Raw genomic sequence first — 115,343 nt, forward strand, 5'->3', positions numbered from 1 at the left:
TGCTCTGTTTGGTTATGGACAATGATCGCAAACTCATCACCACCTATTCTTGCTAGAGGAATAGTCGGTGACAGACATGTCCTAAAACGTTTGGCAACTTCTTTTAAAACCTTGTCACCAATCGAATGACCCAATGTATCATTAATAGTCTTAAAGCGATTTAAATCAATATACAGGAGCCCAAACTTATCCTGTGTTTTTTGTGCACGCTTAATAGATCTATCTAATTCTTGTTGGAAGAATATACGATTTCCAATCTCCGTCACCGTATCATGGAATGCAAGGTAATTTATCTCTTCCTGTTGTTGTTTCATCCTTGTTATGTCTTTTACCATTACATAGCTCCCAAAGGTTTGTCCTTCTATCATAATAGGAACTATAGTGACATACCAAAAGAGTATATCTTTCTCATTGTTATTTTTCACACGTAACTGTAGTGAAGATGAACTACATCGTTTCCCTTTCTTTATAGCTGCTTCCAATTCAGATTTATCTTCATCTAAAAAAATAGAGAAGCACTCTTTCCCTATTAATGCAGCACTTTCTTTTCCTAATAACATACTTCCAGCCTGGTTTATATTTAATACGATACCGTTTGAATCAATCGTTAAAATAGGATCCGGATGATACTCATATAATGACTTAAATCTCTCTTGATTTTTTACTAAATCATTAGATTTATTTATTAAATCCCTTGTTCTTTGAGATACTGTTTGTTCTAATTGATTATTAAACACTTTTAATGTTTTAGTTAACTCTTTGTTTTGCATTCGTACGATTGTATGACGAATCAGTACAAATACAAAAGCAATACAATTTCCCGTAATTAATGTAGCTGAAGAAGTTTGCTCTTTCAAAGTAAAGCCAATTAAGACTGCAACTGCAAGATAAGGGAATATACCAAGAAGTTTCTCTCCAAATGTCGGATTAATAATAAAATAATTTCTTTTAGAAGAAGTATTCTTTGGGATTGTAGCAGCAATAGCGATAAATAATAGGAAAACTCTATACAAACACCTTAAAAATATAACTGAACGCTCTGATAAATCACCTTGTAAGTAAAAATACAAATAGTCCGTAATAGCCAATCCAGTTAATACTAGGATAAAAATAAACAATTTACTTTTTGCATTGAAAATAGCAGGTCGAAAGATCAGTGTAACTCCAAGTAATAGAAGCAATAAATCTATAATCGGAAAAATAAATGAGAGAAAAACATCTCCAATTGATAAGAATAAAATATTTGCAGATGGTTTATTAAATAGGTACCACTCTAATGTAAAAATAGCAGTAACAACAATGCATAAATCACAAAGTAAATACGCTTTCTCCCATTTGTTACATTCCATCATAATTTTATAAAAGAACGCAAAAAGAAAGAAGAATAAGAAAAACAGTAGAAATACATCAGAAATATTAAAATTTTGTATTGGTAATTCTACATTAAGTACTTGAAAAGCGGATATGAAATTTCCTATCAAAAAACACCCTATTGCAATAGTAATGCAAACCCAGAATACTCCTAACTTAATTTTTTGGGATAATATAGAATACAGTAATGAGATAAATACAGTAGTTTCAACGACTAAAGATGATAGTCGGATATTAAAATCTGATACGAAATAATGATTCGGAAAAACAAATAAAAATATAAAGCAAAAGCTTATATAAGTTATTAAAGCCAATATCAATACATAAAATTGCACATATACATGTTTACGCAATGGATTCACCTTCTTGATTTTTCTATACTTTTATTAAAAAATGGCTTGATGGTGGCACAAGTCCTACTAATTAAAATGTGTGCTACCTATTATCCATATTATGACCTTTTTAAAAGATTTCTTTCTACACACAACAATCTTATTAACTTTTTGTAGATGTTTACAATTATCAATACTGAGGATTCTAAAAAGGATAAGCTGAAAAATGTAATTTTTTAAGTATTTGAGCATCGTAAATTTGGCGGGTACAACTTATCTACTCTTTACATATGAGATAGAATCTACTCCTCTATTGGATTATAGTTGCTATCTGTCACACTTAAAAAGGAATGAAAATATACTATCATTAAAATAGAAATTCAAATTAGTTTACGAAACCAACTGTAACTATTATAGTTACACAAAAAGTTGATGTCAATTTCATATCCTCCCTTTTTAACGGACAAAAGACATGACCTATTGAATAAAAATGTGATGTTTATAAAAAGGGCGGTAAAGTTTTATCTCCTTACTCAAAGAATTATAAATGATTTAGAATTAGATGAAATTGAAGCTAATATTGCATCTCCCTAAAAAGAATGTTACTCTAAAAATAGAATTATGAAAGGAATGATGGATGAATAATGATTAACTAATTTATATTTTAAGTTGAATTTTATAACTTCAAACTACAAAATATAGGGTTAGTCTATCCATTTTTAAAATTCAGTTCATACTTTATTTGTCATGATTCAAATGATTAATAAGTACTTATTAAGTATAGACGAAAGACTAATCCTTCCGATTACAAATTGGGGGATTTTTTTATTCCCGTTTGTCTTAGTTGAAACTTACTAATTGTTAAATGTACTTCACAAATAAAGGAGCGAGAAAAATGAGTACTTCAGATACTATTGTTACACATGTAATGCTCTATATAAGTCGTTAATATCCATCAAACTTATATAGAGGAATTAAAAAATGGATGGATGTTCCGACTTTATATGAAACGTTTCGATATATAAAGGAGGAATTATTATGTCAATGATAAAGGTCCAAGACTTAACTTTTTCATACCCAGGTAGCTTTGATAATATTTTTGAAAGTGTAAACTTCCAAATAGATACGGATTGGAAGCTAGGATTTATTGGTAGAAACGGACGAGGTAAAACGACATTCTTTAATTTATTGTTAGGGAATTATGAGTATAGCGGGAAAATCCTTGCTTCAGTAGAATTCAATTATTTCCCCTACTCTGTTTCAGATAAGAACAAATTCACTCATGAAATCCTTGAAGAAATTTGTCCCCAAGCTGCAGATTGGGAACTTCTACGTGAGATATCCTATTTAAATGTTGATGCTGAGGTCATGTACAGACCATTTAAAACATTATCAAATGGGGAACAAACAAAAGTGTTGCTTGCTGCACTGTTTTTAAATGCGGGTCAATTTCTATTAATTGATGAACCAACAAATCACTTAGATACAGATGCACGAAAGATAGTCTCCAATTATCTAAGGAAGAAAAAAGGATTTATTTTAATTTCACATGACAGAATCTTTTTAGATGGGTGCGTTGACCATATCCTATCTATTAATAGAGCAAATATTGAAGTTCAAAGTGGTAACTATTCTTCTTGGAAGTTAAATTTTGATAGACAGCAAGAACACGAGAAGGCTACAAATGAGCGTCTACAAAAAGACATAGGGCGATTAAAACAGTCTTCCAAACGTTCAGCAAGTTGGTCTCATGACGTGGAAGCTTCAAAAAATGGAACGAGGAATTCAGGCTCTAAGTTGGATAAGGGGTTTGTAGGACATAAAGCAGCCAAGATGATGAAAAGAGCAAAAAACCTTGAATCAAGGCAACAAAAAGCTATTGAGGAAAAATCAAAATTACTAAAAAATGTGGAAAAAACTGAGTCATTAAAATTGGAACAATTGCAATTTAAATCAAATGAATTGGTTACTTTAGTTGACGTGTCCGTTAAGTACAATGATCAAATTGTGAATGAGCCGATTAGCTTCATAGTTGAACAAGGTGACCGAATTGTACTTGATGGAACGAATGGGAGCGGAAAAAGTAGTATCCTAAAACTAATTCTAGGACATCCGATACAGCATACAGGCTTAGTTACTTTAGGTACAGGACTCATCATTTCCTATGTCCAACAAGATACTTCTCATTTGAAGGGATCGCTATCAGGCTTTATTGAAGAGCACAAGATTGATGAAACCTTATTTAAGTCCATCCTAAGTAAGATGGACTTTGACCGAATTCAATTTGAAAAAGATATATCTCATTATTCTGGTGGACAAAAGAAAAAACTGCTTATCGCTAAAAGTTTATGTGAAAAAGCTCATATATATATATGGGACGAACCACTAAATTTTATAGATATCTATTCCCGCATGCAGATTGAAGAACTTATTCAACAATTTAATCCCACAATGGTTATTGTTGAGCATGATAAAATATTTCAACAAACAGTTGCAACGAAAACTATATCTATGTAGCTCAAAACGAATACTTGAAAATATAATCATTAACTTGAGTCTTTGAATTATAAAAACTTTAATGAATTGATAAAAAAAGCCTAATTTCTCTACAATACATTGAGAAATTAGGCTTTAAATAGTAATAATAGAATTCATAAACACTGAATAATTTACACATTAGGTTTATCTGTTAATGCAGTAACAATCCTGTCCACTAAGTTTTCTGGCATCCATTCATGATTTGTATCATTCGTTTCATTTGGTCCTAAAAAATCAATAAACTTTTTAAACTTTGGAAATAAAACAATAGAAGTGATCCAATGTATTGTATGATTTATGGAGAAGAAATGAAAAACTCCTTGCTTTTCACCCTCCTGTAATATTTCTTTTAACTGTTCAAAATTACCTATAAAATATGGTTGCTATTTTAAATGCCATTCACGCTTAAATATAGGAGTCTTCTTGGCTAAAATGATAAAAATAAGCACATCTTGTTATAAAAACAGATGTGCTTATTTTTTAATTTCTATGCATTTTTACGTTTTAAGAAAATCACTCCACCAACAATTAACAGTAATGCTCCTGCAGCCATAGAGATCCAACTTGTAAGATTAGTACCTGTTTGCGGTAACCATCCAATTTTAGATTGAATTTCTTTCTTAAGTTGTGGTTGTTCTTTTACTTGCTCGTTAGGTTGCTCTGGTGTTGGCGTATTTTTACCTGAATTTGGCTGTTCTGGTTTTGGTTGTTCCGATTTTCCCTCTTTAAATTTCACTGTTTGTCCCTTATCTTCAATTTCAGCGTGAATAGCTACTAATATATTATCTTGATACAGTTCTTCAAATACTACTACTTCTTTACCTTGTAATGCAGAAGCATTGAAAGTGAAGTCTAATGTGATAGAACCATTCTTCTCTTTAGCAGTAAACTTAGATTCTACTGTTACTTCTTTACCATCAACTAATAATGGCTTGTTTGTTGCTTTATCCATTAGTTTGCCTTTTACAACGTACTCTTTACCCACAATTAAGTCTTTGTATTCCACTTTATCTTGGATTGTTACAGTTTTAGAAGCATCTAACTCTTTAGAACCATCAGCTTTGTTTGTTGCTGTCGTTTTAATAAAAGGTTCTACAAATCGAACTGTTTGACCTACATCGTTAATGTCAGCATGAGTTGCAATTACTTGACCCTCATGTAATAAATCTTCAAACACGACTACTTCTCTTCCTTGCTGTTCAGCACCAACAAAAGTAAAGTCTAATGTTACAAAACCGTTCTTTTCTTTTGCAGTAAACTTCGTTTCAGCTGTTACTTCTTTTCCATCAATTAATAATGGTTTTTTAATAGCTTTGTTCATTAGTTTACCTTTTACAGTGTACTCTTTACCTACAACTAAGTTAGTATACTCCACTTTGTCTTGAATAGTGATAGAATCCTTTGAATGAATCTCTTTTCCACCATCAGCTTTGTTTGTTGCTGTCGTTTTTACTGATGGCTTAACGAACTTAACTGTTTGACCTTTATCATTGATATCAGCATGTGTCGTAACAACTTTTCCGTCTTTCAGTAACTCTTCGAATACTACTACTTCTTTTTCTTCTAAACCAGTTGCATCAAAAGTGAAATCTAGTGTAATAGAACCATTTGCTTCTTTTGGTGTAAACTTCGTTTCAACAGTTACTTCTTTACCATTTACAACTAATGGTTTATTAGTCTCTTTATTCATTAATTTACCTTTTAAAGTGTACTCTTTACCTACTTGTAGATCTTTGTATTCCACTTTATCTTGGATTGTTACAGACTTAGACGTGTGCATTTCTTTTGTACCATCTATTTTATCAGTAGCTGTTGTTTTTATTGAAGGAATCTTTTCATCTTTGACAATGTGTTTAATGATTTGACCATTCTCTTTAATTTCAAAAGAGAACGTTTCTTCATTTAATACATAACCGTTTGGTGCAACAGTTTCTTTATATGTGTATTTTCCAAATGGTAACTTTTCAAATTTAGCGATTCCTTTATCGTCTGTTTTTCCTTTTACTACTTCTTTTCCTGCTTCGTTATAAATCGTAAATTCTGCATTTGGAAGCTTGTTATTTCCATCAGCTACATCTACCTTTGTAATTTCTAGATCACCTTTGATAAGATGATTAACTGCCAATAACTCAATAATCTTTCCATGTTCCTTTATTTCGAACATAATCGGTTCTTTAACAAGAACGTAACCATTTGGAGAAGCCTTTTCTACAAATGAATATTTACCATACGCTAAATCTTTGACGTTAATCTCACCATTTTTATCTGTCTTATATTCCCCAACTACTTTTCCATTTGCATCTTTTAGCTCGAATGCTGCACCTTCTAATTTTTTACTAATATCTTCATTATCTACTTTTAGTAATTTTACACTACCTTTCACTTCGGTATTTTCCACTGTAAAAGTAAGTGTTTTATTGTGCTCTTTAATTTCAAAAGGATACTTTGTTTTATTTCCAATATATCCATTAGGTGTTTTTGTCTCTAAGAAATAATATTTACCATACGTAAGATCTTCAACGTTTGCAATTCCATTTTCTTTTGTTACTACTTTTTTCACTTCTTTTCCATCTTCAGTGAAGACTGTGAATTCAACATTTGGTAAAATCTTTCCTGAATCACTAAGCTTTTTAATTTCGATGTTACCTTTTACTTTGTTATTTACTATTTGGACAGCTCCTGTTTCCCCTGTCTTAACTTCAATAGTTTGTGGTTTATCATCTGAAACATAGCCTGTTGGTGCTTTAATTTCTTTTAATGTGTAAGTACCAATTGGTAAGTTGTTTAATTCTGCCATACCATCAGCACCAGTCGTGATTTTTCCGACTGATTCATTATTTGCATTAAAGACCTCAAATACTGCACCAGCTAAAACTTCTCCATTTTCTCCAACCTTTTTAATTTTTAAAGAACCAGCTGCTTCCCAATTTACTGCAAGATCACTACTAAGCTTTTCTTCATTTCTCTCTAATAGTACTGTAGCATTCTGAACAGTATCCGTACCACGGTAAGCAATTGCTTGAACTTTAGTTAAATTAGCAGCAACACTTAAATTAAATTCACCCGTTTTTGTATTCTTAGGAATTTGGATACGAAATTTTTCTCCAACTGAAAGCTGATCTTTCACTTCTCCATTTTCACTAACAATTCTAACTCCATTAGGTGCATTTTTCGCTACTACTTTATAAGAACCACTCTTAGCATTTGTTTGTACTGTATATAGATTCGTTTCGAAGAATTCACCTTTTAATTCTGCTTTTTGTTTTTCAGCTGGGATAACATTCATATAAATATCTTGCGTATCCCCACTATTATTAGCAGCATTGATAATTGTCTTAGCCGCTTTTTCAACATTTTTATTCGCATGTTTCAGTTCATTTACATCAAGTTGACCTAGTGCATTCCAAACCGCAAGTTGCGTTGCATAATGCGCTTCATTTTTATTAGCTACTCCCAGCTGTTCAGCACTTTTTTGCGGGAAACCATTTAATAAGACTCTATATACTACATTATCTGTTTTCCCCATTTCAGGAAGATCTTCACCATTTGGTGATTTTAATCCAAGGGTTAAGCAATAAGCAATTTGACCACTTGAATTTTTAATCATTTCAGTGCGAATGTACTTACCTAGACTATTACTATAACTCCAGTCCATTGAATATTTCTCATGCGTCATAACCTCTGCACTAGCCCTAGGTAAAAATACATTAAGGAATAATGCCAGTACTGATAATAATGTAAAAACTCTTATAATGACTCTCTTACCCAATTTTGTAACCTCCCTAGAATAAATTAATCCGAGTATATATCGCAATATCTAAAACATTCACGATCGACCCAATTATCATTATAAAACAATAAATTACAAATATTAAATAATTTTAATAAAATAGTCAAAAAATTTACACATTTTATTATTTATCAAGTTTTTTAACGAATTTACTATATACAAATTCTAAAACACGCCTACAATTTAAAAGACAAATATGTATGTTAAATATATAAATAGCAATTCCTTTACTCCAGTTATTAAGCTTTCCCCTATTAAAAATAGCCTTTTCATTTTCTTGTTAACCTGAGTAATTTATACACCTCTTTTAATCTATTACACTCCTCCATTTAAATATAAAGGTGACTTCTCGTTCAAATAATAAAGCGAAACTTTAATCCGCCCGATTCCCACCTAACTTCTTTGCTTTCATTGAATTTTTGGGCGGGAGTCTTACTGCCCAAAAATAACGGGATATATTATGCAATATTGCATTTGATAATCTTTTTCGTTGTAACTATAATGATTACAGGATTACTATTAATCTAATATTCTACATGGAGGTTTTATTATGTTTAAAAAAATTATTGTATCTTCTATGGCGCTTACTATGTTCGGTGGAGCTGCAACTATGCTAGAGGCACCTACTGCTCAAGCAGCTTCTTATAACTCAACGTCATCCTCTTACTTTGATGTCACTCCTGAAGAGGCCGTGGCTTTCTATCAATCTCAAGACTATAAAAAATTAAAAGTATTTTTGGATGACTTTGAAGCTAGAAACCCTTATACTCCAGGTGGAGGCTACGCTCAAGGGAGTGTACGTATGCAAAAATTCAACGATGCTCTTAGAGATGCCAAATTAACAAATGTCTACCAAGAATTTATTAGAATCTCATACTACAATCATTATCCAGAACCAAAATAATAACAACGGATTAAATGTTTATTATTTCTATAACTTAGCCTAATTTTAAATGTATAACCTAAAAATAATTACTAAAAACCACTCATATAAGGGTGGTTTTTCTATTTCCCCATATAATTTAGCGGAATGTTACATCATCTTTATTTTAATATCTTTTATAGTAGACATTCTCTCGTTGACACAATCTAGTAGGTTAGCAATGGGGATATCAAAATATATTTATAATTATTTTCTGTTTAATAGCAAAAAACGAACACCCTCTCACAACTAGATAAGGTGCTCGTTTTCATTTTTATCGGTAATTCTCAATTCATTTTAGCTTCTTTCCAATAAGCAAAGATTAAATTAACTTAAAAACAAAGCGTTTTAAATTTAATTCATAGATCTTACTGAAACTTGGAATTGCCCCTTAGAACCATCATCATTTGAAACGTAAATTTTATATGTTCCATTCGGTAATGGAGATAAAGCATTCCGTACATTTGTAACATTAATTTGTTGTTCTCCAGGTTTTATATAACCACCAACAATTAGCTCTGTATTTGGACCTTTTACACTATATCCCATTGTATTTTGACCATTATTTTTCATAGAGAAGCTTAAGTCAGTACTCCCATCATATACGAAAGAAGTTACAGCCTCGCCACTATAATTCATTGTTTGGGTTAATAATAAGTCTGCAGAAACATGTTCAACTACATGAATTGGATCATTCGTTTTGTGTACTTCTTCAGCATAAGTATTATTCCCTAACACACCAAGTGTTAATGCTGAAACTACTCCACAACTAAGCACTAGTTTATTTAACTTCATTTTAAGTTCCCCCTTGATGTTTGTATTCTATTACCATCATACATCCTTTTTTAAGTGCGTTTTTATGTAATAATTCATATCTATAAACCTATATATTTTAACTTTTCGCCTTAATAGTTATTGAGAAAGCCACATAGATAAAGCTACAATATTACACTTCATAAAAAACATGTAAATTTTAAAGTCTTTTTCTAACAAAGTTTTATACGAGTAAGTACCAAAATACTCAAATAAATAGCATTTCTATTTCAGATAAAATGTACTAATAAAATTTTTCTAAAATTTCACTTTGTAATTTGATATATTCCATGTTAATATAACGAAGGCTACAAAACAGGAGTCACCACGCATATCATTTTCACAGAATATTCATACTTAAAAAGACTTATTTTATCAGTAACTCAATCCAAATTTCACCTATACAAAAGTTAGTTTATGATTTCATATGTACATAAATTTAAATAGATTTTTTATCTATTATTTTTTTCTATTTTCCTTATCAATTTTAATACGAGTAATATAACAGCACTTTTCAAGTACCCTTCCTTTTTTAGATAAAAAGTCTACTAATACTAAACATCTATGTCCAACTCATACATAATTCTACTTACAAACTATCGGAGATGCAAAACTATGGGAATTTCTACTCTTTTATTAAATACCTTTATTATAATAATTTGTATCCTTAGCTATCACGTATTTTGGCTAGAGTTTAAAGAAAAAATAACATGTAATAATATGTTATTTTCTATTCTTTCCTCCATTGCTATTATTTTTTGTATGACTTTTCCTTTTCATTTACATGTGGGATTTATTTATGATTTACGTTTTATTCCTATAATATTAGTTTTTCTATATGGAAATACAAAAAACATTGTTTTTATAGGAATTTTATATCTTTCTTACCGGTTTTACTTAGGCGGAAATGGCGTTCTTCCATCATTTATTATCTTTACTATCATTTCTGTTATAACAATGCTCTTTCGTTACTTATTACCTATGTATTTTAAAGAAAAAAAGATATTATTAAGCTTACTTCTTATTTTAGTATGTACAGCTTCCCTTTCTATTTGCGGTATTGTAACTCAAATAAATACAGGAGGTAAAATAGACTCTACTCTCATAGAATTTTTATTAAATTATATAGTCATTAATATTTTCACAGTATTATTATCAGTTTATTTTATAGAGGAAATGATTGAGAAATATAAAATGAAAGAAAAACTGCAACGGGCTGAAAAATTTTATATAGCTAGCGAACTAGCAGCGTCAATTGCACACGAAATCCACAATCCACTAACCACGGTACATGGATTCACTCAATTATTAAATGAAAAACATGCCTCTAAGCTATCTCAGGATCAATACTTAGAAATCATGTTAATTGAAATGCAGCAAATACAATCTACTATTAATAACTATTTATCTTTAACCAAACCACAGAATACCCTAAAAGAAAAAATAGATATTAATCACATTTTAAATCAGGTGAAAGATACTATTTCACCACTCGCTCTATCATACAAAGTTGAAATCAAACAAAATAGTACAGATTCCTTTTATATAAATGGAGACCCCGAAAAATTCAAACTCTGTCTAAACAACATCATCCAAAACGGAATTGAGGCTATGAAAAATGGTGGATTATTACAAATAAATATACAAAAAGTAAAAGGAAATATCATGATTGATATTATTGATTCAGGAATTGGGATGTCATCTCAACAAATAAAACGAATTGCTTTGCCATTCTATTCAACAACAGAAAAAGGAACTGGGCTTGGTACTATGATTGCTTATAGTATTATTAAAGAATTAAACGGAGATATAGAAATAGAGAGTGAATTAGGTAAAGGGACACGCTTTTCTATTAGTATCCCTTGCTAATGTGATAACAATTTTCTGTTTAGTTAATTACATAAATGAATTTTAAGAATCCCGCTAGCTAGCTTACTTATTAATTATCTTAAATTCATATGCGTTAATTAAATATAATAAGGATCAGAGCCTATCTATTGTTACAGATACACTCTGATCCTTTAGTTTAATTCAATTAAAAACACTTAATATTTATAACTTTTCTTACATCGTGATGAAATACTAGTTCATCGATTTTATCTTATTTACTGATTAGATTGGTTTAATATAAATATAACATCTCGCGACACTTAATTTGTTATTATCATTAGAGACATTGCCTGCAGTTGTTTTTTCATTAAAGTACAGACCTTTTTCCATTCATTGAAAAAGACAACTCCCCTTTTACTACTTCACTTCCACCGTATAATTCCCTGTCCCCCCGCCATACTGATACACATGTAAATAATACTTCCCTGGATACGTATAGTAACTACCTACTAGTTTATTCCCTTGTTGCTGAGCATACGTAACATAATTATTTAAATCTGCTTCAGAATAAAGTACCCAGTTCATTCCAATATTATTTTCATTCGTTACGTTAATTTGAAGGTTTTTAGCAGTCTCCACATTAAATTCAAAGAAATCACTTGTATCGCCATTTCCTAAACTAGCACGTAAAACTTGATTTAACTGCAATTGGTTTGCTGTTTGGAATGAGTTATTCGGTTCTTTTTCTACACTGTTATCTTCTTTCTTTTGAACAGTTACAGTCGCTGTAGCAGTATTAGTTGCTCCTTTATCGTCTGTTACCGTTAATTTCGTCGTATACGTTCCTTCTTTTGTATATACGTGAGTTGGATTTTGCTCATTACTTACTGCTCCATCACCAAACTCCCATTTATACGAAGTAATTTTCCCGTCTTCATCTTTTGATCCGTCGCTTGTAAATAAAATTGCTTCATTTACATTTCCGCTATACGGACCGTTTATAACTGCAACTGGTGCTTTATTCTCTGCACCTTCTTCTGTATTAATACCGTGGAACACAACATCATATTCAAATTGTCCTGATGTATTCACGCGATATTTTACAAAGTATGCTGTTACTGTTTTATAGCCTGTCCATTCCTTTGCACTTAAACGTTTTAACGTATCATTAACGTTTTGTGTAATTGTTTTCCAATCTTCATATTCTCCTTTTGCTGCAGTTCCTGTATATGTTCCTTGTAGTGTGAATGTATTAAAGAACTGTGATTTATTTTTCTTCACTGATACATTTTTCAATTTTGCTTCCGCTGTTATTTCTGCTGCAATATCTGAAACTGGCTTCGATGCATGATTCGCTAAATAATCGTCTGATACTAATGGCACATTATATTTCTCACGATTATCAACTAGCATTTGCATATAGTCCTGATATTCTTTATTTAAATTCGCATCTTTACTTAATGTAGAGCGATATGCATCATATGCTGTTACATCATTTTTCCTAATAAGATCATGTATTTTATCGAACATATCATATCTCTTATTGTACATATACGATTGTAAAGCAAAGGAATAATTATAGAAATCCCACGTTCCATACTTTGCATTTAACGTTCGCTCTGCCGTATAACGCTCTGCTGGATTTGAAGATAATCCTCCTATAATACTCTTTCTCGGTACAACATTATCCGTTCTCGTTGCCCCTGCAAAAAATTCAGCATTTCCTTCTTCAAACCAAGATAATCTTTCATTTTCATATATTTTCCCTTGTCCCCATAACCCTGGTACTTCATATCTACCTTGTAAATAATGCGTGAACTCGTGTCTGAATAATTCTTCTAAACTATAAATACTTTCTTCTGGCGTACGCTCATAAGTAAAGAACGTACCTGTTCCTTCTATATAAAGACCACCGTTATTCGTTTCATAACCGTACAATTGACGATTAAATTGATATTCTGCTGGGCTATTATAAATAACCATCGTTAATACATCATCAGGATTTCCTTTTTCTAAAGGTTGATCACTTTCAACCGTACGATGGAATTGTGCCTTTACTTCTTTTGCCGCCCAATATAAACGTTTTACTTTTTCTTCTGTCACTTTATCTCCAGCTTTTAAAACAATTGCCCCATCATCAAACGTATACGTTTTTGGCAAATATTTTTTCTTTCCATCTTCTCTTATTTGATCTAAATTCACTACTTTACCATTTGCATCTTTTCCGCCATAATTCGTTGCAATTTGCTCAGCAGCTACGAAATATTGCTCCCCTAAATACGGATACATTTTCATCGCATCTGTTACAACTTGTAACCCTTTCGTTCCTGTACTATGGAACATACCGAGTCTACCTGTATAATAAATGCCATTATTAATAAGCCAACCGGTTTTTTCTGTAATCGTTCCCATTAATGCAAAACGACTTAATTCATTAATATAACTATCTATTTTCTGATACCATACTGTATCTTTCGGTGCTTTCCTCGTATCGTACAAATACGATTGAATGTCGTAATCAACACCTTGCATAATATCGTAAATAGCATTTCCAGCTGAAAGATTATCTACTAATGTAGAAAAATTATCATTATATTGTTTAAAAATCTTTGCAGCTGATGTTATCGTTTCCACATCACTTGAAGCGTTTCCTATTAACTTTCCGTATGATGATACCACTCTATTTTGCTCTAATGTACCCAGCTTGAAATTTGAATTGTTAGCCATCGCTTTTAATGCAGGTAAGCATTTATCATGATAACTCCGTTCATTTAATTTACTAAGTTCTGAATTATAAAATCCTAAATAAAATCCTGAACGTAATACCTCTACTAATGTCTCAATCCCTTTTGAATCATCCTTCGTATAGGCTTGTCCTTGCTGCTTCAATTTATCAATAATCGCCTGCATCCTACTATCATTTTGATAGAATGCTAGACTGTCTGTATTAAACTGAAATAGCCCCGTAATTTGCTCCCAATCAATTGTTACAAGTAAATCTACTAACTGCTGATTGCTTAATTGATTTAATTCGGCAATTGTATAAGTTTTCGCTACAGCTAATTGCTTACTTCCTTTTTTCACCTCAGGTGGTCTTTGTGATAAATCGGCAAATTGTAACCTTTTCTCAAAAGACTTGCTTTCGAGCACTTTCGATGAATGAGCTAATTCTTGTACTGGTAGTTGTACACCGACTGGCTCCATTTTGAGCACATTTCGATAAGAAACTTGCTCTCCCTTAGTATCTTCTGCCAAACTTACCCCTTGAAAACTCCCTAACATTAAACTAGCAAAACTTACCCCTACTAACATTTTCTTTGAATAGCCTTTCATGCTCTCCCCTACCTTACATTTTTAGTGTCCCGCTCCATTATTTTACTATTTTTACTTTTTGTCCTGTATTGAGAAAAAATAAGGTAACGTTCACACATGTATCCATTCCATATAAAATTAACGCTTGACTTTCCGTGCATTTTATATCAAAAAAAGATAGATAATAGCAAAATTCCTGCTACATCTATCCTCGTTTTCAACACTATGATTTTAACTTTATAAATGTAACTTCCGGTAATGTTTGCATATGCTGAATAAACTCATTCTTTTCTTCTGACGATATATTTTTCAGTTGCATCCCTACCTTATAAACAGTTTCTGTACCTTGCTGTGAAGCTTCCACCTCATATGAGAGTATTGGGATGCCTTTCACTTGTAGTGTTTCTAATATTTGTTGTACCGCTTCATGTTTATTTACAAACATTTGCACTGTTATATTTTGTGGAAATAAAAATTGTACCTTAAAAATACGACTTACAATTTCTAAACCAATTAAAACGAGAATCGTCGCTCCAATGCCTACTACATACATTCCCGCTCCAATTGCTAATCCTATGCCGGCAGTAGCCCATAAACCAGCCGCAGTCGTTAATCCTTTCACCGCCTGCTTTTGAATAATAATTGTGCCTGCACCTAAAAAACCAACTCCACTAACGACTTGTGCTGCAATACGACTTGGATCTAGAGACATATGCTCTTCAAACACAATATCTGAAAAGGCATATTTCGAAACAACCATTATTAACGCACTTCCTACCGCTACGAGGAAATGAGTCTTTAATCCAGCTTCTTTCGATCGAATTTCTCTTTCAATACCAATCATTGCTCCTAACAAGCCAGCAACACCGATTCGTATAATAAAATCAAAATCTACACTCACGGGCACTTCCCCCTTTCATTCATTATAGATAGATAAAACAAAAATTATCACAAACATCCTTTTATTTACATGTAGGGATACTACTAAAATATACTTAATACTCCGACCGTTTTATGTTAATATTTTAAATATTAACATAAAATAAATAACTTCTAATTTTAAACCTCCACTAATTTTCTAAAAAAACAAAGATGGATTACATGAAATTAGGTTGAGAAATCATGGAAAACGCTTTCACTTTGTATCGTAATTTTTTATAAAAACTATATAAATAAAGGAGCTTACTAACAATGAACGTCTCATTACTCACACCTACTACTGATTTACAAGAAGAATACTTAGATTTCTATAACGAATGGAAAGATAGCGGTGAAACAATGATCCCGTGGGTTATCTCAAAAAATCCTGCCAACTTCCCAGCTATGGTTCAAGAACTTCTCGATGCGCATAACGGAATAAATATCCCTGAAACTTGGGTACCAGACTCTACATATTGGCTTGTTACAGATGAAAATAAAATTGTGGGAGCTGTTAATATACGTCATAGTTTAACCAAACATTTATTTAACGCTGGCGGTCACATTGGTTATGGCATTCGCCCTTCTGAAAGAAGAAAAGGTTATGCTACGAAGTTACTAGCATTATCATTAGAAAAAACGAAGGAGTTAGACATCACGAAAGTACTTGTCGTTTGCGACGCTGTGAATACCGCTTCTGAAAAAACGATTTTGCATAACGGCGGGATTCGTGATGATGATTTCACTGAGGAAGATGGGAATATAGTAAGAAGATATTGGATTGAGCTATGAATAATCACAAATAAGCGAGAAAGTGATTATACACTTTCTCGCTTATTTTACACTGCTTCTATTTCAAACTGCACTGTAATACCACTTGGATCTACCACCACAAACCCATTTGTAGTTTCATTTATTTCATGTTGTTTTTCTATTAATCTTTCTTTCACTTCGTCTAACGCTTCTTTATGCGGTAGTACAATAGCATATACCTTTAGTCCAGTTGCATATACTGGTGGGTGTGGATTGTTTACTCCGTTCCACGTATTTGCACCAATATGGTGATGATATCCCCCTGCTGAAATAAATAAGCAATCCTCTTCACGCTGTTGTACTTCAAAACCTACTGTTTCCACATAAAATTCATGTGATTTCTCTACATCAGCTATTCGTAAATGTACGTGCCCAACGACAGTATTAGCAGGCAAACCATCAAAATCATAATCAACGAGTGTTGCCAATTCTTTTAAATCAAGTGGTGTACTTCCTCCTGATCCTTCTCCCCATTGATCACGCGGACGGTCTGCATAAATTTCAATACCATTTCCCTCTAAATCTTGCAAATAAAAAGCTTCGCTATATGTATGATCACTTGCACTATTAAACCTTGAAATTGGTAAAATTTCATTTGAATATGTATAACGCCCTTCTTGCTCATCCGGGCTGTCAATTACATTCTTATTACGAAGAACCCCAAATAGCGCAGAAGCAAAAGCTTCACGAGTCGGAACTAAAAAGGCTACATGATATATACCAGTCGTACGCGGTTCTTGCAGTACCCCGTCCTCTAACTTTTCAAGAACAAGTAACGCGTTCTTTCCACCTTTTCCAGATAAATATGCTTTATTCCCCTCTTGCTTAATTACCTCTAATCCTACAACATTCTCATAAAAAGCAATTTGACGCTCTAAGTCTTTCACTTTAAATTCAACATGACCAATACGTGTTTTCGGATGAATTTGTACCATGAATAACTCCATCTCCTTATCCCTATATTTTTCCATTACATATAACCGTTACTATGAAGGATACAACTAAAATCATCCTATGTAAATAAGAAAAGTCAGAATTTATATACATTTTTATTTTCATAATAAAAATGCCACCTTTTCTAAATTTCAGAAAAGGTGGCTTTATAACTCTTATCTCATTTTATGTACTTCAGCAACTAGCTTTCCACCCTGAATGCCCATATAAAGCTTCACAGGTGCATCATTCGTATTTTCAAATACTAAATCTAAATATGGATATGCAATTGTAGCATCTCTTCCTTGTGGAACATAACCTACCGTTTTAGAATGTGTAGTTCTCTCCACCATTTTCAGGCCAGCTTGATCTGCTGCATTGTATAAAGTTGAAGATGTTTGACAAACACCACCGCCATATCCATCTACTAATTTACCATCAACTATTTCTTTCCCTAATTGATATCCTTTATCTGGTGTTGTATCACCGATTAATGAATTAAAAGAGAAACGGTCTCCTTTTGCTAACACAACTCCATTTATGCTCGCTGCTGACAAACGAATATTCTCAATACGGCCACCTGTTGAACCACCTAAGTTCGTTTCATATCTACCAATTACCGCACCATTTCCTTGCGCATCACTTAATGTTGCGACTGGTTTTTTCTCCACGATCGGCAACTGATACGTAGCATCCCACATACCAACATTTAACAATTTATCTACTAATTCTTTTTCCATTAATTCATAAGAAGGTTTTCCTTCTTGCCAACTTCCATCAGGTGCTATACGTGAAGGAACCATTTTTTTGTCGACGCTTTTTCCAATCTCACCAACAACCTTTGTGACAGACTTTTTAAATTTCGCTTCATCTTCAAAATAGCCTAAACTAGATAAATCTATTTTTTTCACTTCAGTACCAGTTCGACCATCAACTAAACTAATAGTATCCTGTACTTCTGCTTTAGCCTCTACAGTGTGCCCACCAATATCACTTACCAATGCAACATCACTTACTTTTGCACCACAGCCACTCATTATAGCTACACATAACACCCCAACTAATATACCCTTTACTTTACGGAACAATATACTCTCTCCCTTTCCCCAACATCACTATTATGTATTTATTTCATTTTTATGTATGTTTTGTTACAATCATTTTACAATATGTTTATAAAATGTTACAAGTTATTTTTCACTCTATATAAATTACTCTTTTCTTTTATAAATGTCTATACATATTTACATAAAAGTTTGAGTTTGATAGAATTGTAACTTTTATGTAAACTCTCCCTTTTATCCAGTATATACCATTACACAAAAGAAATACAAATCAAAAACCCTCAAGCTATTTTTTATAAAGTGAAACTGTAATCAGTGGGGGTCTTATTGCCCAGCAAATAGCGCGATAAAGAGAAATCCCGTCAACATAAATAGGTATTTGCCGTGCCACCGCTCCGCTTTTGCACATACATTATGGTGAATTCAACCTATTTTAAAGAAATGGAGGATGTTATTATGTATCCCTACAATCCATATGATCCATATAATCAATATGCGTACCAACAACCACAGTATGACTTACAAACACAATATCAATCTTATATAGATCAAGCAGAGCAAACGAATCCATATGAATCTGACCAAAATAGACAATTTCAACTTCCAATCTCTTTTCCTGGCACTGGAAATCGTCAATTAGAAAGACGCGTAAATGAGCTTGAACAAAGAGTACGTCAACTAGAAAATACAGTTGAGCGCCATACACGTAGACTAAACCGCTTAAACCAACGTTTACGCACAGTAGAAAACAGACTAAACATTCCATTCACAGCATTAGAAGACGGATTTTAATCGAGAAAATAAAGATTATATAAAGGAAGGGGCTTCCCCTTCCTTATATAAATTGACGAAAGTTTTTTCCATCTCTATACTGATAAGAGTTAATGAAATGAAACAAGGTGATAAATATGGATTTTGAAATAAATTATCTTTCCTTTTATGTTGTACAAGTAGAAGGAAAAGGTGAAGCAGTTGATAAACGCTACAAACATTTTCAAACTTTAGACGCTGAAGAATATGAAGATAGCTCCTTAAAAGAATTTTTAAATGGGGAGTTATTAAAAATATCGAAGCGAAAAGTAGAACGTCATGCAAAAACAGAACAAGCCCCAACAAAAATTGGTCGCTTTATTGTAGAAGAAGGGCACGAACTTGATTCAAACCCTCATTACAACCTTTTTAATCGTATTCGCTTTGCAGAAACAAAAGAAAACTTTAAAGATATGAGCGAACCTCTCGTTTATACATATCTTGACACAAGCGCTGTACGTGGTGGTGTATTTTTAATTGCTCAGGCAAAACTACGCAAATACTTTGATGATCCATTCGTATTCGTAATGAAATGCGACTTTGAACCAAAGGTTGCTTCTATTTCTGATGAATCAACACTGATTCGTAACGTTGAAATGGCCATCACAACAAAGAATATGAAATCTATCCAATATCCGTACATGCCTGAAGAAGGAATGGTTGAAGTAGGCGAACTAAAAATACATCAAGCATCACATGCCCGCTACTTTGAAGACTTCTTAAAATTCGTCGAATATGAACGCTCTATGCCTGAAATTATGAAAACACAAGTAATGGACATGGTATACGACCAAATTGAAGATGTATTTGAAGAAGGTACGGAAGAACGCGAACAATTCGACCAAGCGATGGAAGTATGGGCTGCCAGTCCGAAACGCGAAATTATGGAACAATTTTCAACTGAAGAAGTAATGGAAGCAACCGCTCAAATCGTCGAGCATGCTCCTGAAGTGGAATTAAAACTAAAAGCCGATCATATCTCTGTGAAGGCGTTGCTTGCGGATTTTGGGGATCAAATACATATTGCGAAGGTAAATGATCGATATGTACTTATGATTGAAGCAGACACACTTACATTTGAAAAAGGCTTCTCTCCTATTGAGTTTCTGAAGCCAGATGAGCTGCAAGATGTGATTGAGCGGATTGAGAATAAGCAGCAGTATTCGTTTGATCCGAGCGGTATTGAATAAAGTGAAACTTTAATCAGTGGGGTTTTGTTCATCCCCCACTAATTATTAGCCCTCACCAATCGGGCTTTTACGGGATAAATACTTCCATATAACTGTTGTTACTGGGCGCTTTTAATAAGCGCTCTTTTATTTATATTAAAAACCGATTCTACTAAGAATCGATTTTTCTGCTTTATAATAAAACATGTTTATTTTTAAATTTTTTTGATGCAAGATGACATTTGTTGCAGAATCAAATATATCCCTTCCTTGTTATACAGGCTTATTTCCATTAGAAATATCTACTTCAATATTTCTAGTTGACCAAGTCCTTCTATAAGTTGTTAAAATGCAAATTTCACTTTACTACCTCAAATTTATTGTACTCGTAAAAAGATAATTGAAAACGATATTCCGGATGTTCTCTCACCCAATCGTAGGCTTCTTCTAAAATTTCCATTTTGTTTTGCAAGTCATTAAGTTCACTACATTCGTCCCTTTTCTGTTTGCACAGAGGGCAGAATCCATTCACTATTTCCGCACTCGTCGCCCTAATAGTTTTACTTTCTAAATCAACTACTAGACGAAGAATAACAGAATGCTCTTCTTTTGTAGTCACCTTCATTTCAGCAATCCGATCCTCATTCCAAAAGACACCGTTTAATTCCATCTTTACTGTGACATCTTTAATATCCAAGTCTACCACTATCATACCTCCCTTGTACAAAACTCAATCTTACTCTTCTATTTTAAACTTTAATACACCACAACTTAAAGAGATATTAAGTTTTTTCCAATTCTTCTTTACTATGAAAGAAAGTGTAGTTAATGCTAATTGTGTGGTAAATATTATCCCAAAAACTAAAACAGTTAAAATGTTAAAGATTGTTTCCATTAAACTACACTCTTTTCTTTATATATATTTTTATTTTATTAATACAGTTTAAAACTCTTATTACGTCTTAACACTCCCAAAGCAATTATAATGTACAATCACAACAACAAGTTGATGCCTATTTAATATCAATACGCTGTTATTACATGTATGTAGTTAGAGATGGAGGAGCAATTCATTTAACCTCTGTATTCTCCTCCATCTCAGCCAAATACCTAATCTGTCGTTCCGCTTTTCTCACTGCTGTACGAAAATGTTTTTTCAGGAGTTCTACTGTATTTTCACTTATATAATATCTTTCCGTTATACTTTCCCACGTGTCACCACTTTCAAATGTACTCCATTCAAAAGGGCGTTCTGTATTTTTCTTTAGTTCTTTAAACACCCATTTTCGCATCTTTTTTTTCGCTTTTTCTGTTAGTTTTCCGTTTTTTACAAGTTCAAGTTCACCATGTCTTTTGTATCGCTTATTAATATCTCTCTCGCTATACACTTTAAGAAGTATATTTGCTGTATTTTCAGCATCTGCTAAAGCACGGTGCTGTTTTCCTTCCCACGTTAAAGCGAGCTGTTCTACCGCAAATTGTAAACTTGGCGTATGTTCAAACAATTCCTCATATGCTTGGAAAACAAATTTTTGCAAATCAATTCTATTTTCTTTTTCTATACTTGGGCATTCAACACCATATAATGTACAATCATGAGATAGAAAGCGATAATCTTCTTTTCCCCATGAAACAAATATAGAACCTTCGCCGATGAACTGAATAAATTTCTCTATAATTTGAGGGAATTTTTCTACACCCATTAAATCTTTTTTCGTAATACCGGTTAATTTTGTTGTATGACGAGTTAATCGTGCACTTGGTTTTACTAACTCCGAAAATTCTTCAATTATCTTCATTGTACCTATTTCTATTTTTACAGCTCCGATATCAACTATTTCTGATGGATCTTCTGATTTATACGGTCTGAAATTCCTTTCAATATCAAACACAATGAAATGTGTAGCGTTTTTCAATTTATTTACCTCTTTCTAAATTGCTTTTCACACAAACACTTTATTTTCAGTATTTATTTATTCATGTACTTTATACAAAAATACTCCGAATAAATAAATGAAAATTCAGTCTTGTTATGATATGTAAGTAGGAGGACATCTATAAAAGTGCAAAAAAAAAGAAGGGCGAGCCCTTCTTTTTTCAAAAATTACTTCTTGTTTACGTTAGTAGCTTGAGGTCCACGGTTACCTTGTTCTACTTCGAAAGTAACTTCTTGACCTTCTTCTAAAGTTTTGAAGCCTTCGCCTTGGATAGCTGAGAAATGAACGAATACGTCTTCTCCGCCTTCAACTTCGATGAAACCGAAACCTTTTTCTGAGTTAAACCATTTTACTTTACCGTTTTGCATGAAAAAAATCCTCCTACAATGTACCTATATGTACATATTCATTTTCAACCACCTTACAATAATAAGCCAGATATTAAAAAACTGCAACCCCTGAGGAGATTTAACATTGCTATCCTCCTCGGAAGTTACAGCTCATTTAAATCTCTATATTATTAAAAGTAAAATGGTTTAAACATACTATATCATATCAATATAATAAAAGTAAAGTTTTTTCTTAAATTATTTTTTGTTCCCACTGCATTGCTTTTAATTCACCTGATCCGGCTACTACATAACCCTCTTTTTGATTAACAATGCGCCATCCGTGCCCTTTAACTGAATCACATACTGTAACAATACCTTCTTCAAGAAGCACACGGCACACACTACTAATACCCGCCTTATTTTGCGTTGAAGTTGTATATAAAACATGTTGATCTACACTTAAGTCTAAATAACTACTTGCTTTCTGCTCACTTTGACATGTGTGCCAATATATTTTTTCACTTGCAATACTTTCATCTATTTTACAATAAGAAATATTCCCGCTAACTCCCTTGCACGATCCACTTGCCGCTACTAAATAAGAATTGTGTAAAGTCAACGCGGAGATCATTTGATTCATCGCAATTTTAATCCTCTTTAATTTACGTGTCTTCAAATCAAAGAGCCAAACACCACCATATTTAGCATGTATTTTCGTACCAATAAATAAGTAATGTTTATATAAAAATAACGATCGAATAGACGGTGCCGCACTGCCATACTCAAGAAACGGATGAATAGTTTCCCATGTCGAACCGAAATTATTAGAAAGATACAGCGTTTTTTCTCCATGAGCAACAACAGTTCCTTGTACATTGCTACATACATTCCAACTCGTTGCTTTTGTTGGAAAACGCTGAATTGTCCAGTTCTCTCCACCATTCATACTACGAATAAAAATCCCTTCGTCACCTACACCATAAACTACATTATCTTCGCTATGTAAATCCCTAATTCGTTTTTGAAAACCATTTAAAATTCGTTTCCATTCTCCGTCTTGTTCAACAAATAAGCCATTATATGTAGTAGCTAACAACAGTTTTCCATCTCTTAACTTTGTAATAGCAGTTGCACTTAACATTGTCTCCACGTTGACACTCCCATTCTTAGAACTTCTCAGCAAATGCAATTGCAAAATTACTGCATTTTTCAACATCCTCTTCATCTTCTGGAGCTAATTCAATTTTTAGCCCTTCTTGTACAAGCTCTGCACCGCGCTCTACAAGACGTTCTTCAAATATCGTTACCGCTTCACAAAACAGTTCATACGCTGTATCACCCGATCCGAACACCGCTACCTTTTTCCCAGCTAAATCTATATTTTCTAAGTCATCATGAAAATCTTCCGCTTCAAATGGTAATTCACCATCGCCCCACGTATAAGATCCTAAAATGATTCCATCATAAGCTAATAATTCTTCAGCATCCATGCCTTCCATTTCTTGCAATACTACTTCATGATCAAAAGCATCTAAACTAACTTTAATTAAATCAGCAATACTCTCTGTATTTCCTGACATACTTGCATAAGCTATTAAAATTTTTGCCACTTTGGCATCCCCCTCTAACAATAAATGATTCTCATTCTCATTATATTAATAATGAGAATCAATTTCAATTGATTTTTTTCTACTTTTATTTACATTTCACATCTGACTATTTATATTTCATTTTAAATATCTACATTCATATTCAACTATTGCCAAATCTATCTTCAAACATTATTGTATTATCATCATTTCACATTACTTATTTCAAATAAAAAATGTTTTTGTATCATGCTCAATCTCTAATCAATTGTTCACTTTACAGAAAGAGGAGTCCTTATGATGAGAAAGTATTTTATTAGATTTTTAAAAGCAACCTCCCTTTTAACAATATTCTTACTAATAGGAGCTGCTATTATTTTATTCGGTACTTCATACGGTCATAATTTACGTGTTATCGCAGCCGAGAGTATTTTAACTTCTCAGCATCCACAATATGCAAAATTCACGTTATTGTCTGATGAAGAATTAAATGATATTTCTCAATCCATCACAAATCCAAAATGGAAAAATAGTGAATTTTTAACTTCTAAACTTTCAAAAAAAGAGTTAGAAAGACGAAAAGATTTACCACTAGATGTTTCTATTGAAACAATAAAGAAAAAATATAATGATCATTTTTTCGAAGGGAAATTAATGACAATTAGTAATCCATTCAACGTAAAACTTGTTACCCAGCAAGGTTCAGAAGGTAAAGACGTCGGAGAAAAAATATACGTAATGGCAAAGCGAAACCATGCAGTTGCCGCTGTCAATGCCAGTGGTTTTTGGGATGAAACCGGGCATGGTGGTGGTAAAACCGGAATCGGTATTGTTATTGAAAACGGTAAAGTTATAAACACGCCGAAAGATATTAATACCCCTACCCTCACTAGTGGTATTACAAAATATGGACAAATGGTTTCTGGAGAGTTTTCTGCTAACCAATTGTTAAATAAAAATGTTGTTTCCGCTGCTGGATTTATGCCTCAGCTAATTGTAAATGGAGAAAAAATGATTACAAATGATGGTGGTTGGGGATATGGCCCTCGAAGCATTATGGCTCAGAAAAAAGATGGATCGATTATGTTTTTCGTCATTGATGGTAGACAACCTCATAGCATTGGTGCTTCCTTGAGAGATTGTCAAGATATTCTTTATGAAAAAGGTGCTGTCAATGCGATGGCAATGGACGGTGGATCATCAGCAACATTATATGCAATGGGAGATATTTTAAATATCCCTTCCACCTTATCTCATAAATCACGCTATTTACCAAACGCATGGGTAGTTACAGCGAACCCTAAGCAACAAGTTCATGTAACAATAGACGGTAATTCTGCGAGCTCTCAAAAAATTTCTGAATTAACAAGGACGACTGCTATAGCTTTCAATAAATAAAAAAGCACAGATGACTATACAATCATCTGTGCTTTTTTATTACTTTTTAAAAATACCAAACGGCTTTCCAACTGGTAAAACAACTTTTCCGAAGTGTGTGTTTAACACTGCTGCTGCTGAACCATAGAAAGATAATAATGAAATAAGAAGTTCAGAATATGCTGCTAAATTATGCATTGCATGCGGCATAACACCTAAAGTACTTAATGAAAGACCGATAAATAAGAAATCAATAAGGACGAAAATCATAAATAATACTTTATGTGTTTCCATTGCACCAATTGTCATAAAGATTGTGAAAATCAAATATCCGATAAAGGCTACACCAAGCTGTTTTGAATCTGCAGCTTGTGCTAATTTTTCGCCAAATACTCCAAGTTGAATTAACCAAGTCATTCCAACACCTAGCCAAAATAGACCGTACGCACCGAATGCTGTTGTACCGAATGTATTGTTATGCTTTGCATCATGAATGCAAGCAAAGATTTGTGCAAATCCTCCTAAAAAGATTGCCCACGGTAATACAAGTGAAACGCCATCTGTTAAGCCTAACTTTTGAGATGATGCTACAAGTGTTACCATCGCTAATCCAAATAGACCAATTCCAGATGGATCTGCTGTTGTCATTTTCACATGATGTGTAGTAGTTTGATTGCTCATATAAACCTCCTGATTATAAACATACTCGAATACAATACTTAAATCAGAAGCCTATGTCAATGGTTTTTTTTGTATGTTGTCAGACGTTATATTTTATAATGATTAAATATATTTCCGACCACTTCATAAGGTTTTATATTCACTTTTTCCAACTCATTTATCGGTAGCCATAACGGAATATAACTTCCTCTACCTTCCCACTGAAATTCCTCAGCTGTTCCACTTCCGAACACTCCGCCTGTAATATAGGCAGCATAATAATATTCATTTCCTTTATATTTTACCTTTGCAATAAGGTGCTCCACTTTTATATGTACCCCTAATTCTTCGTATACCTCTCTTTTCGTTGCCTCTTCAGGCGTTTCACCTTCCTCAATCCCTCCGCCAGGAAACACATAATATGTTTCCTCTTCTCGAATACGTTTTATAAGAGCGATTTTTCCTTCCTGTACAATGATAGCCGCTCCGCGATTTCTTATCATTTTATTACCTCAATACGAATCGCAACTGTTCCCCACTCTTTTTCTTGTTCTTTCGTATATATTTTGTATGTACTTTCTAACATTTCCTCTAAACTATCATTTTCACAATCCAATAATTTTTTATCGATTTGTTCATACATGGCTTTAAAGCTCTCGTATCGCTTTATTTCCGTTACTTTTACCGTCATCATTTCTTTTGTCGTAAGATTCGTAAATACGATTTCATCGCCTTTGTTTATTAGTTGACGTTTTTCATCGTATAGGCGTACTTCATATACTTTTTTTCCTGATTGAATTGACTGAAACGGTTTATTATATAGACCCAGTTCGTATCGCATATATCCCACTTCCTTTTGTTCATTTCACCTATTAATACAGTTCACATTACTACATCTTGCATATAATATTCCATACGTATCACTTAATTGAGAAAGGAGGCTGAAGAAGCATGTTATATTTAAATCAAAAACCTGAATATAATAAATATGATATTGGTGATTATACTTATAGTAAAGTAGGGCCAACCATTTTTTCTTGGAACGATGAAACAAAATTAAAAATAGGTAAGTTTTGTTCATTAGCAGAAGAAGTCGTTTTCATACTTGGCGGTGAACATCGCGCAGACTGGATAACAACTTATCCATTTAATGCACTTTTTGATGAAGGAGCACATATTACTGGTCACCCTTCTTCAAAAGGTGATATCGTAGTCGGCAATGATGTATGGATTGGTTATCAATCCTGCATTTTATCTGGTGTTACAATTGGTAACGGGGCCATTATCGGCGCCAGGAGCATTGTTACAAAAGATGTACCCCCGTATGCAATTGTAGCTGGTAATCCTGCAAAATTTGTTCGATATCGTTTCCCGCAAGAAACGATTGACAAACTAGAGAATCTCGCATGGTGGGACTGGGACATTTCTGTTATAAAAGGAGCCATTCCATTACTACTCTCCGACAAAATCGACGAATTTTTCACCTCACCCGAAAAAGAATCTACATGATAAATATAGAAAGAGCATCCTTTTTTCCGGATGCTCTTTCTGTATTTATTTTTTATTTATTTTTTATTTATTTTTTATTTATTTTTTATTTATTTGCAAATGATTACACGGAGAACATTGAAAAGGAATTTTCCCTAAGCAATTAAGATTCGTTTCACAAATTTGTTCTATCGTTGGAACAAATGGAATGACAACTATGTTACTTTCTACCATTTGTGTAACAGGTGGCAATACTGTGCCTACTTGATGTTCGAAACGAATACTCGCTTGATTTATATAATTTCCTGAACCATTTGGCGCGCTCTGCACTACTACTTGGAACGAAACTGTCCGTGCTTCACCTGGATTTAAATTTCCTATAATAAAACCTGATACTGGGTTTACATTTAGCACTGGCGTATTATCAATCGTTACAGTTCCAAGGACAAATTGAACACTACTATCTAACATATCTTGAAAACGAATATTTTGTATTGCTGTATCCCCCGTATTTGTAATAACTGTCGTAAACGTAATAACATCGCCAATTGTTGCTGCCTGTAAATTTGCCGTTTTTACGACTGTCGTTGAGACATTTTGAGAAATAAACGGGATAACAACTGTATTGCTATCACCTTCAACTACTACTGGCGGCTCATTCGGATTTACAGTTGCGAGCCCATTTGCTATAGCAGTATTTGTAACTAAATTATTTATTTGTCCTCCTGTTATTACAACTTGGAAATTAATAATTGCTGCGTCATTTGGCTGAAAATCACCTAACGGAATACCGGTATTCGGATTAGCAAATGGAAGAGGTACATCATTTACCGTTACCGTGCCATTTATAAATAAAGTATTCGGATCAATGATATCTGTTAAAACAATATTCGTCACAGGAACTGTACTGTCATTTATAACGGCAATTCCATAAGTGACAACATCTCCTACCATCGCTACTTCAAAGTTTGCTCCTTTTGCAACAAATAAGATTGCAGTATTTACCGTCACTATAACTGTATTGCTCGTATCCATCACTGTAACTGGAGGCTCCCCTGGTACTAAAATATATTCTGCTAACGCCCCAGCAACGTTCACTACTGTGCCACCATCTGGAAAGCTCGTAATCGTAGCTTCATATGTTACAATCGCCGTCTCACCAACTGGAATGTCTACAATCGTAAATCCAACCTGCGGATTTACTCCCGGACGAGCTACTCCATTTACAGTTACACTATTTGGTATAAAAACAGCTTCCGGAGATAGGACATCGATAAATTGAATATTCATCGCATCAGCAGTACCAGTATTTAATATTCGAACCGTATACTTTACTGTTTCTCCTACTCCAACAATTGAATGATCTACTTCTTTTTGCATATCTAAACTGCCTCTATTTACTGGTGTGACTGTCGTATTACTTGAATTCGTAATTGTAAACGGAGGTTCTCCTGGAATTAATTCAAAATCACCCGTTACTCTTGCTGTATTCATAATGCTACTAGAAGGCGGAACTGCGATTACATTTACTTCAAATGTAATTAATACGCTATCCCCTACTGCAAGATTAGGCAATGCAAAGCCTACAAATGGATCTAAACCTACTTGCGGAATCCCATTTATTTGTACACTTCCAGGAACGAATTCTAAACTAGGTGATGGAACATCGCTAAACTGAACGTTCGTCGCTGTTACCGTTCCCGTATTTGTAACTTGCACACTATACGTTAGCGTATCTCCTAATCGTGTCGCTTCTTTATTTACAGATTTTATAACGCTGAATCGTCCTCTATTCACTCTAGTTATCGTCGTATTACTCGGCTCTGTTACTACAACCGGTGGCTCTCCTGGCACTAAAGTAAAGCTTCCTGTTATATTTGCAACGTTCGTAATTGTTCCTGATGACGGGATGTTTGTAACTGTCGCTTGAAACGTCACTATAACTGTTTCACCAACCGGGATATCTCCAACTCCAAATCCAGTAATCGGATTTAAGTTTGGTTGCGGGGCTCCATTTATCGTTACACTATTTGGTACAAATGACGCACCTGTTGAAATCGTATCAATAAACTGAACATTGTTAGCTGTTACTGTTCCTGTATTCGTTATTTGCACTGTATACGTCAATACATCTCCAACTAGAGTAGCGGCTCTATTTACTTGTTTAATAACATTAAAGCGTCCCCTATTTACAGTTGTGAGTGTTGTATTACTTGGCTGATTTACTATAACTGGTGGTTCTCCTGGTACTAAAATAAAGCTTCCGGTAACATTTGCCGTATTGGCAATTGTTCCGTTTGACGGAACGCTAACAACTGTTACTTGGAATGTGACTTCTACACTTTCACCTGGAGTTATATCCGGAAGTGAGAAGCCAGTGTTAGGATCTAATCCAGGCTGTAACACACCGTTTATCGTTACACTATTCGGTACGAATGTTATAGAGGATGGTAATACATCACTATATTGAACATTCGTCGCTATCACTGTTCCCGTATTTTGAACTACTGTTGTATATGTGATTGTATCGCCTACTGCAACAACCGGCTGACTTACTGATTTTAAAACATTCAAACCAGATTCATTTATTTCTGTTAATGTCGTGTTACTTGTCGTCGTTTCAGTAATAGGCGGCTCTGTTTCACTTACAGCAAACGTAGCCGTAACGTCCACAAAGTTAACAACTGTTCCACCTTGAGGTATGCTCGTTACCATCTCTTGGTATGTGACAAGTACAAAATCACCTACAGGTATATCTGGAACTGCAAAGCCTATGAACGGATCTAATCCTGGTTCTGGCACTCCGTTTATACTCACACTTCCTGGAACAAATGCTACACCACTCGTACTAGAATCAAGAAATTGGACATTCGTTGCCGGTACCGTTCCAAAGTTAAAAATTAGTACATCATAGGTTAATATTTCCCCAACCGTCGCTGCCTCTTTATCTACTATTTTTACTGGAAAAATTGAAGCTATATTAATTGTCGTAACGACTAAATTCGTTAATATCGTTTGCGTAATCGGTGGCTCCTGCGGATTCGGTTGTGAAGTAAATGTAACGTCAGCATCATTTAATATGACTTCATTATCAGGAATTTCCGTAATGGTCACTTGGAACGTTACAGAAATACTCGCACCAGCATTTAATAACGGACTAACTGTAAAGCCTATTTCTGGATTTAATCCAGGTTGCTGCACTCCACCTATCGTTACACTGTTGTCAACAAACGTCGTCCCTTCTGGAATGACATCTTGGAAGAGTACATCTGTAACAGGGATAATTCCTACATTCGTTATTAGCACTGTATACGTTAATACATCCCCAACAGCCCCAGTTGCAATATTTACTGTTTTTATTGCTGTCACTTCACCAGGAGGAGGTAACGGTATTGTAACTACCGTTGTATTACTTGAGTTCGTTGTTGTTACAGGTGGTTGTAAAGGATTCAATAAGAAAGTAGCTGTAGCAAACGCTGTGTTTAGAACTGCCCCAAGCGTTGATGGTGCAACAACTATCACTTGGAACGTTACTGTCAATGATGTACCAGCTGCAATATTAGGAAGCGGGAAACCTACATTTGGGTCAAATCCAGGTTGAGGCGTTCCATTTATCGTTACACTATTTGCTACAAATGTTGTTTCTGGAGCAATCGTGTCAATGAAAGAAATATTTGTCGCTGCAACTGTACCTGTATTTCGTATAACAACAGAATATGTGTAAGTTTCTCCAAGTGCTGCTTGTTGTACAGATGAAGATTTTTGTATAGTTAGTCTCGCTGTATTTACTTGTGTTACTACAAAATTACTATTTGTAGTAGTCGTTATAGGAGGTCCTGCCGGATTTATAAGGAAACTTGCAGTAACATTCGATTGATTTCTTATATTTCCACCACTCGGAACGCTTGTCACTGTCACTTGGAACGTAATTGTAGCAGTTTGCCCAACTGGAATATTTGTAACAGGAAAACCCACTATAGGATTCGCACCTTGCTGAACGACTCCATTAATCGTTACACTATTCGCTACAAATGTAGCTCCAGATGGGATTGGATCTTGAAAAATAATATTCGTTGCGGGGACGGTTCCTGTATTTTGAATAAGAATCGTATACGTTAACGTATCTCCTACACCTGCTTGTGGTGTATTTACACTTTTTATTACATTAATTGATCCTACATTCACTCGCGTCACAACAATATTACTAATCGTTACAATTGTAATTGGTGGCTGGAGAGGACTTACTTGGAAATCAGCAGTTACATTCGCATTATTCGGAAGAACTCTATTTGGTGGTACACTCGTGATTGCCACTTGGAAAGTAACTGTTACTATACCTCCTACTGGAATATTAGCAAGTGGAAATCCAGTTGTCGGGTTTAAACCTGGTTGAGGTGTCCCGTTTATTGTTACACTATTCGCTACAAAAGTGGTTCCAACTGGAATCGGATCAAGGAATGATACATTTGTCGCTACTACCGTTCCACTATTTTGTATAGCAACTGTATATGTTAGTGTATCTCCTACACCTGCTTCAGTAGCGCTTACACTCTTCATTACATTTAGTCCTGAGGAATTAACAACTGTCATAACAGTATTACTTGGAACCGTCACAGTAATTGGTGGCTCTGTTGGATTTACAAGAAAATCTCCAGTTACATTCGCGTTATTTACAACATTATTCCCTGGCGGAATTTCATCAATTAATACTTCAAACGAAATAATTACACTCGCGCCAGTAGGTAAATCATTTAATGGGAATCCTAGTCCTGGATCTGCCCCCTCTTGTAAAACACCATTAACCAATACACTATTTTCAATAAATAATGTCCCTGGCGGAATTGAATCTTGGAAAAATATACTTGTAGCTGGTACACTACCTGCATTTATAACTTCGATTGTATATACTAAAACATCTCCTACCGTTGCCACATTCGTATTCACTGCTTTCACAACTTCAAAGTTCCCTGATTGTACTGTCGTATTCACAACGTTACTCGGTACATTGATTGTTACTGGTGGTTCATTCGGATTCACTTGAAAGCTTGCTGTTACATTTGCTTGATTTAAAATATCTTCATTTTCTGGATTCTGTACAATTACTACGTCAAATGTGACTACAACCGTTTGAGCCGCAGGAATATTCGGAAGAGAGAATCCTGTATTCGGATTTAGTCCACTTTGCTGTACTCCATTAATTGTTACAGAATTTGCAACGAAGGAAACAGCGGAAGAAATAGTGTCTTGAAATAACACATTTGTTAGCGGAACGTTTCCTGTATTTTGAACGGCAATCGTATATGTTAAAGTATCTCCTACTGCTGCTTGTGTTGTATTCACTTCTTTTATTACATTTAAACCGCCTGTATTAACTTGTGTCACAACTGTATTCGTTTGTCTATTAATCGTTATTGGCGGCTGATTCGGAATAACGACGAAATTAGCAGACACATTTCCGCGATTCGGAATCGTACCTCCTGATGGCGTAGAAGTTACTCGTACTTGAAATGTAACTGTCCTAGTCCCACCTGGAGATATGTTAGCAACTGTAAAGCCAGTTGCCGGATTTGCCCCAGGTTGCGAAATTCCATCTACAGTTACACTATTTGTGATAAAAGTCGTTCCAGTTGGGATTGGATCTTGAAAAATAACATTCGTCGCAAGTACATTTCCTGTATTTTGAATTGTTACCGTGTACGTAAGAACGTCGTTAACCGTTGCAAAAGCTTTATCCACTGTTTTTCTCGTTGTTATATCAGCTATATTAATTGTCGTAACTACAGTATTGCTTGTCGCTTGCCCTGAAACTGGTGGTTGACCAGGTACTGGAGTAAAGTTAAATGTTACACTCGCACGGTTTGGAATTGGATTGACAAGAGGGTTTGATGTCACTCGAACTTGAAAGCGCACTACAGTCGTTTGCGATGCATTAATACTTCCAAGATTAATACTACTTGCTGGATTCGCTCCTGGACGTGCTACCCCGTTTACCGTAACGCTATTTGCGACAAATGTTGTTCCAGCAGGGATACTATCAACAAAAATAACATTGTTTGCAGTGATGTTTCCATTATTCGTTACATTAACCGTGTACGTTAATACATCATTAAGTGTTGCCGTCTGTAGATCTACAGACTTTTGCATACTTATAGTTGCTTGATTCACTGTCGTTTGTACTGTATTTGAAGAAGACGTACTTGCAATAGGAAGGCTACCAACGAAAGGACGAAATTGGTAAGACACCATTGCACGATTTGAAATAGGATTTGGATTTGGAAACGATGTAATTCTTACTTGGAATGTAACGATTCTTTGAGCATTATTTGGTATCGTTCCTAAATTAATTCCACTAGCTGGATTCGCACTTGGTTGTGTTACTCCACCAACCGTTACACTACCAGCTATAAATGCTGTGCCGTTCGGAATACTATCTTGTAATATAACGTTGTCCGCACTTCCTGTTCCTGTATTCGGAACTGTAATCGTATAAGTGAGAATATCTCCTATACCTGCAACTGCTTTATCAACAGATTTGACAGGATTTATAATCGGTCCCGTCGCATCAATTTGAACACCAAAACCAGCCGCTGCATAACCATCACCATTTGTAACGAACCGAACGGTTGCTGACGTTTGATTATTTACTAATGATGATGAAGCATCTACGTTTGTAATATCCCATCCTTGTCTTCGAACAGCCAAAGCTATCCCTAATGGCTGATTCAAATCTCCAAACGTTCCGGTTGTATCTAATTCCCCAAAGTCATTACAAATTTGAGATTGAAAGAAATTATTTGCCGGATTTCTCGGTCCGAATAATGCAACTGTAGCATTTGGGTTTGGTCCAAAGCGAAGTTGATCTCCAGAAATGTTGGAATCTCCCTCTTGAACAGTTACGAGTACTCTTCCTGTAACAGCTCCTGTAGCTGGAGTAGCAAATCCTGAAATAGTAGCATCAACAGGCGGGGATGAAGCATCAATAATTTCTTGGCCTGCATAAACTGACAAATTCCGAAGAGGTAAACTTGCATTTTGATATACAACCTCAAGCGTCCAGCCAGCTGAACGACTGATTGTTGGATCAGCTGAAGTTCTTGCAGCGGGCACAGCACCTGTTGTATATGTGCCTGCCCCACCTGCACTAACAAGATTCGTTACATTAGCAGAGCGAGCATAATAAAACTGATTTCCTACTGAACCTTGCTGCGCGGTAGCGGGATCTGGCGTAACAGCAAACGTCCCTGATGGTGTTGTAAATGTAATATCATCATTTAAAAATGGTAAAACATCTTCCGTATCAGTCCGAAAAGTACCAGCCCAAACTAACTCTGCATATAGTACACTACTCCCCGCCGGAAGATTTAAAATTGCACTTGAAGAATTCAATTGCCATTCATCCGTCGTTCCTGCTGGGAACCCTGGTACTTGCAGCGCTGTATTTACCGTAGTAAATACAGCAAGTGTACCAAAAATATTACCTGGCGCAGGTGATGTAGGGCTAAGCCCTAACGTGTTCCCAGTGAACGTGACGGCACCAGGTACTGTTGTTGTAAAACGGTTTATAAAAGGCACACAATCATCTCATTTCATTTATAGTAAAAAGTGCTCTATACTATAAAATGTAGACAAACTATGCAATGTACGTTGTCCAACAAAATTCCGCACATACGAGAGGAGTTTATAAAACTATGCGCTACGTTATCATAACAGGAACTTCACAAGGTTTAGGTGAGGCTGTTGCCACTCAGTTGTTAGAAGAAAGTACAACTGTCATCTCTATTTCTAGAAGAGAAAATAAAGAACTTACTAAACTTGCAGAGCAATATAACAGCAATTGCATTTTTCATTCCTTAGATCTTCAAGATGTACATAACTTAGAAACTAACTTTAAAGAAATCATTTCATCCATTAAAGAAGACAATGTATCCTCTATTCATTTAATTAATAATGCAGGTACAGTTGCACCTATGAAGCCGATTGAAAAAGCAGAAAGTGAACAATTCATTACGAACGTTCACATTAATTTACTTGCACCTATGATTCTTACATCTACGTTTATGAAACATACGAAAGAATGGAAAGTAGATAAACGCGTTATAAATATTTCATCTGGTGCAGGAAAAAATCCTTATTTCGGATGGGGCGCTTATTGTACGACGAAAGCTGGTGTAAATATGTTTACACAATGCGTAGCAACTGAAGAATGGGAAAAAGAATATCCAGTAAAAATCGTCGCTTTTGCCCCCGGTGTTGTTGATACAAATATGCAAGCACAAATTCGTGAAACAGCTAAAGAAGACTTCACAAATTTAGACCGCTTCATTGCATTAAAAGAAGAAGGAAAGCTATTATCACCTGAATATGTTGCGAAAGCTATTCGTAACTTACTAGAAACTGAGGAATTCCCTCAAGGCGAGGTTATTAGAATTGATGAATAACAAAAAGGCGTGCTAAAATAGCACGCCTTTTTGTTTTACTTCTCTAAAAATATGAGCACAGATTCCGCAATTTGTTCATAACCAATTTCTTGATAAATTTTATTAGATGTCGGATTCGCTAGATCAGTATATAACGTAGTCGTCTGGTAGCCTTCATCTAACATACGTTGACTAAGTGCTGCTACACAATGAGATGCATACCCTTTTTTCCTTGCTTCTTTCGGCGTATATACGAAATTGACTGTTATATTATTTTTAGTTGGTCTCGTTTTTGCAGCTACAGAAACGAGTTTCCCATCCACTTCCAAACCAAACAGTCGATTTGTAGTTATTAATGTATACGCAGTTTGTTTTGCTTCTTCTTTCGTAGTAGGAAGCTTTACGTCTTCACAAAATTGATATATCCACTGTTCTATTAATGGTAATTCATCATTATTTACCGCTCGGAAAAGTCCATTCGCATTACACTTCTTCTTTACTCTGTTCAGCTCATACACACCTTGCTCCATTGCAACATTCGTTTTTTCATTTTCTAATACGGCAATCTCTTCCGCTAATTTCTGTACAATTTTCTTATTACCGATCAATCCAGGAATATCCGGATATACTTTCGTTAATTCTTTTGCAAGTTCCTCAATAGTTACTCCCGCAATTTCAGAAGTTGCAACAATGATTTGTTTCTTCTCTTCTGTTTGCAGAAATACAACCGCAATTTCTTCTCCTTGTTTCGCTATCCCCATAAATATCGGTTCTTGGACCATTTGTAATACACCTAATATGAGATTGTTTTCCTGCTCATTCTTTTCTAGAAATGGTGTAACATCTTCTTTAAAATGAAAAATCTCTTCATATACATGTAATTGAATCATCGACAATCTCTTCTCTCTATTCATAGTTTAATTAAGTATTGGCGATTAATTCATCAAATCCCTCTTTTACGATTCAATAATATTCAAAGCTAATGTATTCAAAGCATTTTCAGCTTGTAAAATTCTCTGTTTTTCCTTTTCAAATACATCTTCTTCTTTTTGAAATGACTCTTTTCGATTTTTGATCATGCGCTCCATCTCTTTTTTACTCGGTCCACCGTATACATTTCTTTTTTGAATAAAAGCTTCTGGCGATATAATTTCTTTCCACTCTTTTTCTAATAAATTTATTTTAAAATGTTCTTGCAAGTACATATTTACCTCTTTGAAGTGTAATTCATGTAGTTCTTTTTTCTGCTCCAATGACATATTTGCAATAGCACTTGCTGCATGATGAGCATGCCGAAATGGAATTTCATAGTTTTTTGTTAAAACATCGGCGAAATCCGTTATCGTTATTGCATGTTTATAGGAACGACTTTTTAACGTTTCTTCTTCTACTTTCATCGTTCGGATCACTGCATTCATCATACAAAAAACACGAATTGCCTTTTCAATCCCTTTATATAAATATGGCTGCAAGTCATCTTCCGTATCGACAATATCACCAAATGGTGTATTATGAATCATTTGAAATACTGTAAATGCTTCTCCTAAAGCACTACTCGTAATTGCACGAGCATGTTCAATTGAAACCGGGTTTCGTTTTTGCGGCATAATACTACTGATTTGTACATATGACTTTGCAACAGTAATACCGTCATATTCTTTCGTTGCTAACAACAAAAAGTCATGAATCCATCTACTCGTATTCGTCATCATTACCATAAGTAGCGAGCTAACTTCTAATAAATAATCCGCTCCAGCAACAGCATCATATGAGTTCTCAATTACATTTGTAAATCCAAGTAGATGAGCAACTCGTTCTCGTTTAATCGGGAAACTTGTTGTAGAGAGTGCAGCCGCCCCCATTGGAGACTGATTTAAAAGCTGGTACGTTTTTTTCATTCGTTCTAAATCTCTTTGCATCGTATCATAAATTGCTAACGTATAATGACCAAATGTTGTTGGCTGTGCTGGTTGTGTATGTGTATAAGCTGGCATGATCGTTTCCTTATGATCAGCAGCAAGTTGCAGTACACTTTCTTGCAATAACAAATGATGTTCTATTAATCGTAATACATATCGCCTTAAACTCATGCGATACATCGTTACGCCCATATCATTTCTACTTCTACCAATATGCATATTACTTACAAAATCGCATTTCGCTTCTTGAGAAATTAAATGTTCGACTAAAAAAAAGAGATCTTCATGCTGCTCTGTATAGAGCAATTGCTCTTCTGGAATTCCCTCTACCTTTTTTAATGCGTGTAATATAACTTTAGCTTCTTCCTTTTTCATTAAATTTTCTTCCGTCAGCATCGTAATATGTGCTTTATGCACTTGAAACATATCTTTCAATAAGTAATTTCGTTGAAAATCAAATACATGTTGTAATACACAATCCACATATGTTTTCCCAGGGAAATCAGCGCCTTCACTCTTTATAAACTCTTCTTTACTTTGTTTCATCACCTTTTCCCCTCTCACCTAAGTATTACTACCCATCATACCCAGAGATAGAAAAAAAGTGCTTGTACATAAAAATAAACTCGGTGCTCTCTGCACCGAGTTTATTTAATAAAAGTCGCATCATACTTATCACTTTGCAACACTTGGAAATGCAAGTTTGCTAAATGTTTCCGTATTTCTGCACTATCGTCTTCATTTAAATTATTCGCCAAAAACACAATTTCTGTACAGTTTCCACGTTTATCCATAGCATAAACTGCTTTTGTAACCGTCCATGGTGTGTAACCATTCTTTTGCCCCGCATGTCTGAATGTTTTACGGTATTTCTTGGCACTCATGTCTGTTTCAACGATATTTGCCCACACTTTTTCTTCAGCCTCTGTCAAGCCACCTTTATGGTTTGCCTTTTGAAGTAATACCATATAATCATTTGCAGAAGCTGCTGGTAATCTATCTGACCAAATTTTGTCGTAACGTTCCTCTAAATAAAGCGGAATTTCCTTCTGTAATAATGGTCCCTTCTTCTTTAAGCGTTCATGAATAATCATCGCATATTCACGATATTGCTTTTGAGACATTTCTTTTAACTTTTTCTCTATTTTATATTTTGGAACATGTAATTCTTTATGCAAATATCCCGGGATATACAAAGATGAAACGATTGGAAATAGTGGTTGATGTGCAGGAAGTGATAAACTTTGTAAATTTCGATTGATGTTATCTAATCCTAACAATTCCATTAAGTATTCAGCATTTGCATTCGAACTAAACTTAACCATTCCTTTTGCCACTTCTTCTAAAGAAACCGCCCCTTCAGTTATCTTGCCCGTCTTCTCCAAATACTTTTGCCATCTATCTTGTGCACCACCATCTGTATTCGGCACATAATAACGATTCACATCATTAATCGACACGAAACTAGAAGAATCAATTTTCCCTTCAGTAACTTGTTTCGTATATTCAAGCGCCACAATTAATTTCATCGTACTAGCAACTGGCAATACAACATTTGGGTTTACAGAATAAACAACTTTATCATTTCTCTTTACTAGAAGCGCACTATTTTTTTCATCTTTATGTTCTTCAATAAAAGATGCAATATACTGTGCATCATCATTATTTGAACTCCACACTTTTTTCACTAAAAAGTTACCCGATATTAGCAAAACAAAAATACCCACAATTACTGCGCATACTATAGTTTTTTTCAAGTAAAATTCCTCTCCTATTGTGTAACTCTTCTCTATTTATCATTTAAAAACAAAATAATGGAGATGGTCATTTAAATAACCATCTCCATTATTTTAACTTGTATGCTCCTATTATGTCTACGTCATAAATTTCACAAAATCCTCAAGAAACTTTTTATAATGTAACGACCAACCAATTCGCACCCAATTTTTTAATGCTTTTGCATCAGGTTGAGGCCGAAAATCAGCAATACTCTCTCCTTTTGCAATTCCAACTGTATCTACATCGACACGACGATATACATAATCTAAAAGGGATGGATTTGCCGCAACCATCATTGTAACGACGTCATGTACTGGACTTCCTTTTATTTTCGGATTTAACTTTCTATAAGCTTTATAATAGTACGTAAATATCGGCTCGATTAACTTATTAAAACTCGTTTTAGAGTGTTTCGTAATATATTTTACCATTTCCGGTGTAATAATTGCTTCAGATGTAACGTTAAGTGGCACTAATGTTACATTTTTGGCATTTTGCATAACTAATTGTGACGCAATGGGATCACCATGAAAATTCGCCTCTGCGACTGGTGTTACATTGCCAGGCATTAAGAAAGCACCGCCCATTATATAATATTCTTTCACATACTTCATCATCGGCTTTTCTAAAATAAATGCTGTCGCTAATGTTGTTGATCTACCAGCATCGACTATTATTAATTCTCCTTTATATTTTTCAAGAAGATCAAAAAATGTACAAAAAGGCTTTATATTTGGTGAAAAAGTTTTTGGAGGTTTAATTGGCCCTAAACCGTCTGTCCCATGAATTTCTGGATAATACGTCGTAATATCTCCGGATAAAGGAATTTTCGCACCATTAATAACAGGTATATCTTCCCGTCCTGCCATTTGCAATAAATATGCGGCATTACTTGTCGCCTTTTCTTGTGTTACATTTCCATATCCCGTTACTACACCAACAATATCAATATCAGGATGCAACAATCCATACATAATTGCTAAAGAGTCATCAATGCCTGGGTCTCCTAAAAATAATACTTTTTTCATCGACCTCAACTCCATCCCCTCAGTTGTTATTAATTTATGAATAACCGTGGATATACAGAATAAAAAATGAACAAATTCACACAAAAAAACGCAGTCTTATAAGGACTACGTTTCTTCAGCTAACCTATACTGTTTTTTTTACAGCACTCATACTTCCAATGATGTAAGCGATAAACGCAAAACAAATCGGGAAGACAACTGTATGTATACCGAACGGATTTGGATAGAAAAGATGAATACACATATATGAGCCTACCCCAACTAAAATAGACGCAAGCGCTCCTGTAGCATTTCCTTTCCTCCAATATAACCCTAATACGATTGGCCAAATGAATGCTGCTTCTAATCCACCGAAAGAAAATAAATTTAGCCATATTAAAAAATCTGGTGGTTTAATTGCCGCTGCATAAACGAGTAGTCCTACAATACCCGTAATCCACAAACTTCCTTTTTTTATCGTACTGTCTGCTGCATCTTTATTTATGTAATTTACGTATATATCTTTAATAATTGACGAGCTTACAAGTAATAATAAAGAGTTTACTGTAGACATAATCGCTGCCATCGGTGCAGCTAAGAAAACTCCAGCTAACCAAGGTGGCAACACTTCCATCGCAAGTAGCGGCATTACTTTATCTGGTACCGTTATACCTGGAAGTACTACTCTTGCAAATACACCTGTTAAATGCATACCGATCATAATTGTGCCAACGACAACGGTTCCAATTATTAAAGCTTGGTGCATAGCTTTTGAATTTTTATAAGACATGGCACGCACGCTAATTTGCGGTAAACCGACAACGCCAATTCCAATTAAAATCCAAAATGATGTAACATATGATTTCGTTAAACTGCCATCTGCTCCGAATGGTGTAATTAACTTTGGATTAATTTGAACAAGTTCCTGCATAATCTTTTCAATTCCACCACCAGCAATGACAGTAGCAATTAAAATGATTGTTGTTCCAACTAACATAATGATTCCTAATAATGTATCTGATAGAGCAACTGCACGAAATCCACCAATTAATACGTACACAAGTACAGAAAAAGTAAATAAAAATAGTGCTGTTGTATACGATAGCCCCGTTAGTGACTCGATTAATCGTCCACCACCGACCCACTGGGCTACTGTCGCTGAAAATAAAAAGATAATAATACATAACGCAGAAAGTATAACAACTGCTTTATTATTGTATCTCCCTTTTAAATAATCGATAAGAGTAATTGCTTCCATCTTCCTAGCGATAATTGCAAACTTTTTACCGATAACCGTTAAAACGATATACCCTGTTACAACTTGAATCGCAGATAACAGTACCCATCCAAGACCCATATTGTAAGCAATACCAGGGCCACCAATAAAGCTACTTGCACTACCGTACGTAGCAATCATTGTCATCGCTAATAATAAACCGCCTAGCTCACGCCCACCAAGAAAATATTCTTGCAAAAATTTATTATGAGCAGTTGCTTGCACGCGTCTTGAAGCATATACACCAATTAAAAATACAACGATAAACGAAATTATCATTGGAATGATTACATACCAATTCATCTATTATTCCTCACTTTTTTCTTCCTCATCGAGTGAAATATCTTGAAATACAAAACGAACAACTAAACTAAGTAAAATAACCATAACGATAAATCCAACGATACAGCTATAAAAAAACCATGCGGGAAAACCTAATACATATGTATATTCATTCGGATTTTTACTACCAAGCCCATAAGCAAATCCGTACCAAATTATAAAATTAATAATAGCAAGTCCAAGACCAATTAACGCTTCTCTATGGGCTATTCGAAAGCGTGGATCATCATGATAATCTTTCATTTTTACCCCTCCTCTCACGATGTATTATTGTACCATTGTTCTTCTAGTTTTTCCTACTAGAAAGCAAAAACAAGCAGGATTTTTTTATAATCATATAGAAGATTCTCTTACATTACATATTTTTTACAATTGTAACACAAATGAAATTTGAATTTTCAGTATTTCTTAATTATGATTTTAATTAGAGGCTTTCCATCTAGTTTCCACATCCTTGATTTCGGAATAAGCGCCGTCTCGTACTGCGTTTACATTATATTTTCAAGGGGGTTATACAATGAGTCAACTAGCTGTAAATCTTCATGAAAAGGTAGAGAAGTTTCTTCAAGGTACAAAAAAGTTATATGTGAATGGATCTTTCATTGAAAGCGCTTCCGGTAAAACATTTAAAACACCTAACCCAGCAACTGGTGAAACACTTGCCGTCGTTTCTGAAGCTGGTCGCGAAGATATTCATAAAGCTGTAGTCGCAGCTCGTATGGCTTTTGACGAAGGTCCTTGGTCTCGTATGAGCACTGCTGAGCGAAGCCGTCTCATGTACAAGTTAGCTGATTTAATGGAAGAACATAAAGAAGAGCTCGCACAGCTCGAAACATTAGATAACGGAAAGCCAATCCGTGAAACAATGGCAGCAGACATCCCACTTGCAATTGAGCATATGCGCTATTACGCTGGCTGGGCTACGAAAATCGTTGGTCAAACAATTCCTGTTTCCGGTGATTACTTTAACTATACACGCCATGAAGCTGTTGGTGTCGTTGGTCAAATTATTCCTTGGAACTTCCCGCTTCTTATGGCAATGTGGAAAATGGGAGCAGCGCTTGCTACAGGATGTACAATCGTTTTAAAACCTGCAGAACAAACTCCACTATCTGCTCTATACTTAGCTGAATTAATTGAAGAAGCTGGATTCCCGAAAGGTGTTATTAATATCGTACCTGGATTCGGTGAATCAGCTGGACAAGCTCTCGTTAATCATCCACTCGTTGATAAAATTGCATTTACCGGTTCTACTCCTGTCGGTAAACAAATTATGCGACAAGCATCCGAATCATTAAAACGCGTTACACTTGAGTTAGGCGGTAAATCACCAAATATCATCTTGCCGGATGCTGATTTATCTCGCGCGATTCCTGGTGCACTTTCTGGTGTTATGTTTAACCAAGGACAAGTATGCTCTGCTGGATCACGCTTATTTGTTCCGAAGAAAATGTATGATAATGTCATGGCTGATCTCGTCCTCTATTCTAAAAAACTAAATCAAGGTGTCGGTCTTAACCCTGAAACAACAATTGGTCCTCTCGTTTCTGAAGAACAACAAAAACGTGTAATGGGCTACATTGAAAAAGGGATTGAAGAAGGCGCTGAAGTACTTTGCGGAGGAAGTAATCCATTCGATCAAGGCTACTTCGTTTCTCCTACAGTATTCGCTGACGTAAATGATGAAATGACGATCGCAAAAGAAGAAATTTTCGGTCCAGTTATTTCTGCAATACCATTTAACGATATTGATGAAGTAATTGAACGTGCAAATAAATCACAATTCGGCTTAGCGGCTGGTGTGTGGACAGAAAATGTTAAAACAGCACACTATGTTGCAAGTAAAGTACGTGCAGGTACAGTGTGGGTAAACTGTTATAACGTGTTTGATGCAGCATCTCCATTTGGAGGATTTAAACAATCTGGTCTTGGCCGTGAAATGGGATCTTATGCATTAAATAACTATACAGAAGTAAAGAGCGTTTGGCTTAACTTAAATTAATGAAAAGAACCTGACCTATCCGGTCAGGTTCTTTTCATTATGTATTCCTTTAAACTTGCAGTCCTCCGCTCACATTTAGTACTTCACCTGTAATATAAGATGCGTATTCTGATGCTAAAAAGGCTGCTGCGTTCGCAATATCTTCTGGCGTTCCAATTCTACCAACTGGAATAGCGCCAACCATCTTTTCTTTCACTTTATCTGGTATCGTTTTGGTCATATCTGTATCCATAAACCCCGGACAAATCGCATTACAAGTAATACCGAAACTTCCAACTTCTTTCGCTGCTGTTTTTGTTAATCCTACAACTCCAGCTTTCGTTGCAGCATAATTTGCCTGTCCAATATTCCCCTCTCTACTTATAGAAGAAATATTAATAATTCTTCCATATCCTTGTTGTCTCATATAAAGAAGTGCTGGTTGCATACAATAAAAAACACCAGTTAAATTCACTTGTAATACTTGTTCCCAAGCAGATTTCTCCATTTTATGTAACATTGCGTCTCTTGTAATTCCAGCATTATTCACCAAAATATGTAATGTACCAAATTTTTGAACTGCATATTCAATTAACGACTTTGCTTCATTTTGATTACTCACATCACATCGATATGAGCACACTTCATATCCTTCATCTGATAACTCACGTGTCGTTTTTTGTAGCTTCTCTTCATTTACATCGCTAATTAATACTTTCGCCCCTAGCTTTGCATAAACCCTTGCAATCTCTTTTCCAATTCCCTGTGCAGCTCCTGTTACAACAGCTGTTTTCCCATTTAAAAACTCCATTCCTATCCCCCATTTCTATTACTTATACTGTATATTTCGGCTTTTTACTTTCCAACTCCTCTTTGTATAAAAAAGTCTATTTGTGTCAAACTAACTTTGCAACGTCGCATAAAGTGAAACTTTAATTAGTGGGAAGTTTGTTCATCCCCCACTGATTATCAGCCCTCACCAATCGGGCAGTTATGGGCAGTTAATCTCCCACCTAGCTTCTTTGTTCCATCTGAGTTTTAAGGTTGGAGTTTTACTACCCGTTATGCGGGATAAAGTGCAAGGAGATTGTGTCGAATGAATAAAAAGAATTTCAAACAAAGCAAAGCAACGGATGGCATTGATGTTGAGTTCTCTCGCGAACTCGCTGACCACAATGACTTAGAAGCAAACGCACGTGCAAATGCCGCTGATGCACGTCAAAAGCGCCAACCAACCGAAAAATAAGGTACATCACAACCTTATTCTTTTCAAAAGGGACCTACTACCCAACAAAATAAACCGAGAGACATCTCTCGGTTTATTTTCTATATTTTTTTGCATAATGAGCCAAAGTAAGCAACGGATATATATGAGCATAACTATGATAACGAATATAAAACCCACCTGGTAAACCTGTTCCAGTAGGATATTTTTCATTTATATAAGGGTTGGAGAGCAAATATGAAATACCTTTTCGAATAACTGGCGTTTCTTTATCATAGTAAGAAATGAGGGCATCTAACGCCCATGCTGTTTGGGATGGTGTACTAAATGGCAAAGTAACAAATCTTTTTTCTACACTACTTTGGCAAGATTCTCCCCAGCCACCATCTTCATGCTGTATATGTTCAAGCCATAAAGCTGCTCGTTTCAATGATGGATCGCTAGATGGTATTCCTAGTGACCGTAAACCAGTCAACACTGCCCACGTACCATATATATAACAAATTCCCCATTTCCCATACCACGATCCATTTTCCTCTTGTACATTCATTAACCAATTTATCGCACTTTGTTTTTGTTTCTCGGGCAATTCATTTTGCGTATACGTTCCGAAAAATTCTAACACTCTTCCTGTAATATCTGGTGTAGAAGGGTCTGTAATCATATCACTTGCATTTTCGATTGGTAAATTTGCTAATATACGGCTCGTTACCCCTTTTTCAAAAGCCCCCCAACCACCATCATTATTTTGCAATCCTTTAACCCAATTAACCGCTCGCTTCCAAGCATTATCTACATGTTCGTTCCCTCTACTTCGCGCCAATGCTCTTAACACAGCAGTTGTATCATCAATATCTGGAATCGTCGTATTCACATCCGAAAAGCCCCAACCACCCGGGAAGAGATCCGGTGCATGTACACTCCAATCTACTTTCTTCGTTTGCTGTTTTCTTAGTAAATATGCTGATGCATTTTGAATCACTTTACTTGCTTTCGGAACTTGAGCTTCTTGCAAAGCATAACTGAGTAAAGCTGTATCCCATATAGTTGATGGAGAGTTTTGCAAATGGCTCCCTCTCTCCACCTTCCATATATAAGATGTAATTCCCATTATAGCCTTCTCAATAATTGGTGATTGAATAGAATGTCCTAATGCAAGTAAAGCATAAATCATATAAAACGAGGCAGTTGCGTAGCTATATAATGTTCCATTTTCATCAATACGCTCTTTCATAAAACGTTCTACTTCCTCATATCCTTTATGATGCAAAGAAAGTGGATACGTTATAATTTTCTTCACGTCACTTACTAACGTTTGAAAAACTGGAGACCGATCCTCTCGAAACCATTCTCCGCCCCCGCCTGCAATGTGATTTAAATTTGGCAATAACTTTTTCCCTACTCGAAATCTTTTATTTAAACACAACATCATCGGAATTAAATGAATACGTGCTGAGCTACTCAATTCAAATATACTGAGAGGGGAATCATTCTGCAGAAACATAATTGGTGTTGGCAAATGAAAAAGAGAAGGATATTCATATTCTCCATGAATCGCTAATAAAAACTTCGTCATAAAATGAGCACGTGCTACCCCACCGCGCTCATTTATAAACATTTCCGCTCGCTTCATATTCGCATCTTCTTTTGTGTATTTTTCCGATGCAAGTAAGGCGGCATAAGATTGAATGGTAGCTGATAAATTACCTCCCACCTCATCTTCATACAATTTCCATGTTCCTTCATTTGTTTGAAGTGATGCTAATCTTTTCACAAACGGTTCTATCTCTTTATCTCTACCTAATAATTTTAATAAAAAAATCATATGGCAATCTGTTAATGGAGCTCCTTCAAAACAAAACCGCCACGTACCATCTTGCCGTTGCATTGTTTGAAGTGCAGTTGTTCTTCTCGCTATTTCTTCATGCACTTTTTCATATAATAACAAGTTACTCACCCACCCTTTCGAAATCCGTATAACGATATTCAAAAAGGTAGCTGAATATGTATAAAAACAAAGAAAAGCAGAACATATAAAATGTTCTGCTCATAAACAATACCCTACTCCGACAATAATTCCTAATAAAGCACCGACTACTACTTCATACGGTGTATGCCCAACAAGTTCATTTAACTTCTTATATTCTGTTTCTCTACCGTGAAAAAAGTCATTCAATATTTTTGCTTGTTTACTTACTGCAAGCCTTACTCCTGAAGCATCATACATAACAATAATGGCAAAAATAGTAGCAACCGCAAACATCGAGCTTTCCACACCTTCCACTACTCCAACTCCTGTAGCAAGCGCTGTAACTGTTGAAGCATGAGAACTTGGCATCCCACCTGAAGCAAAAAACTTTGCAAAATCAAATTCACCTGTTTTAACTAATTTAAAGACTACTTTCGTTAATTGTGCTAAAAACCATGAAATTACAGCTGCCATAAGCGGATCATTATGTAAAATTGTTTCCATGTTCTCAGCTCCTTACTAGCTATAATGGAAATCCTATATAGTATCAGTATAAAGAAAAATGCGTAGAAAATACTACGCATTATGATACTTTTGCTGATTTATTTTTTATAAATTTCGGTTGTTTCTGCACTAAAAACTTAGTCTTCGCTACCGAGAATACAAATAATGCAACCCATATACAGAAAAATGCAATCATATGAGTAGATGTGAAATGTTCACCAAATACGAATACACCTAAAATTAAGCTAATTGTTGGTGCAATATATTGTAAAAAACCTACCATATAAAGCGGAATAAGTTGGGCTCCTTTTGCAAAATAAAAAAGTGGTAGAGCTGTAACAATACCCGCTCCTATTAATAGTAATGTCGATAACATTGAGATAGAGCCAAATGAGCCGAAACCATGTACTCCTGTCATTACTAGATAAATAATCGCAAACGGCGTTACTAACATCGTTTCCATCGTAAGTCCAATTGTCGCATCATAGTTTAACAATTTTTTCGTTAATCCGTATAATCCAAATGAAAGGGCAAGTGATAAAGAAACCCACGGGATAGCCCCGAAACGTACTGTTAAAATGATAACCCCCACTCCAGCTAAACCAACTGCAACATATTGCCAGAAGTTTAACTTTTCCTTTAAAACGACTGTACCAAGTAAAATACTAATAAGCGGATTAATATAATAGCCAAGACTCGCTTCAATAACATGATTATGATTAACGGCCCATATGTAAACAAACCAGTTTCCACTAATCAAGACTGAAGCTATTGTTAATGACATTAATAATTTAGGTCGTTTAAAAAGATTCACAAATTCCCCAATAAACTGGCGAAACCTCTTCGTAACACCTAATACGAGTAACATAAAAACAAACGCCCAAACGATGCGGTGTGCTAATATTTCATCTGCTGGAACTTCCTCAACCCATTTCCAATAAATCGGTAGGATTCCCCACATCGTGTAAGCACCAGCCGCATATAGTATCCCTTTTTTTTGCTCTGCTGATTGACTCCCCATCTTCCTTTTTCTCCTCTTCTCATTTTTTCTCCATTATACGGTCTCACATGCTCACTTTACCAATAATCAATCTGCATTTCTTTCGACATTTCTCATACAACGAATAATAAACATACCGTTATTACAACAAGTAACGGTATGCCGAAAACAAATTTCTTTTTATGAGTTTTATGATGAAACATATACATGCCAATCCAAGCTCCAACTGCTCCCCCAGCTGCCGCTGATAAAAACAACGTACTTTCTGGCGTTCTCCACTGTTTCTTCTTCGCTTTTCGTTTATCAAGCCCCATAAGGCTAAAAGCTATAATGTTAATAATAAGAAAATAAATCCATTTCATCGCTTTCTCTCCTTATGAAAAATTCGCTTAATGGTAACACGAAAAAACGACGGAAACAACTGAAGAACTCTTTTTATCCAACTAGTTTCATTCCTTTTTCTTAATTAGTTACCTTCATATTTACATAACCAACTAAAATCGCAGTTAAAGCATTTAATATAGAAAAATGTTATGAGCAGAATCCTATATTTCATTACATTCATCCACTACCATATCATCAAAAAAATTGCTCTCAATCACTTTCTCATCAAAACGAAGAACTACAATTAGCCCTACATATAAAGAAACAAAATTTAGAAACCATTCCCCATTCTCATCTTTCTTAGCTAAGCATTTAAATATCTCTTGAAATTGCATACGCTCATCTGTCGCAACAACCGGTCGCACGCCAAAATATTTCAATACAAGATGTAGGTTGAGCTGCACGGATAATGATAAAATATACTTTAATAACTCGGTATAATGAGCAACATTTTTTTGACTATATAACTTCACAAGCTCTTGATGTAAAGTAGAAATTGATAATTCTTCTTTAGTCACTTTTGTTGCTTCTATCATTTCAATCATCTTTTTCATATCCATTCCATTTACCCCTCCTGTTACAAAACAAAAGCCAAAGTATACTTATTTTATAATCAACAATAATTGATTATTTCTCGTCTCTCTTTCTTCTTCACTTACTAAGTCATACTTTTTTAAAAGATGAAATACATCATTTAATATTTCTTGTGAGTGATTACCTTGTAAAAAATTTTTTACCCCTTTAAAAATCTCTTCTGATAAAAAACTCTTTTGACTTTCAAGCTTATTCATCACATCTTCAATAGAATGATCAATGTTACATGTCATACTAAACTTCCCCCTCTATCCTCTATAAATAATATCCTCAGCTAACGATGTAAACACTTCTCCAACAAGAGAATCTTCATCATATACAGATGAACCATTATTTTCTTCACGTTTCGCAAAAGGTATTTGAGCAATTACTTCTGTTTGCAATTGTTCTGCAAGCATTTCGCCGCCGCCTTTTCCGAAGAGATAATTTTTCGATCCATCTTGTTCTTCATAATAAGCCATATTTTCCACAATACCTAAAATCTCATGCTTCGTATGTTTTGCCATTACACCGACTCTTGAAGCAACGAATGAAGCTACATTGTGCGGAGTTGTAACAATTATTTCTTTCGCTTGCGGAATCATCGCTGCAACATCGATCGCAACATCTCCTGTACCTGGTGGTAAATCAAGTAATAAATAATCTAATTCTCCCCAGTGCGTATTCGCAAGAAAATTTTGAATCCATTTATTTAGCATCGGTCCGCGCCACATAACGGGGTTATTTCCTTCTGTAAAAAATCCCATCGACATGATTTTAACACCGTGACTAATGACCGGAATTGCCGTTTGATCAATCATCGTTGGTTTCTTATTCGTTTCCATCATAGCTGGAATACTAAAACCATATATATCTGCATCTAATATCCCCACCTTTTTGCCCATACGCGCTAGTGCAGTTGCAAGATTAATTGTCACCGTTGATTTTCCAACTCCGCCTTTTCCGCTCGTTACAGTAATAAAACGTACTCCTGAATCCGGGCGAAGCATGCTCGGCATACCAGTTTCTGTTCTAGTATTTTTCTTTAATTTTTCTGTTAAAGCTGTACGTTCTTCTTGTGTCATAGAACCAAATGTTACCTCCACTTTAGAGGCACCAATTGCGTGAAGTGATTCTTCAATATCTTGTTGAATTTTTGCTTTTAACGGACAACCTTGGATTGTTAGTACTACCTCAAGTTTAACCTCTGTTCCGTTCATTTGTATATTTCTAACCATATTTAATTCTACAACACTTTTGTGTAACTCTGGATCCTCTACATGTTTTAATGCATTCATTATTTGTTCTTGAGTAAGCATAGAACTCATCCCTTCTCTTATTCTAATTTATATACAACATTTTCTTGGCGCTTCATCTGGTGAAAAAGCTTATCATCCACCGCTAACAGGCGGGATTAATGCGACTATATCTCCAGCTTTTATCATCTCTTCATTCATTACAAACTCTTCGTTAACAGCGACCATCACTTTATCCAACGATTGTAAACAATAGCTGGCTTTGAGCCATTCTTTTAATTGTTGCACTGTCATTTCTTGCTTTTCTGAAATCACTAATCGATCCGATCCAACTTCCTCACGCAAATTTGCAAACAATAAAATTATAATCATTTTCTCATTCTTCCTTCTTTGGTTTTCCTTCTGGATATGGTGTATTTTCAAGTTGATCTCCAATCCACATCGTTCCATCTTCCCAAAATTCTTTTTTCCAAATTGGAACAATTCGTTTTATACGTTCAATCGCGTACTCATTCGCTTCATAAGCTACTTTACGATGCGGTGATGAAACTGCAATGACTACCGCAATATCCATTATTTCTAGCCGCCCTACACGGTGCGTAATTGCTACTTTTGTATCCGGCCATCTTTCACTAATTTCTTCTCCAATTCTCATAAGTTGTTTTACTGCCATCGGTTTATATGCTTCATACTCTAAATGTAGCGTTCGTTTTCCTTTTGTTAATTCTCTCACCGTACCAATAAATGTTGTAATCGCACCTGCTTCTCTTCTTGCGACTTTATTCGTTACTTCTTCAACTAAAATCGGATTATCTACAATCTCAAATAGCACTTGTTCCATTAAAACCACCTCTCACTTTATGAAATGTCCAAGGCCATTCACTACCTTCGTTATCCTCTAATAAAAGAACATCGACAAACATATCTTTTTTATATCCTCTTGTCCCGCCCGGCAATACGATAAACGCGTTGGATTTTGCCAATGAAGAAACTGAGCTAGATTTATCAAACCCTGATGGATAAGCGATTAATTTCCCCTCATCATATTGCAATTTTGCTCGTACAAATCTTGTAAATGGATTCGGTTTTAGAAAATCTTCTCCTAATAACGCTTTTTCTCTTTTTAAATGTACTTTTTCACTAAACATATACGTCCGAATACACGGTCTTACGAATAATTCAAACCCTACGTAACAAGCTGATGGATTTCCTGATAAACCAAATAATAACTTGCCATTTAATTGTGCTACAGTCGTAACACTTCCTGGTCGCATTGCAACTTTATTAAAAAGAACAGATGCACCTAACTTTTCGTAAATAGCTGGTAAATAATCATAATCTCCTACTGATACACCGCCCGTTGTAATTAACATATCTACTTGGCCAAGCGCTTCTTTCACAGCTGTAAAACACGTATTAAAATCATCACTAAACTTCCCAAAATATTTTACTCTTCCGCCCGCTCTTCGAATTTGAGACAATATCATGTACGTATTACTGTTTCGGATTTTCCCTGGCTGTAATGAATCATTGACATCCAGTAATTCACTCCCAGTCGCTAACAGTCCAATTACAGGCTTTCTCGCAACTGGTACTTCACTATAACCGAATGTAGCAAGAAGAGCTGAAATACCTGGATTAATGTACGATCCTTTCTTTGCAAGAACCGTTCCTTTACGAGCATCTTCACCTTGAAAAGAAATATTGTCGCCCTTTTTGAATGATCGCTTCACTTCCATATAATTGTTGCCATTCTTCTCATATTGACGAGTCAGCTCTAACATAACAACCGCATCACACCCATTCGGAATTTGTGCTCCCGTCATAATTCGAACTGCTTGAAACGGAGCTACTTTCTCATGGAATAGCGATCCTGCACCAATTTCACCCACTACTTCAAATACAATTGGCGTTTCATAACTTGCTAAATTAGTATCTTCTGCTCGAATAGCAAATCCGTCATATGGCGAACGATTAAATGACGGTACATCATGGTCAGCTACTAAATCCTCTGCTAATATACGTCCATAAGCTAATTCAATTGGTAATAGCTCCTTTAAGCCTTTATCAGCAAATCCCATCACTTTACGAACAGCTTCTTCAACCGTAATTGGCACTCTTCTTTCCATTGTTGACACCCTCTCTATTAACCGAATACGCGATAATATAGTTGTTTCGCTTTCGAAATATCATTTGTACCATGAATAAAAACACGACCATCTCGAAAAACAATCACGCGGTAATCATCGAATTGGCAAGATAGTAAATACGGATTCCGATCTACTTTCCCCAGTTTTTGTAATACTTTTTCTATATCATCAAAATTGTATTTCCTATTGTCTACTGTTCTAATTTGAACTGTATTTCTTCCGCATAAAACAGCTGCTTTCGTTTGATTTTCGTATGATAAATAAGGATAAGTTCGATTTGAACCGCATGAGAGACAAGCGTCTGTTTTTATTTTCCCTAATTTTATAAAATGATTTTGATTACTCCATATATCAAACATGAAAAATGTTTTTCTAATTGCTGAGAAATCTTCCACTAAAATTTTGAGTGCTTCTGCCACTTGATATGCTGCGACGATTTGAACAGTAGGGCTAATAATTCCAGCGGTATCACATGTCACACCTGTAACAGGAATATTTTTAAGCATACAATGTAAACACGGTGTCTCTTGTGGAATAATTGTATAACTCATACCATACGATCCAACGCAAGAACCATATACCCACGGAATATTATGTTTTTGTGATAAATCATTTATTACAAATCGAATATCAAAATTATCTGTTGCATCAATGATTACATCTACATTTTTTAATAGACCTTCCATATTTTCTGAAGTTGCATCCATTACGAAAGCATGTATTTGTACTTCCGAATTAATTTGTTCTAGCCGATTTTTTGCAGCAATTGCTTTCGGCATTTTCTCTCTCGCATTTTGTTCAGAGTACAATTGTTGCCTTTGTAAATTACTCCATTCAACGTAGTCACGATCAATAATCGTCAACTTGCCAACACCTGCACGTACGAAACTTTCGGCACTTGCACTTCCTAATGCGCCTGCCCCTACAATTAACACATGTTTATTTCGAATTTTTTCTTGTCCTTTACTCCCAATTGGTTTGAACAACTGTTGTCGTGAATACCGATCAGCCATTACATACCCTTCCTCTCAAGAACTCTATTTCATATTAGAATGTTGTTTCTGATAACAAGCAAAGTAAGCAAAACCAACAAACCCAGCTCCTCCAATTACATTTCCGATAAAAACAGGAACAAAATTTTTAGCCAGATCCATCCACGTTAGATGACCAGCAAAAATAACAGCGGAAATGACAAACATATTTGCTACTACTTGCTGAAATCCAATCACTACAAATGCCATAATTGGAATCCAAATTCCGATGATTTTTCCGACAAAATCACTCGTCCCGTAAGCGAGCCAAAGAGCAAGACAAACGAGCCAATTACAACCAATTGCTAAAATCAAAGTTCTCCCAAATGATTCATGTAACTTCCCTTCCGCTATCGCTACCGTTTTATTTAAATACTCTCCCTCTGTTAATCCGCCAAGATGTCCAAAGCAATACGCAACGAAAATTGCCCCAATAAAATTCATAAGAGTAATCCAAACCCAGTTATTCAGTACACTTATCAATGTAATTTTCTTTGCATAAAGCGCCATAGACAGTGACATCATATTCCCCGTAATTAATTCTCCTCCTGCTAATACTACGAGCATGAGTCCAACAGGAAATACTGCTCCTCCTAAAACATTCACTAGACTTCCCCAGCGCTCAGGTAAATTCCCTAAAACTCGAATGTTAAGTAAAAAACCTATCGCAATAAACGCTCCTCCTAAAAAACCGAGAATAAGCATCGCTGGCAATGTCTGTCTTACTTTTTGAACACCGGCCTCAATGACAAGCTCAGCAATTTGTTCCGGCTTATGAAATGCCATTACCCATTCCTCCATTTTCTCCAAATAAAAAAGCAGCTTCAAAAAACCTCCTCAAAATAAAGGTTTTTGAATGCTGCTTAATTTCTCTGCACATCTTTTACAGAGATATCAATCATCACTTTTACTATAAAATAGAAAATCCACAACTCTTGTAAATTTTCCATTTTTCACTATGAAGCTAGCTTTATATATTAACCACCGATATGTGACATTTCAATTTTAGGTATTGTTTTCTTATTTGTATGATTTAAGCGTTCATCTGAATAACGATCTTCCCTATTATTCCATATATCGCGTACTACATCTGTAATGTCCTCATCTGTATGTTCAGAACGAAGCAATTCTCTTAAATCATTTCCTTTAGAAGCAAATAAGCAAGTATATAATTTTCCTTCTGCAGAAATACGAGCTCTCGTACATGATGAGCAAAAAGAATCTGTTACTGATGAAATAATACCTATTTCCTCATCGCTTCCTATATAACGATACCTAGTAGCCACTTCACCAGAATAATTTGCTTCTATCCGTTCTAACGGCATAACTTGATGAATCGTATCTACTATTTCTTGTTTAGAGACGACCTCTTTTAAATCCCAACCATTATAATTTCCAACATCCATATACTCAATAAAACGAAGAATATGCTTATTTTCCTTAAAATATTGCGCCATCTGCAAAATGTCCTGTTCGTTTTTTCCCTTTTGAACGACCATGTTTATTTTAATTTTCATTCCAACTTCAGCTGCAGCCTGTATTCCTTCCAGAACCCTTTGCACTTTGCTCCTATTACCATTTAAATAGAAAAACCGCTCTTCTTCTAAGGAATCTAAGCTAACTGTTACACGTGATAGTCCCGCCTTATATAAATCAGGAGCAAACTTTTTAAGTAACGATCCATTGGTTGTTAAACCGATATCTTCTACACCATCAATTTTATTAAGGCGCTCAATAAGCTTTGGAAGCCCTCTTCGAAGTAACGGTTCTCCGCCCGTAATCCGTAATTTTCTCACACCTAAAGAAACGAAAATACGTGTTATCCTTTCAATTTCATCAAAAGATAAAATTTTATCATTAGACAAAAACGAGTAATCAGGACCAAATATTTCTTCTGGCATACAATATCGACAGCGAAAATTACAGCGATCAGTAACTGAAATACGTAAATCCTTTAACGGACGTTGCAACTTGTCTAATGTAACTGATTTCATCTTCATTGCCTCACTTTTATTTTATATTTAAAACACGTTCTGGATGGGTATATACATTTAAGGAGTGATTACGAATAAATCCTATTGTCGTAATACCTAAATCTTCCGCTAGTTGCAAAGCTAACTCAGTTGGAGCTGATTTTGATAGTATAATTTCACAACCGATTTTTGCAACTTTCAATAATATTTCCGAAGAAATACGACCACTAAAAACAATGATTTTATCTTTTATAGAAATATCGTTTCTTAAACAATAACCGTAAATTTTGTCTAATGCATTATGCCTACCAATATCCATTCGACTTAAAATAATACCATTCACATCACATAAAGCTGCATTATGAACCCCACCAGTATGATGAAACGTATCCGCAGATTGCTGCATTTCTTTCATTAACCGAAAACAATCCTCTGCAGCAACCTGTACATGGACACCCTTCATTTTTTTTGCACTTAGTGCATCATTTGCAAAAACAAACCCTTGCCTACTCATACCACAACAAGACGTAATATAGCGTTTATTTTGCATTTGTTCATAATACGGATTTACTTTTGTCGTTGTTACATGCACAAATCCTTCTTTCTCCTGCACCCATACACTATCAATATCTTCATACTTCCGAATGATTCCTTCAGACGCTAAGAAGCCTATTACCATATCTTCTATATATTCTGGAGTACTAACCATTGTAACAAACTCCTGTCCGTTCATTTTAATGGTGACAGGAAACTCTGTTACAATGCTGTCCTCTATATGTTTAAATGCTCCTTGTTCATAACGAAAGATTTCTCTTTCTACCTGTATCGGTTTCACGATCAGTATCCTTCTCTCACGTTATATTTTTATCAAAAACAAATACAGAAACTGCAATATCTTCTTCTACTTTCATATCTGAAAACAAATTCACTAATTTCGCTCCAACAAGTTCCTCCAAATGTTCACGTGAATTCACAGCATACACTTCTTGAATCATTTTCGTTCTAGCCATATGAACCATTTCCGCACCGTCCATCGTACTTGAAATAAATTTTTCAGTAGGTGTTAAGTTTCCATAAAGAGTCGCTATAGCCATATTTTCCGCAAAAACAGTATGAATTCGTTCTGGTCCTTTTCCGAAAAGTTCCTTTCGAAGTTTTCGTATCATATCATTAAATTCATGTACTTTTTTTGACATACAATTATACCTCCCAAAAGCCTCATTTTACTTTATTATATATTTTACCAAAATGAGCCTTCCGCCCAAACTATTTCGTACAAATATTTGGGCAGAAAGGTTCACTTCATGAAGTTTATTCGTCTTTTAACCCTTTCCCCATACCTTTTAAGAAATGAAGCCCAAACCCGATAGCACGGTTAATATCTGGGTCTTTCAATACTTTCATAAGATCGAATACCCCTACTTTTTTATTACTTTCTAGATGTTCATTACCTTCTTCTAGTCCGACTAATAAACTACCTATAAGCTTTTTCGTAAGTTCTGGGTCAAGTTCAGTTAACGCACCTGCAGCACCCATCATATTATTAATTAAATTTGTAACAGGCTCACGAGTTACTTGACCTAGAACAATTTTCGCAATTGGTTCTTTCGCTTTTAGCATTGAATTTGCAGCTTCTAGCATTCCAATGTCATTTAATTCTCCTACTATATTAAACATCTGATTTAGAGCTTCCTCATTATTAGTTAGAAGCTCTTTTAAATCATCTAACTTTTGCTGTTTTATTTCTTCCTCAGTTAATTCTTGTTTTTGAATCATTTTTATAGGTGCAGCCATAGTTTTCTCCTCCTACTTATCCGTTAAATGCACATACCCTGGACGTGCCCACTTACGATGTACCTCAATGCCAGCTTGAGGGTGACGTTTTTTATTGCGTGGGTTCGCTTTTGGCATCGGATTTTCGCCGTCAACTTCTAACACTTCCATACGTACTTTCGTTTGTTTATACGCAGGTGTATTCGTACGTACATCCACAGCAGGACCTGTTAAGAAATTAATTGCCGTTTCGTTATCTGTAGAGTTCATCGGTAAATATAACTCATTCGCTTTTACACGATCTGTAACGAGTGCACGTAATTTTAATGCTCCAAAAGGAGAGACAAGACGAACTAACGAACCTGTTTTTACGCCACGTTCTTTTGCAAGGTCTGGAGAGATTTCAACGAAAACACCAGGTACTTTCGTTTGAATACCTGTTGATTTATTTGTCATATTCCCTTCATGGAAATGCTCAAGCATACGACCGTTGTTAATGTGAAGGTCGAACTCAGCTGGAAATTCAGCTGGACGTACCCAGTCAGCAATCGCAAAACGAGCTTTTTTATCTGGGAAGTTAAATCCATCTTGGAACAGAAGTGGTGTATTTGTTCCATCAAAACTTCCCCAATGGAAACTGTTCCATCCTTCAAGCACTTCATAGTTCGCTTGCGAGAATAATGGTGATAAACTTGCCATTTCAGCAAAGATTTCACTTGGGTGGCTATAATTCCAGTTTGCCCCTAGTTTATTCGCAACCTCCTGGACGATCCACCAGTCTGGTTTCGCATCTCCTAGCGTAGGAAGCACTTGATATAATCTTTGGACACGGCGCTCTGTATTTGTGAAAGTACCTTCTTTCTCAAGAGATGGCGCTGCTGGTAATACAACATCTGCATATTGAGCAGTTTTAGAAAGGAAAACATCTTGCACAACGAAGAAATCAAGGCTCGACAACACTTCATGTACATGATTTGCATTAGAATCTACAAGAGCCATATCTTCTCCGACAAGATACATTGCTTTCATTTTTCCTTCGTCAATTGCGTGAAGCATTTCAATATTATTAAGACCTGGTTCACTATCAATTTTCACTCCGTAAGCAGTTTCAAATTTCACACGTTCCATTTCGTTAGTAACGTGCTGATATCCTGGAAGCCATCCTGGTAAAGTACCCATATCACAAGCACCTTGTACGTTATTGTGACCTCGAAGTGGGTATGCACCTGCTCCTGGACGACGATAGTTCCCTGTTGCAAGAAGTAAGTTTGAAATTGCAGCGGAAGTATCAGAACCACCTGTATTTTGCGTTACCCCCATACCCCAAAGGATACATGTACCATCTGCATCACGAATCATTTCAGCCATTTGAATAAGTGTTTCTTTTGAAATACCTGTTACTTCTTCTGCATATTCAAGTGTATATTCTTCTAGGCTCTCTTTGAAATCTTCAAAGAAGTTTACATTCTCATTAATAAATTCCTGATCATGCCAACCTTGATCGATCATATATTTCGTAACAGCCATTAACCATACTTGATCTGTTCCTTGTTTTGGACTAATAAAGACATCTGATCGCTCTGCCATTTCGGTTTTACGAAGATCAGCTACAATTAACTTTTGTCCGTGTAATTTATGTGCACGTTTAATACGTGTAGCTAGAACAGGATGACCTTCTGTCGGATTACATCCTACAATAATAACAAGACCAGATTGCGCAATATCTTTAATCGTTCCGGCATCACCGCCCATACCAATTGTACGGAACAAACCATCCGTTGCTGGTGATTGGCAATAACGTGAGCAGTTATCAATATTATTCGTTCCAAATACTTGTCGAGCTAATTTTTGAATTACATAATTGTCTTCATTTGTAATTTTAGAGGAAGAAATAAATCCAATAGAACCTTTACCGTACTCTTCTTTAATAGCGCCTAATTTATTTGCAACTACATTCAGTGCTTCTTCCCATGTAGATTCAACAAAGGTTCCATTTTTACGAATTAAAGGTTTTGTTATTCGTTCTTTAGAATTTACGAAATCCCAACCAAATTTCCCTTTTACACAAGTGGAAATTGCGTTAACTGGTGCATCTGAAGATGGCTGTACTTTAAGGATTTTACGCCCCTTCGTCCACACTTCAAACGAACAACCTACACCACAAAATGTACATACTGTTTTCGTTTTCTTCGTACGAGTATCACGCATGGCCGCTTCCACTTCTGATACCGCAAAAATACCGCTATAACCAGGCTCAACTTCTTTAATTAAATCTACCATCGGTTCAAGAATATCTGGTTTTAATCCCGTCATAAATCCAGCTTCACCGAGCATCGTTTTCTCCATTAAAGCGTTACAAGGACAAATCGTTACACATTGACCACAGCTAACGCATGAAGAATCATTAATATTTACTCCTTCATCCCAAATAACTCGTGGGCGTTCCGCTTCCCAGTCTATCGATAACGTTTCATTTACTTGTAAGTTTTGACACACCTCAACGCATTGACCGCATGCAATACATTGATTAGGATCATAGCGATAAAACGGATGCGTCATATCAACTTCACTTACATCTACTTTCGGTTCATACGGATATTTTTGATGTTCAATTTCCATTAATTCTGCTGTATTATGGAGTTTACAGTTCCCATTGTTGTTGTCACATACTGTACAGTATAATAAATGATTTTCTAGTAACCGATCCATCGCCTCCGTTTGTGCTTCTTTTGCGCGAACAGAAGCACGTTCAATGTTCATACCTTCCAGCACTACTGTCGAACAAGATCGCATTAACTTTCCGTCAACTTCTACAATACAAGTGTCACATGTTTGAATAGGATCTACTTCTGGCACGTAACAAATTTGCGGATGTTCAATCCCGTTCTCATTAATAACACTCAATATCGTTGAACCGGGCTCCGCTGTATACTTTTTTCCGTCAATTGTAATATGAACCATGTTGTTATTCATGGTCTTTCCCCCTTTTTGAGAATAAAAAAACTCCACCACGAAAATATACGCACCATATTTCGGCACGTTATTATCATGGTGGAGTAGTTTATTAGCACATCTTGCTAAAATACCAATCCATTTATTCATAAATAAAACGATAGAGTCATAACAGGTCATATCACGATTCCATCTTTAACACTATAATTATAGCGTTAAAGTTAAAAATATACAATATAAAATTTAAACTACGCATATGTCAGCTTGTAACTATCCATAATAATCCATATAAAACATAACAAGGAGTAAGCGAACAAATGGGGTCTTTTAATAAATGGATTCGTGGTGAAAAATCTTTTTCTACCCAAGAGCAAGCTAATCACACATTAAATAAATCTATCTCTTCTTCCCTTTCCCTTAATTTAAAGCACTTGTCCAAACTGTTTAGCGGTATTCCAGAATTAATAACACGCACTTTTCCATTAAAAAACGGACAGGAAGCTGCACTTATATATATGGAAGGACTTGTAGACAAAACTGTTATTAACGTAAACATTCTTCGTCCTCTCTTATTTAAAGAGTGGAATGAAGACGATTTTTGGGAAGCCTCTGTTTCTATCGGAAATATTAAAAAAGTTCAACAGTGGACAGACATTGAACAATCTCTTTTACACGGCAAAAGTATTTTATTTATAAACGGGCAACTATCCGCTTTAGAGCTTGATACGCAAGCGGCACCAAAAAGGAGCATTGAAGAACCTACAACAGAGAGCTCCATAAAAAGCTCACACGAAGGATTTAATGAGGTAGCGAGCGACAGCCTTGCACTTATTCGTCGATATATTCCAAATCGCGAATTGAAAGTGAAGGAATTCACTGTTGGTGAACGAGCTACTTCAAAGGTTTTTTTGCTTTATCTAGCAGATGTTGCGAACGAAAATGTCGTAAAAGAAATGGCATCCCGTATCGAGTCAGTAAAAGTTGATGCGATTCTTACTACTGGTGAATTAGAAGGATTTGTTGAAGATAATTCCTTTACTCTCTTTCCGCAATTATCAATAACTGAACGTCCTGACACAACAGCACATCATATTCTAGATGGGCGAATTGCCGTTATTGTAGATCGCTCACCAGGCGTATTAATAGGACCTATGACCTTTTCATCCTTTTTTCAGACGATAGATGATTACAGCTTCAGACCTATGATTCCATCTTTTATACGACTCCTTCGTTTCACTGGACTATTTATTGCAATATTTGCTCCTGCTCTTTATATTGCTATGATTTCCTTTCATTATGAAGTAATTCCACTTAAATTATTGTTAACAATTGGAGAATCTCGAGCCAAAATTCCTTTTCCGCCTATATTAGAAGCACTTTTGATGGAATTAGTACTTGAAATGCTACGCGAAGCTGCAGTTCGACTTCCCGGTCCCGTCGGACAAACAATTGGCGTCGTAGGAGGGATTGTCATTGGACAAGCTGCAGTTCAAGCAGGAATCGTAAGTAATGTTATGGTTATCGTCGTATCTATTACCGCAGTCGCTTCTTTTATCATTCCCAATCTGGAAATGTCAGCAGGAGTTCGGATTCTTCGCTTTCCAATGATGATAATCGCTTCTTTATTCGGAGTCATTGGAATTATGGTTGGAATGTCAGTTATCATCATCCATATTCTTTCTATGGACTCACTTGGTGTTCCTTACGGTAGTCCTTTTTCTCCATCATTTGCTACGGATTTAAAAGACGTTCTTGTGCGTTTGCCATGGAAACTAATGAAGAAACGACCACTATCCCTTAACTTAAAACAAGAAAATCGACAACCGGATATAGAAGAAAAGGAGGAAGATAAGTGACAAAGCGTGTAAAGAGGGAGATTAGTTTATTTCAATACATTTTAACGATTAGTGGTGTTCAAGTAGGATTCGGTGTACTTACACTGCCACGTGAAGTGGCCCAAGGGGCGAATACAGATGGCTGGATGTCTATTATTATAGGATGCGCTATCACTACTTTAGTCAGTCTATGTATTGTAAAAATCATGGAGAAGCATCCTGGTTACCATTTACTTGATGTGCTAACTCGTTATCTTGGAAAATGGTTAGGAAGAGTAGGAATGATTTTTTGGATTTTATATGCTGTTCTTGCAGCGGTTTCTTTAATTTTTTCCCTCTTATACGTTATTCACATTTGGATTTTACCTAGAACTCCAATGTTTTTAATTATGATTTTACTATCTATTCCAATGTTAATGCTAGCATGTAAAGGTGTTCTTATTATTAGCCGCTATGCTGTTTTTACTGTCTTATTTACACTCTGGATGCCATTACTATTATTTATCCCACTTAAAAATGGGCATTGGATCTATCTTCTTCCTCTCCTTAAAGAGGGATGGATACCAGTTTTCAACACAGTAAAATCAACTATTATTGCCTTTCTCGGATTTGAGTTTGCATTCGTCCTTTATCCTTACCTCAGTAATAAATCATCTGCAAAAAAAGGGATTGTTATTGCAAATATGATTACTTTATTCGTTTACCTGCAAGTGACGTTCGTTTCTTTCCTTTATTTTAGCCCAGATGGTATAACTAAGTTTTTATGGCCTACCCTTTCTCTCGTTACACCATTTCACTTTTCTTTTCTGGAACGATTTGAAATTATCTTTTTGTCATTTTATCTCTTTATTATTTTTGATTCCTGTATTCCTTATATTTTCACTGCTTCAGATGGAATTAATCAATTACTTAACAAAAAAAGGAGTTCATTACCTATTTATGGTTTATTATTCGGGTGTATTTTCATCTTATTCTTTTATATCCCTTCCTCTTACCAAATAAGTGCGTTGCGAGAATTTTGGGGAACTGCAAGCTATTTTATCGTTTTTCTATTCCCAGTCGTATTTCTCTTATACATGACACTTTATCAGCATTGGAAAAGGAGAAGAGTTTAAATGAGGCGCTTTATTCATTTCACTATACTTTACTTTCTCATAACCTTTTTAACAGGCTGTGGAGATCGACTCGACTTAGAAAAACAATCGATTTCATTAATTTACGGCTTTGATGCAAAAGCAAAAGGAAAATTAATTGTGTACCACGTAAATCCTATTTTTAATGAAGACGTAGAAAAAAAGTACGAAACACATGAAGCGAAAGTACGTACACCTCGAGAAGCAAAAGCAACGTTTAATAGTTCAAGTGGCGGTTTAGTATCTACAGAAAAGTTACAGCTCATTTTATTTAGCACAAATTTTTTAAAACAAGAAGGGGCTATGCCTTACCTTGATGTTTGGTATCGTGATCCTAAAAACACTGGAAACATGCGCATGGTTGCAGTAGACGGTCCAATTTCTTCAGTTATATATAATAACTTTAAAGATAAGCCTGCCCTTCCCGAGTATTTAACAGATTTAATTAATACGAACAAACTGTACAATCGGACCGTTTTTACGACATTCCATGAATTTCACAGGCAAACGTTTAATAAAGGTATAACACCTGCTATTTCAGAAATAAAAAAAGGTAAAAAGGATGTTATCGTTACTGGTTCCGCGCTATTAACTTCTCGCGGAATTTATAAAATGTCATTAAATCGTTATGAAAGCGCCCTTCTTCTTTTGTTACAAAAGAAAGCGAATACACCGGTTTCGCTTACATTGAAAATCCCTTCTACTTCAGTTGAAAGTAATAGTGATTTAAAAGATACCGATGGCGGCGATTTCGTAACAATAAATGTTCTTAGCATGAATCGTGATATCCATACAGATTATAGCGATAACCACTTCAAATTTCATGTTAAAATGGATTTGAAAATTGCTGTCTCTGAACTTACATTCAATATGGATATAGACAAAGATAGAAAGAAATTAACTTCTCTTATTACAAAACAACTAAACAAAGATTTGAACGATTTAATCCACAACATTCAAAAACAGCAACTTGATCCATTCGGATTTGGTGATTATGCGAGAGCGTTTCAATATAAAGAATGGAAACAAGTCGAAGATGATTGGCCGAGTGCCTTTTCAAAAGCTAATGTGAAAGTGGCACCAACTATTAAAATTTTAGAAAATGGGATTATTAAATAGAAAAAACACGCTACTTGTTCTTATATGAATAAGTAGCGTGTTTTCATTTCCATTACAAGTATTATTTCAATGGACTATACTTTATTTCTATTTCTAACATTACTATGTTTTTTAGCATATACAAAATATATGAAAACCCCTATTATAATCCATGCCACAAAACTAATTAAAGTAAGCTTAGAAAGGTTCAATGCCAAATATATACAACTTACTATTGAAACGATAGGTAAAAAAGGTACTAGAGGGGCACGGAATGGCCTCTTCATATTAGGATGTGTCTTTCTTAATACAATGACAGCTATAGATACAAACACAAATGCTGTTATCGTTCCCATATTCACTAAATTAGCTAATAAATTCAAATCCACTAATCCCGCTAATAAAGCTGCTAGTATACCTGTAACCCACGTATTAAAAAATGGAGTTTGTAAACGTTTGTGGACACTTGAAAGTCTTTTTGGTAACAGTCCATCTCGACTCATCGAGTAAGATACACGAACAAATGCAAACATAGCTACTAACAGAACTGTTGTTAGCCCTGCTATCGCTCCCACCGATAACAACCCAGCAATTCTATCTTCTCCTACAGTGCGCAACGCATATGCAACCGGATCAGCAACATTTAATTCCGTAAACGGAACCATTCCAGTTAGCACGAATGAAACACCTACATATAGAACGGTACAAATGAACAAGGAAACAAGTAGCCCAATTGGCACGTTACGTTGTGGACGCTTCACTTCCTCTGCGGCTGTTGCAACTGCATCAAATCCTAAAAAAGCAAAAAATACAGTAGCAGCGCCCCCTACCACACCGTTAAAACCAAACGGTAGAAATGGTTGCCAATTCTCTGGTCTTACATATTGTGTCCCTACAACAATAAATCCTACAATAACAGCCAGTTTAATAATAACCATTATATTATTAATTCGTGCACTTTCTTTTGCACCACGGCTTAATAAAAATGTAACAACTAAAATAATAAGAACTGCTGGTAAATCAATGATTCCACCCTTCCCCATTCCTGGTGCCGAAGCAAAAACCGTAGGAATGTGAATATTAAAACCTAGTAGTAATGACTGAAAATATGCTGACCAGCCTGCTGCAACCGCAGAAGTCGCTAATAAATACTCCAGCATAACACACCAGCCAACTATAAATGCAAAAATCTCACCTAGTGTCATATATGTATATGAATATACACTTCCCGAAACTGGAACTGTAGATGCAAATTCAGCATAACAGAAAGCTACACATGCACATATAATTGCCGCTAATACAAAAGATAATACAATCGCCGGACCAGCATGTTTCGCTGCTACAATACCAGTTAATACGAAAATACCTGTACCAATAATTGCTCCAATACCTAAAAGAGTTAAATCAATCGCTCCTAAAGTTTGATTCAATACTTTTTTCTTTTCTTCATCCATTGCTTTCTTTATGAAAAGACTCATTCTTTGAAACCTCTTTTTCAAGTTTATCTCTTACTCGTTACATTCTTTATTACTGTTCTATTTTAAAAATAAAAATATACATAGTTCACTTCCCCTATAGACTTAGTAACCCGTCTCAATAAAAACAGAAAAATCAATCTCTTTATACCGTATTGAATTTTCAAAATATTAACCATACCAAAAAACCATTAAGAATGCTGATTGAATTTATCATACAATTAATTATATTGTCAATAATAAATCACTCAAAAATAATCGGCTGATTATGTATCAAATGTTATTTTTATACATAATTATTTTCTCAAAAACATTGTTGTTTTCCACCTTAATATTCATATGCATTTTATTACATTGATTTTCATACAATTTTCATTACATACAATGCAATAAAAATCATAATAACCTCAAATAAATTATTATTTTTAGATAATAATTTATTTGAGGTTATGTCACCATTTTAATACTAACAAAAAAGTGCAGATTTTCATCTGCACTTTTTTTTATTCTTCCACTTCAGCTTCTGCACTACTATTTTCAAGATGCTCCTTCTGAGCTTCCTCTTGCAACTCTGCTGAAATCATCCCATAATAAAGTTCCGGATATAACCCAAATATTTGATATACACTTCCTAAAAACGGCATCAGAATCCCTCTTTTCTAAAGTTGTATTGCCACTTTTAAGGATTCCCTTTTCATTCATTATACATTCGTTTTTGGCGTTTCTTCTTCATCTTGAACACTTAATAAATTTTGCCATTTTTTATACGGAGCGCTATTTGGATCTACATATCCTTTTGCATGCGAGCGATCCCACAATTGTTTAATAAACATTTCTTTCTCTTTCTTTGCCACCATATCGGCACCTGTACCGTAATAGTTCTGGAAATACAACTCGATTTCATCGAGGAATAGTCTTAATAATTCATCTGATGTTTCTTCTAATGTCGGATCATACTTCGCTTCACGGTCATACATTAAAATCATATCTAAAAGATTGTGGACATGTTCTTTTCTAAGCCATCTTACATCTTGGGCTCCTAATACGAACGGATGTGTATATAAATGTCCACCTTGTATCATCGCCTTTTCTTGCTCTTCTTCAAATCGTGACAAGATGTTTTCATAAATAAACGGATTATGAAGCAATGCTCTGTGTAATTTATAACTTTCGCTTGAAATATTTTTCCCCATCGACTGAATTAAAAAGCTACGTCCTACACCGTTATATTGATACACAAATTGTCCATCAACAGCAACTAAACTAATCCAGCGATACATATATGCGTATAGTAATGCACGATTACATTTATCATAATCTAATTTTGTTTGAGTCGCGTTTAAATCTGGCATAAAGGCTGGTAAGTGCCAATACTTATCTAAATGCGGCGTTAAACTAGATTTTTTACTATTTAATTTATTTACACGGCGATAATACGATTGGAAATAGTCACCTTTATCATTCATAAATCCGTTTGAAATATGTCCTGATGATAATTTAGGAAAATCTTGCAGCGATAAGCCGTAATGCGCTCGATAACAGATTACTTCAAATGGCGAAAAGGCTTCATGTACTGTATCTTTTTCTTTAAACATTTCTTGAATTAATTCCTCTTGCAGCTCTTTCTTTAAAGAAGGATGTATACCCCAATATTGTAATTCCCTATGATGAGCAACTTTCGGAACGAATGGACTCGCTAAATGGAACAGGTCTTCAATTTTTTCACGAACGTATTCATCGCGATCACGTTTCTTATAATCTGCTTCTTTTCGCAACGCTTCAATGATATTCAGTTCTAATTTATCACGATAGCGTACTTGCAGTTCGTCATAACAATAGCTCAGTATATGTTCTCGGTAGAAATCCTCTACCTTTTTCGACTGAATCTCTTCTGTTTTCGCATCACGACAATATTCCCCGTACAAACTCATATAAATTTCCGCTGATATATCTTTCGGTAGTACACCTAAATTTAAATGTTGCTGCATATCTTGCCATATCTTTTCTTGCAGCTGTTCCTCAGCTAATACATATACATTCGTCGGGTTTGTTTTCCCTTCAAATTCCTTACTGCGCTTTTGGATTTCAAACAGTAAATTTTCACGTGTTTCATGTAAATTATCAAAAAATCTTTCCCAATATTGAATCATTTTATTAACTGCTTGATATAGCGATTGATATACAAGTTCTAATAGCATTTCTTTTCGATATTCATTTAATTTGTGTACATATTGCGTTATAATGTCTTCAAATTCTCTTTTGAATAAACGTTGCTGATTATTAATCATTTTTCCAAACCAGCCTTGTTGTTGAGCAATTTCTACTCGGCGTACAGCCGTTACCGTTCCATCGATATTACCCACATTAAATTTTTTATCGTAGTTTTGAATTACATTTCGCTTTTGTTCATTATTTTCATGTAGTCGATTCATTTTTTCCACTAACTGCTTTCGAATTTCATATAACATAAAACGTGCTGCTACTGGGTGAACTGGATCTGTTTTCTTTAAAAACCATGTATTTAATTGATAGGACTGCCCTTCAGAACCACTTGGTGAAAAGCGGTCTGATTCAATCATGTCATATAAAAGTGTCGTTACATGTTCATGTACACGGCTCGGAATCGCATACGCATATAAACGAACCGCATGATCCACTCTTGCCACTTCACCTTTCATTTGTTCCATCATTTTCAGTTTCGCAGCTGAAATTTTACACTCATGTTGCAGACGATTTAATTCCTCATCTTTTTGCACCGTTCGTTGTACATAACTTTCTACAGCTTCTAAAAACAGTTTTGATTTCGCAACTCCGAGCTTACCACCCTCTGCTCCTTCACGTGTTTCATTGTACATTTGTCTATAGAAAATATGAGCTTGCTCTGGACGGGTAGCAAGATGTTCCAAGTCCTCTAAATAACTTTTACCTCTCTCCGGCTTTTCACGCTGCATCCCACGTTTTACATCTTGGTCATATCTTTGCTTCTTCTCTTGAAACAGTTGATCTAAATGAAGCCACGATTCATCTAAACCTTGCACAGCCCATTTTAAAGCACAATATTTTAACACATGCTCATACGGATAAATGAGTTTTGCCGTTCCTGCCCCGCAATATCGTCCTTTTCCGCTTGATTCTGCTAATTGCTGAATTTGATTGTCTTCTTGTGCAAAATGACTTGTGGACATCGGGCTAAATAACTGTAAATAAATTGTATTTGCCATCTGTTCCATATAATCTGATAAATTGTGTAAATGGTGTCCATGTAGGTTTTCATAATCGTATAAGAAACAATAATTGTACGGTAAATGATGTTGTTTAATTGTATGATTCGTTCTTCCGTCTTCATCTACTTGATCAGGGCGATACTCTAATTCAATTGTTACACCGCCGCGTTTTGATAATTCTCCAGTAGAACCGAGCGTAATAGCATGTAATTCTTTTAACGATGCATAGCCATTTGCTTGCACCGTTTCAAATTCTTTCGCGCTAACTGTTCTCGTCTTTACTAAAACATCCGGCATTAAAAACGCACCGCGTATTAAAATGTTATGATGCTGCAATTTCTTCCGAAGCATTTCACGTAAATATAATGCAATTTGCAGAAACATCCCTGAACCTGTTCCGCCTGCTAGTGATGTTACTATAATGACACGCACACCATATTCCGTTTGATCACTTGTAACCGGAAAAATTTTCTCGATTTCTTGCCAAAAAGACGTCAATTTATCTTCTTTCATCGCAGCACGTAACGCTAAACGTGAAATAACGCGTAACTGTCCTGCTCCTTCTGTTAATGGCTTATCAAGTATAGTCGGATCCATCGGAAACCACTCTGGGATCGTTGGATCTCCTGCAATATACTCCCTAGGCGTTTTACTAGAACTTGTTTGTGTCTTAAACTTTCGAATATGATCAAATTTACTTAATGTATTCACATCTGTATCAAATACGTGCATTGCTACCTTTTTTCGGCGCTCTTCAGGCAGTTTTTCATATATTTGATGCGTCACAGTACTACCGATTCCACCTAAACCAATTAATATTGTTGGAACTTGTAATGTCATGTGAACCACCTTCCTATTCTTGCTTGTTTGAAAAAAGGGAAAGAGAATGAATACTCCATCCCCTTCTTATCCCTACCTACTATTCACATTCGTACTTGTAAATCTCCTTACCATATCCTCTATCAATTAGTAAAAGTTCATTTGGATATAGTGTCTTATGTTCCATTCCTACTTCATCCTCTGTTATAAACATTCCATCAATAATCATTCCAACTACTTGTGATTCTTTCGCTACAAAGACAGATTTCGAACCTTTCTTCGCTATAAATGTAACGGATTGCACAGTTTTTCTTTCTGCTCTAAATGGGATCCCAAAATAATGGTTCCACCATTTATTTCGAAGTAATTCTGGTTCAGATTGATATAGCCAATCTTTCGCTACCTCTTGATCCCATTCATAATACAGTAGTGCTTTCCGGTGAAATCTTGGCCGAACAATCCATCCTAAAACAATGATTCCTACTACTAACAGTAATAAAGTGATAGGAATGACAAACTTAAAAATAAGCGCATATTTTTCATAAAACGGAGCATCTTGAATATGGAATGTTATGTTTTTCTTTACTTCTTGTAACTTTGAATCCTGCATTACGATGGTAGCTTCTACGGTGCCGGTATCTGTAAAATTAAATGTGTCGGAGTAATAGGGACGAGGATAAACATAGATTTGATTTCCATGTTGCTTTATTTCATAGTTGATTGATTGTTTAGATGTGACACCAGTAGATTTTAATAGTTTCTTTACAGCCTCTTCTGTCATCGGCTTACCATCTAACTGTGGTTGTATAATAAACGGTTTACTATTCTCTAAATTTGTCACTTTTTCTTCATAATCTTTTGTAACAGTTTGAAGTGATAATTTCGGTTTCTCAGCTGTTTCAATTTTAAATTCTTTCGTCTGTCTATAAAACCCCTTTATATTCATATGAACTTTCCCGCGTACTAACCCTTTACCAAGCTTCGTTTCGTAATAAAACACATGCCTTTTATCGTTCCACTTCATTGCATATTGTTTTCCGTCTATTTCTACTTCTGCCTGAAAGTAAGAAGACTGAACTGGCAACTCCGTAGGCCTTGCTTCAATAACAGCTGTCACACCTTCATACATTTCCTCAACATTTTTTCTATCCTTATCCTCTTTATCATAAGTAGAAACAGTATAATTAAGTGCCGGTTCGACTAGTACTTGTAACCCTTCTTTCTCAATATCTCGGTCCACTTCTATCGTATAAGTTCCTGGTTTAATAACTTCCTCATTTTCCGTACTTATATGAACTATATTTCCGAACAACTTTGCTTCTCCTGGTGCATGTATGGAAAAAGAAGATTGTAATTGTAATGGTTTAGAAATTTGTGTGACCTGATAATCGGGCAGAGAAGGCGATTGTCGTACAAGCGTCATACGCTTTAACGGAAACGGTGTTGTAATCTCTACTCTTTTCCCCACTACTTTCGTTTTTACAATCGATTCAACAGAGGAGAATGGATCACGATTTGCAACTAATGCTGCCACTTGATTTACACTTTTTACAATGCCATCTTCTCCGCTTGACGGCATCGTAACACCATTTATCTCTTTCTTCCATATTTCCTTGAACGTATTTAGTTGTTCTTTTTCTTGTTGTCCTAAATCTTCTTCCATCGTAATTAAGACTGGATGTAACGATATCTTTTTTGCATCCATTTCTTTCTTAAACTGGGCTAATTTCTGCAAAATTTGTTCTTTTCCGCCAACCTTATCTTTCTCTAAATCATTAAATGCCCCGTCAGTTAATACAATAAGCCAAAATTCACGTTTTCCATCTATATCTGCTTCCTTTTTTATAGATTGCATCGCCGTTTCTACCGCGCTAAATGGAGTATTTAAATACGTTTTCCATGCTCCAATTCCCTCAATTTCTGTTTGCCTTTTATCCTTCGTTAACGAAATGTTTAATGGCTCATTCGGCTTACTCATTGGAACGTAAGAAAATTTATCTTTTTCATCCAATAGCGCAACTAAACTTTGCAAAGCATAATTGGCATATTTCCAGCGATCGTTATTTCTCATGCTGCCCGAATCGTCATATACAAGTGAAACGACCCTTTCCTTTGCCTCCTCTCCTTTTGCAAAAGCTGATAAAGGTAAACATATAAATAGAAACAACATGAACGTGGCACAAATTCGGATTTTCATGATGAGGCTTCGCCACCTTTGTAGACAAATTCCTATGTTTAAATTTATGAGAGGAAACAAGATATATGACTTGTATTTTAGGACAACGAACCCAGCATAATTTTATTATGTAAACAGTTATAAGAACTGAATATTATTCCTTCTAGCGTTTTCTATCCGATACTATAAGTAAAAAAGCCTGTTTAAGCTCCACACTTAAAACAGACTTTTCCTACTTTTTATTTTAAAAACACATAACAAAAAGTTTGATTTTTGACTTAACACATCACTTCTATTGTAAATCCACCAGGTGCTTCAACGTAAAACGTATACGCATGGACATGCTTAGGAGGCTCGACCAAAAATCCATCTTCCTTCAATCTTTCATTTATCTTATCTACTTGTTCTTCACTTTCTTGTGGAAATCCTACGTGAAATGTTCTTGGATACTGAACTTCTTTTCCTTTCATTAAAGTTAGTATAAATCCATCATTATCACGCATAACTGCAAAGGCATTCCCTCTTGTTCCACTACAAGTTAGACCAAAATACTTCTCTAAAAACTCTCTAGCTGCTGTTACATCTGTAACTGTTAAATTAAGATGTTTAATTCCCAATCCTTCACCTTCTTTCTCAATTTTCTAACATTTTATCATACAAATAAAAAACACGCCTTCCACAGCGTGTTTCATTGCTTTACATACACTTCAACAATCGGATTCTCTTTATTATCCGCATGCAAGCGTATATTCTCTTCACTTGTATTATAAATACTAGCTAATAACATTATCGTTAACACATTAGGTGTCTTCGCATCACTTCCGTATTCTCTCTCAAGCGCTTCCTTATATTCAAAATCTAAATCCCCCTGCACATATGTATACACTTCAAAACCATCTTCTAAATTGCAAACTACTGTATCAATAATATCTGTCCCTACTTGCTTCTTCATTTCCTCTCGTAACGCTTCAATAAAATCTTCCCATGGTACTTCGTATGTCTGAAACTGATCTGTAGATTTCATGCCTTTTCCTCCTTATATATCCTCTTCTTATATTTCCCCTTTCCTATAACAATTATGATAGATAGGGCATTCGTACAAGCCGCACTTGTCCCCCTTACATATCGTATTACTGTAATGCGGAAGGAGGAAAGAATATGCATAGACAAAAATGTTATGATACATGCCAACGTTATTTCGGAAAAGTTGTTCGGATTGAAGACCGTGATGGCCGTATACATTTAGGTAAAATAATCGATGTGACACAAAACTCTGTATGGATCGAACCGGTGCAACAGCGCTCATCTTTTGATTCAGGGTTCGGATACTACGACGCTTATGCAAACGGTGGTTGTGACCTTTGTGGAGGCCTTAGCAGGTGTGATAGTTGTGGATTCGGATGCGGTGGTGGATTCAGCAGCTGCGGATGTGGTGGTCGTGGTTGTAGTAGTTGTGGTTGCGGCGGCTGGGGAGGCGGCGGTTGTGGCTGGGGTGTTGAACTCGGATTTGGTTTCATCTTCGGAATTACATTAGCTGCATTATTTTTCATTTAACATAGTAAAGAGTTGGCTACCTTTAGCCAACTCTTTTTCTTTATTTTTCACATATAAAAATACGATGCCCTAAAATGTGTTGGTACATAAGCCGTACATTTTCATGCTGTGCCCACGCCTCATATAACTCATTCGGAATATGTGAGGATACATTCCATTCTGGCTCTTCTACATAGCCAGAGATTGTTTCTGCAATCGTGCCACCACCCGCAATTGTAATTCTTTTAAAATTTGCTTTCTGAAATAATTGTACCCACTCATTCTCAGTTAACAGTTCTTTCATGCCATATAATTGGGCGATTTTTTCTTCCTCACCCTTATCAATGTGCCTATCAATAATCATTTCAATGACAACAAGCTTACCGTCCTGCTGTAATACACGATAACACTCCGAGATAACCCTTTCTTTGTCTGTAAAAGCGATGATTGATTCTCCAAGTACGAACTCAAATGAGTTATTCAAACACGGTAAATGCTCTACATTTCCTTCAATTAATTGTATATCTAACCCTTCAAACAACCATCTATCTTTTGCCTTTTGAATCATAATTTCATTCTTTTCAACCGTTGTTACTTTATAGCCAAATTCCCTTGTCATATACGCCGCTGTTTTCCCCGTACCACAACCTATCTCAAGGACATTCGCTCCATATTTAAAAGGCAGTTGTGCTAACAATTGTTTTGTTAACGTAAAGCCACCAGGATGAGCACTTCCTATTCCGTAATAAGCTAGGAAATCGATGTATGTGTTTCGTTTCATGGGATTCTCCCTTTTTTATTTTATATATTCGAGCACGGAAGAAAAGTGCATAGAAAAAAGGGCGTATTGTACGCCCCTCATCTTACTTATCCTCTGTAATATATGCCCATTTATAGCTGTAGTCTCCACCAACCGGATGGTGAACAATACCTTTTACTTTCTGTCTTTGAACGATAGCATCACCACGTTGATATAATGGTGCAATTACAGCATCATCAAGTAATATTTTCTCAGCTTTTAGTAAGCTATCCCAACGTTCTTTCGTTTTCGTTAATAGCTCGCCTTTACCTTTTTCTACAATTTCATCATATTTTGGATTTGAATATCCAGTTTGGTTATGAGGACCATTTGTAACGAACATATCAATGAATGTCATTGGATCTAAGTAGTCAGGGCCCCAACCAGCGTAAGATAAATCATAATCTAAATCTGATTCTAATTTTAATTTTTGTTTAAACGGTTGATTTTTCAAGTTCACTGTTAACCCTGGTAAGTTTTTCTCAAGTTCTCCTTTTAAGAATTCTCCTACTTTCTTCGCATTATCGCTATCGTAGTTTAATAGCTCAATCGTTACTTGCTCTTTTCCAAGTTCTTTTTTCGCTTTTTCCCAATGCTCTTTTGCTTTTTTCACATCTGTTTTTAAAATATCTCCATTTTCTTTACGGAAGTCTTTTCCATCTGGACTCTTAGCAAATTCTTTTGGTACTAAGTAATCTGCTGGTGTAGATCCGTCATTTAAAATAACGTTCGTTAAGCCTTTTTTATCATATGCCTTTGCAATCGCTAAACGTAAATCTTTGTTCTTTAATACTGTATCTTGCCCACCACGTTTTTGGTTTAAACGTAAGAAGAACGTTGATGGTGTTTTTTGTGTATAAAAGTCTGGATTTGATTTATATTTGTCAACCATTTCAGATGTAAGTCCCGCACGATCGATTTGTCCGCTTTCATATAAGTTTACACGTGTACCGCTATCTTTTACTACGTTAAAGTTGATTTCATCTAACTTAACTGTTTTATTATCCCAATATTGTGCATTTTTCTTTAATTTCCATCCTTCTTCATGTTTCCAGTCTGTTAATGTAAATGGTCCGTTGTATAACGTTGTATCTGCTTCTAAACCAAATTTTTCACCTTTTTCTTTTACGAATTTTTCATTTAACGGATAGAATGTTCCGAATGAAGTTAATTCTACAAAGTAAGGAACTGGATTTTCTAATTCTACCTCTAATGTGTAATCATCTACAGCTTTTACACCTAACGTATCAAGTGGTGCTTTCCCATCATTAATTGCTTTTGCGTTCTTTAAATCAAACATAATGTATGCATATTCCGCTGCTGTATTTTTATCTACCGCACGTTTCCAAGCAAACACGAAATCCTTCGCTGTTACAGGGTCTCCATTTGACCATTTTGCATTTTTATTTAATGTAAATGTATACTTTTTACCATCATCACTCTTTTTATATGATTCAGCAACTCCTGGTGTTGCTTTATTATCTTTATCAAGTCGATATAAACCTTCCATTACGTTGTTTAAAGCTAGAAACGATACTTGGTCTGTCGCTTTAGCAGAGTCCATAGATGGAATCTCTTGAGACTCTGTTAAATTAAGCACTTGCTTCGCCGCTAGCTTTCCGCCTTCTTTTTCACCGCTTTTTGGTGTTGTGCTTGCCTTCTCTTTATCTCCTGATCCAGAGCAAGCTGTTAATGCCATACTCATTACTAAAACTGGTGCTACGACCGCTGTCAATTTTTTCATCTTTTTTCTCTTCATTTTTTGTACCCTCCCCAATTATATGTACGATATTAACATTTAGAATTTCTCTACTAACTTTCGTTATCAGAAAATTCTTATTAATTAATATTCTACTATTTTTTAAAATTTTGTAAAGTATTTTTGTAAATTTTCTAAATATTTATTTTTTTATTATAGTAACTTGTTGTTTTAACTACTATATGAATTATCCCCGTCTACTATATGTAAACATCCCTCCCCTTATTCCACTCTATTACTACGTTCTATATTTTTCTTATTAGCATGAGGTCTCTTACTATCATCTGTCTTACTACTTACTGACCTCTCTAAATCCCTCCGATAGAACCTTCCTAATTACCTACCCGATTCTCAATAGGCTAACGAGATTTATTCCCTTATACATACTAAAAAGCATTTCAAAAGCAGCTCAGCCACTTTTGAAATGCTTTCACTTTATTTTTTTCCGCCATCCTCAGTTACATACGCCCACTTAAAGCTATATTCTGGACTGATGTTATGTTTCACAATTCCTTTTACATTCGGTTTCATTACATACGATCTTCCTGTTTGATATAAAGGAACTAACCCTGCATCTTCTTCAAGGAATAATTTTTCAGCTTTCCCTAACGTTTCCCAGCGTTTTTTCGCATCACTCATTAATTCATTACCTGCTTTTCCTACCATTTCATCGTATTTTGGATTTGAATAACTCATTTGGTTGTACGGGCTCTTCGATTCAAACATATCAATAAATGTCATTGGGTCCGCATAGTCTGGACTCCAACCTGCATAAGAAATTTCATAATCTTGCGCAGTTTCTAATTTTAATTTTTGTTTGAACGGCTGAATTTTCGTATTAATCGTTACACCTTTTAAATTTTTCTCAATTTGATCTTTTACATAGTCAGCAATCTTTTTCGCAGTTCCATCATCATAGCTTAGCAATTCAATTGTAACTTGATCTTTTCCAAGTTCTTTTTTCGCTTCTTCCCACGCTGCTGCTCCTTTTTTCGGATTATATTTCAGACCATTTTTAAATGTATCTTGATAATCTTTACCATCTGGCCCTGTCGCAAGTCCTTTTGGAACCAATTGATCTGTTGCTTTTGATCCATTATTTAAAATTACATTCGCCAATCCTTTTTTATCAACTGATAATGCAATTGCTTCACGAAGTTTTTTGCTCTTTAAAGGCGTATCTTGTCCGTTACGTTTTTGATTTAAACGTAAGAAGAATGTACTTGATTCCGCATACTCACCATATTCTTCTTTGTTCGATTTATATTTATCTACAAACTCTCCTGATAGTAATGTAAAATCAATTGATCCTGTATCATATAAGTTTACTTTCGTTGCAACCTCTTTTACTACACTATAGTTAATTTCTTCTAATTTCACAGTCTTTTTATCCCAGTACTTATCATTTTTCTTCAGCTGCCAACCTTGTTCATGTTTCCATGAAGACATAACGAATGGACCATTATACACAGTTGTATCTGCTTCTAAACCGTACTTATCACCTTTTTCTTTTACGAATTTTTCATTTAATGGATAGTATGATGGGAATGCTAATAAATTTAAGAAATACGGTACCGGTTTTTCTAATTCTACTTCTAGCGTGTAATCATCTACCGCCTTCGCTCCTAATTCAGTTACAGGTTTTTCTCCTTTATTAATCGCTTCTGCATTTTTAATATAGTAAGCAATAAATGCATATTCTGCCGCAGTATTCTTATCAAGTAAGCGCTGCCATGCGAAGACGAAATCTTTCGCTGTTACAGGATCACCATTTGACCATTTTGCATCTTTTCGCAGTTTAAACGTATACTTTTTACCATCTTCACTTTTCGTACTAGACTCTGCCGCAGCAGGAATTGGCTTATTCTCTTTATCAAGGCGATATAGGCCTTCCATCGTGTTCCCTAAAATTTGCGAACCTAATGTATCAGTAGATTTAGAAGTATCCATCGTCGGAATTTCTTGGTTTTCCGTACGATTTAATACTTGTTTCGCTGCATATTTAATATCTGATTTTTTTTCTTCCCCACTATTTGATGTAGTAGTCGTTTTCTTTTCCCCACCTGACCCAGAACATGCTGTCAATGCAACACTCATCGCTAAAACTGGTACTACAACTGCCGTTAACTTTTTCAGCTTTTTTCTCTTCATTTTTATACCCTCCCTAATTATATGTACATTACCAATCCTTGAGAGACCCCTTACTAAAGATTTGTTTTTCAGAAAATTACAACTAATGTTATTCTACTCTTTTTTTCGTATTTGTAAATAGTTCAATTTTAAATATTCTGATTTTTTTTAATTTAGTATGATTTATCCCCCATCTACTATATGTACATACTATACACCTTATTCTCTTCTATTTAACCACACTAAAAATTAGTATTTTAAGCTCACAAAAAAAGCATTTAAAAGTAGCTAAGCCACTTTTAAATGCTTTTTCAACTCTATTATTTTTCAGTCACATATGCCCACTTAAAGCTAAATTCTGGACTGATATTATGTTTTACTACTCCCTTTACATTTGGTTGTAAAACATAAGAATCTCCTCGTTGATATAAAGGTACAATCGCTACATCTTCTTCAAGTAATGTTTTTTCAGCTTTTCCTAACTCTTCCCAACGTTTCTTTGCATCGCTCATTAATTCCGTTCCAGCTTTTTTCACCATGCCGTCATATTTAGGATCAGAGAAGCTCATTTGGTTATGAGAATGTCCAGTCTCAAACATATCTAAGAACGTCATTGGATCTGCATAATCCGGATTCCATCCGCCATACGAAATATCATATTGTTGTTCAGTTTCTAATTTTAGTTTTTGCTTAAATGGTTGAAGTTTAATATTAACTGTTACACCTTTTAAGTTTTTCTCAATCTGATCTTTAATATATTCGCCAACTTTTTTCGCATTACCAGTATCGTAGTTTAAGAATTCAATCGTAACTTGGTCTTTTCCAAGTTCTTTTTTCGCTTCTTCCCAAGCTGCAGCCGCTTTTTTAGCATTTGGTTTCAAACCGTTTTTAAACGTCTCTTGGAAATCTTTACCATCCGGTCCAGTTGCTAATCCTTTTGGCACTAAGAAGTCAGCTTCTTTTGATCCATCATTTAAAATTACATTTGCTAAATTCTTTTTATCAATTGATAACGCAATTGCTTCACGTAATTTTTTGCTCTTTAATGGCGTGTCTTGTCCATCACGTTTTTGGTTCATACGAATGAAATACGTACTTACTTGTGAATATGTGCCAAATTCATCTTTCTTGCTTCTATATTTATCAACGAACTCTCCATTTAATAAAGCAAAGTCAACTTGACCGCTATCATATAGATTGACTAAAGTCGCAGCCTCTTTAACAACACTAAAGTTAACTTCTTCCAGTTTCACAGTCTTTTTATCCCAATATTGATCATTTTTCTTTAATTGCCATCCTTGTTCATGCTTCCAATCTTTAAGAACGAACGGTCCGTTATAGACAGTTGTATCAGACTCTAAACCGAACTTCTCGCCCTTTTCTTTAACGAACTTTTCGTTTAATGGATAATATGATGGGAATGCTACTAAGTTTAAGAAGTACGGTACTGCTTGCTCTAACTCAACTTCAAGCGTAAGATCATCTACTGCTTTTACTCCTAATTCAGTTACAGGTTTTTCTCCTTTATTTACTACTTCTGCATTTTTAATCGGGAATGCGATAAATGCATACTCAGCAGCTGTTTTTGGATCTAATAGACGTTGCCAAGCGTATACGAAATCTTTCGCAGTTACTGGATCTCCATTTGACCATTTTGCATCTTTGCGTAGTTTGAACGTATATTTTTTACCATCTTCACTTTTCGTGCTAGATTCTGCTGCTGCTGGAATCGGCTTATTGTCTTTATCAAGACGATATAACCCTTCCATCGTATTACCTAGCATTTGTGAAGATACTGTATCAGTTGATTTTGAAGAGTCCATCGTCGGAATCTCTTGTGTTACTGTTCGATTTAGCACTTGTTTTGCTGCTAATTTTTCCCCTGACTTACTATCTCCACTAGAGCTAGAATTTGTGCTTGTTTTCTTATCTCCACCTGATGTAGAACATGCTGTTAACGCCATGCTCATTGCTAAAACCGGTGCTACAACTGCTGTTAGTTTTTTCATTTGTTTCTTTTTCATTTTGTACCCTCCCTAATTCTTAACGATAGCTATTAAAGAATTTTCTGATAATTCTGTTTTTCTCTATATATTTATCAGACGATTCTTACTAATTCTTATTCTACTAATTTTTTAATTTTTGTAAAGTATTATTATTGAAAATTTTTAAAAAATTATTTTTTTACAGTAATATTCATAAAAATGCCATATGTTGTTCAAACCTTATTTCGCATTCATACACATTTGTTGTTTTAATCACTTTCATCTCATTTACCACTTGAATACTTGTTAATTATTGCTAATAAATAATGCATATATCTAAAAACATCTTTTCTACAAAAATAAAAAAGCAGACATTTCGTCTGCTTTAATTCTCCTCAATTTGCTTTTCACTTAATCCTAGATGTGTTCTAAGAGTATTACTCAAACTCTGTAGATCTTTTTTATTAGGATTATAATAATATACACGTTGCCCGTTTGGGCCATTAGGTAAGTATAAATCATCACCAGCTAATTGTATTTTTTCAACTGAACCGTTTAAACCGTATTTATAAAAAGATAAAATATCATCCATTACTAAATTTGTTTTAAAATCACCATCAACCGCCTCAACTATTTTTTCTAACTTCGTAATCGATCCTACACTTTTTAATTTACTTAAAATCGCTTCAATAACAAGTTGTTGGCGCTGTCCTCTCATTGCATCACTATCAATATGGCGCGTTCTTGCTAGTGCAAGTGCTTCTTCCCCATTTAATTTTTGTAATCCTTTTTTCAAATGAATCGCATCAGGTTCATCTTTACTATTTTGCTCCGTAAATTCAACTGGGACATCCACTTCAATACCATCTAACCCATCAACAATTTTAGTAAAGGAACCAAAATTAAATTTCACAAAATAATCAACAGGCACCTGTAACAATTTTTCTACCGCTTCCACAGAAGCTTGCGGTCCTCCATCTTTACCATTTTTAACGAAACCACTTCCATATGCATGGGTTATTTTATCTTTTTTCTTTTCAACTGGAACATATGTATATGTATCACGCGGTATGCTTGTTAATTTCACTGTTTTATCGTCTTTATTAAAAGTCGCTAACAATAATGCATCTGTATGAAATGCACCATTATATTCCTTTTGTCGTTCTTGATTTTCATCAATTCCCATAATTAAAAGTGAAACATGATTTGCAATTGGCTTTACAGATTTCTCACGTAAATTGGATTTTTCACCTCGTGCTAAATTCAAATTAGATTTTTGTACAAGACTAGAAGTTTTCATATATACATAGGCTCCATAGCCAATTCCACCAAATAGTAATACCGCCAGTAGTAAACTTATTATCTTTTTCTTTTTATATTTTTGCTTATTTTTCTCTTCTCTTAAAGATGAATGATTCCCCATTTACTCTCCTCCTGTTTCTATTGATCCAATATGTTTTTCATTTTTTCATATTTAGCGCTATCCTTTTGAAACATACTTTCTTTCAATCCCTTATCTATTTGTATCCATTCAGTCGTAACTGAATATTGAATCAAGCCTTCTTGAAAACTAAGAAATTTCAACATAATCCCTGTATTTTTCTCCACAACCATTTCGAATTTCCCTCTTAAATCTTCAGAGGTGCTAACAGGCATCTCTATGTTTATAACTCCTTCAATTTTGTAACAATCTAATCCAAGATATTTCGTTTCTTTATAATTCCAATCTTTATATCGAATTAATAAATCTGCGAATTCTGATTGAATACTATATTTAGCTAGCCCTACATATTCATCATCATATCTCTTTTTCTCATCTGATTTTCTCACTAACCTTTCCGTAGGATTTAATTTTAATAGTTCATTGTTTCTTTCTTTCGGGTTCCATTTTGTCTCTTTATAGGTATACTTCTCATCATCAAACTCTTTTTTCTTGCCCTCGTTATATATAATTGTTCGTTTTTTGGCTAGTTTATCTTCTTTCGAAGAGATACCTCTTTGTTTCTCCGTATCAATCGCATACTTATATGTTGTAGCAATTCTTGATGAGCTAGAATATTCCTCAAATTGTCCTGAAATATTTTTAAAATAATCAATAGAATCTAGCATTTTTTGATGAATCTTTTCTTTATCTGGATAATGTACATTCGATTTTATTTCTTCTTCATTTTCATAATCAGAAAACGCTTTTTTCTTTACATATTCAAATACTCCACCATTTTGCGCAAAACTTTGTATAGAAAACTCAGACATAGATACCACTGAAAGTATACAAACCGCTGCACTAATTATCATCATATGAATTTTGTAACTCTTCTTTTTTACCTGAAGATTATGTAGCGTGCCATTAATTTTTTCATTTAACTCTGGAGGTACTATAACATTTTCATCTTTTATTCTCTTTTTTAATTTCTCATCAAATAATTTTTCATTATCCATCCTTTACACCCCCTATTCCATCTTTAATCGTTTTTGTAGTTGTTCCCTCGCGCGTGACAATCTTGATTTCACTGTTCCTTTCGGTATTTCTAACAGCTTTGCTATACTCTCTTGATTCATGTCTTCATAGTAATAAAGCACCGTAACAGCTCTTAATTCTTCATGTAACGATTGAATCGCATTACACAAATCTATATCTTCATACTGATCACACGCACTCATATTGTAATCATTCTCCTCTGTCACAATTACATTTTTATACGCTCTAATAATATTGTTACACTCATTTATTAGTATTCGAATTAACCAAGTTTGAAAAAATTCTTCTTTTTTTAATTTTTTTATATTTTCATAGGCTTTTAAAATTGTTGTCTGTATCGCATCCTCTATATTTGTCTCATCACGTAACATCGCCTTTGCTATTCGATACATCTTCACTTTTTCTGTATGTATAAGCGCTATAAAGGCTTCATGATCACCTTTTTTCGCTAAAGAAACATCCGTTTCTTCTTTTATAATCATTTTATATAAAGGGATTACTTTCACAATCGCTCCTCCTGTTTCATCCTCACTTCATCACTTCCAATTTAACTTTACATATATTAGACGTATGAACCTAGAAAAAGGTTCACTTTTTTGAATATTTTTTTAATTAAAAAGATAAATATCCTTTATAAGGATGCAATAAACATACTAGTTTAAATTTACAAATAAAAAAAGCCCACTTTCTCAGTGGACTTTCTACTCTATAACGGTAAATCCCTCTTCCTAAATACTACAATCGCTACGATAAAAATACAAAGCGCTACAGCAGTTAAACTTATACTTACCGGCCATATATTATATGATCCTTCAGCAATTTCTTTCGGACGAAACAGCGTGAATAATGATAGGTTTTTCATCCATTCTAACTTATCACTTAACTTCCCTACCATATCCAATACGAAAAATAAGATAGTTAAACTCGCTGAATAACTTAGTGCTTTTCTTTCGTCATTACATATACAAGAAAAGAAAAATGAATAGGCACTAACGACTAAAAATATGAGCCCTCCGACTACATTTATCTTCAAAAATAATTCTTTATTTAAGTTATTATCCTCTAAAAACCATTCAGCACCTACTATACCCGCTACATACGTAACCGCTACAATAATCAGTAGTCCTAATATAAGAATAGCCGCTTGCGTAATTGCGATTTGTACTCTAGATACAGGCGTTGCTAGCAAGTATGCCATTGCTCCTTTATCTACATGACGAGCAATTAAATGTGTCGCAACTGTTACGCAAAAAATTGTTAAAATGATAATAAATAATAGACTATAGTATTCGCCCGCTAGAAAATCCATTACGTTTTGAATCGGACTTTCCATACCAACGATTTTTTTCACACTATCAGGCATGGCACCTATTAATTCATTTAGCCCTTTCGCTGATACCATTGACGGGAATATCCAAATTAATAACCACAGATATAAAGCTGCACCAGACGCATAACTCAAAATACTTTTTTGTGTTTCTTTCAAACTAGCTAAAAATAATTGCTTATTCATGCGTTATCCCTTCTTTCTTATCGTAATAATGCATAAATAAATGTTCTAAATCCATCGCTCTCGTTTGAAGTGCCGTTACATTGTAGTTTGAAAGTGTTTGTAAAACAGTTTGATAGTTTCCTTGTACAATGATAGATGCCTCTCTGCCTTTTACCGCTTCAAATTGCAAATTACACTTTGTAAGAGACTCAATCTCTTCTTGTGATGATACTGTTACATCTATCACCTGTCTTCTCATACTTTGTAAATCGTGAATATTTTCAACCGTTACGAGTCGACCATCTTTAATAATAGCTACTCTGTCACAAGTTCTCTCAATTTCAGTGAAAATATGCGAAGACATAAGAATTGTTTTTCCTCTTTGCTTTTCCTCTAATATTAAATCTATAAACACTTGCTGCATAAGTGGATCAAGTCCAGATGTTGGTTCATCTAAAATTAACACCTCTGGATCGTGCATAAATGCAGCGACTATCCCTACTTTTTGCTTCATTCCTTTAGACATTTTGCGAATCGGTGTTTTCACATCAAATTGCAGACGTTCTATCAGTTCATCTCGTCTTTTCGTATCCTTTAATCCACGCATTCCTTGCATTAATTTTAAAAACTCTAATCCGTTCATTCCTTCAATAAAAGAAATTTCACCCGGTAGATAACCAACTTCCCTTTGAATTTTCGCTGCTTCATTCCAACAATTTAATCCAAAAATTGTCGCTTTACCAGCTGTCGGTTTTATAAATCCCATTAAATTACGAATCGTCGTTGATTTTCCGGCACCATTCGGTCCTAAATAACCAAATACTTCTCCCTCTTTTACATCAAATGTAATATGAAACAAACCTTTTCCATTCGAAAACTGTTTTGTGACATCTTGAACTGAAATCATAATTCCACCTCATTTTTTGAAATATTTAATATGTGATATTTCAAAATTATTGTACTCCTCATCTTTCATATTCGCAACAACTTTTTGAAATATTTATCAGTCCATATTTCAAAATTATTGTTTTCCATTATTTTTTCTTGTATATTTTAAGTGAGGTGATTGCATTGAACGGCTTTGAAAGAGTAAAAGAAAAGAAAAAGCGTGCCATTAAAGAAGCAGCATTCTTATTATTTTCAGAACGTGGATTTAATGAAGTGAAAATAGAACATATCGCAAAAGAAGCAAACGTTTCTCAAGTTACAATTTATAATCATTTCGGAAGTAAAGATGCGTTATTTAGGGAGCTTATACAAGAATTTATCATATCTGAATTTCAATATTATAAAGAGCTTGCAGAAGAAAAATTACCTTTTCATGATATGATGCAAAAAATGATTGTAAGAAAAATGAATACTGGCGGATTATTTCAACCTGATATGTTACTACAAATGATGCAAAGGGACGAAGAACTCCGTAAGTTTATTTATAGTTATCAAAATGAAAAAATCCTACCCTGGTATTTAGAAATATTAGAACGAGCTCAGCGCAAAAACGAAATTAATCCACACCTTACTAAAGAAATGATGTTACTTTACATTCAAATGTTTACAAAATTAGGTGATGAATTTGGAGCACAACTTCTTGAAGGAGATCGGGAAAAACATATAAAAGATATCGTTACGATGTTCTTCTATGGTCTTTCTGTTCCACAAAAGTAATTTTTCTAAAGAACAAATAAAATCACCAAAAAGCCCTTTGGATATTTAAATCGCAAGGGCTTTTTCATATCAAAAAATGACTAAAACTAACTTTATCTTAAAGAAGTTAAATGCTGCTTTATAGATAACACCTTATTATAGATTAACTCTTTTAGCATGACAGGCTGAATTGAAATAATCGTTTCACCAAAATTTAGAAAATAACTTGAAATAAACTCAACTTCTTGCTTGTTAAAATAGCCTGTTATACTATAATTTTCATTTTCTTTTTGTATCCTCATGGAAGGATAATTCTCTTTATCAAAAATGTCCTTTCCTTTTTGATTAACAATGACGCTAAAATCAATTGCATCAGGTTTTCTGTGAAAGTTTGTAAGATAACTTAATAGTTCTTCAAGATTTTTTGAATTCGTGTTGCTTGTTTCCTCAATAGAAAGAATTTTATCACATCTAATTATTTGAACACCATTTGTCCCAAAATTAAAGATTTTAGCATACCACTGGCCAAATTTAGATTCGATTCGAATAAATTGGGCGACCAATACTTTCTCCTCATCTTTTTTTAAATATGTTAAATAATAAACTCGCTCAGCAAAAATCCCCTGTAAAATTTCTTTTAAGAACGGACTAAAATTACTATGATTTGTTACTTCAAAGGAAAGCGTTCGTTCCATAATCGAAATATTTTTACTCACATTATCAGGTAGTACATGTTTAAATTTATTTTCAAGCGCAATACTTTCTATATTAAATGGTTTTGTCTTGTATCCATTTAGTGTAAGAATCGAAAAGTATAACGCATACATTTCATCCACACTAAAATAAATTGGCGATAACACACTATTTTCTATAATTTTATAACTTCCATTTCTACCTAGTTCAGAATATATGGGTACACCTATTTCTTCCAATGATTGAATATCTCGTAAAGCTGTACTTTTAGAAATATCATATCTAACCATTAAATCTTTTAAATTAAAATATCTTTTATTATTTAAGAAAATAAGCATGTCATTTATTCGTTCAGTTTTTTTCATATTTCCCTCCCAAAAAGGTATCATGTATTGAAACCTTTTTAGTCTATATTATAATTATTAACTAATAAAGGAGTTGTGAATTTATGACATTAGAAATAGCTATTTTTCTCTCAATGAACGGGCAAGCAAAGGAGGCGATTAACTTTTATACACGTAATTTAGAAGCCAAAAAATTAATGATTGTTACGTATGAAGAACTGGCGAAAAGAGATAGTTCTTTTAAAATTACAAGTGAAAATAAAGATCATATTGCTCACTCTGTTTTACAAATTGGGAATACAAAGCTAATGATAGCAGAAGATACAATGAATACTAATGAACGTTATAACGTTGGAAATAACATGTCACTTTGCATTCAAAGTGCTAATTTAGAAGAAATACAAAGGTTTTATAATAATTTAATTTCCGATAAGCATGTGAAAATAATCTCTCCGCTAGAAAAAAATATATTTAGTGAAGCATATGGTATTATTGAAGATCCTTATGGCATACATATCCAATTAATGTATGATAAACGACTAAACTAAATAATTAATCATATTCACATATTCCTAATAAAAAGACACGAATTTCGTGTCTTTTTATTTTATAGAAATGACTCTACCTTTTTCACTGCTTTCAATCGCTAATTGAATCAGTTTAATAACATCTAAACCTTCTTTTGCTGTTACAGGTAGTTTCTCACCATTTAATATACTATCTCGTACACCTTTATAATAATTGTCATAACAACCGACTTCTGTTGGAATACGCTCTAAGCTTTCTTCTGTTTCTAAAGTAGCAAAATTCTCTTCATCGTCTACTCCATAACCGTTATCACCTGGCTTCATTCCATTTTTTAATTGCTCTTCCTGCGAATCCATACCGTACTTCACGATAGAACCTTTCTCTCCATGCACTATAAAATGCGGTCCAGCTTTTTTCACATAACTGCTACTACGTAAAATGACACGTTTAACTCCGTAATGAAGTACTATGTGGAAATAATCATCCACCTCTGCACCTGGTCTTTGTTTTATTACATCTGCACTTATCGCATCGGGTTTCCCGAATATTGATAACGCTTGGTCAATTAAATGCGATCCTAAATCGTATAATATACCGGAGCCTGGTAGATTTTTTTCTCTCCATCGATCACGTACATGTGGACGGAAACGATCAAAATTCGATTCATATGCGTATACATTCCCTACTCTGTTTTCTCCTAACAATTTCTTAATTGTTAAGAAATCATTATCAAAACGACGATTATGATATACGCTTAACATTATATTATGCTGCTCTGCTAATGAAATAAGCTTTTCCCCTTCTTCAATTGAGACAACAAATGGTTTTTCTACAACAACATGCTTACCGTTTAAAATTGCTTCTTTTACATATGGAAAATGAGTTGTATTAGGTGATGTAATAACAACTAAGTCAACATCAGCTCGCTTCACCAATTCATCAATTGTACTAACAACATTAGCATTTGGTAATGTTTCTTTTACTACCTCTTCTTTTGAGGATAATACAGCACGAATATCATATTCTTCTATCGTTTGTAATAGTGGGATATGAAATGTCGTACTAGAAAAACCAAATCCTACAATCCCTACACCTATTTTTTTCATGTTGCCCCTCCATTTGTCCCGCTTTAACAGGCAGTAAGATTCCTAACCAAAAATTCAGCGAAAGCTAAGGAATTAGGTGAGAAATCAACTGCTTGTTAAAGCCCGATTGGTTCAACTAATAATCAGTGTGGATAAAGAAAATCCCCATTGATTAAAGTTTCACTTTATGAGAACGATTTCATTCAGTTATTATAACAAGATTATTATTATTTACATAATAAATTGCCTAGAAAAAAGCATCTTGCTATTATTCATAGCAAGATGCCCTCTTTATTCTGGTCTTTTCTTCGTCCACGTTTCTACTACTTCACCAGTATCATTAACATCTAGCACTAGGCTACCATTACTATACCGGTCTTTATTTCGATACGCTTTCGGATCAATCTCTTCTACAATGTTTTTCTCTGTCTTCATGTAAACTAATTCATCGTCCCGAACAATTTCAATACCGACAATGCGGTACGGATTACGTTTTAATTCTTTGAAAATAACAAGACCTCGTTTCGCCCTCGTTGATTTTTCAATTTCTGATGCTTTTAGACGTTTTACAGCACCGCGCTGTGTTACGAGAATAAGTTGATCTTTGTCACCATTTAACGGTTTACCAGAAGCGACATAGTCATCTTCTTTTAAATTAATTGCTTTCACGCCAGCAGCTCTTACACCGACTGGACTTACTTCATCTTCATGGAAAATAAGTGCATATGCACCGTGTGTAGCAAGAACGATATCACTCGTTCCATCTGTCGCAAATATATCGACAACTTCATCATCTTTTTTCAAGTTTACAGCAACGAATGCCCTTGAATAACGCTGAACTTTATATTGATTTAATTCTGTTTTCTTTATCATACCATTTCTTGTTACAAATACGATAAATCGTTTTTCTTCCTCAAAGTTCGGTACAACCGTTGCCCAAATGATTGTTTCATCCCGGTCGAGTGAAACGATATTAGCAACGTGCTGACCTAAATCTTTCCAACGAATATCTGGCATTTCGTATACTGGCAGATATATATAGTTGCCTTTATTCGTAAATAAGAGGACTGTCTCTGTCGTATTCGTATCGAATCGTTCAAGTAAGATGTCACCCTCTTTCATACCGAAGTCTTTGCCATTTGAGGCATTATGTGAGCGCCATCCAGTACGTTTCACATATCCTTCTTTCGTTACAGTAACGATGACATCTTCTTGTGGGATCATCACTTCTACATCGATTTTAATTTCCTCGATTTGATCTTCAATAATTGCGCGTCGATCATCACTATATGTTTTCTTAACTCTCTTTAAATCTGTTTTAATTACTTGAAGTAATCTTTTTTCACTTTGTAAAATTGCCTGTAGCTCAATAATTTTCTTATTAAGCTCATCTGCTTCTTCTTGTAACGCCGTAATGTCTGTATTCGTTAAGCGATATAATTGCAAGGAAACAATTGCTTCTGCCTGTGCTTCTGTAAAGCCAAATTTTGCACTTAAATTATCTTTCGCGTTACGTTTATCTTTTGAAGCTCGAATTGTTTCAATTACTTGGTCTAAAATCGATAATGCTTTCTTTAAACCTTCTACAATATGTTGACGATTTTCTGCTTTTCTTAATTCATATTGCGAACGTCTCGTAATAACCTCTTTTTGATGTCCAATATAAGCATCTAAAATTTTCGGTAATGTCATAAGTGTTGGACGACGATTATTGATCGCTACCATATTAAAGTTATATGGAATTTGCAAATCTGTATTTTTATATAAATAATTTAAAATACCTTCGGCGTTTGCTTCTTTCTTTAATTCAACAACAATTCGTAAACCAGTACGATCTGTCTCATCACGCACTTCAGCAATACCATCTAACTTTTTATCTAGACGTAATTCATCCATTTTCTTTACAAGATTTGCCTTATTCACTTCGTAAGGAATTTCAGTGATTACAATTTGTTGTTTCCCACCGCGCACTGTTTCAACTTCTGCTTTTCCGCGAATAATAATTTTACCTTTACCTGTTTCATACGCCTTTTTAATACCATCAATCCCCTGAATAATACCGCCTGTTGGGAAATCTGGTCCTTTCATAACTGTTAATAAATCATCAACAGTACTATTTGGCTTATCAATACGCATCATTGTAGCATCAATAACTTCTCCAAGATGATGCGGAGGAATTTCTGTTGCATAACCAGCGGAAATCCCTGTAGATCCGTTCACTAATAAATTCGGGAACGCTGCTGGTAATACAACCGGTTCTTCACTCGTATCATCAAAGTTTGACACGAATTCAACTGTTTCTTTATCAAGATCACGTAATAATTCAGATGCGATTGGTGATAAACGAGCTTCCGTATAACGCATCGCTGCCGCTGGGTCCCCATCAACACTACCGTTATTACCATGCATTTCAACTAAAACATTACGTACTTTCCAAGTTTGGCTTAAGCGTACCATTGCTTCATATACAGAGGAATCTCCATGTGGATGATAATTACCGATAACATTACCTACTGTTTTAGCTGATTTACGAAACGCTTTATCATGTACATTACCTTCTACATACATAGAATATAAAATACGTCTTTGTACTGGCTTTAAGCCATCACGTGCATCTGGAAGTGCACGATCTTGAATAATATATTTACTATAACGTGCAAAACGATCACCTAACACGTCTTCAAGCGGGAGGTCATGAAACTTCTCTGCTTGCATGTTATTCCACCTCCGTCTCCATAATCATTTCATTTTCTAAAATATTTCCTTCTTCTTGCATACCAAACTGTACATTACGTTCAATCCATTTACGGCGCGGTTCTACTTTATCGCCCATTAATGTTGTAACGCGACGCTCTGCTCTTGCTGCATCATCAATTTTCACGCGAATTAATGTACGCGTTTCAGGATTCATTGTTGTTTCCCATAATTGATCCGCATTCATTTCACCAAGTCCTTTATAACGTTGTAACATATAGCCTTTTCCAACTTTTTTCGTTACACCGTCTAATTCCTCGTCTGACCAAGCGTATTCAATTACCTCACTCTTACCTTTTCCTTTACTTACTTTGTATAAAGGAGGAAGTGCGATAAACACTTTACCAGCTTCGATAAGTGGCTTCATATATCTGTAGAAGAACGTTAATAACAATACTTGAATATGAGCCCCATCCGTATCGGCATCGGTCATAATTACAACTTTATCGTAGTTAATATCTTCAACATCAAATTCATTTCCTACACCGCCGCCAATCGCATAAATGATTGTATTAATCTCTTCATTTTTAAAGATATCAGCAAGCTTTGCTTTTTCTGTATTAATTACTTTACCACGTAACGGTAATACGGCCTGGAAACGTCGGTCTCGTCCTTGTTTCGCAGAACCACCGGCAGAGTCACCCTCTACTAGGTACAGTTCATTTTTTTGCGGGTTACGTGATTGTGCAGGTGTTAATTTCCCGCTTAACGTACCTTCTGATTTTTTCTTTTTCTTACCACTACGCGCTTCTTCTCTTGCTTTACGGGCTGCTTCACGGGCTTGTGCTGCTTTAATTGCTTTTCTCACAAGAAGTGTAGCTACATCAGGATTTTCTTCTAAAAAGTATGCTAAATGCTCAGATACAATGGCATCAATTGAAGAACGCGCTTCACTTGTACCTAGTTTCCCTTTCGTTTGCCCTTCAAACTGAAGCACTTCTTCTGGTACACGTACCGAAACGATAGCCGCTACACCTTCACGAATATCTGTGCCTTCTAAGTTTTTATCTTTTTCTTTTAATAGTGCTACTTTACGAGCATACTCGTTAAACACACGCGTCATCGCTGTTTTAAATCCAGCTTCGTGTGTTCCACCATCTTTTGTACGTACGTTATTTACAAACGATAAAATGTTTTCTGAGTAGCCATCGTTAAATTGAAATGCTAGTTCTGCTTCAATTCCATTTTGTTCACCAGTGAAATATACAACTGGATGAATGGAATCTTTTTCTTCGTTTAAATATGAAACGAAAGCTTCAATTCCCGTTTCATAATGAAATACATCCTCTAAATCATTTCGTTCATCTTTTATTGAGATTTTCATTCCTTTTAATAAGAATGCAGATTCACGTAATCTCTCACATAATGTTTCATAATTATAATTTGTTGTGCTGAAAATCGTTGTATCTGGTTTGAAATGCATCGTAGTACCAGACTCTTTCGTCTTCCCGATTTTCTCAAGCGTCGCTACAGGAACACCGCCATTTTCAAAGCGTTGTTCGTAAATATTTCCGTCACGCTTAATCGTTACGACTAACCATTCTGATAAGGCATTTACAACCGATGCCCCAACACCGTGCAAACCACCACTCGTTTTGTAACCACCTTGACCAAACTTACCACCGGCATGAAGTACAGTTAAAATAACTTCAGGTGTAGGTTTCCCAAGTTTATGCATTCCCGTAGGCATTCCTCGCCCTTTATCTATAACGCTAATACTATTATCTTTATGTATTACGACTGAAATTTCGTCGCCAAATCCCGCTAACGCTTCGTCAACGGAGTTATCTACTATTTCATATACTAAATGATGCAATCCACGGCTGTCCGTGCTCCCGATATACATACCCGGGCGTTTTCGAACGGCTTCAAGTCCTTCTAACACTTGAATCGCATCTTCATTATATTGGAACTGATGCTTCGCCAAACTCCTTGCCCCTTTCCTAATCCAAAATCAGAACATATGTTTCTATTATAGAATAACGCCTCGACTATAGTTTTGGCAAGTTATCTTATCTCTTTTATATACCATTTTCAATAGAAAAATCCTTGTTTTCTCACAAGGATTCCTCTAGGCTACTATTTCAGAAAAATAATCGTTTGTCAACGAGAAATGGATATGTATTCCAAGATTACACATTCCAAACCTTTATTATGATCCAAATGATCAAGATCCAAAATGGGATTACAAATAACAACCCCCAAAAACAGCCTTTAAAAAATCTCATGATGAACACCTCGTTCATCGGCCCTACTTATCTATAATGAGGGCTGAATCAATCTTTCTACCTTTAAATCTATACTATTTTGTCATCGCATGTTCTACTTTAATACAACGATCCATTATTACAGTATAGTCTTTTTCTTTTAAAAATTTGTATGTATCCTCATCTTGTACTCCTAATTGTGCCCAAAAAACATCTGCATCAATCTCTACAAATTCTTTTGCAACATCCATTAAAAACTCTGAGCGACGAAATACATTTACTATGTCAACGTGTTCCTTAATATCCTTTAGTGAAGAAACTGCCTTTTCTCCAAGCACCTCATCTACTGTTGGATTAACTGGAATAATGCGGTATCCAGCATCTTGCATTGCTTTTGAAACCATATACGATGTACGTTCTGGCTTATCTGATAATCCAACAACCGCAATTGTTTTGCTTTTCTTTAACACTTCACCAATTTCCGTACGAGTTGGGTTTTCAATTGTCATAATTAATCCCTCCTATTCCTTTAGTATAGCCGATAAAGAAAGTCTCTTTCAATATGAAAGAGACTTTCTTTTATTTCGATTATTGATTCTTTGTAGCTGAATTATCTGCTAAAGTAGCCGATTTCGTCATTTTTTGACCGTTACGGTAGAATGTAACTTCTACTTTCTCGCCTACTTTTTTCTTTTCATATAAATATTTACGGAATTGAAGCGCATTCTCTACTTTTTGATTATCTAATGCTACTACAATATCATATTGCTCTAAACCAGCTTTTTCAGCCGGTGATATTGGGTAAATTTTACCTAATACAACACCATTCGTTACTTCTTTCGGTACTTTCAATTGATTGACTGCATAAGCTTGCACATCTTCTAATGAAACGACACCTACTCCAAGCGCTGGACGTTTCACTACTCCGTCTTTTTCAAGTGATTCAATAACTGGCTTTGCGATATTAATTGGAATAGCAAATCCAATTCCTTCAACTTCTTGTTGTGCAATTTTACTTGAGTTAATCCCAATTATTTCACCATTTTGGTTAAATAATGCACCACCACTGTTACCAGGGTTAATCGCTGCATCTGTTTGAATAACTTGTGCTTGCCAATCTGGTCGTTTATCGCCATCAATATCAACTGGAATTTCACGTTCTTTACTACTGATTATACCTTCCGTTACACTTCCATCAAAACCTAGTGGGTTACCGATTGCAATTGCTTTTTCACCCGCGCGGATTTTACTTGAGTCACCTAAAGTTGCAACTTTATTCACATTAGCCCCGTCAATTTCAACAACAGCTAAGTCTAACCAAGGATCTTTCCCTACTAACTTTGCATCTACCTTTTTACCATCACTTAGTTTTACAGCAAGTTTATTTGCACCATCTACTACGTGGTTGTTTGTTACGATATATGCTTTATTCCCTGCTTTTTTATAAATAACACCTGATCCTGAACCAGCTTGTTGTTCTTGACCTGTCGGTTGCATTGCAAATGGATCAACACTTTGTTGCATATTAATAACACCTACAACAACATCTTTCGCCCCTTCAATCATACCAGGTAAATCAGTTTCATTTTTCGCTTTATTTACAACAGGAACTACAGTACCTTCTACTTTTGAATCCGAACTAAATGATGATACTGGCGCTCCATTATTTTGAGCCCATGGCATATATGGTGCTGCAAAACTAATCGAAACCGCTCCGACTACAGCCCCCACTAAACCTGTGAAGAAATAGCCTTTTTTACTACCTGATTTTCTCACTTCTCTCGTTTCACTATGCTCTTCATTTAAATTTGGTCCGTCGTAATATCCCATGTTTTATTTCCCCTCTCTGGTGAATTCGTATTTTCAGTATAGTCACGTTTTGTGTCCTTCTTGTGAACTCATCGTGAAATCTAATTAAAAAAATACTCCTATCTAACATTGTAGACAAAAAAAGTATTTTTTGTACATTCTACCTTCAAAAGAGAGTATAAAATCGCCATTTCCCTAGGCTAAATTACACAAATCGTTCTAGATTATTCTTCAAATTTATAACCAACTCGAATAACAGTACCAATATGCTTCGCTTTATCTCCTAGCTTATTTCGAAGTTTTTTAATATGGGTATCAACCGTTCTGTCATCACCGTAATAGTCATATCCCCATAACTGATCTAATAAATGTTGACGTGATAACACGATTCCTTTGTTCTCCATTAAATACACAAGAAGTTCAAATTCTTTATGTGTCAATATAATTTCTTCTCCATCTACTAAAACAGTTCTAGATAGACGATTTACTTCTATTCCAGCTAAAGACATAGCATTTTCTTCCGCTACTCCTACCGCACCATCCGCACGTTTCAATAACGTCTTTGCGCGAGCTACTAATACTTTCGGGCTAAATGGTTTCGTTACATACTCGTCTGCACCTAATTCGAAACCTAGCAATGTATCATCCTCATCCGAACGTGCTGTCAACATAATAATTGGTACTGCTGATTCTTTTCTAATTCTTCTACAAACAGACCATCCATCTATTTCCGGTAACATAATATCTAACATAATTAAATCAATTTCATGCTCTGCAAATAACTCTAACGCTTTTTTTCCATCTTCTGCTTCGATTACTTCAAAGCCTTCATTACGAAAATAATCACTAACAATTTCACGTAATCTTCTTTCATCTTCAACAAGCAATACTGTTTTATTCATATAATCTATCCCGCCTTTTTACTCTTTCAATCGAATAATACGTTGATTGGAGCTTCCGCGAAATGGAAGTGTTAAATCTTTTTTCTCAATTTCAAACCTTCCATCGACTAAAACATCCCCATAATGTAACAACTCTATCATATCATTATTTTGAGAACTCTGTATCTCTTCTAACGTATAACCTGTATACATCCATAGGTTTTTTTTCAAATCTTTCACGATTTTTGCTACCTTTTTCACTTCAGCAGCTTGAAAAAATGGATCTCCACCTGAAAATGTTACATCAGTTAATGGATTACTTGCAATCTCTTTCACAATTTCTTCTACTGTCATTTCCGTTCCATTGCAAATATTCCACGATTTCGGATTATGGCAACCAACGCAACGATGCGGACAGCCCGCAAAAAACACGACTGTCCGCAATCCTTCTCCATCTACTACACTATCATGAATAATATTCATCACTTTCATTTATGTTTCACCCGATCTATCTCTTCACTACGTTTCGCACTATTCCACTTCGACATATCTCCTACAAGATAGCCTGTTATACGGCGAATTCTTTCTATATTAGCCTCATCTTTATTCCCGCAACTTGGACATTCATTCCCAATAACCCCGTGATAACTACAGCACTTACAACGGTCAACAGGATGATTAATTGAACCGTATCCAACGCCATGTTCTGCCATGGCTTGTACAATTTGTTTTAATGCCTTTTTGTTATGCATTGCTGCTCCATCTAGTTCAATATAAGTAATGTGTCCTCCATTACAGAGAGCGTGGAACGGGCCTTCTAAACGGATTTTATTTATCGCTTGAATGTTATAATAAACTGGAATATGGAATGAATTCGTATAGTAATTATGGTTCGTTATACCGTTAATTTCACCAAATTCTTCTCTATCTTTTTTCACAAACTTCCCTGATAATCCTTCTGCTGGAGTTGCAATTACTGAGAAATTCAGTTGATGTTCTTCTGTCGCTTTATCCATTCTATCTCTCATAAAGGAAATAATTTCATACCCAAGTTTCCATGATTCTCCATCTTCCCCATGATGCTTTCCTGTTAAAGCTACTAAACATTCCGCAAGACCGATAAAACCAATACTTAACGTCCCTTGTTTTAAAATCGAGGCTACGGAGTCTTCAGGCTGCAACGTTTCTCCACCACGCCATACACCTTGTGAATATAAAAACTGAAAATCTCTTGCTCGCTTCGTACATTGATACGCATATCTTTCTAATAGCTGCTTAATTCCTAAATCTAAATAATAGTTTAGCGCTTCAAAAAACGCTTCTTTTGAACCACTAATTAACGCTAATTTCACTAAATTAATAGACGTAAATGATAAATTCCCTCTACCAATCGCTGTTTCTTCTCCATGTATATTAGACATAACACGGGTACGACATCCCATGTAACATACTTCACTTTCTGGTCTTCCATCATAATGTACTGCATTAAACGGAGCATCTAAAAATGAAAAGTTAGGGAATAATCGTTCAGCCGTTGTCTCTAATGCTAATTCAAATAAATCGTAGTTCGGATCACTTTCTTCAAAATTCACACCTTTTTTCATCTTGAAAATTTGAATCGGAAAAATCGGTGTCTCTCCTTTACCAAGTCCAGCTTGTGTCGCTTTTAAAAGTTGTTTAATTAACATTCTTCCTTCTTTTGATGTATCTGTTCCGTAATTAATAGAAATAAACGGTACTTGTCCTCCGCCCCTACTATGCATACTATTCGAATTATGAACGAAAGCCTCACACGCTTGATACGTATCATTTTCCGTTTCTTTCCATGCGAATTCTTCTATTTGTTCTTTCGTAAGCGGATATGATTGTAATCGTTTTTTATGTCTCTCAATTGTTTTTCGTACATAAGGTGCTAAATCAATATCAAAGAGTGCAAACGATTGACCACCATGCTGCATATTTTGATTCGCTTGAAAAATAATAGACGAAAGAGCCAATGCACTTTTAATGTCTTGCGGTTGTCTCATATGTCCATGTCCAGTATGAAAACCGTTAGCAAGCATTTGCGCTAACGGAATTTGTGAACAAGTCGTCGTTCCTGTTGCATAAAAATCTAAATCATGTGGATATAATATATTTTCATTTATCGCTTTTTTCACTTGATCTGACAATAAATTCTCAACAGCATAATATTTTGCACTCTCAGATGCGAACGTTCCCATTACGCCCATTGGAGAGCGGCCGTCTACATTTGCATTTTCTTGCATCAAATCTTGTTCATTGCCGTGGACTATTGTCTCAAACACTTTCATTAATTCTTCTTCTCCACGTGTATTATTTTGTAACATTTATAACCCTCCACCAATATGTTGTTATCTTTTGATTAAAATGTTACTACATATAGTCTTACTGTTTCTGTGAGAAATGTAACATTACTGTGAAATTTTTTTCACGAAATAATGAATTTTTCATTTACAAAAAAGAAATGTGCTCTTTACAAATGTATGGTACAATATACGGGAAAAACTCTTTTTACCCTTTATCAACACATTTGAATAAAGGAGACTGAACTTATGGTTACTACATATCTTTTATTTATCGTTGCCTACTTACTTGGCTCGATTCCATTTGCACTAGTTGTTGGAAAAATCGGCTACGGAATCGATATTCGTGAGCACGGGAGCGGTAATCTAGGCGGAACAAACACATTCCGCACATTAGGGAAAAAAGCAGGTTTTACCGTTACAATTGCTGACATTTTAAAAGGGACATTAGCAACAAGTCTACCAATGATTTTCGGATTAGATATTCATCCACTATGGTTCGGGTTAGCGGCTGTTCTTGGACATGTCTATCCAATCTTCGCAAAATTCCGCGGTGGTAAAGCAGTTGCAACTTCTGCTGGGGTGCTATTATGCTATTCACCAGTTGTTTTTGCAATATTGGCTGTTGTATTTTTCACCCTTTTATTTACAACAAGATACGTATCACTTTCTTCTATGGTAACAGCAGTTGTTGCTGTTATTGCATCCATTGTTAGCGGGGATAAAATCTTCATTATTGCGATGTGTTTATTAGCAGGTATGGTTATTTATAAACACCGTGCAAATATCGGACGAATTATAAATAAAACTGAACCAAAAGCAAACTTTTCAAAAAAGCAAAAATAAGATCGTAACCCACATAACGCAAAAAGAAAACGTGAAGCATATTAATAGCGTCTTTTTGCGTTATTTTTTATACTAAAGAAAAAGCAACATAATTTGGAGGAACTATACATGAATCTTTCCGTAACAAAAGAAGCAGCACAATGGTATAAAAATGAATTAAACTTACAATCAAATGAAACACTACGCTTTTTCGTACAATACGGTGGTTGCAGTACTGTGCAAAAAGGACTTTCTTTAGGGATTCGTAAAGATGATCCTGCACATCCTGCTGTTCAAATTCAAGAAGAAGGTATTAACTTCTTTATTGAAGGCGATGATGAATGGTTCTTCGATGGACATAATTTATCTGTTACACTTAACGAAGGTGACGACTTCCCACAATTTAATTATGAAAAATAAAAAAACGTGGCTTCTGCCACGCTTTTTTATTTTTTCTTAATTTCCTCATATTTCGCATACCACTCAGGATATAACTTTTTAAATGATACAGGGCGGAACCCTTCTTTTTTCGCACAAATATTCGTCGTACTTGCAGTAATACAAAGTTCACCATCACCATTATATATTTCATATCCATATACAACGCGAAGTGGGCTCACAGTATCTACCCATGTTTTTACGATTGCTTTTTCTCCGTAACGCATCGCTTTACGGTATGAAATTTGTAAATCTAACACAGGAGAAATAATTCCTTCTTTCTCCATTTCAACATATGAAAAACCTAAATCTTGTATAAGTTTCGTGCGACCTAACTCAAGCCACACTAAGTAGTTTGAATGGTAAACAACACCCATTTGATCTGTTTCCGCATAACGGATTTCAACTTCATGTTCTGCTACAAACATATGTATATTCGCCTTCTTTCACTTCTGCTACCTTGCATACATTTAATCATAATACAGTGACATCAAAAATAAAATAAAAATAGTGAATCTTTTCCCGAAAGGAGCAAGCATATGATTCAAATTGTAACGGTTCGTAGCGGTGATAGCGTATATAGCTTGGCATCAAAATATGGATCAACACCTGACGAAATAGTAAAAGACAATGGACTAAATCCCGCTGAAACGCTCGTTGTTGGTCAGGCACTTATCGTTAATACGAAAGGAAATAATTATTATGTACAGCCTGGTGACAGCCTCTATCGGATTTCTCAAACATATAATGTCCCCCTCGCTAGTTTAGCTAAAGTTAATAATTTATCTTTAAAATCTATTCTCCATGTCGGACAACAATTATATGTACCAAAAGGCACAAAACGAGCTGTAGAATCCATCGCTTATTTACAACCTTCCACTATACCGATTAAAGAGAGTTTAGTTAATGCTACACGTGCCATCAATCCATTTTTAACATATTTAGCTTATTTTAGTTTTGAGGCAAAAAGAGATGGCACATTAAAAGAACCTACTGAAACAGCTAAAATTGCTAATATTGCAACGCAAGGGCAAACAATCCCTATGCTCGTTATTACAAATATTGAAAATGGTAATTTCAGTGCAGATCTAACATCGGTTATTTTACGCAACGCAACGATTCAAAACAAATTTATTACTAACATTTTGCAAACAGCTGAAAAATATGGCATGCGAGACATTCATTTCGATTTCGAGAGTGTAGCACCCGAAGACCGCGAGGCCTATAATCGCTTTTTACGAAATGTAAAAACACGCTTACCTAGCGGGTACACATTAAGCACAACTCTCGTACCGAAAACAAGTTCAAATCAAAAGGGAAAATTTTTCGAAGCCCATGATTATAAAGCGCAAGGGCAAATTGTTGATTTCGTCGTCATTATGACATATGACTGGGGTTGGCAGGGCGGGCCACCAATGGCAATCTCTCCTATTGGTCCTGTAAAAGAAGTACTTCAATACGCAAAATCTCAAATGCCTCCCCAAAAAATTATGATGGGGCAAAACTTATACGGATTCGATTGGAAACTTCCGTTCAAACAAGGGAATCCACCAGCAAAAGCAGTTAGCTCTGTCGCAGCTGTTGCACTTGCTCGTAAATATAATGTTCCTATCCGCTATGATTTCACAGCTCAAGCTCCACATTTTAATTACTTTGACGAAAATGGCGTACAACATGAAGTTTGGTTTGAAGATGCGAGGTCTATTCAAAGTAAATTCAATTTAATGAAAGAGCAGGGCATTGGCGGTATTAGTTATTGGAAGATTGGCTTGCCATTTCCACAAAATTGGCGTTTACTTGTTGAAAACTTTACGATTACGAAAAAGGGCTGACAAAAGTCAGCCCTTTTTGTACATTTTGTTAAGATTCATCTTTGATTTCACTTTTTAATGAGTCAATACTTTCTAAACGTCTTTGATTTTTTGCTTCAATAGCAGCACGATCTTTTTCATTAGAAAGTTCCGCTGTTTCTTTTGCTTCATTAAAGTTATCAACTGTATTTTGCACCATTTCTTGTAACTTTTCAGCGTTGTCACTTCGATTATCTGGATTTGGCATGTACTTCCCTCCTAATATTGTATATACACACCATCTTAAATTACCTATCTTTCCTCAAATTTATACATAAAAAAGGAGAATGTAATATTCTCCTTTTCTTTAACCATTATCAACAATCGGTTGTTTACCTGTTTGATCTTGCATTTGCTTTCCTTTATTTCCACCAGCTTTTTTTGATTGTGTTCCAATATGATTCGGTGCAAAGTCTTTTGAATTTTTTTTCGGATTACCCATTACTATCGCCTCCTTAACACTAGTATCGTACTAGTGTTAAGAATTATTCAGCTTGCTTAAAAAGTTTCATTTCATAACGTTTTTCAATGCGCTCTTCAATGCGATCAATTGCCTCACGATCGCTTAATAATTGTTGTTTATTTTCATTTACAAGTTCTTCAAACGATTTACGGCGACTTCTTCTCATGTTGTTCACCCTCTCTCCTTCGCTTTCTTATTACATAGTATGAGCAAACAAAAAACTCTTTAATCAGATTTGCAAGAAAATTTTATGTTTTAGTACTCCTAAAAAAACTCCGTGTACAATATATTGCACACGGAGTTTTTTATACCATAATATTTAAATACTCTTTCAACTTTTCATCTGCATTCATTTCATTTTCTTTATAATCATGAAGCGCCTGTAATACAAAATCATACTGCTCTAAAATATAACTTTCTAATTTCATAACATCCTCTAAGCTATTAAGCATAATTCTCGTATTACCAACTTCACTTTTTAACGCCGGTTCACATTTTAAACTTGTACATATTTCTTTCACATCTTCTTCTAATATCTCTGTTAATACATATTTCTTTCGCCCTTTTACCTTTAATCTCATAACTGGATAAAAAGCTTTTATATCTAAATAACTTCCTACGTTCATACAACGTAGCCATTCTACATTACGTTTATTACATGCAAGTATTTCTTTCACCGCTTCATATACCGCAGTTTCATCAAGCATAGCCTTATTTACTTTTCGTTTCCCTTCTTCTTCAATAGCTGCACACTTTTGATAAACAGCAGCACACGTAATGCAATCGTCAAATGCATTATGAGAGCTTAAACGAATTCCAAGCATTCGTTTTAACGTTTCAAGTTTATGATTAGGCGCATGCTTCATGTATTTCTTTGCTAAAAATACAGTATCAATTACTTTATTTTTAGGTTCAGGCAACCCAAGCATATTTACATTACTTTTCAAAAAGCGCATATCAAAAGAAGCATTATGGGCCACAATAACATTTGTATGTAAAAATGCTAAAAATAAAGGTAACACTTCTTCAATCGTCGGTGCATCTGAAACGCGATAATTAGTAATACCTGTTAAACTCGTTATTCGGTCCGGAATTGGCCGCTCTGGATTCACGTATGAAACAAATTGATCTACTAATTCATGATTACGATATTTCACTGCTGCAACTTGAATAATTTTATCATTATAAGGGTTAAATCCTGTTGTTTCAAAATCAATTACAACATAATCTAACGGTAAGGATACATTCCCCACTCCATACACTCCTTTATCTCTAAACGGTTATATTTCTTACATCATATCATGAAGTGATTACTACTTGAAAAAGAAAAGGCAGAAATGGGAACTCTCCATCTCTACCTTTTCACCGTTATTTTAATTTAGCAACTCTTTTCTCCATCTCTTTTTGTGTCATCGGCCCAATAAACTTATCTTGAATGACACCTTTTGTATCTATAAAATACGAAGTTGGAATCGTAATTACTTTATAAGCTGTTGTCACATCAATGTTCTTGTCCAATAAAATAGGAAAAGTAATTCCTTTTTCTTTAGCAAAATTGCTTACCTTCTCTTCCCCCCCACCTTTTTCTGAAGGCGTATAATTGACCGCTAAAATTTCTACGTTCTCTTTATGTTCTTTATAGAAAGCCTCCATATCAGGCATTTCTTGCTGACATGGTCCACACCACGTAGCCCAAAAGTTTAAAATTACTTTCTTTCCTTTTAAATCCGATAACTTTACATTTGTCCCATCTAACTTCGTTAATGTAAAGTCCGGTGCACTCTTCCCTATCTCAATACCATTCCTTGCGATAATCTCTTTCATCGCAGCTTCACTTTTTTCTTGCTTCACTTTTACCGCCTGCTCTTTATGACCAAACTGTTCATAAGCTGCATATCCCGCTAAACAAAGTAACACTACAATAATCGTAAGCTTTCGCCACATTTTATATCACCCTAACGTATTATCTTCTTTTAACACATTCATCAAAATACTATATACCTTATTTTAGCTTATACGGACAAGCTTGGAAATATTCACATTCTAAATAATCAGAATTTTTATAACTAAGATGAAATATTTACCTTTTAATCATATAATTAGAAATACATAGAACATTTTACAATGAAAGGAGCTCTCATGAATTTATTTAAAAAAATACTTCTATATATTCTTAGTTTTATATTTTCCCCAATCGGAATTATCACATGGATTATCTCACTATTTAGTAAAGATCCTGAAAAAAAACAAGTTGGACATATTTGTCTCTATATCGCATTAATCTCATTTATCCTTTTGGCAGGCCTCGGCATTATTACTTTTTTCACGATGACTACCATTACTACTATAGAATAGCTATAGAAAGGATGATTGTTTTGGGAGAACACCCTATCACCAAAGAGCTACGCTATATACGAATATGCTTAGTTATTTTAGTAATCGTTCTTTTATTTTTCAACAGTGAAAAAGTCGTTGAAATTTCTACAAATCATGATTCCATAGAAAATGTTCCCACCAGTAATATGACACAAATCGCGGAAAATACATTCGCTATTCAAGAATATAATCCATTACTAAGTAGCGAACATACAATTAAGATTTTCAAATATAATCCAGATACAAATCAACTTACTCTCGTCAAAGAAGTTAATTCTAGTGATTCGAATTCTTATACTTATCAACTTAATGAGACCGAATAAAGTGAAACTTTAATCAGCCCTCACCAATCGGGCTGCCCGGCAAATAGCGGAATAAAGATAAGAGCATTACATATCTCTTATCTTTTTGTTTGCAACTCTTTGTACAATGAGTTGCAATTTAATAATTCTCTAGGATTCCCACATTCCACAATAGTCCCATTCTTTATGACAACAACACAATCTGCTATCATCGCTCTCTCTACATCATGTGTTGCCACAATTCTCGTTACATCTCTTCCTATCCCTTCAATCATATTCCAAACCAGTTCTTGATTGCCCGGATCTAACCCAGCCGTCGGTTCATCTAAAATAATAAGAGTTGGATTTGATACAATCGCGCGCAATAATGCAAGACGTTTTCTTTCGCCTCCCGAAAACTCTTCACCGCTTTTATGTAGCACAGTTTGACTCCCTTCAGGTAACCCTCTAATAATCGGCGTTGCATTTATAAGTTCACTATTTTTTTCTAACTGATTTTCTAAACCCTCTTCCCCGAAATACATATTCTCTGTTACCGTCGTTCGGAAAAAACGTGGTTCTTGCCACACTGTAGTCATACGAGCTTCATTACCATAATAAGCAATGCTACCGTTAGATGGTTTATACAAGCCCGTTATTAACTTTAAAAGCGTTGTTTTTCCTGCACCGCTTTCTCCCACAATCATAACGAGTTCACCAGGACGAATTTGCAAATCAATATTATGAATTCTGCATTTCTCTTCGTCATTCTCCTGAAATGAAACATTTGTTATCCTGATCCCCATCGCTCTTTCTACATTGCTATCTGCTGCTCGTTTATTTAAAAAGCAAAAAGCTCTATTTGCCGAAGCGACTGCAACTTGTGTCATTATTAATAAATCGCCCACATAACGGACAGGGAAAAAGAGCATCTCAATTGTCGCTAACACTGCAATGAGTGAACCAACTTCTATTTCTCCCCTCATTATTTTTTGTGCACCTATAATGAGAACAACAATATATGCTCCTGTTTCAATCACCGTTCCAACTACTCCAATGCAATGTTGCATCATCGTCTTCTTTACTTCTGATTTATACGATTGTGCCGTTACTTCTTTAAATAAGCGAATTGCCCATTTTTCTTTTTGTAAACTCCGCAAATCTTGTATCCCCTTTACAAACTGTGACACCATCTCTACAACACTTGAGTGATTTTTTTGAGAAACGCTTGCAATATCTCTTACCTTTTCTCCCATCAGTATTGGAACAATTGTACTTAAAAATAAAAACGGAGTTACCCACAATATAAACTGTATATCTATATGTTGTAGTGCTATGAAAGCTCCAATAAATTGGGCAATAGCGTGTATATATTCTATTAATATAGAGCCATATAATCTGACCCAGTTCGGAATATCAGACACGACCAAAGTTTCTAACTCTCCTTGCTTAATCTTCTCACTCTCTTCAAACGGTAATGAGAAATAGTGACGCAATAATTCTATACGTTTCGTTTGTAATATACGTTGACTCGCTTTTGAACTTATATAATCAAATAAAAGATTGTTCGCCCACATTAAAAAGTGACTACCCGCAAACAAAGCTATATATACATACGCACCTTTTAGCTCCCTTTGAATAAGATTGTCTACAATTAATCCCATGAAAATTGGGCGAGATAAATTTAAAATGGCAGCAATTATCCCACTACATACAGCTGCTATTACTAATATTTTTTCTTTCTGTAACGGTAACAGAATTCTTTTATATTCTTTCATGACGTTTCCTCCATTTTTCGTAGTAAAAAAGAAAGGGATGAAACCATATGGTTTCATCCCTTTCCATAAAATAAGGAAGCTAACTATTGTTAGCTTCCTTATTATTCATTTCAATTATTTAGTTCGACACTTTAGACTCTTCAATTTTCTCACGAAGAACCATTTGCAGAATACCACCGTGACGGTAGTAGTCAATTTCTACTTCACTATCGAAACGAGCTACTACTTCAAATTGTTTTTCATTGCCATCTGCATCAGTTGCAACTACTTTCACAAGATCGCGTGGTCTAACTGTTTTGTCGATTTGAATTTCAAATGACTCGTTACCAACAAGACCTAACGTTTCAGCACTTTCGCCATCTTTAAATTGAAGTGGTAGTACACCCATTAACACTAAGTTACTGCGGTGAATACGCTCAAAGCTTTCTGCAATTACTGCTTTAATACCTAGTAAGTTTGTTCCTTTCGCAGCCCAGTCACGAGAACTTCCCATACCGTAATCTTTACCAGCAACAACTAGAAGGCCTGTGCCATCTTCTTTATATTTCATAGCAGCATCATAGATAGACGTTACTTCACCTGTTGGCCAATATGTTGTATATCCGCCTTCTGTTCCTGGTGCGATTTGGTTTTTAATACGGATGTTCGCGAATGTACCACGCATCATAACTTCATGGTTACCACGACGAGAACCGTAAGAATTGAAGTCAACTGGTTGTACGCCGTTTTCTAATAAGTAGCGTCCAGCTGGTGTATGCTTACCGATTGAACCTGCTGGTGAAATGTGGTCTGTCGTTACAGAGTCACCAAATTTACCAACTACGCGTAGGCCTGATAATGTTTCAACTTCACCTGGCTCTTTAGATAATCCTTCAAAGAATGGTGGGTTTTGAATGTATGTTGAATCATTATCCCAAGTATATAACGCTTCATTTGAAGTTTGGATTTCATTCCAACGCTCATTGCTGTTAAATACTTGTGCATATTCTTTCTTGAACAGTTCAGATGTAACAACACTTTGAACTACATCTTCAATTTCTTTAGCTGATGGCCAAATATCGTTGAAGTAAACAGCATTGCCATTTGCATCTTTACCGATTTCATCATTTTTCAGGTCAATATCAACAGTACCTGCAAGTGCATATGCCACAACTAGTGGTGGTGATGCTAAGTAGTTTGCTTTTACAAGTGGGTGGATACGCCCTTCAAAGTTACGGTTACCAGATAAAACAGATGTTACTAATAAGTCGTTTGCTGCGATTGCTTCTTCTAATTCTGGCGCTAATGGACCAGAGTTACCGATACAAGTCGTACAACCGTAACCAACTGTTTGGAAACCTAATTGATCTAAATATGTTGTTAAACCAGACTTATCTAAGTACTCAGTAACAACTTTAGATCCTGGTGCTAATGATGTTTTTACATACTCAGGTACTACAAGTCCTTTTTCAATTGCTTTCTTCGCAACTAGACCTGCTCCAATTAATACGTATGGGTTTGATGTATTTGTACAGCTTGTAATTGCAGCGATTGCAATTGCACCTGTTTTCATCGTTACTTCTTTATCTTCTAATGTAACCTTCACTTCTTTATCGAACTCTTGCTCATTAAATCCAAGTCCTTGTGTTCCAACTGGTGCTAAAACAGCTTTGTGGAACGCATCTTTCATATCTGAAAGTGGAATTAAATCTTGTGGGCGTTTCGGTCCAGAAAGGTTAGATTCGATTGTATTTAAATCAATTTCTACAAGATCAGTGTAGATTGGATCTTTACTGTCTGCTGTATAGAATAAACCGTTCGCTTTACAGTATTCTTCAACAACGCGAATTTGTTCTTCATCTCTACCTGTTAAACGTAAGTATTCTAATGAAATATCATCGATTGGGAAGAATCCACAAGTTGCGCCGTATTCTGGTGCCATATTTGAAATTGTTGCACGGTCAGCTAAAGGCATGCTCTTTAGTCCATTACCGAAGAACTCAACGAATTTACCAACTACACCTTTTTGACGTAATACTTGCGTTACTTTTAAGGCAACGTCAGTTGCTGTAGTACCACTTGGAAGTGTACCTGTTAATTTCACACCGATTACTTCAGGTACTGGGAAGTATGAAGGCTGTCCAAGCATTCCTGCTTCTGCTTCAATACCACCAACACCCCATCCAAGAACGCCGATACCATTAATCATTGTTGTATGTGAGTCTGTTCCAACTAATGAATCTGGGTATGCAACTAAGTCACCTTCAGCATTTTTCACAGCATGAACAACTGGTGCTAAATATTCAAGGTTTACTTGGTGTACAATACCTGTAGCTGGTGGAACTGCACGATAGTTATCAAATGATTTTTGTGCCCAGCTTAAAAATTTATAACGTTCTTCATTACGTTTAAACTCTAAGTCCATGTTGAATGCAAGCGCGTCTGCCGTACCCGCTCTATCAACCTGTACAGAGTGATCAATTACAAGGTCTACAGTAATTTCTGGATTGATTTTATCAGGATCTCCACCCATGTCTGCCATTGCTTTACGAAGCGAAGCCAAATCAACAACAGCTGGTACACCAGTGAAATCTTGTAAAATTACACGAGATGGTTTAAATGGAACATCGATATCTTGCACATCTTTCGTTCCCCATTTCGCTAAATTTGTAACATGCTCTTCTGTAATTACACGTCCGTCTACTTGACGAAGTACTGATTCAAGTAAAACTTTCACGGAATATGGTAATTGAGATACGTTGCCAACCCCTGCATTTTCAAGCGCTTTCAAATCATAATAATGATACGTTTTTCCATCTACTTCAAAAGTTGCACGTGATTGAAATGGATTATGTTTGACCATTATGTTTCCCCCCTGTTAAACGTGACTAAGTTGTCTGAATATAAAATGTAGACAAACTTTTCAATACCTTACGATAATATCTTATTACAACTTTCTAAATAAGTAAATAATAAGAAACTTATAGATTATCATAAGTTTTCTTTATGTTTCTAAATTTGAATAGTGTTCATGCTCCTTATGAATACTATTACCATAAAGTAAAGTGCTCTATTAGCGCTTTACTTATAGTTCATACACACTATGAACTGCTCATCATTCAACATACAAAAAAATGTTATAGAGGTGAAATAAAATGGGTAAAAGAAAAGCAAATCATACTATTTCAGGAATGAATGCAGCATCCGCACAAGGACAAGGTACTGGTTATAACGAAGAGTTTGCAAATGAAAACTTAACTCCTGCAGAAAGACAAAATAATAAGAAACGCAAAAAGAACCAGTAACGAAAAATCCCAAAAGGAACATTCACCTTTTGGGATTTTTTCTAATGTTTATAACGTAACAATTCTGAAACCGTTACAAATCGATAGCCTTGTTTTTTTAGCTCAGGTAAAATTTTTGCTAGTGCTGCTACCGTTTGACTACGATCATTTCCTCCATCATGTAACAATACAATATCGCCACTTTTAGCATTTTTCACTACATGATTTACGATAGATTCCACCCCTGGATTTGCCCAATCACGTGGGTCTTGATGCCACGACCATAGAACGGTTTGATAACCTGCTTCTTTTGCTGTTTTAAATACAGCATCGTTAATATATCCACCAGGAGGACGGAATAGCAACGGTTCTTTCACCCATTTTTCGAAAAATTTCTTTCCATCCAAAATATCTTTTTTTAATTTTTCATCTGATGAACTATTTGCATATAAATGATTCATCGTATGATTTCCAATCTCATGTCCCTCTTTTAACACTTGTTTCACTAAATATGGATTGCGCTGAACTCGAAATCCAATCATAAAAAATGTCGCTTCAGCCTTATATTGACGTAATAAATGTAAAACTTGTGGTGTATACGTTGGATCTGGTCCATCATCAAATGTAATGGCAATAATTTTTTCATTATTAGGTACTTCCCACGTTACATAGCCAGTTGGTTCTAGCTCTTTTCTGAGCAACATTTTCGCTTCCACTTTTTCAACTTGAAATATATGTACTGCGCATAATAAAGAAAAAACGAATAGAAAAATTTTCTGTTTTCGCATAATGTTCATTAAAGTAAGAGGTTGTCAAATACACAACAACCTAATTTACTTTTCTAATTGATCTACATTTCGCATTATATTTTGGAGATTATTTTCATATTGCTCAAGTTGTGGACGTTGTGTTTCTGAAGCTACCTCTAGTGCATTTTGAATTTGTTCATATGCTTCCTGAACCTCTTGGCGTAATTCTTTTAAATCATGACCGTAGTTTGGATCATTTTTCACAATGTTGTTAAATGCATTTTCTGCTTGTGTAACGCCTTGCTGCGCTGCTTGAAACGCTTGTTGTTTATCTTTATGATATGGCATTATATAATCCCCTTTCTGTAATAGTTAGTCCCAATTATCTTTACCTTTTTTTCTAAAAACATTCTCGTATAAATTTGCAAACTTCTCTCATTCTAAAAAGGAAGAGGAGGTGTCACATACAATGGGAAAAAACAATCGTGAAGCGAAAGAAAAAAAAGGACAACCTGAACCATTAAGCGGATCTCATAAAGTAAAAAACCGTAACCATTCACGCCAAAAACATCATGCGCATCATGATATGTAAAACAAAAAGTGCACACTAGCTATCTTTTCCACATACAATGTTTATATTTTTCCATTTATTCTTCACCCCTAATTCATTCATGCATAACATAGTATGAATTGAGATTTTACGGAGGGTGTCTTACATGGGCAAGAAAAAGAAGGATTGTCTTTTTCATGTTGATGGTTTCGAAGAATGGATGGATCAGTTTTGTTCTGACTCTTGTAGTAACTTTAGTTTCCCAAATCAAATTCATATTGACCTTTGCGAAACTGAACAAGAATACATTTTGGAAACAGATGTACCAAATGCCAATGAACAAAATGTAGTCATTAAAAAGATGGAGACAGGCCTAACCATTTGCATACTTCATAAAAACATTTCTTTGCAGCGAACTATCCCTTTACCCGCTAATGTTATTTATAAGAAGATGCTAGCCTGCTTAGAGAATGGTTTTTTGGCCATTCATATTTCCAAAAATGAAGTTGCTGATAAACATGAAAAGAAAGTTCTTTTTTCAAATTAAGAGTTAATATAATACAAACATAAGCCCCAGTTGGTACTGGGGCTTATGTTATTTCGCATGCATTTCTATATTAGAATTTCTATCATATCTTTTTTTCAATAAACCTTTTGTAACTACAAGCACAGGAAATGCCACAGTTGAGAATATAGCTAATGCTGAAAATACTGCAAACCCATTTTGGTACCCGTAGTAATCGAGAAGTACTCCTCCAAACCACGGACCTATTACTGCTCCAATTCCCGAAAAGCCCATCGCACCGAAGTATGTTCCTTTTAGATACGCAACAGCAATATCATCAATAAATACATCCGTCATCGAAAACATTAAGACTTCTCCAATTGTAAAAATAATTGTACAAACGGCAGCACCTAGCATGGATTCTACTATTCCAAAGCCAAATAATCCCCCACTCACAAATAAAGCCCCCACCATAATTGATGTTAACGGTGTATACTTTTTACAAATTTGAATAACAGGGTATTGAATAATCACTACAACAATCGCATTTAAAGCGAGCATATATGAGAATAGCTTCACTCCATCCTCAAATATATGTGCATTTGCAAAATATTGAGATACTGTCGTCGTCAAATGTGAAAAACCACAATTACTCAAAATAATACCGACTAAAGCAACTAAAAATACTATATCTTTTCGTAATATACGCATTGCATTTAGCATTGTAACAGGTTTTTCTGTACTTACTTTCTTTTTTTCCATTGGATACTTCTTAAATTGGAACGCTAATATAGCTGTATATAGAATATATACCCCAGCTGCTACTAAAAAAGGAATTGTTGATTTTGCACTTCCAATCTGTAATCCAACAATTGGTCCAATTGCAACTCCAACATTTATTGCACCGTATCGTAAGTTATAGACGAGTAACCGATACTCAGGCTTTGTTAAATCTGATAATAATGCTCTTGATGTTGGCTCAAAAAACGACCTACATAATCCATTTAAAGCGTTTAATAAAAAGAAACTTAAAACATGATCCGCAAGTGAAAAACCTATAAACACAAAAATCCAAACGATCATGGACCAGAGCATAATCGTTTTCCGGCCAAATCGATCTGATAAATTCCCTCCGATAAAACTAGCAAAAACACCAACAAGTGCACTCGTTCCAATAATAGCACCAGTCATTCCAGCTGATACACCTTTAACAGTCGTTAAATAAATCGCTAAAAAAGGAATACTCATTGACGTGGCGAACCTCGCAAATAAAGTCCCTATTATAATTGTCATTCCTAACGGATGAATATTTTGCAACTTCCCCTTCATCTTAAAAACCTACTCTCCCTGTTCTTACATAAAAAAAGAAAGCAAAGGATCTGCTTTCTTTTCCTTTTCTATACTTGAGCTGTTGATACTCGAGCTGTTCTTGTGATATCCATATCTATGCCATATGTAAACTGTAATTCTTTACAAACATCTTTAATTAATATTGCAACATTATACTTCTCATTAAATTGTAAAACGATGTTCTCCACTTCTTCATATGTATACTTATATTCGCCTGTAATGACACTTTTTAGATCAAAGCATTCGTTAATACAAAGTTGTACAAGTAGCTGGTCATATTTCTCTATTACATCTTCTTTCTTCCAAAGTAACTCTTTTACATATAGCCGATCAAACTTCACACTTTCTCGATTACAATCCGTTAAAATCCGGGTCATTTCATTTAATTCTCGATACAATTCAGAAATATTTTTGCTTAAACTAAGCAGTTTATCTACGCCATTTTCATATAACATATTCATTCCACCCCCGCATTTTCTTCTTATTATAGCAAGAAAATTCTAAAAATAGTTTCTTTCTTCTGAAATATTAGGAAACTAATTTCAATTGCTTTACAATGAAACTAGTTAATGCGAGAGGAGAAAGAAAATTGGAGCACAAATTTTATTACACTGACGCTTATAAGCAAGACTTTACTACTAAAATTATAAAGCAAGATTATGATAAAAACGGTAACTTATACGTTGTTTTGAATGAAACAGCATTTTATCCGACAGGTGGCGGACAACCATATGATACTGGTACATTAAATGATATCAATGTAATCAATGTAGAAGAGATAAACGGAGAAATTCGTCACTACATCGCAGAACAATTACATACAGAAGACGTAGAAGGTAAAATTAATTGGGAGCGCCGTTTTGATCATATGCAGCAACATGCGGCTCAGCACATTTTATCTGCTGCTTTTTGGGACCATTTTAACATACCTACGATTGGATTCCATCTTGGTAAAGAAACGGTAACAATCGATTTAGAAACAGAAAATCTGCATACAGAAACAGTTGAAAAAGCAGTACAAATTGCAAACAAAATTGTTTTTGAAAACCATCCAATCCGTATAGAGTGGATGAACTTAGAAGAAGCGAAAACATTACCTCTTCGTAAAGAACCGAATATGACAGAAAATATACGTGTTGTTATTATCGAAAATTACGACTACAACGGCTGTGGTGGAACCCATCCGAAACGCACTGGTGA

Annotated in this window: 102 protein-coding genes and 1 pseudogene (1 of these 103 running past the window's edge); 26 read left to right on the forward strand and 77 right to left on the reverse strand. The window is 35.1% G+C overall.

Translation table 11 applies throughout. The annotated features are described in order from the left end of the window. Nucleotides 1-1,724: diguanylate cyclase domain-containing protein (locus tag HFD78_RS17240; RefSeq protein ID WP_139848071.1), on the reverse strand; the 1,724-nt coding region annotated here is incomplete at its 3' end. Between the two features lie 1,017 nt (nucleotides 1,725-2,741). On the opposite strand from HFD78_RS17240, the gene HFD78_RS17245 reads away from it, so the two are divergent. Then, entirely contained in the window at nucleotides 2,742-4,220 is a 1,479-nt protein-coding gene (locus tag HFD78_RS17245; RefSeq protein ID WP_044584737.1) for an Lsa family ABC-F type ribosomal protection protein, read from the forward strand. Nucleotides 4,221-4,372: 152 nt separating this feature from the next. Here the strand turns inward: HFD78_RS17245 and HFD78_RS17250 are convergent. Together HFD78_RS17250 and HFD78_RS17255 are read right to left on the reverse strand one after the other, a co-directional pair. After that, a pseudogene (locus HFD78_RS17250) lies at nucleotides 4,373-4,624 on the reverse strand (TetR/AcrR family transcriptional regulator); the annotation flags it as partial. Between the two features lie 104 nt (nucleotides 4,625-4,728). Beyond that, on the reverse strand, nucleotides 4,729-8,010 hold the full coding sequence (locus tag HFD78_RS17255) for a VaFE repeat-containing surface-anchored protein (protein ID WP_087967746.1): 3,282 nt from the start codon (nucleotides 8,008-8,010) through the stop codon (nucleotides 4,729-4,731). Nucleotides 8,011-8,581: 571 nt separating this feature from the next. On the opposite strand from HFD78_RS17255, the gene HFD78_RS17260 reads away from it, so the two are divergent. After that, nucleotides 8,582-8,935, forward strand: a complete 354-nt coding sequence (locus tag HFD78_RS17260; RefSeq protein ID WP_000473483.1) for a hypothetical protein — start codon at nucleotides 8,582-8,584, stop codon at nucleotides 8,933-8,935. A 372-nt stretch (nucleotides 8,936-9,307) separates the two neighbouring features. On the opposite strand, the gene HFD78_RS17265 is transcribed toward HFD78_RS17260, so the two are convergent. After that, on the reverse strand, nucleotides 9,308-9,748 hold the full coding sequence (locus tag HFD78_RS17265) for a hypothetical protein (protein ID WP_000773525.1): 441 nt from the start codon (nucleotides 9,746-9,748) through the stop codon (nucleotides 9,308-9,310). A 633-nt stretch (nucleotides 9,749-10,381) separates the two neighbouring features. Here HFD78_RS17265 and HFD78_RS17270 point away from each other — a divergent pair. After that, on the forward strand, nucleotides 10,382-11,635 hold the full coding sequence (locus HFD78_RS17270; protein WP_000513018.1) for a sensor histidine kinase: 1,254 nt from the start codon (nucleotides 10,382-10,384) through the stop codon (nucleotides 11,633-11,635). A 378-nt stretch (nucleotides 11,636-12,013) separates the two neighbouring features. Here HFD78_RS17270 and colA read toward each other — a convergent pair whose 3' ends face one another. Both colA and HFD78_RS17280 read right to left on the reverse strand, forming a co-directional pair. Continuing rightward, the gene (gene colA / locus HFD78_RS17275) at nucleotides 12,014-14,929 is read right to left on the reverse strand and encodes a collagenase ColA (protein WP_000679530.1); all 2,916 of its coding nucleotides are present in this window, start codon (nucleotides 14,927-14,929) and stop codon (nucleotides 12,014-12,016) included. 202 nt (nucleotides 14,930-15,131) lie between these two features. Next, nucleotides 15,132-15,809 carry an MgtC/SapB family protein gene (locus HFD78_RS17280; RefSeq protein WP_000109720.1) on the reverse strand — a complete coding sequence of 226 codons (678 nt, stop codon included), beginning with the start codon at nucleotides 15,807-15,809 and terminating at the stop codon, nucleotides 15,132-15,134. A gap of 290 nt (nucleotides 15,810-16,099) precedes the next feature. Here HFD78_RS17280 and HFD78_RS17285 point away from each other — a divergent pair, with 290 nt between their 5' ends. Beyond that, nucleotides 16,100-16,618 carry a GNAT family N-acetyltransferase gene (locus HFD78_RS17285; protein ID WP_001103121.1) on the forward strand — a complete coding sequence of 173 codons (519 nt, stop codon included), beginning with the start codon at nucleotides 16,100-16,102 and terminating at the stop codon, nucleotides 16,616-16,618. A 47-nt stretch (nucleotides 16,619-16,665) separates the two neighbouring features. Here HFD78_RS17285 and HFD78_RS17290 read toward each other — a convergent pair whose 3' ends face one another. Both HFD78_RS17290 and HFD78_RS17295 read right to left on the reverse strand, forming a co-directional pair. Next, nucleotides 16,666-17,574, reverse strand: coding sequence for a VOC family protein (locus HFD78_RS17290; RefSeq protein ID WP_061655519.1), 909 nt, complete (start codon nucleotides 17,572-17,574; stop codon nucleotides 16,666-16,668). A 174-nt stretch (nucleotides 17,575-17,748) separates the two neighbouring features. Continuing rightward, entirely contained in the window at nucleotides 17,749-18,660 is a 912-nt protein-coding gene (locus tag HFD78_RS17295) for a VanW family protein (RefSeq protein ID WP_098204769.1), read from the reverse strand. Nucleotides 18,661-19,092: 432 nt separating this feature from the next. Between HFD78_RS17295 and HFD78_RS17300 the strand changes: the two genes are divergently transcribed. Both HFD78_RS17300 and HFD78_RS17305 read left to right on the forward strand, forming a co-directional pair. After that, nucleotides 19,093-19,428, forward strand: coding sequence for a hypothetical protein (locus tag HFD78_RS17300; RefSeq protein WP_058840212.1), 336 nt, complete (start codon nucleotides 19,093-19,095; stop codon nucleotides 19,426-19,428). Between the two features lie 116 nt (nucleotides 19,429-19,544). Continuing rightward, entirely contained in the window at nucleotides 19,545-20,636 is a 1,092-nt protein-coding gene (locus HFD78_RS17305; protein ID WP_000345046.1) for a DUF3900 domain-containing protein, read from the forward strand. A 337-nt stretch (nucleotides 20,637-20,973) separates the two neighbouring features. On the opposite strand, the gene HFD78_RS17310 is transcribed toward HFD78_RS17305, so the two are convergent. The 5 genes from HFD78_RS17310 to HFD78_RS17330 all read right to left on the reverse strand — a co-directional run bounded on the left by HFD78_RS17310 (nucleotide 20,974) and on the right by HFD78_RS17330 (nucleotide 24,494). Beyond that, entirely contained in the window at nucleotides 20,974-21,321 is a 348-nt protein-coding gene (locus HFD78_RS17310) for a hypothetical protein (protein ID WP_000227983.1), read from the reverse strand. Between the two features lie 364 nt (nucleotides 21,322-21,685). Beyond that, complete coding sequence (locus HFD78_RS17315; RefSeq protein WP_000786417.1) at nucleotides 21,686-22,531, reverse strand: exonuclease; 846 nt, start codon at nucleotides 22,529-22,531, stop codon at nucleotides 21,686-21,688. Between the two features lie 188 nt (nucleotides 22,532-22,719). Further along, on the reverse strand, nucleotides 22,720-22,920 hold the full coding sequence (gene cspB / locus HFD78_RS17320) for a cold shock-like protein CspB (protein ID WP_001179150.1): 201 nt from the start codon (nucleotides 22,918-22,920) through the stop codon (nucleotides 22,720-22,722). Between the two features lie 214 nt (nucleotides 22,921-23,134). Further along, complete coding sequence (locus HFD78_RS17325; protein WP_058840211.1) at nucleotides 23,135-24,034, reverse strand: WD40/YVTN/BNR-like repeat-containing protein; 900 nt, start codon at nucleotides 24,032-24,034, stop codon at nucleotides 23,135-23,137. 16 nt (nucleotides 24,035-24,050) lie between these two features. Continuing rightward, entirely contained in the window at nucleotides 24,051-24,494 is a 444-nt protein-coding gene (locus tag HFD78_RS17330) for a flavodoxin (protein WP_001062752.1), read from the reverse strand. Nucleotides 24,495-24,773: 279 nt separating this feature from the next. On the opposite strand from HFD78_RS17330, the gene HFD78_RS17335 reads away from it, so the two are divergent. Next, nucleotides 24,774-25,871 (forward strand): phosphodiester glycosidase family protein, encoded by a 1,098-nt coding sequence (locus HFD78_RS17335; RefSeq protein ID WP_001233794.1) that lies wholly within the window; start codon nucleotides 24,774-24,776, stop codon nucleotides 25,869-25,871. A 39-nt stretch (nucleotides 25,872-25,910) separates the two neighbouring features. Here the strand turns inward: HFD78_RS17335 and HFD78_RS17340 are convergent, their stop codons facing one another. The 3 genes from HFD78_RS17340 to HFD78_RS17350 all read right to left on the reverse strand — a co-directional run bounded on the left by HFD78_RS17340 (nucleotide 25,911) and on the right by HFD78_RS17350 (nucleotide 27,351). Continuing rightward, nucleotides 25,911-26,531, reverse strand: coding sequence for an acetate uptake transporter (locus tag HFD78_RS17340; protein WP_000070938.1), 621 nt, complete (start codon nucleotides 26,529-26,531; stop codon nucleotides 25,911-25,913). Between the two features lie 86 nt (nucleotides 26,532-26,617). After that, on the reverse strand, nucleotides 26,618-27,013 hold the full coding sequence (locus HFD78_RS17345; RefSeq protein ID WP_000620829.1) for an NUDIX hydrolase: 396 nt from the start codon (nucleotides 27,011-27,013) through the stop codon (nucleotides 26,618-26,620). Further along, nucleotides 27,010-27,351 (reverse strand): ASCH domain-containing protein, encoded by a 342-nt coding sequence (locus HFD78_RS17350; protein ID WP_016111403.1) that lies wholly within the window; start codon nucleotides 27,349-27,351, stop codon nucleotides 27,010-27,012. Before HFD78_RS17350 ends, HFD78_RS17345 begins: the two co-directional genes overlap by 4 nt. 110 nt (nucleotides 27,352-27,461) lie before the next feature. Here HFD78_RS17350 and HFD78_RS17355 point away from each other — a divergent pair, with 110 nt between their 5' ends. Further along, nucleotides 27,462-28,019, forward strand: coding sequence for a CatB-related O-acetyltransferase (locus HFD78_RS17355; RefSeq protein WP_000966305.1), 558 nt, complete (start codon nucleotides 27,462-27,464; stop codon nucleotides 28,017-28,019). Nucleotides 28,020-28,097: 78 nt separating this feature from the next. On the opposite strand, the gene HFD78_RS17360 is transcribed toward HFD78_RS17355, so the two are convergent. After that, nucleotides 28,098-35,570 carry a DUF7507 domain-containing protein gene (locus HFD78_RS17360; protein WP_097999281.1) on the reverse strand — a complete coding sequence of 2,491 codons (7,473 nt, stop codon included), beginning with the start codon at nucleotides 35,568-35,570 and terminating at the stop codon, nucleotides 28,098-28,100. A gap of 116 nt (nucleotides 35,571-35,686) precedes the next feature. On the opposite strand from HFD78_RS17360, the gene HFD78_RS17365 reads away from it, so the two are divergent. Next, complete coding sequence (locus tag HFD78_RS17365) at nucleotides 35,687-36,436, forward strand: (S)-benzoin forming benzil reductase (protein ID WP_001271075.1); 750 nt, start codon at nucleotides 35,687-35,689, stop codon at nucleotides 36,434-36,436. Nucleotides 36,437-36,471: 35 nt separating this feature from the next. Here the strand turns inward: HFD78_RS17365 and HFD78_RS17370 are convergent, their stop codons facing one another. The 6 genes from HFD78_RS17370 to HFD78_RS17395 all read right to left on the reverse strand — a co-directional run bounded on the left by HFD78_RS17370 (nucleotide 36,472) and on the right by HFD78_RS17395 (nucleotide 42,981). Next, the gene (locus HFD78_RS17370; RefSeq protein ID WP_098204771.1) at nucleotides 36,472-37,305 is read right to left on the reverse strand and encodes a GNAT family N-acetyltransferase; all 834 of its coding nucleotides are present in this window, start codon (nucleotides 37,303-37,305) and stop codon (nucleotides 36,472-36,474) included. A 66-nt stretch (nucleotides 37,306-37,371) separates the two neighbouring features. Continuing rightward, a complete protein-coding gene (gene argH / locus HFD78_RS17375) occupies nucleotides 37,372-38,880 on the reverse strand; it encodes an argininosuccinate lyase (RefSeq protein ID WP_000813961.1) in 1,509 nt (502 codons plus the stop codon). A gap of 101 nt (nucleotides 38,881-38,981) precedes the next feature. Next, nucleotides 38,982-40,091, reverse strand: coding sequence for a serine hydrolase (locus HFD78_RS17380; protein ID WP_097814144.1), 1,110 nt, complete (start codon nucleotides 40,089-40,091; stop codon nucleotides 38,982-38,984). A 117-nt stretch (nucleotides 40,092-40,208) separates the two neighbouring features. Continuing rightward, nucleotides 40,209-41,141: a nucleoside hydrolase gene (locus tag HFD78_RS17385; RefSeq protein ID WP_000756459.1), complete on the reverse strand. Its 933-nt coding sequence runs from the start codon at nucleotides 41,139-41,141 to the stop codon at nucleotides 40,209-40,211. 124 nt (nucleotides 41,142-41,265) lie between these two features. Beyond that, a complete protein-coding gene (gene panF / locus HFD78_RS17390) occupies nucleotides 41,266-42,699 on the reverse strand; it encodes a sodium/pantothenate symporter (RefSeq protein ID WP_001104819.1) in 1,434 nt (477 codons plus the stop codon). A gap of 3 nt (nucleotides 42,700-42,702) precedes the next feature. Further along, nucleotides 42,703-42,981, reverse strand: coding sequence for a YhdT family protein (locus HFD78_RS17395; RefSeq protein WP_000656239.1), 279 nt, complete (start codon nucleotides 42,979-42,981; stop codon nucleotides 42,703-42,705). 274 nt (nucleotides 42,982-43,255) lie between these two features. On the opposite strand from HFD78_RS17395, the gene dhaS reads away from it, so the two are divergent. Then, a complete protein-coding gene (gene dhaS / locus HFD78_RS17400; RefSeq protein WP_000080279.1) occupies nucleotides 43,256-44,740 on the forward strand; it encodes an aldehyde dehydrogenase DhaS in 1,485 nt (494 codons plus the stop codon). A gap of 49 nt (nucleotides 44,741-44,789) precedes the next feature. On the opposite strand, the gene fabG is transcribed toward dhaS, so the two are convergent. After that, nucleotides 44,790-45,530: a 3-oxoacyl-ACP reductase FabG gene (gene fabG / locus HFD78_RS17405; RefSeq protein ID WP_000395029.1), complete on the reverse strand. Its 741-nt coding sequence runs from the start codon at nucleotides 45,528-45,530 to the stop codon at nucleotides 44,790-44,792. Nucleotides 45,531-45,815: 285 nt separating this feature from the next. Here fabG and HFD78_RS17410 point away from each other — a divergent pair, with 285 nt between their 5' ends. After that, nucleotides 45,816-45,965 (forward strand): YfhD family protein, encoded by a 150-nt coding sequence (locus HFD78_RS17410; protein WP_001035813.1) that lies wholly within the window; start codon nucleotides 45,816-45,818, stop codon nucleotides 45,963-45,965. A gap of 73 nt (nucleotides 45,966-46,038) precedes the next feature. On the opposite strand, the gene HFD78_RS17415 is transcribed toward HFD78_RS17410, so the two are convergent. The 17 genes from HFD78_RS17415 to fdhF all read right to left on the reverse strand — a co-directional run bounded on the left by HFD78_RS17415 (nucleotide 46,039) and on the right by fdhF (nucleotide 61,530). Continuing rightward, the gene (locus tag HFD78_RS17415; protein WP_003315873.1) at nucleotides 46,039-47,892 is read right to left on the reverse strand and encodes a terpene cyclase/mutase family protein; all 1,854 of its coding nucleotides are present in this window, start codon (nucleotides 47,890-47,892) and stop codon (nucleotides 46,039-46,041) included. 99 nt (nucleotides 47,893-47,991) lie between these two features. Next, nucleotides 47,992-48,417, reverse strand: a complete 426-nt coding sequence (locus tag HFD78_RS17420) for a divergent PAP2 family protein (RefSeq protein ID WP_000447820.1) — start codon at nucleotides 48,415-48,417, stop codon at nucleotides 47,992-47,994. A 79-nt stretch (nucleotides 48,418-48,496) separates the two neighbouring features. After that, entirely contained in the window at nucleotides 48,497-49,438 is a 942-nt protein-coding gene (rarD, locus tag HFD78_RS17425; protein WP_000535537.1) for an EamA family transporter RarD, read from the reverse strand. Between the two features lie 92 nt (nucleotides 49,439-49,530). Further along, nucleotides 49,531-49,779, reverse strand: a complete 249-nt coding sequence (locus HFD78_RS17430; protein WP_000871346.1) for a DUF1294 domain-containing protein — start codon at nucleotides 49,777-49,779, stop codon at nucleotides 49,531-49,533. Between the two features lie 183 nt (nucleotides 49,780-49,962). Next, nucleotides 49,963-50,361: a hypothetical protein gene (locus HFD78_RS17435; protein WP_000367289.1), complete on the reverse strand. Its 399-nt coding sequence runs from the start codon at nucleotides 50,359-50,361 to the stop codon at nucleotides 49,963-49,965. A 42-nt stretch (nucleotides 50,362-50,403) separates the two neighbouring features. Beyond that, nucleotides 50,404-50,628 carry a group-specific protein gene (locus tag HFD78_RS17440; protein WP_097814145.1) on the reverse strand — a complete coding sequence of 75 codons (225 nt, stop codon included), beginning with the start codon at nucleotides 50,626-50,628 and terminating at the stop codon, nucleotides 50,404-50,406. A 15-nt stretch (nucleotides 50,629-50,643) separates the two neighbouring features. Further along, on the reverse strand, nucleotides 50,644-51,693 hold the full coding sequence (locus HFD78_RS17445; protein WP_000957509.1) for a P-loop NTPase: 1,050 nt from the start codon (nucleotides 51,691-51,693) through the stop codon (nucleotides 50,644-50,646). A 72-nt stretch (nucleotides 51,694-51,765) separates the two neighbouring features. Further along, on the reverse strand, nucleotides 51,766-52,002 hold the full coding sequence (gene moaD / locus HFD78_RS17450) for a molybdopterin converting factor subunit 1 (RefSeq protein ID WP_000583943.1): 237 nt from the start codon (nucleotides 52,000-52,002) through the stop codon (nucleotides 51,766-51,768). Between the two features lie 4 nt (nucleotides 52,003-52,006). Further along, nucleotides 52,007-52,471: a molybdopterin synthase catalytic subunit MoaE gene (gene moaE / locus HFD78_RS17455; RefSeq protein WP_000438665.1), complete on the reverse strand. Its 465-nt coding sequence runs from the start codon at nucleotides 52,469-52,471 to the stop codon at nucleotides 52,007-52,009. Beyond that, a complete protein-coding gene (locus tag HFD78_RS17460) occupies nucleotides 52,452-53,759 on the reverse strand; it encodes a molybdopterin molybdotransferase MoeA (RefSeq protein WP_000442196.1) in 1,308 nt (435 codons plus the stop codon). The genes moaE and HFD78_RS17460 overlap by 20 nt, the downstream gene beginning before the upstream one ends. Nucleotides 53,760-53,776: 17 nt before the next feature. Further along, nucleotides 53,777-54,793: a molybdopterin-synthase adenylyltransferase MoeB gene (locus HFD78_RS17465; RefSeq protein ID WP_097863043.1), complete on the reverse strand. Its 1,017-nt coding sequence runs from the start codon at nucleotides 54,791-54,793 to the stop codon at nucleotides 53,777-53,779. Nucleotides 54,794-54,817: 24 nt separating this feature from the next. Next, the gene (locus HFD78_RS17470; protein WP_000863998.1) at nucleotides 54,818-55,597 is read right to left on the reverse strand and encodes a formate channel; all 780 of its coding nucleotides are present in this window, start codon (nucleotides 55,595-55,597) and stop codon (nucleotides 54,818-54,820) included. A gap of 191 nt (nucleotides 55,598-55,788) precedes the next feature. After that, nucleotides 55,789-56,805 (reverse strand): GTP 3',8-cyclase MoaA, encoded by a 1,017-nt coding sequence (gene moaA, locus HFD78_RS17475; protein WP_000844124.1) that lies wholly within the window; start codon nucleotides 56,803-56,805, stop codon nucleotides 55,789-55,791. 16 nt (nucleotides 56,806-56,821) lie between these two features. Next, entirely contained in the window at nucleotides 56,822-57,619 is a 798-nt protein-coding gene (gene fdhD / locus HFD78_RS17480) for a formate dehydrogenase accessory sulfurtransferase FdhD (RefSeq protein ID WP_000802689.1), read from the reverse strand. Nucleotides 57,620-57,635: 16 nt separating this feature from the next. Further along, nucleotides 57,636-57,980 (reverse strand): Na-translocating system protein MpsC family protein, encoded by a 345-nt coding sequence (locus tag HFD78_RS17485; RefSeq protein ID WP_000039583.1) that lies wholly within the window; start codon nucleotides 57,978-57,980, stop codon nucleotides 57,636-57,638. Nucleotides 57,981-58,095: 115 nt separating this feature from the next. Continuing rightward, nucleotides 58,096-58,578, reverse strand: coding sequence for a helical membrane plugin domain-containing protein (locus HFD78_RS17490; protein WP_000729897.1), 483 nt, complete (start codon nucleotides 58,576-58,578; stop codon nucleotides 58,096-58,098). Between the two features lie 12 nt (nucleotides 58,579-58,590). Further along, a complete protein-coding gene (gene fdhF / locus HFD78_RS17495; RefSeq protein ID WP_098204772.1) occupies nucleotides 58,591-61,530 on the reverse strand; it encodes a formate dehydrogenase subunit alpha in 2,940 nt (979 codons plus the stop codon). Nucleotides 61,531-61,826: 296 nt separating this feature from the next. On the opposite strand from fdhF, the gene HFD78_RS17500 reads away from it, so the two are divergent. The 3 genes from HFD78_RS17500 to gerSC are packed head-to-tail and all read left to right on the forward strand — an operon-like array spanning nucleotide 61,827 to nucleotide 65,596. After that, nucleotides 61,827-63,365: a spore germination protein gene (locus HFD78_RS17500; RefSeq protein ID WP_000534519.1), complete on the forward strand. Its 1,539-nt coding sequence runs from the start codon at nucleotides 61,827-61,829 to the stop codon at nucleotides 63,363-63,365. Continuing rightward, nucleotides 63,362-64,459, forward strand: coding sequence for an endospore germination permease (locus HFD78_RS17505; RefSeq protein ID WP_098204773.1), 1,098 nt, complete (start codon nucleotides 63,362-63,364; stop codon nucleotides 64,457-64,459). The genes HFD78_RS17500 and HFD78_RS17505 overlap by 4 nt, the downstream gene beginning before the upstream one ends. Then, nucleotides 64,460-65,596 (forward strand): spore germination protein GerSC, encoded by a 1,137-nt coding sequence (gene gerSC, locus HFD78_RS17510; RefSeq protein WP_001252213.1) that lies wholly within the window; start codon nucleotides 64,460-64,462, stop codon nucleotides 65,594-65,596. A 74-nt stretch (nucleotides 65,597-65,670) separates the two neighbouring features. Here the strand turns inward: gerSC and HFD78_RS17515 are convergent, their stop codons facing one another. From HFD78_RS17515 to HFD78_RS17540, 6 genes are all read right to left on the reverse strand, one after another. Further along, nucleotides 65,671-67,053: an APC family permease gene (locus HFD78_RS17515; RefSeq protein WP_100240304.1), complete on the reverse strand. Its 1,383-nt coding sequence runs from the start codon at nucleotides 67,051-67,053 to the stop codon at nucleotides 65,671-65,673. 500 nt (nucleotides 67,054-67,553) lie between these two features. After that, entirely contained in the window at nucleotides 67,554-67,694 is a 141-nt protein-coding gene (locus tag HFD78_RS17520; RefSeq protein ID WP_001116193.1) for a hypothetical protein, read from the reverse strand. Between the two features lie 57 nt (nucleotides 67,695-67,751). Next, entirely contained in the window at nucleotides 67,752-71,114 is a 3,363-nt protein-coding gene (locus HFD78_RS17525; RefSeq protein WP_000175107.1) for a tubulin-like doman-containing protein, read from the reverse strand. 79 nt (nucleotides 71,115-71,193) lie between these two features. Next, a complete protein-coding gene (locus tag HFD78_RS17530) occupies nucleotides 71,194-73,290 on the reverse strand; it encodes a vWA domain-containing protein (protein WP_000702076.1) in 2,097 nt (698 codons plus the stop codon). Between the two features lie 257 nt (nucleotides 73,291-73,547). After that, on the reverse strand, nucleotides 73,548-73,886 hold the full coding sequence (locus HFD78_RS17535; RefSeq protein WP_000511523.1) for a VOC family protein: 339 nt from the start codon (nucleotides 73,884-73,886) through the stop codon (nucleotides 73,548-73,550). A 71-nt stretch (nucleotides 73,887-73,957) separates the two neighbouring features. Continuing rightward, complete coding sequence (locus HFD78_RS17540; protein ID WP_098204774.1) at nucleotides 73,958-74,293, reverse strand: hypothetical protein; 336 nt, start codon at nucleotides 74,291-74,293, stop codon at nucleotides 73,958-73,960. A gap of 134 nt (nucleotides 74,294-74,427) precedes the next feature. On the opposite strand from HFD78_RS17540, the gene HFD78_RS17545 reads away from it, so the two are divergent. Further along, nucleotides 74,428-74,823: a hypothetical protein gene (locus HFD78_RS17545; RefSeq protein ID WP_000554977.1), complete on the forward strand. Its 396-nt coding sequence runs from the start codon at nucleotides 74,428-74,430 to the stop codon at nucleotides 74,821-74,823. 40 nt (nucleotides 74,824-74,863) lie between these two features. Here the strand turns inward: HFD78_RS17545 and HFD78_RS17550 are convergent, their stop codons facing one another. The 9 genes from HFD78_RS17550 to HFD78_RS17590 form a co-directional block, all read right to left on the reverse strand. Beyond that, nucleotides 74,864-75,583: a class I SAM-dependent methyltransferase gene (locus tag HFD78_RS17550; protein WP_000828247.1), complete on the reverse strand. Its 720-nt coding sequence runs from the start codon at nucleotides 75,581-75,583 to the stop codon at nucleotides 74,864-74,866. A gap of 82 nt (nucleotides 75,584-75,665) precedes the next feature. Next, complete coding sequence (locus tag HFD78_RS17555; RefSeq protein WP_000823443.1) at nucleotides 75,666-77,360, reverse strand: peptide ABC transporter substrate-binding protein; 1,695 nt, start codon at nucleotides 77,358-77,360, stop codon at nucleotides 75,666-75,668. 435 nt (nucleotides 77,361-77,795) lie between these two features. Beyond that, nucleotides 77,796-79,511 (reverse strand): peptide ABC transporter substrate-binding protein, encoded by a 1,716-nt coding sequence (locus tag HFD78_RS17560; protein ID WP_000823431.1) that lies wholly within the window; start codon nucleotides 79,509-79,511, stop codon nucleotides 77,796-77,798. A 299-nt stretch (nucleotides 79,512-79,810) separates the two neighbouring features. Then, the gene (locus HFD78_RS17565; RefSeq protein ID WP_000730165.1) at nucleotides 79,811-81,514 is read right to left on the reverse strand and encodes a peptide ABC transporter substrate-binding protein; all 1,704 of its coding nucleotides are present in this window, start codon (nucleotides 81,512-81,514) and stop codon (nucleotides 79,811-79,813) included. Between the two features lie 346 nt (nucleotides 81,515-81,860). Further along, on the reverse strand, nucleotides 81,861-82,898 hold the full coding sequence (locus HFD78_RS17570) for an LCP family protein (RefSeq protein WP_000526726.1): 1,038 nt from the start codon (nucleotides 82,896-82,898) through the stop codon (nucleotides 81,861-81,863). Between the two features lie 17 nt (nucleotides 82,899-82,915). Further along, complete coding sequence (locus HFD78_RS17575; protein ID WP_000368246.1) at nucleotides 82,916-83,914, reverse strand: hypothetical protein; 999 nt, start codon at nucleotides 83,912-83,914, stop codon at nucleotides 82,916-82,918. Between the two features lie 12 nt (nucleotides 83,915-83,926). Next, nucleotides 83,927-84,460 carry an RNA polymerase sigma factor gene (locus tag HFD78_RS17580; protein WP_000864723.1) on the reverse strand — a complete coding sequence of 178 codons (534 nt, stop codon included), beginning with the start codon at nucleotides 84,458-84,460 and terminating at the stop codon, nucleotides 83,927-83,929. 200 nt (nucleotides 84,461-84,660) lie between these two features. Then, nucleotides 84,661-85,467 carry an ABC transporter permease subunit gene (locus HFD78_RS17585; RefSeq protein WP_087967720.1) on the reverse strand — a complete coding sequence of 269 codons (807 nt, stop codon included), beginning with the start codon at nucleotides 85,465-85,467 and terminating at the stop codon, nucleotides 84,661-84,663. Continuing rightward, the gene (locus HFD78_RS17590) at nucleotides 85,460-86,353 is read right to left on the reverse strand and encodes an ABC transporter ATP-binding protein (protein WP_016111144.1); all 894 of its coding nucleotides are present in this window, start codon (nucleotides 86,351-86,353) and stop codon (nucleotides 85,460-85,462) included. Before HFD78_RS17590 ends, HFD78_RS17585 begins: the two co-directional genes overlap by 8 nt. A 155-nt stretch (nucleotides 86,354-86,508) precedes the next feature. Here HFD78_RS17590 and HFD78_RS17595 point away from each other — a divergent pair, with 155 nt between their 5' ends. Beyond that, on the forward strand, nucleotides 86,509-87,111 hold the full coding sequence (locus tag HFD78_RS17595) for a TetR/AcrR family transcriptional regulator (RefSeq protein WP_002005560.1): 603 nt from the start codon (nucleotides 86,509-86,511) through the stop codon (nucleotides 87,109-87,111). 92 nt (nucleotides 87,112-87,203) lie between these two features. Here the strand turns inward: HFD78_RS17595 and HFD78_RS17600 are convergent, their stop codons facing one another. Then, complete coding sequence (locus HFD78_RS17600) at nucleotides 87,204-88,172, reverse strand: helix-turn-helix transcriptional regulator (protein WP_098204775.1); 969 nt, start codon at nucleotides 88,170-88,172, stop codon at nucleotides 87,204-87,206. Between the two features lie 59 nt (nucleotides 88,173-88,231). Between HFD78_RS17600 and HFD78_RS17605 the strand changes: the two genes are divergently transcribed. Next, nucleotides 88,232-88,675 (forward strand): VOC family protein, encoded by a 444-nt coding sequence (locus HFD78_RS17605; RefSeq protein WP_069605211.1) that lies wholly within the window; start codon nucleotides 88,232-88,234, stop codon nucleotides 88,673-88,675. 54 nt (nucleotides 88,676-88,729) lie between these two features. Here the strand turns inward: HFD78_RS17605 and HFD78_RS17610 are convergent, their stop codons facing one another. The 8 genes from HFD78_RS17610 to HFD78_RS17645 form a co-directional block, all read right to left on the reverse strand. Next, on the reverse strand, nucleotides 88,730-89,761 hold the full coding sequence (locus tag HFD78_RS17610) for an oxidoreductase (RefSeq protein ID WP_000719771.1): 1,032 nt from the start codon (nucleotides 89,759-89,761) through the stop codon (nucleotides 88,730-88,732). Between the two features lie 270 nt (nucleotides 89,762-90,031). Continuing rightward, nucleotides 90,032-92,455, reverse strand: coding sequence for a DNA topoisomerase IV subunit A (gene parC, locus HFD78_RS17615; RefSeq protein WP_001147463.1), 2,424 nt, complete (start codon nucleotides 92,453-92,455; stop codon nucleotides 90,032-90,034). A 1-nt stretch (nucleotide 92,456) separates the two neighbouring features. Further along, a complete protein-coding gene (gene parE / locus HFD78_RS17620; RefSeq protein ID WP_098204776.1) occupies nucleotides 92,457-94,421 on the reverse strand; it encodes a DNA topoisomerase IV subunit B in 1,965 nt (654 codons plus the stop codon). 375 nt (nucleotides 94,422-94,796) lie between these two features. Then, nucleotides 94,797-95,210, reverse strand: a complete 414-nt coding sequence (locus HFD78_RS17625) for a CoA-binding protein (protein WP_000151387.1) — start codon at nucleotides 95,208-95,210, stop codon at nucleotides 94,797-94,799. Nucleotides 95,211-95,289: 79 nt separating this feature from the next. Then, nucleotides 95,290-96,531 (reverse strand): S1C family serine protease, encoded by a 1,242-nt coding sequence (locus HFD78_RS17630; protein WP_000542641.1) that lies wholly within the window; start codon nucleotides 96,529-96,531, stop codon nucleotides 95,290-95,292. A gap of 203 nt (nucleotides 96,532-96,734) precedes the next feature. Beyond that, nucleotides 96,735-97,412 (reverse strand): response regulator transcription factor, encoded by a 678-nt coding sequence (locus HFD78_RS17635; protein ID WP_001044679.1) that lies wholly within the window; start codon nucleotides 97,410-97,412, stop codon nucleotides 96,735-96,737. 18 nt (nucleotides 97,413-97,430) lie between these two features. Next, entirely contained in the window at nucleotides 97,431-97,883 is a 453-nt protein-coding gene (nrdG, locus tag HFD78_RS17640) for an anaerobic ribonucleoside-triphosphate reductase activating protein (RefSeq protein WP_000867078.1), read from the reverse strand. After that, the gene (locus HFD78_RS17645) at nucleotides 97,880-99,739 is read right to left on the reverse strand and encodes an anaerobic ribonucleoside triphosphate reductase (protein WP_000940073.1); all 1,860 of its coding nucleotides are present in this window, start codon (nucleotides 99,737-99,739) and stop codon (nucleotides 97,880-97,882) included. The genes nrdG and HFD78_RS17645 overlap by 4 nt, the downstream gene beginning before the upstream one ends. Nucleotides 99,740-99,964: 225 nt before the next feature. On the opposite strand from HFD78_RS17645, the gene plsY reads away from it, so the two are divergent. Together plsY and HFD78_RS17655 are read left to right on the forward strand one after the other, a co-directional pair. Next, complete coding sequence (plsY, locus tag HFD78_RS17650) at nucleotides 99,965-100,561, forward strand: glycerol-3-phosphate 1-O-acyltransferase PlsY (RefSeq protein WP_000258974.1); 597 nt, start codon at nucleotides 99,965-99,967, stop codon at nucleotides 100,559-100,561. A 108-nt stretch (nucleotides 100,562-100,669) separates the two neighbouring features. Continuing rightward, nucleotides 100,670-100,960: a HesB/YadR/YfhF family protein gene (locus HFD78_RS17655; protein ID WP_001054453.1), complete on the forward strand. Its 291-nt coding sequence runs from the start codon at nucleotides 100,670-100,672 to the stop codon at nucleotides 100,958-100,960. Nucleotides 100,961-100,986: 26 nt separating this feature from the next. Here the strand turns inward: HFD78_RS17655 and HFD78_RS17660 are convergent, their stop codons facing one another. Then, nucleotides 100,987-101,406 carry an acyl-CoA thioesterase gene (locus tag HFD78_RS17660; protein WP_000495812.1) on the reverse strand — a complete coding sequence of 140 codons (420 nt, stop codon included), beginning with the start codon at nucleotides 101,404-101,406 and terminating at the stop codon, nucleotides 100,987-100,989. Nucleotides 101,407-101,517: 111 nt separating this feature from the next. On the opposite strand from HFD78_RS17660, the gene HFD78_RS17665 reads away from it, so the two are divergent. Then, the gene (locus tag HFD78_RS17665) at nucleotides 101,518-102,810 is read left to right on the forward strand and encodes a glycoside hydrolase family 18 protein (protein WP_098204777.1); all 1,293 of its coding nucleotides are present in this window, start codon (nucleotides 101,518-101,520) and stop codon (nucleotides 102,808-102,810) included. A 28-nt stretch (nucleotides 102,811-102,838) separates the two neighbouring features. On the opposite strand, the gene tlp is transcribed toward HFD78_RS17665, so the two are convergent. From tlp to HFD78_RS17690, 5 genes are all read right to left on the reverse strand, one after another. Then, on the reverse strand, nucleotides 102,839-103,036 hold the full coding sequence (gene tlp / locus HFD78_RS17670; protein ID WP_001133511.1) for a small acid-soluble spore protein Tlp: 198 nt from the start codon (nucleotides 103,034-103,036) through the stop codon (nucleotides 102,839-102,841). 99 nt (nucleotides 103,037-103,135) lie between these two features. Continuing rightward, nucleotides 103,136-103,270 (reverse strand): acid-soluble spore protein SspN, encoded by a 135-nt coding sequence (gene sspN / locus HFD78_RS17675; RefSeq protein ID WP_000527987.1) that lies wholly within the window; start codon nucleotides 103,268-103,270, stop codon nucleotides 103,136-103,138. 43 nt (nucleotides 103,271-103,313) lie between these two features. Continuing rightward, nucleotides 103,314-103,457 carry an FbpB family small basic protein gene (locus tag HFD78_RS17680; protein WP_001254703.1) on the reverse strand — a complete coding sequence of 48 codons (144 nt, stop codon included), beginning with the start codon at nucleotides 103,455-103,457 and terminating at the stop codon, nucleotides 103,314-103,316. 139 nt (nucleotides 103,458-103,596) lie between these two features. After that, nucleotides 103,597-104,544, reverse strand: coding sequence for a 3'-5' exonuclease (locus HFD78_RS17685; protein ID WP_000528755.1), 948 nt, complete (start codon nucleotides 104,542-104,544; stop codon nucleotides 103,597-103,599). 115 nt (nucleotides 104,545-104,659) lie between these two features. Further along, nucleotides 104,660-105,235 (reverse strand): redoxin domain-containing protein, encoded by a 576-nt coding sequence (locus HFD78_RS17690; RefSeq protein ID WP_000269054.1) that lies wholly within the window; start codon nucleotides 105,233-105,235, stop codon nucleotides 104,660-104,662. Between the two features lie 195 nt (nucleotides 105,236-105,430). Between HFD78_RS17690 and HFD78_RS17695 the strand changes: the two genes are divergently transcribed. After that, nucleotides 105,431-105,646: a hypothetical protein gene (locus HFD78_RS17695; protein WP_001048152.1), complete on the forward strand. Its 216-nt coding sequence runs from the start codon at nucleotides 105,431-105,433 to the stop codon at nucleotides 105,644-105,646. Nucleotides 105,647-105,657: 11 nt separating this feature from the next. Next, nucleotides 105,658-105,990, forward strand: a complete 333-nt coding sequence (locus tag HFD78_RS29965) for a YmzC family protein (protein WP_074595727.1) — start codon at nucleotides 105,658-105,660, stop codon at nucleotides 105,988-105,990. 77 nt (nucleotides 105,991-106,067) lie between these two features. On the opposite strand, the gene HFD78_RS17705 is transcribed toward HFD78_RS29965, so the two are convergent. Beyond that, nucleotides 106,068-107,726 carry an ABC transporter ATP-binding protein gene (locus tag HFD78_RS17705; protein WP_000666360.1) on the reverse strand — a complete coding sequence of 553 codons (1,659 nt, stop codon included), beginning with the start codon at nucleotides 107,724-107,726 and terminating at the stop codon, nucleotides 106,068-106,070. Nucleotides 107,727-107,844: 118 nt separating this feature from the next. Next, a complete protein-coding gene (gene acnA, locus HFD78_RS17710; protein ID WP_000238558.1) occupies nucleotides 107,845-110,568 on the reverse strand; it encodes an aconitate hydratase AcnA in 2,724 nt (907 codons plus the stop codon). 292 nt (nucleotides 110,569-110,860) lie between these two features. Between acnA and sspO the strand changes: the two genes are divergently transcribed. Then, nucleotides 110,861-111,010 (forward strand): acid-soluble spore protein SspO, encoded by a 150-nt coding sequence (gene sspO / locus HFD78_RS17715; RefSeq protein WP_000518055.1) that lies wholly within the window; start codon nucleotides 110,861-110,863, stop codon nucleotides 111,008-111,010. A gap of 41 nt (nucleotides 111,011-111,051) precedes the next feature. Here sspO and pdaB read toward each other — a convergent pair whose 3' ends face one another. Further along, the gene (gene pdaB, locus HFD78_RS17720; RefSeq protein WP_003284976.1) at nucleotides 111,052-111,777 is read right to left on the reverse strand and encodes a polysaccharide deacetylase family sporulation protein PdaB; all 726 of its coding nucleotides are present in this window, start codon (nucleotides 111,775-111,777) and stop codon (nucleotides 111,052-111,054) included. A 45-nt stretch (nucleotides 111,778-111,822) separates the two neighbouring features. Continuing rightward, nucleotides 111,823-112,086 carry a hypothetical protein gene (locus tag HFD78_RS17725; protein ID WP_001146295.1) on the reverse strand — a complete coding sequence of 88 codons (264 nt, stop codon included), beginning with the start codon at nucleotides 112,084-112,086 and terminating at the stop codon, nucleotides 111,823-111,825. A gap of 121 nt (nucleotides 112,087-112,207) precedes the next feature. On the opposite strand from HFD78_RS17725, the gene HFD78_RS17730 reads away from it, so the two are divergent. Together HFD78_RS17730 and HFD78_RS17735 are read left to right on the forward strand one after the other, a co-directional pair. Beyond that, a complete protein-coding gene (locus tag HFD78_RS17730; protein WP_000517649.1) occupies nucleotides 112,208-112,330 on the forward strand; it encodes a small acid-soluble spore protein P in 123 nt (40 codons plus the stop codon). A 124-nt stretch (nucleotides 112,331-112,454) separates the two neighbouring features. After that, on the forward strand, nucleotides 112,455-112,835 hold the full coding sequence (locus HFD78_RS17735) for an Hsp20/alpha crystallin family protein (RefSeq protein ID WP_000516731.1): 381 nt from the start codon (nucleotides 112,455-112,457) through the stop codon (nucleotides 112,833-112,835). Nucleotides 112,836-112,883: 48 nt separating this feature from the next. On the opposite strand, the gene HFD78_RS17740 is transcribed toward HFD78_RS17735, so the two are convergent. Both HFD78_RS17740 and HFD78_RS17745 read right to left on the reverse strand, forming a co-directional pair. Then, complete coding sequence (locus HFD78_RS17740; protein ID WP_000676821.1) at nucleotides 112,884-114,122, reverse strand: MDR family MFS transporter; 1,239 nt, start codon at nucleotides 114,120-114,122, stop codon at nucleotides 112,884-112,886. Nucleotides 114,123-114,190: 68 nt separating this feature from the next. After that, nucleotides 114,191-114,598, reverse strand: a complete 408-nt coding sequence (locus HFD78_RS17745; RefSeq protein ID WP_000965133.1) for a hypothetical protein — start codon at nucleotides 114,596-114,598, stop codon at nucleotides 114,191-114,193. A gap of 134 nt (nucleotides 114,599-114,732) precedes the next feature. Between HFD78_RS17745 and HFD78_RS17750 the strand changes: the two genes are divergently transcribed. Next, on the forward strand, nucleotides 114,733-115,343 hold the 5' portion of the coding sequence (locus HFD78_RS17750; protein ID WP_176543412.1) for an alanyl-tRNA editing protein. It continues 592 nt past the right edge of the window; the window shows 611 of its 1,203 coding nt (coding positions 1-611); it begins with the start codon at nucleotides 114,733-114,735; its stop codon lies beyond the right edge, outside the window.

Source organism: Bacillus sp. EKM501B, from assembly GCF_011800505.1.
GTDB lineage: Bacteria > Bacillota > Bacilli > Bacillales > Bacillaceae_G > Bacillus_A > Bacillus_A cereus.

What these genes read in the sequence shown, in the direction of transcription:
- HFD78_RS17245 (WP_044584737.1), top strand. Translation starts at nt 2,742, where the DNA reads ATGTCAATGATAAAGGTCCAAGACTTAACTTTTTCATACCCAGGTAGC.
- HFD78_RS17260 (WP_000473483.1), top strand. Translation starts at nt 8,582, where the DNA reads ATGTTTAAAAAAATTATTGTATCTTCTATGGCGCTTACTATGTTCGGT.
- HFD78_RS17265 (WP_000773525.1), bottom strand. Translation starts at nt 9,748, where the DNA reads ATGAAGTTAAATAAACTAGTGCTTAGTTGTGGAGTAGTTTCAGCATTA.
- HFD78_RS17270 (WP_000513018.1), top strand. Translation starts at nt 10,382, where the DNA reads ATGGGAATTTCTACTCTTTTATTAAATACCTTTATTATAATAATTTGT.
- colA (WP_000679530.1), bottom strand. Translation starts at nt 14,929, where the DNA reads ATGAAAGGCTATTCAAAGAAAATGTTAGTAGGGGTAAGTTTTGCTAGT.
- HFD78_RS17285 (WP_001103121.1), top strand. Translation starts at nt 16,100, where the DNA reads ATGAACGTCTCATTACTCACACCTACTACTGATTTACAAGAAGAATAC.
- HFD78_RS17290 (WP_061655519.1), bottom strand. Translation starts at nt 17,574, where the DNA reads ATGGTACAAATTCATCCGAAAACACGTATTGGTCATGTTGAATTTAAA.
- HFD78_RS17300 (WP_058840212.1), top strand. Translation starts at nt 19,093, where the DNA reads ATGTATCCCTACAATCCATATGATCCATATAATCAATATGCGTACCAA.
- HFD78_RS17305 (WP_000345046.1), top strand. Translation starts at nt 19,545, where the DNA reads ATGGATTTTGAAATAAATTATCTTTCCTTTTATGTTGTACAAGTAGAA.
- cspB (WP_001179150.1), bottom strand. Translation starts at nt 22,920, where the DNA reads ATGCAAAACGGTAAAGTAAAATGGTTTAACTCAGAAAAAGGTTTCGGT.
- HFD78_RS17335 (WP_001233794.1), top strand. Translation starts at nt 24,774, where the DNA reads ATGAGAAAGTATTTTATTAGATTTTTAAAAGCAACCTCCCTTTTAACA.
- HFD78_RS17340 (WP_000070938.1), bottom strand. Translation starts at nt 26,531, where the DNA reads ATGAGCAATCAAACTACTACACATCATGTGAAAATGACAACAGCAGAT.
- HFD78_RS17345 (WP_000620829.1), bottom strand. Translation starts at nt 27,013, where the DNA reads ATGATAAGAAATCGCGGAGCGGCTATCATTGTACAGGAAGGAAAAATC.
- HFD78_RS17350 (WP_016111403.1), bottom strand. Translation starts at nt 27,351, where the DNA reads ATGCGATACGAACTGGGTCTATATAATAAACCGTTTCAGTCAATTCAA.
- HFD78_RS17355 (WP_000966305.1), top strand. Translation starts at nt 27,462, where the DNA reads ATGTTATATTTAAATCAAAAACCTGAATATAATAAATATGATATTGGT.
- HFD78_RS17365 (WP_001271075.1), top strand. Translation starts at nt 35,687, where the DNA reads ATGCGCTACGTTATCATAACAGGAACTTCACAAGGTTTAGGTGAGGCT.
- HFD78_RS17370 (WP_098204771.1), bottom strand. Translation starts at nt 37,305, where the DNA reads ATGATTCAATTACATGTATATGAAGAGATTTTTCATTTTAAAGAAGAT.
- argH (WP_000813961.1), bottom strand. Translation starts at nt 38,880, where the DNA reads ATGAAACAAAGTAAAGAAGAGTTTATAAAGAGTGAAGGCGCTGATTTC.
- HFD78_RS17385 (WP_000756459.1), bottom strand. Translation starts at nt 41,141, where the DNA reads ATGAAAAAAGTATTATTTTTAGGAGACCCAGGCATTGATGACTCTTTA.
- panF (WP_001104819.1), bottom strand. Translation starts at nt 42,699, where the DNA reads ATGAATTGGTATGTAATCATTCCAATGATAATTTCGTTTATCGTTGTA.
- HFD78_RS17395 (WP_000656239.1), bottom strand. Translation starts at nt 42,981, where the DNA reads ATGAAAGATTATCATGATGATCCACGCTTTCGAATAGCCCATAGAGAA.
- dhaS (WP_000080279.1), top strand. Translation starts at nt 43,256, where the DNA reads ATGAGTCAACTAGCTGTAAATCTTCATGAAAAGGTAGAGAAGTTTCTT.
- fabG (WP_000395029.1), bottom strand. Translation starts at nt 45,530, where the DNA reads ATGGAGTTTTTAAATGGGAAAACAGCTGTTGTAACAGGAGCTGCACAG.
- HFD78_RS17410 (WP_001035813.1), top strand. Translation starts at nt 45,816, where the DNA reads ATGAATAAAAAGAATTTCAAACAAAGCAAAGCAACGGATGGCATTGAT.
- HFD78_RS17420 (WP_000447820.1), bottom strand. Translation starts at nt 48,417, where the DNA reads ATGGAAACAATTTTACATAATGATCCGCTTATGGCAGCTGTAATTTCA.
- rarD (WP_000535537.1), bottom strand. Translation starts at nt 49,438, where the DNA reads ATGGGGAGTCAATCAGCAGAGCAAAAAAAAGGGATACTATATGCGGCT.
- HFD78_RS17430 (WP_000871346.1), bottom strand. Translation starts at nt 49,779, where the DNA reads ATGAAATGGATTTATTTTCTTATTATTAACATTATAGCTTTTAGCCTT.
- HFD78_RS17435 (WP_000367289.1), bottom strand. Translation starts at nt 50,361, where the DNA reads ATGGATATGAAAAAGATGATTGAAATGATAGAAGCAACAAAAGTGACT.
- HFD78_RS17440 (WP_097814145.1), bottom strand. Translation starts at nt 50,628, where the DNA reads ATGACATGTAACATTGATCATTCTATTGAAGATGTGATGAATAAGCTT.
- HFD78_RS17445 (WP_000957509.1), bottom strand. Translation starts at nt 51,693, where the DNA reads ATGCTTACTCAAGAACAAATAATGAATGCATTAAAACATGTAGAGGAT.
- moaD (WP_000583943.1), bottom strand. Translation starts at nt 52,002, where the DNA reads ATGATTATAATTTTATTGTTTGCAAATTTGCGTGAGGAAGTTGGATCG.
- moaE (WP_000438665.1), bottom strand. Translation starts at nt 52,471, where the DNA reads ATGGAACAAGTGCTATTTGAGATTGTAGATAATCCGATTTTAGTTGAA.
- HFD78_RS17460 (WP_000442196.1), bottom strand. Translation starts at nt 53,759, where the DNA reads ATGGAAAGAAGAGTGCCAATTACGGTTGAAGAAGCTGTTCGTAAAGTG.
- HFD78_RS17465 (WP_097863043.1), bottom strand. Translation starts at nt 54,793, where the DNA reads ATGGCTGATCGGTATTCACGACAACAGTTGTTCAAACCAATTGGGAGT.
- HFD78_RS17470 (WP_000863998.1), bottom strand. Translation starts at nt 55,597, where the DNA reads ATGGCATTTCATAAGCCGGAACAAATTGCTGAGCTTGTCATTGAGGCC.
- moaA (WP_000844124.1), bottom strand. Translation starts at nt 56,805, where the DNA reads ATGAAATCAGTTACATTAGACAAGTTGCAACGTCCGTTAAAGGATTTA.
- HFD78_RS17485 (WP_000039583.1), bottom strand. Translation starts at nt 57,980, where the DNA reads ATGTCAAAAAAAGTACATGAATTTAATGATATGATACGAAAACTTCGA.
- HFD78_RS17490 (WP_000729897.1), bottom strand. Translation starts at nt 58,578, where the DNA reads ATGGCTGCACCTATAAAAATGATTCAAAAACAAGAATTAACTGAGGAA.
- fdhF (WP_098204772.1), bottom strand. Translation starts at nt 61,530, where the DNA reads ATGAATAACAACATGGTTCATATTACAATTGACGGAAAAAAGTATACA.
- HFD78_RS17500 (WP_000534519.1), top strand. Translation starts at nt 61,827, where the DNA reads ATGGGGTCTTTTAATAAATGGATTCGTGGTGAAAAATCTTTTTCTACC.
- gerSC (WP_001252213.1), top strand. Translation starts at nt 64,460, where the DNA reads ATGAGGCGCTTTATTCATTTCACTATACTTTACTTTCTCATAACCTTT.
- HFD78_RS17515 (WP_100240304.1), bottom strand. Translation starts at nt 67,053, where the DNA reads ATGAGTCTTTTCATAAAGAAAGCAATGGATGAAGAAAAGAAAAAAGTA.
- HFD78_RS17520 (WP_001116193.1), bottom strand. Translation starts at nt 67,694, where the DNA reads ATGCCGTTTTTAGGAAGTGTATATCAAATATTTGGGTTATATCCGGAA.
- HFD78_RS17525 (WP_000175107.1), bottom strand. Translation starts at nt 71,114, where the DNA reads ATGACATTACAAGTTCCAACAATATTAATTGGTTTAGGTGGAATCGGT.
- HFD78_RS17530 (WP_000702076.1), bottom strand. Translation starts at nt 73,290, where the DNA reads ATGAAAATCCGAATTTGTGCCACGTTCATGTTGTTTCTATTTATATGT.
- HFD78_RS17540 (WP_098204774.1), bottom strand. Translation starts at nt 74,293, where the DNA reads ATGAAATCTACAGATCAGTTTCAGACATACGAAGTACCATGGGAAGAT.
- HFD78_RS17545 (WP_000554977.1), top strand. Translation starts at nt 74,428, where the DNA reads ATGCATAGACAAAAATGTTATGATACATGCCAACGTTATTTCGGAAAA.
- HFD78_RS17550 (WP_000828247.1), bottom strand. Translation starts at nt 75,583, where the DNA reads ATGAAACGAAACACATACATCGATTTCCTAGCTTATTACGGAATAGGA.
- HFD78_RS17555 (WP_000823443.1), bottom strand. Translation starts at nt 77,360, where the DNA reads ATGAAGAGAAAAAAGATGAAAAAATTGACAGCGGTCGTAGCACCAGTT.
- HFD78_RS17560 (WP_000823431.1), bottom strand. Translation starts at nt 79,511, where the DNA reads ATGAAGAGAAAAAAGCTGAAAAAGTTAACGGCAGTTGTAGTACCAGTT.
- HFD78_RS17565 (WP_000730165.1), bottom strand. Translation starts at nt 81,514, where the DNA reads ATGAAAAAGAAACAAATGAAAAAACTAACAGCAGTTGTAGCACCGGTT.
- HFD78_RS17570 (WP_000526726.1), bottom strand. Translation starts at nt 82,898, where the DNA reads ATGGGGAATCATTCATCTTTAAGAGAAGAGAAAAATAAGCAAAAATAT.
- HFD78_RS17575 (WP_000368246.1), bottom strand. Translation starts at nt 83,914, where the DNA reads ATGGATAATGAAAAATTATTTGATGAGAAATTAAAAAAGAGAATAAAA.
- HFD78_RS17585 (WP_087967720.1), bottom strand. Translation starts at nt 85,467, where the DNA reads ATGAATAAGCAATTATTTTTAGCTAGTTTGAAAGAAACACAAAAAAGT.
- HFD78_RS17590 (WP_016111144.1), bottom strand. Translation starts at nt 86,353, where the DNA reads ATGATTTCAGTTCAAGATGTCACAAAACAGTTTTCGAATGGAAAAGGT.
- HFD78_RS17600 (WP_098204775.1), bottom strand. Translation starts at nt 88,172, where the DNA reads ATGATACCTTTTTGGGAGGGAAATATGAAAAAAACTGAACGAATAAAT.
- HFD78_RS17605 (WP_069605211.1), top strand. Translation starts at nt 88,232, where the DNA reads ATGACATTAGAAATAGCTATTTTTCTCTCAATGAACGGGCAAGCAAAG.
- HFD78_RS17610 (WP_000719771.1), bottom strand. Translation starts at nt 89,761, where the DNA reads ATGAAAAAAATAGGTGTAGGGATTGTAGGATTTGGTTTTTCTAGTACG.
- parC (WP_001147463.1), bottom strand. Translation starts at nt 92,455, where the DNA reads ATGCAAGCAGAGAAGTTTCATGACCTCCCGCTTGAAGACGTGTTAGGT.
- HFD78_RS17625 (WP_000151387.1), bottom strand. Translation starts at nt 95,210, where the DNA reads ATGACAATTGAAAACCCAACTCGTACGGAAATTGGTGAAGTGTTAAAG.
- HFD78_RS17630 (WP_000542641.1), bottom strand. Translation starts at nt 96,531, where the DNA reads ATGGGATATTACGACGGACCAAATTTAAATGAAGAGCATAGTGAAACG.
- HFD78_RS17635 (WP_001044679.1), bottom strand. Translation starts at nt 97,412, where the DNA reads ATGAATAAAACAGTATTGCTTGTTGAAGATGAAAGAAGATTACGTGAA.
- nrdG (WP_000867078.1), bottom strand. Translation starts at nt 97,883, where the DNA reads ATGAAAGTGATGAATATTATTCATGATAGTGTAGTAGATGGAGAAGGA.
- HFD78_RS17645 (WP_000940073.1), bottom strand. Translation starts at nt 99,739, where the DNA reads ATGTTACAAAATAATACACGTGGAGAAGAAGAATTAATGAAAGTGTTT.
- plsY (WP_000258974.1), top strand. Translation starts at nt 99,965, where the DNA reads ATGGTTACTACATATCTTTTATTTATCGTTGCCTACTTACTTGGCTCG.
- HFD78_RS17655 (WP_001054453.1), top strand. Translation starts at nt 100,670, where the DNA reads ATGAATCTTTCCGTAACAAAAGAAGCAGCACAATGGTATAAAAATGAA.
- HFD78_RS17660 (WP_000495812.1), bottom strand. Translation starts at nt 101,406, where the DNA reads ATGTTTGTAGCAGAACATGAAGTTGAAATCCGTTATGCGGAAACAGAT.
- HFD78_RS17665 (WP_098204777.1), top strand. Translation starts at nt 101,518, where the DNA reads ATGATTCAAATTGTAACGGTTCGTAGCGGTGATAGCGTATATAGCTTG.
- tlp (WP_001133511.1), bottom strand. Translation starts at nt 103,036, where the DNA reads ATGCCAAATCCAGATAATCGAAGTGACAACGCTGAAAAGTTACAAGAA.
- sspN (WP_000527987.1), bottom strand. Translation starts at nt 103,270, where the DNA reads ATGGGTAATCCGAAAAAAAATTCAAAAGACTTTGCACCGAATCATATT.
- HFD78_RS17680 (WP_001254703.1), bottom strand. Translation starts at nt 103,457, where the DNA reads ATGAGAAGAAGTCGCCGTAAATCGTTTGAAGAACTTGTAAATGAAAAT.
- HFD78_RS17690 (WP_000269054.1), bottom strand. Translation starts at nt 105,235, where the DNA reads ATGTGGCGAAAGCTTACGATTATTGTAGTGTTACTTTGTTTAGCGGGA.
- HFD78_RS17695 (WP_001048152.1), top strand. Translation starts at nt 105,431, where the DNA reads ATGAATTTATTTAAAAAAATACTTCTATATATTCTTAGTTTTATATTT.
- HFD78_RS29965 (WP_074595727.1), top strand. Translation starts at nt 105,658, where the DNA reads ATGATTGTTTTGGGAGAACACCCTATCACCAAAGAGCTACGCTATATA.
- HFD78_RS17705 (WP_000666360.1), bottom strand. Translation starts at nt 107,726, where the DNA reads ATGAAAGAATATAAAAGAATTCTGTTACCGTTACAGAAAGAAAAAATA.
- acnA (WP_000238558.1), bottom strand. Translation starts at nt 110,568, where the DNA reads ATGGTCAAACATAATCCATTTCAATCACGTGCAACTTTTGAAGTAGAT.
- sspO (WP_000518055.1), top strand. Translation starts at nt 110,861, where the DNA reads ATGGGTAAAAGAAAAGCAAATCATACTATTTCAGGAATGAATGCAGCA.
- pdaB (WP_003284976.1), bottom strand. Translation starts at nt 111,777, where the DNA reads ATGCGAAAACAGAAAATTTTTCTATTCGTTTTTTCTTTATTATGCGCA.
- HFD78_RS17725 (WP_001146295.1), bottom strand. Translation starts at nt 112,086, where the DNA reads ATGCCATATCATAAAGATAAACAACAAGCGTTTCAAGCAGCGCAGCAA.
- HFD78_RS17730 (WP_000517649.1), top strand. Translation starts at nt 112,208, where the DNA reads ATGGGAAAAAACAATCGTGAAGCGAAAGAAAAAAAAGGACAACCTGAA.
- HFD78_RS17735 (WP_000516731.1), top strand. Translation starts at nt 112,455, where the DNA reads ATGGGCAAGAAAAAGAAGGATTGTCTTTTTCATGTTGATGGTTTCGAA.
- HFD78_RS17740 (WP_000676821.1), bottom strand. Translation starts at nt 114,122, where the DNA reads ATGAAGGGGAAGTTGCAAAATATTCATCCGTTAGGAATGACAATTATA.
- HFD78_RS17745 (WP_000965133.1), bottom strand. Translation starts at nt 114,598, where the DNA reads ATGTTATATGAAAATGGCGTAGATAAACTGCTTAGTTTAAGCAAAAAT.